This window comes from Cryobacterium suzukii, from assembly GCF_004403185.1.
GTDB classification, from domain to species: domain Bacteria; phylum Actinomycetota; class Actinomycetes; order Actinomycetales; family Microbacteriaceae; genus Cryobacterium; species Cryobacterium suzukii.
This window is the reverse complement of the sequence record NZ_SOHJ01000001.1, coordinates 1-115,101: the sequence shown is the minus strand read 5'-3', so window position 1 is coordinate 115,101 and position 115,101 is coordinate 1. Positions and strand designations below refer to the sequence as shown.

105 protein-coding genes and 1 pseudogene (1 of these 106 only partly in view) are annotated in these 115,101 nt (G+C 63.7%); 64 read left to right on the top strand and 42 right to left on the bottom strand.

Annotated features, from left to right (window positions below; genetic code table 11):
* A protein-coding gene (locus E3T39_RS00520; protein WP_134512820.1) for an SDR family NAD(P)-dependent oxidoreductase crosses the window boundary here: on the top strand, window positions 1–21 show its 3' end. Its footprint begins 738 nt before the window's first position; the window shows 21 of its 759 coding nt (coding positions 739–759); the start codon falls outside the window, past its left edge; it ends in the stop codon at window positions 19–21.
* A gap of 52 nt (window positions 22–73) precedes the next feature.
* Here E3T39_RS00520 and E3T39_RS00515 read toward each other — a convergent pair whose 3' ends face one another.
* Together E3T39_RS00515 and E3T39_RS00510 are read right to left on the bottom strand one after the other, a co-directional pair.
* Window positions 74–874 (bottom strand): HAD-IIA family hydrolase, encoded by an 801-nt coding sequence (locus E3T39_RS00515; protein ID WP_134512819.1) that lies wholly within the window; start codon window positions 872–874, stop codon window positions 74–76.
* A 208-nt stretch (window positions 875–1,082) separates the two neighbouring features.
* The gene (locus E3T39_RS00510) at window positions 1,083–1,496 is read right to left on the bottom strand and encodes a hypothetical protein (RefSeq protein ID WP_134512818.1); all 414 of its coding nucleotides are present in this window, start codon (window positions 1,494–1,496) and stop codon (window positions 1,083–1,085) included.
* Between the two features lie 338 nt (window positions 1,497–1,834).
* Here E3T39_RS00510 and E3T39_RS00505 point away from each other — a divergent pair, with 338 nt between their 5' ends.
* Window positions 1,835–5,368, top strand: coding sequence for a fibronectin type III domain-containing protein (locus E3T39_RS00505; protein ID WP_134512817.1), 3,534 nt, complete (start codon window positions 1,835–1,837; stop codon window positions 5,366–5,368).
* A 235-nt stretch (window positions 5,369–5,603) separates the two neighbouring features.
* On the opposite strand, the gene E3T39_RS00500 is transcribed toward E3T39_RS00505, so the two are convergent.
* From E3T39_RS00500 to E3T39_RS00490, 3 genes are all read right to left on the bottom strand, one after another.
* The gene (locus E3T39_RS00500; protein ID WP_420898123.1) at window positions 5,604–6,254 is read right to left on the bottom strand and encodes a metal-dependent transcriptional regulator; all 651 of its coding nucleotides are present in this window, start codon (window positions 6,252–6,254) and stop codon (window positions 5,604–5,606) included.
* Window positions 6,255–6,267: 13 nt separating this feature from the next.
* Complete coding sequence (locus tag E3T39_RS00495) at window positions 6,268–7,539, bottom strand: Nramp family divalent metal transporter (RefSeq protein WP_134512815.1); 1,272 nt, start codon at window positions 7,537–7,539, stop codon at window positions 6,268–6,270.
* A 75-nt stretch (window positions 7,540–7,614) separates the two neighbouring features.
* The gene (locus E3T39_RS00490) at window positions 7,615–9,066 is read right to left on the bottom strand and encodes a catalase (protein WP_134512814.1); all 1,452 of its coding nucleotides are present in this window, start codon (window positions 9,064–9,066) and stop codon (window positions 7,615–7,617) included.
* A gap of 220 nt (window positions 9,067–9,286) precedes the next feature.
* On the opposite strand from E3T39_RS00490, the gene E3T39_RS00485 reads away from it, so the two are divergent.
* The 8 genes from E3T39_RS00485 to E3T39_RS00450 all read left to right on the top strand — a co-directional run bounded on the left by E3T39_RS00485 (window position 9,287) and on the right by E3T39_RS00450 (window position 15,473).
* The gene (locus E3T39_RS00485) at window positions 9,287–9,949 is read left to right on the top strand and encodes an RNA methyltransferase (protein ID WP_134512813.1); all 663 of its coding nucleotides are present in this window, start codon (window positions 9,287–9,289) and stop codon (window positions 9,947–9,949) included.
* A gap of 42 nt (window positions 9,950–9,991) precedes the next feature.
* Entirely contained in the window at window positions 9,992–10,360 is a 369-nt protein-coding gene (locus tag E3T39_RS00480) for a nuclear transport factor 2 family protein (protein ID WP_104190955.1), read from the top strand.
* A 61-nt stretch (window positions 10,361–10,421) separates the two neighbouring features.
* On the top strand, window positions 10,422–10,907 hold the full coding sequence (locus E3T39_RS00475; protein WP_134512812.1) for a DUF3151 domain-containing protein: 486 nt from the start codon (window positions 10,422–10,424) through the stop codon (window positions 10,905–10,907).
* Window positions 10,908–12,194 carry an adenylosuccinate synthase gene (locus E3T39_RS00470; protein ID WP_134512811.1) on the top strand — a complete coding sequence of 429 codons (1,287 nt, stop codon included), beginning with the start codon at window positions 10,908–10,910 and terminating at the stop codon, window positions 12,192–12,194.
* Between the two features lie 72 nt (window positions 12,195–12,266).
* Window positions 12,267–13,034, top strand: a complete 768-nt coding sequence (locus E3T39_RS00465; RefSeq protein ID WP_134512810.1) for a GNAT family N-acetyltransferase — start codon at window positions 12,267–12,269, stop codon at window positions 13,032–13,034.
* A gap of 139 nt (window positions 13,035–13,173) precedes the next feature.
* Window positions 13,174–14,133 carry a DMT family transporter gene (locus E3T39_RS00460; RefSeq protein ID WP_255455900.1) on the top strand — a complete coding sequence of 320 codons (960 nt, stop codon included), beginning with the start codon at window positions 13,174–13,176 and terminating at the stop codon, window positions 14,131–14,133.
* 28 nt (window positions 14,134–14,161) lie between these two features.
* Window positions 14,162–14,545: a chorismate mutase gene (locus tag E3T39_RS00455; protein ID WP_134512809.1), complete on the top strand. Its 384-nt coding sequence runs from the start codon at window positions 14,162–14,164 to the stop codon at window positions 14,543–14,545.
* A gap of 4 nt (window positions 14,546–14,549) precedes the next feature.
* Window positions 14,550–15,473, top strand: coding sequence for an SDR family NAD(P)-dependent oxidoreductase (locus E3T39_RS00450; protein ID WP_134512808.1), 924 nt, complete (start codon window positions 14,550–14,552; stop codon window positions 15,471–15,473).
* A 20-nt stretch (window positions 15,474–15,493) separates the two neighbouring features.
* Here E3T39_RS00450 and purL read toward each other — a convergent pair whose 3' ends face one another.
* Complete coding sequence (gene purL / locus E3T39_RS00445; RefSeq protein WP_134512807.1) at window positions 15,494–17,800, bottom strand: phosphoribosylformylglycinamidine synthase subunit PurL; 2,307 nt, start codon at window positions 17,798–17,800, stop codon at window positions 15,494–15,496.
* A gap of 482 nt (window positions 17,801–18,282) precedes the next feature.
* On the opposite strand from purL, the gene E3T39_RS00440 reads away from it, so the two are divergent.
* Both E3T39_RS00440 and E3T39_RS00435 read left to right on the top strand, forming a co-directional pair.
* Window positions 18,283–18,810: a GNAT family N-acetyltransferase gene (locus tag E3T39_RS00440; RefSeq protein ID WP_134512806.1), complete on the top strand. Its 528-nt coding sequence runs from the start codon at window positions 18,283–18,285 to the stop codon at window positions 18,808–18,810.
* A 43-nt stretch (window positions 18,811–18,853) separates the two neighbouring features.
* Window positions 18,854–19,333 (top strand): tetratricopeptide repeat protein, encoded by a 480-nt coding sequence (locus tag E3T39_RS00435; RefSeq protein WP_241979426.1) that lies wholly within the window; start codon window positions 18,854–18,856, stop codon window positions 19,331–19,333.
* Between the two features lie 551 nt (window positions 19,334–19,884).
* Here the strand turns inward: E3T39_RS00435 and E3T39_RS00430 are convergent.
* The 3 genes from E3T39_RS00430 to E3T39_RS00420 form a co-directional block, all read right to left on the bottom strand.
* The gene (locus E3T39_RS00430) at window positions 19,885–20,115 is read right to left on the bottom strand and encodes a hypothetical protein (RefSeq protein WP_134512805.1); all 231 of its coding nucleotides are present in this window, start codon (window positions 20,113–20,115) and stop codon (window positions 19,885–19,887) included.
* Between the two features lie 98 nt (window positions 20,116–20,213).
* Window positions 20,214–20,927 (bottom strand): NAD(P)H-dependent oxidoreductase, encoded by a 714-nt coding sequence (locus E3T39_RS00425; protein ID WP_134512804.1) that lies wholly within the window; start codon window positions 20,925–20,927, stop codon window positions 20,214–20,216.
* Window positions 20,928–21,005: 78 nt separating this feature from the next.
* Window positions 21,006–21,248 carry an ArsR/SmtB family transcription factor gene (locus E3T39_RS00420; RefSeq protein WP_241979424.1) on the bottom strand — a complete coding sequence of 81 codons (243 nt, stop codon included), beginning with the start codon at window positions 21,246–21,248 and terminating at the stop codon, window positions 21,006–21,008.
* 272 nt (window positions 21,249–21,520) lie between these two features.
* Here E3T39_RS00420 and E3T39_RS00415 point away from each other — a divergent pair, with 272 nt between their 5' ends.
* From E3T39_RS00415 to E3T39_RS00390, 6 genes are all read left to right on the top strand, one after another.
* Window positions 21,521–21,928, top strand: a complete 408-nt coding sequence (locus E3T39_RS00415) for a RidA family protein (RefSeq protein ID WP_134512802.1) — start codon at window positions 21,521–21,523, stop codon at window positions 21,926–21,928.
* A gap of 104 nt (window positions 21,929–22,032) precedes the next feature.
* Window positions 22,033–22,440, top strand: coding sequence for an SRPBCC family protein (locus tag E3T39_RS00410; RefSeq protein WP_134512801.1), 408 nt, complete (start codon window positions 22,033–22,035; stop codon window positions 22,438–22,440).
* Window positions 22,441–22,655: 215 nt separating this feature from the next.
* Window positions 22,656–23,573 (top strand): hypothetical protein, encoded by a 918-nt coding sequence (locus E3T39_RS00405; protein WP_134512800.1) that lies wholly within the window; start codon window positions 22,656–22,658, stop codon window positions 23,571–23,573.
* Window positions 23,570–23,959, top strand: a complete 390-nt coding sequence (locus E3T39_RS00400) for a GntR family transcriptional regulator (protein WP_134512799.1) — start codon at window positions 23,570–23,572, stop codon at window positions 23,957–23,959. Before E3T39_RS00405 ends, E3T39_RS00400 begins: the two co-directional genes overlap by 4 nt.
* Before the next feature lie 128 nt (window positions 23,960–24,087).
* Complete coding sequence (locus tag E3T39_RS16520; RefSeq protein ID WP_134512798.1) at window positions 24,088–24,486, top strand: TetR/AcrR family transcriptional regulator; 399 nt, start codon at window positions 24,088–24,090, stop codon at window positions 24,484–24,486.
* Entirely contained in the window at window positions 24,483–24,836 is a 354-nt protein-coding gene (locus E3T39_RS00390; RefSeq protein WP_134512797.1) for a hypothetical protein, read from the top strand. Before E3T39_RS16520 ends, E3T39_RS00390 begins: the two co-directional genes overlap by 4 nt.
* Before the next feature lie 53 nt (window positions 24,837–24,889).
* Here the strand turns inward: E3T39_RS00390 and E3T39_RS16040 are convergent, their stop codons facing one another.
* A complete protein-coding gene (locus E3T39_RS16040; protein WP_166783995.1) occupies window positions 24,890–25,051 on the bottom strand; it encodes a hypothetical protein in 162 nt (53 codons plus the stop codon).
* Window positions 25,052–25,139: 88 nt separating this feature from the next.
* On the opposite strand from E3T39_RS16040, the gene E3T39_RS00385 reads away from it, so the two are divergent.
* Together E3T39_RS00385 and bla are read left to right on the top strand one after the other, a co-directional pair.
* Entirely contained in the window at window positions 25,140–25,565 is a 426-nt protein-coding gene (locus E3T39_RS00385) for a hypothetical protein (RefSeq protein WP_241979423.1), read from the top strand.
* Window positions 25,566–25,817: 252 nt separating this feature from the next.
* Window positions 25,818–26,768, top strand: coding sequence for a class A beta-lactamase (bla, locus tag E3T39_RS00380; protein ID WP_134512796.1), 951 nt, complete (start codon window positions 25,818–25,820; stop codon window positions 26,766–26,768).
* Window positions 26,769–26,925: 157 nt separating this feature from the next.
* Here the strand turns inward: bla and E3T39_RS00375 are convergent, their stop codons facing one another.
* Window positions 26,926–27,804, bottom strand: a complete 879-nt coding sequence (locus E3T39_RS00375) for a helix-turn-helix transcriptional regulator (protein WP_134512795.1) — start codon at window positions 27,802–27,804, stop codon at window positions 26,926–26,928.
* A 174-nt stretch (window positions 27,805–27,978) separates the two neighbouring features.
* Here E3T39_RS00375 and E3T39_RS00370 point away from each other — a divergent pair, with 174 nt between their 5' ends.
* On the top strand, window positions 27,979–29,547 hold the full coding sequence (locus E3T39_RS00370) for an MFS transporter (protein ID WP_134512794.1): 1,569 nt from the start codon (window positions 27,979–27,981) through the stop codon (window positions 29,545–29,547).
* Here the strand turns inward: E3T39_RS00370 and E3T39_RS00365 are convergent.
* Window positions 29,480–30,256, bottom strand: a complete 777-nt coding sequence (locus tag E3T39_RS00365; protein WP_134512793.1) for a hypothetical protein — start codon at window positions 30,254–30,256, stop codon at window positions 29,480–29,482. The two genes, E3T39_RS00370 and E3T39_RS00365, sit on opposite strands and share 68 nt — an antisense overlap.
* The gene (locus tag E3T39_RS00360; protein WP_134512792.1) at window positions 30,253–30,966 is read right to left on the bottom strand and encodes an ABC transporter ATP-binding protein; all 714 of its coding nucleotides are present in this window, start codon (window positions 30,964–30,966) and stop codon (window positions 30,253–30,255) included. Before E3T39_RS00360 ends, E3T39_RS00365 begins: the two co-directional genes overlap by 4 nt.
* Window positions 30,967–31,126: 160 nt before the next feature.
* Here E3T39_RS00360 and E3T39_RS16320 point away from each other — a divergent pair, with 160 nt between their 5' ends.
* Together E3T39_RS16320 and E3T39_RS16315 are read left to right on the top strand one after the other, a co-directional pair.
* Window positions 31,127–32,257, top strand: coding sequence for a sensor histidine kinase (locus E3T39_RS16320; RefSeq protein WP_134512791.1), 1,131 nt, complete (start codon window positions 31,127–31,129; stop codon window positions 32,255–32,257).
* Entirely contained in the window at window positions 32,254–32,901 is a 648-nt protein-coding gene (locus E3T39_RS16315) for a response regulator transcription factor (protein WP_241979422.1), read from the top strand. Before E3T39_RS16320 ends, E3T39_RS16315 begins: the two co-directional genes overlap by 4 nt.
* 90 nt (window positions 32,902–32,991) lie before the next feature.
* Here the strand turns inward: E3T39_RS16315 and E3T39_RS00345 are convergent, their stop codons facing one another.
* The 3 genes from E3T39_RS00345 to E3T39_RS00335 are packed head-to-tail and all read right to left on the bottom strand — an operon-like array spanning window position 32,992 to window position 37,312.
* Window positions 32,992–35,925: an ABC transporter permease gene (locus tag E3T39_RS00345; protein WP_134512789.1), complete on the bottom strand. Its 2,934-nt coding sequence runs from the start codon at window positions 35,923–35,925 to the stop codon at window positions 32,992–32,994.
* The gene (locus E3T39_RS00340) at window positions 35,922–36,686 is read right to left on the bottom strand and encodes an ABC transporter ATP-binding protein (protein WP_134512788.1); all 765 of its coding nucleotides are present in this window, start codon (window positions 36,684–36,686) and stop codon (window positions 35,922–35,924) included. The genes E3T39_RS00345 and E3T39_RS00340 overlap by 4 nt, the downstream gene beginning before the upstream one ends.
* On the bottom strand, window positions 36,683–37,312 hold the full coding sequence (locus E3T39_RS00335) for a PadR family transcriptional regulator (RefSeq protein ID WP_134512787.1): 630 nt from the start codon (window positions 37,310–37,312) through the stop codon (window positions 36,683–36,685). The genes E3T39_RS00340 and E3T39_RS00335 overlap by 4 nt, the downstream gene beginning before the upstream one ends.
* 286 nt (window positions 37,313–37,598) lie before the next feature.
* On the opposite strand from E3T39_RS00335, the gene E3T39_RS00330 reads away from it, so the two are divergent.
* The 8 genes from E3T39_RS00330 to E3T39_RS00295 all read left to right on the top strand — a co-directional run bounded on the left by E3T39_RS00330 (window position 37,599) and on the right by E3T39_RS00295 (window position 45,593).
* The gene (locus E3T39_RS00330; RefSeq protein ID WP_134512786.1) at window positions 37,599–37,937 is read left to right on the top strand and encodes a hypothetical protein; all 339 of its coding nucleotides are present in this window, start codon (window positions 37,599–37,601) and stop codon (window positions 37,935–37,937) included.
* Between the two features lie 67 nt (window positions 37,938–38,004).
* Window positions 38,005–38,532: a PadR family transcriptional regulator gene (locus tag E3T39_RS00325; RefSeq protein WP_134512785.1), complete on the top strand. Its 528-nt coding sequence runs from the start codon at window positions 38,005–38,007 to the stop codon at window positions 38,530–38,532.
* Window positions 38,529–39,212 (top strand): ABC transporter ATP-binding protein, encoded by a 684-nt coding sequence (locus E3T39_RS00320; protein ID WP_134512784.1) that lies wholly within the window; start codon window positions 38,529–38,531, stop codon window positions 39,210–39,212. Before E3T39_RS00325 ends, E3T39_RS00320 begins: the two co-directional genes overlap by 4 nt.
* Window positions 39,209–41,422, top strand: coding sequence for an FtsX-like permease family protein (locus E3T39_RS00315; RefSeq protein WP_134512783.1), 2,214 nt, complete (start codon window positions 39,209–39,211; stop codon window positions 41,420–41,422). Before E3T39_RS00320 ends, E3T39_RS00315 begins: the two co-directional genes overlap by 4 nt.
* Window positions 41,423–41,445: 23 nt before the next feature.
* Window positions 41,446–41,934, top strand: a complete 489-nt coding sequence (locus E3T39_RS00310; RefSeq protein ID WP_166783993.1) for an ImmA/IrrE family metallo-endopeptidase — start codon at window positions 41,446–41,448, stop codon at window positions 41,932–41,934.
* A complete protein-coding gene (locus E3T39_RS00305) occupies window positions 41,931–42,914 on the top strand; it encodes a hypothetical protein (RefSeq protein ID WP_134512781.1) in 984 nt (327 codons plus the stop codon). Before E3T39_RS00310 ends, E3T39_RS00305 begins: the two co-directional genes overlap by 4 nt.
* Window positions 42,911–44,125, top strand: a complete 1,215-nt coding sequence (locus E3T39_RS00300) for an alpha/beta hydrolase family protein (RefSeq protein ID WP_166783992.1) — start codon at window positions 42,911–42,913, stop codon at window positions 44,123–44,125. Before E3T39_RS00305 ends, E3T39_RS00300 begins: the two co-directional genes overlap by 4 nt.
* A gap of 100 nt (window positions 44,126–44,225) precedes the next feature.
* Entirely contained in the window at window positions 44,226–45,593 is a 1,368-nt protein-coding gene (locus tag E3T39_RS00295; RefSeq protein WP_134512779.1) for an NAD-dependent succinate-semialdehyde dehydrogenase, read from the top strand.
* 173 nt (window positions 45,594–45,766) lie between these two features.
* Here E3T39_RS00295 and E3T39_RS00290 read toward each other — a convergent pair whose 3' ends face one another.
* Together E3T39_RS00290 and E3T39_RS00285 are read right to left on the bottom strand one after the other, a co-directional pair.
* On the bottom strand, window positions 45,767–46,975 hold the full coding sequence (locus E3T39_RS00290) for a globin domain-containing protein (RefSeq protein ID WP_134512778.1): 1,209 nt from the start codon (window positions 46,973–46,975) through the stop codon (window positions 45,767–45,769).
* A gap of 87 nt (window positions 46,976–47,062) precedes the next feature.
* The gene (locus tag E3T39_RS00285; RefSeq protein ID WP_134512777.1) at window positions 47,063–48,655 is read right to left on the bottom strand and encodes an AMP-binding protein; all 1,593 of its coding nucleotides are present in this window, start codon (window positions 48,653–48,655) and stop codon (window positions 47,063–47,065) included.
* 242 nt (window positions 48,656–48,897) lie between these two features.
* Between E3T39_RS00285 and E3T39_RS00280 the strand changes: the two genes are divergently transcribed.
* Together E3T39_RS00280 and E3T39_RS00275 are read left to right on the top strand one after the other, a co-directional pair.
* Complete coding sequence (locus tag E3T39_RS00280) at window positions 48,898–49,644, top strand: phosphonatase-like hydrolase (protein WP_134512776.1); 747 nt, start codon at window positions 48,898–48,900, stop codon at window positions 49,642–49,644.
* Window positions 49,645–49,646: 2 nt separating this feature from the next.
* Window positions 49,647–50,849, top strand: coding sequence for an alcohol dehydrogenase catalytic domain-containing protein (locus E3T39_RS00275; protein WP_134512775.1), 1,203 nt, complete (start codon window positions 49,647–49,649; stop codon window positions 50,847–50,849).
* 42 nt (window positions 50,850–50,891) lie between these two features.
* Here E3T39_RS00275 and E3T39_RS00270 read toward each other — a convergent pair whose 3' ends face one another.
* The 7 genes from E3T39_RS00270 to kynA are packed head-to-tail and all read right to left on the bottom strand — an operon-like array spanning window position 50,892 to window position 56,799.
* Window positions 50,892–51,353 (bottom strand): DUF3817 domain-containing protein, encoded by a 462-nt coding sequence (locus tag E3T39_RS00270; RefSeq protein ID WP_134512774.1) that lies wholly within the window; start codon window positions 51,351–51,353, stop codon window positions 50,892–50,894.
* 35 nt (window positions 51,354–51,388) lie between these two features.
* Complete coding sequence (locus tag E3T39_RS00265; RefSeq protein WP_134512773.1) at window positions 51,389–52,678, bottom strand: MFS transporter; 1,290 nt, start codon at window positions 52,676–52,678, stop codon at window positions 51,389–51,391.
* Window positions 52,679–52,681: 3 nt separating this feature from the next.
* Window positions 52,682–53,380 carry a phosphoribosylformylglycinamidine synthase subunit PurQ gene (gene purQ / locus E3T39_RS00260; RefSeq protein WP_134512772.1) on the bottom strand — a complete coding sequence of 233 codons (699 nt, stop codon included), beginning with the start codon at window positions 53,378–53,380 and terminating at the stop codon, window positions 52,682–52,684.
* Window positions 53,380–53,664, bottom strand: a complete 285-nt coding sequence (locus E3T39_RS00255; RefSeq protein WP_134512771.1) for a phosphoribosylformylglycinamidine synthase subunit PurS — start codon at window positions 53,662–53,664, stop codon at window positions 53,380–53,382. The genes purQ and E3T39_RS00255 overlap by 1 nt, the downstream gene beginning before the upstream one ends.
* 53 nt (window positions 53,665–53,717) lie before the next feature.
* Window positions 53,718–55,052, bottom strand: a complete 1,335-nt coding sequence (locus tag E3T39_RS00250) for a kynureninase (RefSeq protein ID WP_241979421.1) — start codon at window positions 55,050–55,052, stop codon at window positions 53,718–53,720.
* A complete protein-coding gene (locus E3T39_RS00245) occupies window positions 55,049–55,948 on the bottom strand; it encodes an amidohydrolase family protein (protein ID WP_134512770.1) in 900 nt (299 codons plus the stop codon). Before E3T39_RS00245 ends, E3T39_RS00250 begins: the two co-directional genes overlap by 4 nt.
* A complete protein-coding gene (gene kynA / locus E3T39_RS00240; RefSeq protein ID WP_134512769.1) occupies window positions 55,945–56,799 on the bottom strand; it encodes a tryptophan 2,3-dioxygenase in 855 nt (284 codons plus the stop codon). Before kynA ends, E3T39_RS00245 begins: the two co-directional genes overlap by 4 nt.
* 96 nt (window positions 56,800–56,895) lie before the next feature.
* Between kynA and E3T39_RS00235 the strand changes: the two genes are divergently transcribed.
* A complete protein-coding gene (locus E3T39_RS00235) occupies window positions 56,896–57,615 on the top strand; it encodes a TetR/AcrR family transcriptional regulator (RefSeq protein WP_134512768.1) in 720 nt (239 codons plus the stop codon).
* A 4-nt stretch (window positions 57,616–57,619) separates the two neighbouring features.
* Here the strand turns inward: E3T39_RS00235 and E3T39_RS00230 are convergent, their stop codons facing one another.
* The 3 genes from E3T39_RS00230 to E3T39_RS00220 all read right to left on the bottom strand — a co-directional run bounded on the left by E3T39_RS00230 (window position 57,620) and on the right by E3T39_RS00220 (window position 60,265).
* Window positions 57,620–58,462 (bottom strand): VOC family protein, encoded by an 843-nt coding sequence (locus tag E3T39_RS00230; protein ID WP_134512856.1) that lies wholly within the window; start codon window positions 58,460–58,462, stop codon window positions 57,620–57,622.
* Between the two features lie 136 nt (window positions 58,463–58,598).
* Window positions 58,599–59,549: a phosphoribosylaminoimidazolesuccinocarboxamide synthase gene (locus tag E3T39_RS00225; protein ID WP_134512767.1), complete on the bottom strand. Its 951-nt coding sequence runs from the start codon at window positions 59,547–59,549 to the stop codon at window positions 58,599–58,601.
* Between the two features lie 14 nt (window positions 59,550–59,563).
* A complete protein-coding gene (locus tag E3T39_RS00220) occupies window positions 59,564–60,265 on the bottom strand; it encodes a FadR/GntR family transcriptional regulator (protein WP_134512766.1) in 702 nt (233 codons plus the stop codon).
* Between the two features lie 125 nt (window positions 60,266–60,390).
* On the opposite strand from E3T39_RS00220, the gene E3T39_RS00215 reads away from it, so the two are divergent.
* The 3 genes from E3T39_RS00215 to E3T39_RS00205 are packed head-to-tail and all read left to right on the top strand — an operon-like array spanning window position 60,391 to window position 64,533.
* Complete coding sequence (locus E3T39_RS00215; protein WP_134512765.1) at window positions 60,391–61,758, top strand: SLC13 family permease; 1,368 nt, start codon at window positions 60,391–60,393, stop codon at window positions 61,756–61,758.
* Between the two features lie 38 nt (window positions 61,759–61,796).
* Window positions 61,797–63,005 carry a CaiB/BaiF CoA transferase family protein gene (locus E3T39_RS00210; RefSeq protein WP_134512764.1) on the top strand — a complete coding sequence of 403 codons (1,209 nt, stop codon included), beginning with the start codon at window positions 61,797–61,799 and terminating at the stop codon, window positions 63,003–63,005.
* 19 nt (window positions 63,006–63,024) lie between these two features.
* Complete coding sequence (locus E3T39_RS00205; protein WP_134512763.1) at window positions 63,025–64,533, top strand: carboxyl transferase domain-containing protein; 1,509 nt, start codon at window positions 63,025–63,027, stop codon at window positions 64,531–64,533.
* 113 nt (window positions 64,534–64,646) lie between these two features.
* On the opposite strand, the gene purD is transcribed toward E3T39_RS00205, so the two are convergent.
* Both purD and E3T39_RS00195 read right to left on the bottom strand, forming a co-directional pair.
* Window positions 64,647–65,912, bottom strand: a complete 1,266-nt coding sequence (purD, locus tag E3T39_RS00200; RefSeq protein ID WP_134512855.1) for a phosphoribosylamine--glycine ligase — start codon at window positions 65,910–65,912, stop codon at window positions 64,647–64,649.
* A gap of 155 nt (window positions 65,913–66,067) precedes the next feature.
* Window positions 66,068–66,742 carry a hypothetical protein gene (locus tag E3T39_RS00195; RefSeq protein ID WP_134512762.1) on the bottom strand — a complete coding sequence of 225 codons (675 nt, stop codon included), beginning with the start codon at window positions 66,740–66,742 and terminating at the stop codon, window positions 66,068–66,070.
* Window positions 66,743–66,916: 174 nt separating this feature from the next.
* Here E3T39_RS00195 and E3T39_RS00190 point away from each other — a divergent pair, with 174 nt between their 5' ends.
* Both E3T39_RS00190 and E3T39_RS00185 read left to right on the top strand, forming a co-directional pair.
* A complete protein-coding gene (locus E3T39_RS00190; protein ID WP_134512761.1) occupies window positions 66,917–67,294 on the top strand; it encodes a sterol carrier family protein in 378 nt (125 codons plus the stop codon).
* 231 nt (window positions 67,295–67,525) lie between these two features.
* A complete protein-coding gene (locus E3T39_RS00185) occupies window positions 67,526–72,049 on the top strand; it encodes a lamin tail domain-containing metallophosphoesterase family protein (protein WP_134512760.1) in 4,524 nt (1,507 codons plus the stop codon).
* Window positions 72,050–72,112: 63 nt separating this feature from the next.
* Here the strand turns inward: E3T39_RS00185 and E3T39_RS00180 are convergent, their stop codons facing one another.
* The gene (locus E3T39_RS00180; protein WP_134512759.1) at window positions 72,113–73,030 is read right to left on the bottom strand and encodes a ribokinase; all 918 of its coding nucleotides are present in this window, start codon (window positions 73,028–73,030) and stop codon (window positions 72,113–72,115) included.
* Between the two features lie 38 nt (window positions 73,031–73,068).
* Between E3T39_RS00180 and E3T39_RS00175 the strand changes: the two genes are divergently transcribed.
* Genes E3T39_RS00175 through E3T39_RS16515 form a run of 4 tightly spaced genes read left to right on the top strand, consistent with a single transcriptional unit; the run spans window position 73,069 to window position 76,356 of the window.
* Entirely contained in the window at window positions 73,069–73,494 is a 426-nt protein-coding gene (locus E3T39_RS00175; protein ID WP_134512758.1) for a hypothetical protein, read from the top strand.
* A 12-nt stretch (window positions 73,495–73,506) separates the two neighbouring features.
* Entirely contained in the window at window positions 73,507–75,096 is a 1,590-nt protein-coding gene (gene purF, locus E3T39_RS00170) for an amidophosphoribosyltransferase (RefSeq protein ID WP_134512757.1), read from the top strand.
* Window positions 75,093–76,214 (top strand): phosphoribosylformylglycinamidine cyclo-ligase, encoded by a 1,122-nt coding sequence (purM, locus tag E3T39_RS00165; protein ID WP_134512756.1) that lies wholly within the window; start codon window positions 75,093–75,095, stop codon window positions 76,212–76,214. Before purF ends, purM begins: the two co-directional genes overlap by 4 nt.
* 19 nt (window positions 76,215–76,233) lie before the next feature.
* Window positions 76,234–76,356: a hypothetical protein gene (locus E3T39_RS16515; protein WP_255455899.1), complete on the top strand. Its 123-nt coding sequence runs from the start codon at window positions 76,234–76,236 to the stop codon at window positions 76,354–76,356.
* Here the strand turns inward: E3T39_RS16515 and E3T39_RS16645 are convergent.
* Window positions 76,353–76,652: a DUF3073 domain-containing protein gene (locus tag E3T39_RS16645; protein WP_174845074.1), complete on the bottom strand. Its 300-nt coding sequence runs from the start codon at window positions 76,650–76,652 to the stop codon at window positions 76,353–76,355. The two genes, E3T39_RS16515 and E3T39_RS16645, sit on opposite strands and share 4 nt — an antisense overlap.
* 152 nt (window positions 76,653–76,804) lie before the next feature.
* Between E3T39_RS16645 and E3T39_RS00155 the strand changes: the two genes are divergently transcribed.
* Entirely contained in the window at window positions 76,805–77,890 is a 1,086-nt protein-coding gene (locus E3T39_RS00155; protein ID WP_134512755.1) for an NAD(P)-binding domain-containing protein, read from the top strand.
* 19 nt (window positions 77,891–77,909) lie between these two features.
* On the opposite strand, the gene E3T39_RS00150 is transcribed toward E3T39_RS00155, so the two are convergent.
* From E3T39_RS00150 to E3T39_RS00135, 4 genes are all read right to left on the bottom strand, one after another.
* Window positions 77,910–80,036 (bottom strand): APC family permease, encoded by a 2,127-nt coding sequence (locus E3T39_RS00150; RefSeq protein ID WP_134512854.1) that lies wholly within the window; start codon window positions 80,034–80,036, stop codon window positions 77,910–77,912.
* A gap of 132 nt (window positions 80,037–80,168) precedes the next feature.
* Complete coding sequence (locus E3T39_RS00145; protein ID WP_134512754.1) at window positions 80,169–80,903, bottom strand: PadR family transcriptional regulator; 735 nt, start codon at window positions 80,901–80,903, stop codon at window positions 80,169–80,171.
* Window positions 80,900–81,769 (bottom strand): DUF4097 family beta strand repeat-containing protein, encoded by an 870-nt coding sequence (locus E3T39_RS00140; protein WP_134512753.1) that lies wholly within the window; start codon window positions 81,767–81,769, stop codon window positions 80,900–80,902. Before E3T39_RS00140 ends, E3T39_RS00145 begins: the two co-directional genes overlap by 4 nt.
* An 88-nt stretch (window positions 81,770–81,857) precedes the next feature.
* Window positions 81,858–82,652: a CPBP family intramembrane glutamic endopeptidase gene (locus tag E3T39_RS00135; RefSeq protein WP_134512752.1), complete on the bottom strand. Its 795-nt coding sequence runs from the start codon at window positions 82,650–82,652 to the stop codon at window positions 81,858–81,860.
* A 112-nt stretch (window positions 82,653–82,764) separates the two neighbouring features.
* On the opposite strand from E3T39_RS00135, the gene E3T39_RS00130 reads away from it, so the two are divergent.
* Window positions 82,765–83,931: a M20/M25/M40 family metallo-hydrolase gene (locus tag E3T39_RS00130; RefSeq protein WP_134512751.1), complete on the top strand. Its 1,167-nt coding sequence runs from the start codon at window positions 82,765–82,767 to the stop codon at window positions 83,929–83,931.
* Here the strand turns inward: E3T39_RS00130 and E3T39_RS00125 are convergent.
* The gene (locus E3T39_RS00125; protein ID WP_134512750.1) at window positions 83,918–84,376 is read right to left on the bottom strand and encodes a pyridoxamine 5'-phosphate oxidase family protein; all 459 of its coding nucleotides are present in this window, start codon (window positions 84,374–84,376) and stop codon (window positions 83,918–83,920) included. The genes E3T39_RS00130 and E3T39_RS00125 overlap by 14 nt on opposite strands.
* Window positions 84,377–84,501: 125 nt before the next feature.
* Between E3T39_RS00125 and E3T39_RS00120 the strand changes: the two genes are divergently transcribed.
* Window positions 84,502–85,257: a MerR family transcriptional regulator gene (locus E3T39_RS00120; protein WP_134512749.1), complete on the top strand. Its 756-nt coding sequence runs from the start codon at window positions 84,502–84,504 to the stop codon at window positions 85,255–85,257.
* Window positions 85,258–85,272: 15 nt separating this feature from the next.
* Here E3T39_RS00120 and yczE read toward each other — a convergent pair whose 3' ends face one another.
* On the bottom strand, window positions 85,273–85,887 hold the full coding sequence (gene yczE, locus E3T39_RS00115; RefSeq protein ID WP_198416067.1) for a membrane protein YczE: 615 nt from the start codon (window positions 85,885–85,887) through the stop codon (window positions 85,273–85,275).
* 52 nt (window positions 85,888–85,939) lie between these two features.
* Between yczE and E3T39_RS00110 the strand changes: the two genes are divergently transcribed.
* The gene (locus E3T39_RS00110; RefSeq protein WP_134512747.1) at window positions 85,940–89,143 is read left to right on the top strand and encodes an efflux RND transporter permease subunit; all 3,204 of its coding nucleotides are present in this window, start codon (window positions 85,940–85,942) and stop codon (window positions 89,141–89,143) included.
* Window positions 89,144–89,215: 72 nt separating this feature from the next.
* On the opposite strand, the gene E3T39_RS00105 is transcribed toward E3T39_RS00110, so the two are convergent.
* Both E3T39_RS00105 and hutH read right to left on the bottom strand, forming a co-directional pair.
* Window positions 89,216–90,769 (bottom strand): M23 family metallopeptidase, encoded by a 1,554-nt coding sequence (locus E3T39_RS00105; RefSeq protein ID WP_166783991.1) that lies wholly within the window; start codon window positions 90,767–90,769, stop codon window positions 89,216–89,218.
* 240 nt (window positions 90,770–91,009) lie between these two features.
* A complete protein-coding gene (hutH, locus tag E3T39_RS00100; protein ID WP_134512745.1) occupies window positions 91,010–92,551 on the bottom strand; it encodes a histidine ammonia-lyase in 1,542 nt (513 codons plus the stop codon).
* 101 nt (window positions 92,552–92,652) lie between these two features.
* Here hutH and E3T39_RS00095 point away from each other — a divergent pair, with 101 nt between their 5' ends.
* The 15 genes from E3T39_RS00095 (at window position 92,653) to E3T39_RS00025 (ending at window position 110,192) form a co-directional block, all read left to right on the top strand.
* Window positions 92,653–93,444 (top strand): IclR family transcriptional regulator, encoded by a 792-nt coding sequence (locus E3T39_RS00095; protein WP_134512744.1) that lies wholly within the window; start codon window positions 92,653–92,655, stop codon window positions 93,442–93,444.
* A gap of 128 nt (window positions 93,445–93,572) precedes the next feature.
* Window positions 93,573–95,036 carry a tyrosine-protein kinase domain-containing protein gene (locus E3T39_RS00090; RefSeq protein WP_134512743.1) on the top strand — a complete coding sequence of 488 codons (1,464 nt, stop codon included), beginning with the start codon at window positions 93,573–93,575 and terminating at the stop codon, window positions 95,034–95,036.
* On the top strand, window positions 95,036–95,668 hold the full coding sequence (locus E3T39_RS00085; protein WP_134512742.1) for an arsenate reductase/protein-tyrosine-phosphatase family protein: 633 nt from the start codon (window positions 95,036–95,038) through the stop codon (window positions 95,666–95,668). The genes E3T39_RS00090 and E3T39_RS00085 overlap by 1 nt, the downstream gene beginning before the upstream one ends.
* A 49-nt stretch (window positions 95,669–95,717) precedes the next feature.
* Window positions 95,718–97,556 (top strand): polysaccharide biosynthesis protein, encoded by a 1,839-nt coding sequence (locus tag E3T39_RS00080; protein ID WP_241979420.1) that lies wholly within the window; start codon window positions 95,718–95,720, stop codon window positions 97,554–97,556.
* Complete coding sequence (locus E3T39_RS00075) at window positions 97,553–98,578, top strand: MraY family glycosyltransferase (RefSeq protein ID WP_134512740.1); 1,026 nt, start codon at window positions 97,553–97,555, stop codon at window positions 98,576–98,578. Before E3T39_RS00080 ends, E3T39_RS00075 begins: the two co-directional genes overlap by 4 nt.
* Entirely contained in the window at window positions 98,578–100,824 is a 2,247-nt protein-coding gene (locus E3T39_RS00070; RefSeq protein ID WP_198416066.1) for an NAD-dependent epimerase/dehydratase family protein, read from the top strand. Before E3T39_RS00075 ends, E3T39_RS00070 begins: the two co-directional genes overlap by 1 nt.
* Window positions 100,821–101,957: a DegT/DnrJ/EryC1/StrS family aminotransferase gene (locus E3T39_RS00065; protein WP_134512738.1), complete on the top strand. Its 1,137-nt coding sequence runs from the start codon at window positions 100,821–100,823 to the stop codon at window positions 101,955–101,957. The genes E3T39_RS00070 and E3T39_RS00065 overlap by 4 nt, the downstream gene beginning before the upstream one ends.
* Window positions 101,954–103,201, top strand: coding sequence for a glycosyltransferase family 4 protein (locus E3T39_RS00060; protein ID WP_134512737.1), 1,248 nt, complete (start codon window positions 101,954–101,956; stop codon window positions 103,199–103,201). Before E3T39_RS00065 ends, E3T39_RS00060 begins: the two co-directional genes overlap by 4 nt.
* The gene (locus tag E3T39_RS00055; RefSeq protein ID WP_134512736.1) at window positions 103,201–103,812 is read left to right on the top strand and encodes a sugar transferase; all 612 of its coding nucleotides are present in this window, start codon (window positions 103,201–103,203) and stop codon (window positions 103,810–103,812) included. Before E3T39_RS00060 ends, E3T39_RS00055 begins: the two co-directional genes overlap by 1 nt.
* 22 nt (window positions 103,813–103,834) lie before the next feature.
* Window positions 103,835–104,521 (top strand): GNAT family N-acetyltransferase, encoded by a 687-nt coding sequence (locus tag E3T39_RS00050; RefSeq protein ID WP_166783990.1) that lies wholly within the window; start codon window positions 103,835–103,837, stop codon window positions 104,519–104,521.
* A gap of 335 nt (window positions 104,522–104,856) precedes the next feature.
* Window positions 104,857–105,621: a lipid II:glycine glycyltransferase FemX gene (locus E3T39_RS00045; RefSeq protein WP_166783989.1), complete on the top strand. Its 765-nt coding sequence runs from the start codon at window positions 104,857–104,859 to the stop codon at window positions 105,619–105,621.
* Entirely contained in the window at window positions 105,605–106,651 is a 1,047-nt protein-coding gene (locus E3T39_RS00040) for an SDR family NAD(P)-dependent oxidoreductase (protein WP_134512733.1), read from the top strand. Before E3T39_RS00045 ends, E3T39_RS00040 begins: the two co-directional genes overlap by 17 nt.
* A gap of 3 nt (window positions 106,652–106,654) precedes the next feature.
* Window positions 106,655–107,749 (top strand): polysaccharide biosynthesis C-terminal domain-containing protein, encoded by a 1,095-nt coding sequence (locus tag E3T39_RS00035; RefSeq protein WP_134512732.1) that lies wholly within the window; start codon window positions 106,655–106,657, stop codon window positions 107,747–107,749.
* Entirely contained in the window at window positions 107,746–108,894 is a 1,149-nt protein-coding gene (wecB, locus tag E3T39_RS00030) for a non-hydrolyzing UDP-N-acetylglucosamine 2-epimerase (protein ID WP_134512731.1), read from the top strand. The genes E3T39_RS00035 and wecB overlap by 4 nt, the downstream gene beginning before the upstream one ends.
* Before the next feature lie 266 nt (window positions 108,895–109,160).
* Entirely contained in the window at window positions 109,161–110,192 is a 1,032-nt protein-coding gene (locus tag E3T39_RS00025; protein ID WP_134512730.1) for a lipopolysaccharide biosynthesis protein, read from the top strand.
* Here E3T39_RS00025 and E3T39_RS00020 read toward each other — a convergent pair.
* Window positions 110,182–111,507: a hypothetical protein gene (locus E3T39_RS00020; protein WP_134512729.1), complete on the bottom strand. Its 1,326-nt coding sequence runs from the start codon at window positions 111,505–111,507 to the stop codon at window positions 110,182–110,184. The genes E3T39_RS00025 and E3T39_RS00020 overlap by 11 nt on opposite strands.
* Before the next feature lie 23 nt (window positions 111,508–111,530).
* Window positions 111,531–112,736, bottom strand: coding sequence for a glycosyltransferase family 4 protein (locus E3T39_RS00015; RefSeq protein ID WP_134512728.1), 1,206 nt, complete (start codon window positions 112,734–112,736; stop codon window positions 111,531–111,533).
* A 461-nt stretch (window positions 112,737–113,197) separates the two neighbouring features.
* Here E3T39_RS00015 and E3T39_RS00010 point away from each other — a divergent pair, with 461 nt between their 5' ends.
* Both E3T39_RS00010 and E3T39_RS00005 read left to right on the top strand, forming a co-directional pair.
* Window positions 113,198–114,055: an LCP family protein gene (locus E3T39_RS00010; RefSeq protein WP_478213409.1), complete on the top strand. Its 858-nt coding sequence runs from the start codon at window positions 113,198–113,200 to the stop codon at window positions 114,053–114,055.
* 310 nt (window positions 114,056–114,365) lie between these two features.
* A pseudogene (locus tag E3T39_RS00005) lies at window positions 114,366–115,101 on the top strand (DEAD/DEAH box helicase); the annotation flags it as partial.

Genomic DNA, 115,101 nt, shown 5'->3' with positions numbered 1-115,101 from the left:
GGTGGATACACGGTGTACTGATTCCAGCACCGGCGCACGCACACGGATCGCTAAACAAACCGGCTGGAGGCGCCTAGATTTCGTCGCTCTCGATCGGCTCGGTCGAGAGCAGCTCGTGCACGCCGGCCACGATCTCGTCTGGCCGAAACGGGTACCGGTTGATCTCGGCCTCGTCGCTGATACCGGTCATTACAAGAATCGTGTGCAGCCCGGCCTCGATGCCCGCGACGATGTCGGTGTCCATGCGGTCACCGATCATGCCCGTGTTCTCCGAGTGCGCACCGATCTTGTTCATCGCCGAGCGGAACATCATCGGGTTGGGCTTGCCGACGACATAGGGCTCCATGCCGGTGGCCTTGGTGATCAGCGCCGAAATCGCGCCGGTTGCCGGCATCGGGCCGTCCTTGCTCGGTCCGGTCGCATCCGGATTGGTCGCGATGAACCGCGCTCCGCCGAGGATCAGCCGAATCGCCTTCGTGATCGCCTCGAACGAGTAGTTGCGCGTCTCGCCGACCACTACATAGTCGGGGTCAGCCTCGGTCATGATGAACCCGGCTTCGTGCAGCGCGGTCGTGATGCCGACCTCGCCGATCACGAAGGCCGTGCCATTGGAGGCCTGAGACTTCAGAAAGTCTGCCGTTGCGAGCGCGGAGGTCCAGATGCGGTCCTCGGGCACGTTCAGCCCGCTCGAGCGCAGCCGGGCGCTCAGGTCGCGGGGCGTAAAGATGGAGTTATTGGTGAGCACTAGAAACGGCGTGCCAGCGTCGGTCCATTGCTGCAGCAGCTCGGCCGCCCCCGGGAGGGCCTGATTCTCGTGTACGAGCACACCGTCCATGTCGGTGAGCCAGCATTCGATTTCGTCGCGTCGTGCCATCAGGCGTCCCTTCTCGTCGACTCCAGCCTAGCCGCGCAACGTTTCCGCCCGGTTCGCCTCAAATAAGCGGATGCCGCGCCGTGACCCGAAATCGCCAGCGCGCTCGGGCCAGCGGTGACCAACCCGGGTCAGCGCATGAGTCTTTTAGACTCTTGCTTTTTTAGTTTGACTGTACGCAGCCCTGATTTCTCGGCTAGCCATGTCGGCACTACATTCCACGCACCCCATATTGAATGCTTGTGGGAGCTCTCGCAACAGGCCGTTGCGATAACGGGTCGTTGACGAGACGATGAAAGTCTGGCCGAGTTGGCAGTGCGTCTTCTTCGCGTTGAAACAGGGTGATGAGCGGGCTGCCGGTCAGCGCTGACAGGTGGTAGAGACCGACAACATTATCGCCGAGTTGCTCATCAATGGTCTGGGCCCTGTTTTGGGTGTGTCGCTTAGGCCCCATGGCCAGGCTGGCCTCGGCGCCGTTTCGTATCAGCCATGTGCCGGTCAGATCGATGAGGATGATCGCGCGGGTTGGCATCCCACCGGCTATCGTCGTACCGCGGTCACCGCTGATGACACGTTCCTTCTGGAAGACCTCAGCAAGCGCTGTGGGCAGGGTGGCCTTTCGCACGACTGAGGTAACACCGGTACTAGCTGTGCGCGCTGACAGTGCAATGGGAGTATCAGGGATAGGCCGCTCAGGCCTTCACCTAGATCGACACGGCCGCGGCCGGCGTGACCAGTCGGCTCTGGCCATCCGCTAAAACGATGGTCAGCGGCGCCGGTTGTGGAAGTCATATCTCTGTCAGGTAGTAAGGATCACTGTGGGTACCCGAGCGATCGTCGGCAGCCTGAGGGGCCACTCCCCTTATTGGGTGTACATAACCACGATTCGGGCACGTGGGCACTGCCATGCTGATCTTTGGGGTATTTGGGCTATGGCGCCCGAATGTGTGAGAAGAGGAAATCATGGTGCCACACACCACGCAGACGTTTGACCGCGCCACTTGCTGGGGGCGTACCCGCCGGCTCGCAACCGCTATGGCGGTCATCGTGGCCCTGGTCTTTTTGCCCGTTGTGGTGCTCGGCTTGCCAGCGCACGCAGTCGCCGCGCCGTCTATCACGGTCGGCCCGGCAATCGGAGCTGGCGTCACCGACGGCATTGTCACGGGCCAGAACCCGGTGTCGGTGCCTGTAGTGCTCAGCGGGATTGACGCTGTAGCGACCGCCAACCTTGTCGCCGTGGTCAGTCTGCCGTTGGACGGCGGATCGCTCGGCATTGATCCGGGCGCCTCGGGGGTCACCCTCGAATTTGGTTACACCGCGTGGTCTGGCGTGCAATCCATCGCGTTCCACGGCACGACGGAATCGGTCACGCAAGTACTCGCCTCGAACGTGACCTGGACGGCACCGCTGTCTGGCGCCCCGATCGAACTCGACGTGACCGTGACCGAATACAAGGAAGGTACGTTCTTCAACGCCGCCAACGGTCACTACTACCAGGCGGTCACCGAGTCGGCCGCGATTTCTTGGACCGCTGCGAGCGAAAAAGCCGCAGCATCCACTCAGTTTGGCCTCACCGGCTATCTCGCGACGCTGACCAGCAAGCAAGAGAACCTGTTCTCGAAGAACAATATTAACGGTGCGAACCTCTGGATCGGCGCCACCGATGCCACGGTCGAAGGACAGTGGCAGTGGGAGACCGGCCCAGAGGCCGGGACCCGCTTCTGGAACGGCGGTATGGAGGGCTCACCGGCAGCGGGACAGTTCTCCAGCTGGCGCCTGGGCGAACCGAATAACGCCAACGGCGGGGAACACTATGCCAACACCAACTACGACGGCGTTTTGGGGCGCTGGAACGACTTGCCCATCAACTGGCCTGAGGTCAAGGCATACCTCGTCGAATTCGGAGGTCCGAACCAGCAGAGCACGGCCGTGTCGGCCTCGGCGACCGGAACACTGACGGCCAGCATGCCCCTCGCGGTCGGCACCGGCTCGGGTAGCGCCTTCGTGGAGGGCGCCCTCACGACGCCCTCGGCAACGGCGACCACCGTGCCATTCTCGGTGCAGCTGCAGCGTTTCGGCACCGTACCCAGCCCGAAACTCGTCGCCACTATTTCTCTCCCAGCAAATGCCGGCACCCTCTCGGTCACCAACACCACCGGTCTGACCCTGGAAACCGGTTACCTCAGTTTCACCGACACGCCATCCCTGGGTTTCTCGGGTAGTCAGAGCGTGGTGACCGCGGTGCTCGACCAATACCTGGTGTGGAATGCTCCGGCGGGCGCGGCCCAGACCTTCGACGTGAGCGTCTCGGTCTCGGAGAAGGTCGAGAATGCGTTTTATAACCCCGACAACGGGCATTACTACGCGGCCTACAATCTTGGTGGCGCCCTCACGTGGGCTGCTGCGGATAACTACGCCACCAGCCAGACGTCCTACGGCATGAAAGGCTACCTCGCCACCATCACGAGTGCGGCCGAGAACGCCTTCACGGCCACCTACACCAATGCCGCGAACGCCTGGCTCGGCGCTTCAGACCAGGACACGTACATCAACCAGAATTCTGACGTTCAGTACACCAGCCAGACCAGCGGCCAAGCCGCCGAGGGCAACTGGTACTGGGTGCGCGGACCAGAGGCGGGCACCCAGTTCTGGGAAGGTGTCTTTAACGGATCCGCGGTGGATGGGAGTTTCTCCAGTTGGCAAACCGGCGAACCGAATAACAACCCAAGCGAGCACTACGCTGCCACCAACTACAACACCGCTCTCGGCCTGTGGAACGACTTCCACGGCGGAAACAGCGCGGTCCAGACGGCCCTGATCGAGTTCGGCGGTATGCCCAACGAGGTCAGCACCGCCAAATCTGCCATCGGAACCGGCACCTTCATCACCCAGACGGCACCCGGCATTCCCAGCAACGTGACCGTGCTTCAGCGGGGCGACTCGGCTACCGTGGCGTGGGCTGCGCCTACAGAAAACGGCGGAACGCCGATCACCGGCTACACGGTGTTCGACGCTGGGAGCGGCCTCGGCTGTACGGCATGGGCCCCCGCCACGAGCTGCGTTATTGAGGGCCTCGTGTCCGGCACCCTCTACGGATTTCAGGTCGTGGCACGTAATGCCGTCGCCGCAGGCACCGATTCGCCCGCGGGGATGGCCTTCGCCGGCCTCGCCGGGCCGAGCGACACCACCCCCAGCGCCCTGATCGGGCGGCCGAGCGGCCTGCCGATCATGGTCGACCCTACGGCCTTCAAATCGGAGTCCTACGCCACCGCCCGCCTGTACCAGGCAGGTGGTGCCGTGACGTTCGCCATTCTCGATGCCGACGAGGACGGGTACTGGGACGACGACCCGACCGTGGCGGTGACCGGCAATGGCACCTCCGACCTCACTCTCTCCGGCCCCTCCGAGGCCATCAAGGCCGCCTTGGCTGGCGCCGTCTCGGTGACCGGAGGCGGTCTGGCTGGCGACTATCCCGTTCTACTGACCGCCACCAAAGGAAGCCTCAGCCCGCTTCAGAGCACGAGTGAGTTCAGTCTCGCCGTACACGCGGCACCGTCAATGCCCACCGCGGTGACCGCCGTCGCCGGCGCCGGAACAGCCACCGTGAGCTGGACCGCACCGACCGAACTGGCTGGCACGTCGAGGTACCTGGTGACCGCCTCGCCCGGCGCCCAGACGTGCATTGCCGACGCCCCGGCGACGAGTTGCACGATCACCGGCCTGACCGACCGGGCACCCTTCACCGCCAACGTCACGTTCGACGTGGTTGCGATCAGCGCTTACGCGGCGAGCCTGGCCAGCGTGCCGTCGGCATCCGTTTTCGTGGCGGCCACCGTGCCGGGTGTGCCAGACAACATCACCATTGTCGCGAAGGGTGCCTCGGCGACCGTCTCATGGACCGCGCCGGCGAACGGTGGCACGTCGATCACCGGCTACCGGGTGTTCGATGCCGCCAGCGGCCTCGGTTGCACGGTGGCGGCCCCGGCCCGAAGCTGCGTCGTTGCGGGCCTCGTGCTCGGCGCGAGTTACGACTTTCGGGTGACCGCCATCAACGGTGTCGGAGGCAGCGCTTTGTCGGCGACGGTTGTGCTCACGGTGCCCGTTGCGACTGTCGGTGAGACGGGTGCCGATGGCATGGCCGCCGACACCGTGACGGTCAGCGGCTCCGTAGCCGCCGCCCGCCGCGATCAGGTGCTCAGCGCCTTCGGCGTAACCGAGACTGTGGAGCCGACGGAGGCTGGCGAGCTCGTGGTGACCGGTGGCTCCAGCGTCACGGACACGGACGATGGTTCGGCGTCGGGCACTGCCGAGTCAGACGACGTCGACACGAGCGCCGAGGCCAATACCGGCTGGATGAGCCTCACGAACTGGGCGCAGACCAGCACCATCGCCGGCGGCAGCCTGCTGCTGATTCTCGTAGCGTTCGCGTTCTGGTGGTTCCTGATCGGTCGTCGCCGCCGCCAGCGTGACGACGACGACGGCTCGACCTCGTTTTAAGGTAGTCGCTGGGCCCGCTCGTTCTGGGCGGGCTCGGCGATTCTGTGCTCAGGCGCCGGTGAAGACGAGCACGTGCAGCACGACATCCCAGAGTAATTTGCGTGAGGTCTTCAGTTTTCTCACTCTCGCTGCAAATAATGGGGCAGAAACGAGCAACTATTTGCATGAAAGCCCCATTTAACCTGCCGCTGTCAGCCGTTCGACAGCGTGAAATGTGTCATGGAGCCGCCAGGCGTCAGGCCGTCACCCAGATCGACGCGGCCGCCGCCGGCGTGACCAGCCGGCTCTGGCCATCCGCTAATACGATGGTCAGCGGCGCCGCCAGGGTGAACTCGGTGCCGGGGCCGATCAGGTCGGCCGCGAGCTCCCGGAGCACGATCGGGTCGCGGTCGCTGATGCGTAGCACGGTTCCCACATGCCCGACCGGGGCGTCGGCCAGCAGCACCGATTGCTGCCGCAACACGGTTCCGTCGGCGGACGGAATCGGGTCGCCGTGCGGATCGTGCGCCGGAAACCCGAGCCGCGCATTGATCGCCGCGAGCAACCGGTCCGAGATGGAGTGCTCGAGAATCTCGGCCTCGTCGTGCACTTGGTCCCAGTCGTAGCCCATCTCGCCGACCAACCAGGTCTCGATCAGGCGATGCCGCCGCACGACGGCGGTCGCGCGCAGCCGGCCGGCATCCGTCAGCGTCAGCGGACCATAGGGAACGTGCGTGATGAGGCCGCTTGCGGCGAGCTTCTTGACCATTTCCGTAACGGATGACGGTGCCACCCCCAGGCGCACGGCGAGCGCCGAGGGAGTGATCAGGTCGGACTGCCACTCGGTGTGGGCATAGATGGTCTTGAGGTAGTCCTCGGCCGCGCCGGTCGTGTGCGTCATGTCCATTTCAGGTTACCGTTCAGGCTCCGGTGAAAACGAGCACCAGCAGCACGACGTTCAGAGTGACCAGCGCGAGGGCGCAGACGACCCCGGCGGCGGTCGTGAACCAGCGGTTGGTGAAGCTGCCGAGGAGGCCGCGCTGCGCGGTGAGCCAGACCAGCGGAATCAGGGCGAACGGAATGCCGAAGGACAACACCACCTGGCTGAGCACGAGCGCCTGGGTCGGGTCGAACCCCACACCGAGAATGAACAGCGCCGGAATTAGCGTGACCAATCGGCGCAATATTAGAGGAATGCGCACGTGCAGCAGGCCGTGCATGATCTCGGCCCCGGCATAGGCGCCGACCGAGGTAGAGGCCAGACCCGAGGCGAGCAGTCCAATCGCGAACGTTGTCGCAATTGCCGGCCCGAGCGTGTCTTTGAGCGCCGCGTACGCCCCCTGTAGGGTGTCGGTTCCGTCCACACCCTGCAAAGCGGATGCCGCGAGCAGCAGTATGGCCAGGTTCACCGTTCCGGCGATCGCCATTGCAATCGTCACGTCCCATTTGGTTGCCCAGATCAACCGCCGGGTGGCGACGATTCCCTGCCATTCGGGAAATCTGTCCCTGGCCAGAGAAGAATGTGCGTAGATGGCGTGCGGCATGATCGTGGCGCCCAGGATCGATGCGGCGAGCAGTACCGAGTTGGAGCCCTCGAACCGCGGTACCAGTCCGGAGAGCACCCCTCCGGCTTCGGGCGGCGAGAAGAACACGCCAGCGGTGAAGCCCACGGTGATGATGAGCATGAGCGTGATGACGACGCGTTCGAAGACGCGCGGTCCGCGGCGCGTGTGCACCATGAGCACGATCATTGAAATGGTGCCCGTGATCACGCCGCCCCAGATCAGCGGCAGGTTGAATAGGAGGTTGAGGGCGACCGCGCCACCGATGATCTCGGCGAGGTCGGTGGCCATGGCGACGAGTTCGGCCTGCACCCAGTACAGCCGACGGGCCGTCGGCCGTTTCATGCGCACCCCGAGAATCTCGGGCAGGCTCGCCCCGGTGACGATGCCGAGCTTGGCAGAAAGATATTGGATGAGCCAGGCCATGACGTTGCCCGCTACGACCACCCACACGAGTAGGTAGCCGTAGCGTGCGCCGGCGGTCATATTGCTCGCGACGTTTCCCGGGTCGAGGTAGGCAACTCCGGCGACGAGAGCCGGTCCGAGCAACCACAGCAGTCGAGACGACGCGACGGTCGTCGGGGCGTGCGCCAGATTTCTCTCGGGCGCTGGTGCATCCGTTTTGGTCATACCGAGACCATACTCATCATTTAGGCAAGCCGAAACCCCGAAACTGAAAATTCATCGAGTCAATATTCCTCCGCGCTATCCCGCGCGCACACCGCTCTCAACCCGGTCGCCGAGATCGTTGTCAACATTGTGCCAATAGGCAAAAGCACGCAGAAGCACTGGCTCGCTCACGCCCTTGAGCAGATGCCCCACGATGTTGCTCACCAAGCGCGCTCGGGCAGAATCGTCCAACACCTCCCGCACTAGCGTTCCCGCTTGTCCCCAATCGTCATCCTCCGGGTGAAGGGAAGCGGCTGAACGCACCAGATCGCCGTCGGCGAACCACACGGCCGATTCGCCAAAGCGTGCCGTGTCCGCGGTCGGCCCGCCCTTGGAGTTGGGTACGTAGACCGGATCCCCCGGGTTGTGCTGACGCATGCTCCCATCTTTGGCATAGGACCGAACTTCAGCGCCCCGCGGCCTGTTGACGGGTAGTTCGTTGTAGTTGGTACCGATCCGTGCCCGGTGCGCATCGGGATAGGAAAACATCCGGCCCTGCAACATGCGGTCTGGACTCGCCCCAATCCCGGGCACCATGTTGCTCACCTCGAACGCTGCCTGCTCGATTTCTGTGTGATAGTCAGACGGGTTTCGGTCGAGCGTCATGCGGCCAACGTCGATGAGTGGGTAATCCTTCTGGGAAATTACCTTGGTCAAATCGAAGGGATTGAATCGATAATTCTTCGCTTCATCGAAGGGCATGATCTGCACTTTCAGACTCCAGCTCGGGTACTCACCGCGCTCGATCGCCGCGTGCAGATCGCGGGTGTGATAATCGCCGTCTGTGCCAGCCATGTCGTCGGCTTCGGCCTGCGTAAAGAACTCGATACCCTGATCGGTCTTGAAGTGATAGCGAACCCAGAACCGCTCACCCGACGCATTCACCCACAAGTAGGTGTGGCTGGAGAAACCATCCATGTTTCGCCAGGTGCGCGGAATCCCGCGATCACCCATCAGCCACGTCACCTGATGCGCCGACTCCGGGGAAAGCGTCCAGTAATCCCACTGCATGTCATTGTCACGAAGATTGGTATCGGCGCGACGTTTTTGCGACCGGATGAAGTCCATGAATTTCATCGGATCCCGCATGAAAAAGACCGGGGTGTTATTGCCGACCATGTCGTAGTTGCCCTGCTCCGTGTAGAACTTAATGGCAAAGCCGCGCGGATCACGCCACGTGTCGGGGCTGCCCCGTTCTCCGGCTACGGTGGAAAACCTGATCAGGAGGTCAGTTTTGCGTCCGGGTTGAAACAGATCGGCCGTGGTGTATGCACTCACGTCGTGGGTCACCTCCAACCGACCGAACGCGCCACCACCCTTGGCGTGCGGCTGTCGTTCCGGTACGCGTTCACGATTGAACTGGGCCATCTTTTCGATGAGGTAGTGGTCCTGCAGGAGGATCGGCCCGTCCGGGCCGACTGTCAACGAGTGCTCGTCGCTGGCTACCGGAATGCCGGCGCTGTTCGTAGTGAAATTCTGCTCTGACATGATTGTCCAATCTGTCGACCGATCCGCTTTCGAAAGCTCCGAAAATGGTCAGCTAGCTTCCGGCCGAGATGGTGACAGCAGCGATCCCATTTGAACGTTGTTCCTCAACCAGTACCTCCATACGACTCCTCCTATGCGGCGGCGTCAAGAACAATCCGGAACATCGCCAGTTTCAGACCATGGTCATGCTGCTCTCTGATCTGGGGGATACGGTTAAGCAGTGAATGAACCAGTAAGCAACCGGCCGGGTCTTGCGACAACGCCCGCCAACCCCACCCCTGAGCGCTCGACCTACGGCGTCGGCCCGTGGCCGGGGGAGTGGCCGAGCGAGGAGCGCTACGACGCCGACCTGCTCGAGCACGGCGATACCCGCAACGTGATCGACCGCTACCGCTACTGGAACATGGCGGCCATCGTGGCCGATCTTGACGAGCACCGGCATCCGTTTCACGTGGCCATTGAGAACTGGCAGCACGACATGAACATCGGCTCCATCGTGCGCAGCGCCAACGCGTTCGGCGCCGACACCGTGCACATCATCGGTCGAAAGCGCTGGAACAAGCGCGGCGCCATGGTCACCGACCGTTACCAGCATGTTCTGCACCACACCGACGTCGCCGCCTTTGTGGACTGGTGCGAGAGCGGCGCGCTGCCGATCATCGCCATCGATAACGTGCCAGGCAGCGCCATTATCGAGACCTTCACCTTTCCCGAACGCTGCGTACTCCTGTTCGGCCAGGAAGGCCCCGGTCTGTCAGAGGAGGCTATCGCTGCCGCCGATTCCATCGTCGAAATCAGCCAGTTCGGGTCGACCCGGTCGATCAACGCTTCGGCCGCCGCGGCCGTCACCATGCACTCCTGGGTGGTTCAGCACCGGTTCTGACGTTTTCTGCATTCGGCGACGGTTTGGGGCTAGCGTGACGGTATGACTGCGATCACTGACGATCTTCCCGCCCGGCTCCTCCACGAAGAAAACGCCGGATGGCAGGCCATCTTGGGCGGGCGGGGCGGCGCGTACTATCAGCGCGAAATGACCGACGACGCACTGATGATCGTGCCCGGCGCCGTCATCACTCGCGACCAGGTCACCGCATACTTCGATCAGGCGGCTCCGTGGGAGAGCTACGGTATTCACGAACCCGCCATCATCCGCCTCGGTGAGCATGCCGGTGTCGTCGTGTACAAGGCGATCGCCCGCCGGGGTGAGGTGGTCGCCGAGTTGAACATGTCGACGACCTACCTGTTCGTGAACGGCGGCTGGCGCGTCGCAGCCCGGCAGCAAAGCCCGGCCTAGCCTTTTCGGCCGACCGGGCCCGTCGCCGGGGTGGGGCGCCGCTGCCTTGGTAGGATTCAGTGTGACCGGCGACAATTTGATTTCAGAGCCCGAGACCCTTCTTCCCGCAGAACCGGAGGTGCTCGAGGCCCTGCGCCGAACCGCGAGGAGCGAGATCGCCGCCGTGGTGCAGGTGCACCCGACGTCTCCGCTGGCCTGGGCTGAACTGGCCGACGCCACCCACTCCGAGGGTCGACTCTTAGAGTCGTACGCCTACGCCCGGGTCGGCTACCACCGCGGACTCGACGCCCTCCGCAAGGCTGGCTGGCGCGGCCATGGCCCCATTCCGTGGCGCCATGAGCCCAACCGAGGAGTGCTGCGCGCCCTGTTCGCTCTGCGCCGGGGCGCCGAAGAGATCGGCGAGACCGACGAGGTTTCCCGCCTCACGGCTTTTCTGACGGATGCCGATGCGAGCGCTATCTCCATCATCGCCACCCTGCACACCGGCAGCCCGGGGTTCGACCCGGCACCGCCCACCGAAGCTTTCGTTATTCGAGGAGAAGACTAGATGCCCGCGATCGTACTCATTGGAGCCCAGTGGGGCGACGAGGGCAAGGGTAAGGCCACCGACCTGCTCGGCAGCCGAGTCGACTATGTCGTCAAGTTCAACGGCGGCAACAACGCTGGCCACACCGTCGTCGTCGGCGACGAGAAGTACGCGCTGCACCTGCTGCCGTCGGGCATCCTGAGCCCCGGAGTCACCCCGGTCATCGCCAACGGCGTCGTCGTCGACGTCGAGGTGTTGTTTGAAGAACTCGATGCGTTGTCCGAGCGCGGTGTGGATGTCTCACGGCTCAAGGTCAGCCTGAACGCGCACGTGATTACCGCATACCACCGCACCCTCGACAAGGTCACCGAGCGTTTTCTCGGCAAGCGCCAGATCGGCACCACCGGGCGCGGCATCGGCCCCGCCTACGCGGACAAGATCAACCGGGTCGGCATTCGCGTGCAAGACCTGTTTGACGAGAACATTCTGCGCCAAAAAGTGGACGGTGCTCTAGACCAGAAGAATCACATGCTGGTCAAGGTCTACAACCGTCGCGCCATCGAGGCCGAGGAGATCGTCACCGAACTGCTCAGCTATGCTGAACGCCTGCGCCCCATGGTCGCCGACACCGCCCTGCTTCTGCACCAGGCCTTGAACGCCGGCAAGACCGTGCTGTTCGAGGGTGGCCAGGCCACCATGCTCGACGTCGACCACGGCACGTACCCCTTCGTCACGTCGTCGAACGCCACCTCGGGTGGCGCGGTCACCGGTTCGGGTATCGCTCCGAACCGCATCGACCGGGTCATCGCCGTCGTCAAGGCCTACACGACCCGCGTTGGCAGCGGCCCGTTCCCCACCGAGTTGTTCGACGAGTCAGGCGAATACCTGCGCGCCAACGGGTTCGAGTTCGGCACCACCACCGGGCGTCCGCGCCGTTGTGGTTGGTACGACGCTCCGATCGCCCGCTATACCGCGCGCATCAACGGCGTCACCGACTTCGTGCTGACCAAGCTCGATGTGCTCACCGGGCTGGCCGAGATCCCGGTTTGCGTGGCCTACTCTGTTGATGGTGTGCGTGTCGACGAAGTGCCGGTCTCACAAAGCGACTTTCACCACGCCGTTCCAATTTACGAGAACTTCCCCGGCTGGACCGAAGACATCACCGGCGTGCGCACATTTGACGAGCTGCCGCAGGCCGCACAGAATTACGTGCTTGCGCTCGAGCGCATGAGTGGATCGCGCATTTCGGCGATCGGCGTCGGCCCCGACCGTGAAGCCATCGTGGTGCGGCACGACCTGATCGATTAAATCTGCATCGTCAATGTGTCTGATTGACGCAAAACGGAGAGAATTTCTCACTTAACCTGTCACACTGTGCGAGTGAGCGCCGTGAGACCCCATTCCCTGACCCTGACCGGTCGTTTTGTGCAGCTTCAACCGCTCGGCAGTGCGGTGCTGCCCGACTTGGCGCGCGCTATCGCGCACCCCGAAGTGTTCGCGGCCGGCTACGGTGGCGGCCCGGCTGCCCTGCACCGCGATGTTGACGGCTTCATCAGGTGGGCGCACGATTATTTTCAATGGGAGGGCCTGCCCTACGTGGTGCGGCTGCTCGGCGGCCCGAACGACGGCGACGTCGTCGGCACCACCACCCTCGGCGATATCGACGTCGTCAACGAAGCCATCCACCTCGGCTGGACCGCCTACGACCCGCGCGTCTGGGGCACCGCCGTCAATGCCGAAACCAAACTGCTCGTGCTCGGTACCGCCTTCGACAATGGCTTCGGCCGGGTGAAAATTCAAGCGGATGCCGTCAACGAGCGTTCGCGCGCAGCCATCCTCGGCATCGGTGCCACGTTCGAGGGCATCCTGCGCCGTGATCGTCCGCGCGCCGACGGTACCTGGCGTGACAGCGCCGTGTACTCGATCCTCGCTGACGAATGGCCGGCCGTGCGCGCCGGGCTCGAGGCTCGCCTCGACACCTTCGAGAGCCGGTTTGTGACCTATCGCGATCTGCGTGCCGCCGGGCCGAGCGGCACAATCTTGGGCGGCGGGCCACGGGGCGGTTTTGGTCGGGCCGCCGGGACTGCGCCGGGTGTGCCGGATGTGCCGGATGTCGAGCGCAGCGGCGGGGCCGACACGCCTCAGTAGGGGAGTGGCATCCGGTTCTGTCAGTCGGGCAGATTTTTTGAATTAGCCACGCAGCGCATCCGCTGCCATTGTTCGGCGCTTTTCAGACGTTGAGCCCAGCCGGACGCGTGCTCGGCAGCGGCCGATATAGGCTCGGGGAGTGCCCTTAACGACTGCCGCCAGCAAAAGCCTGATCGTGCTGCAATTTCTTGGCATGGGGGTGATCTGGGGCTCGAGCTTTCTCTTCATGAAGGTTGCGCTCGATGGCGTCAGCTTCGGGCAGATCGCATGGTCGCGACTCGTGCTCGGCGGGCTGACCCTCGGGCTGATCGTGCTGGTGAACCGGCCCCGCGTTAATGGCGGACCGGTACTGCCCCGTGAGGGCGTGGTCTGGCTGCACTTTTTGGTCATCGCGATCAGCGGATGCGTGATTCCGCACCTGCTCTTCGCCTGGGCCGAACAATACGTCTCATCGAGCCTGGCAAGCATCTACAACGCGGTCACCCCGATCATGACGGCGTTGATGGCGACGCTCGCGTTTCGGGTGGAGAAACTCGTGCGCGCGCAGGTCGCGGGTGTCGTGCTCGGCATTGTCGGTGTTGTCGTGATCATCGGTCCGTGGCAGTATTCCTCGCTCACGGGCGATCTTTGGGGCCAGCTTGCCTGCCTTGGCGCGGCCGTCTGCTACGGCTTCACTTTCGGCTACACCCGCCGCTTTCTGAGTGGGCGGCCGATCGCGGCATCGACGTTCGCCTTTCTGAACATCGGCATTGCCGGCGCCATCATGCTGCTGCTGACGCCGGCACTGGCCTGGAGCCCGGTGGCGCTGACCGTGCCGATCGTGCTGTGCCTGGTCGCTCTCGGTGCGCTCGGCACTGGTCTGGCCTACATCTGGAACATCAACGTGTTGCGTGCCTGGGGACCGACCAATGCGTCCACGGTGACCTATGTGACGCCCGTGGTCGGCGTGGCGCTGGGGGTGCTCGTGCTCGCGGAAACTTTCTCCTGGCACGAGCCGACCGGGGCGCTGTTTGTGCTGCTCGGCATACTTCTGACGCAGAAACGATTGCGGCTGCGGTCGTTCGGGGCGAGCGGCCGGGCGGCGGCGGCATCCGCTTGACCGCGTGCGCATGCATTATCGTAAAAGTATGGCCGTACACGAGGAATTACCCGCCGACGCCGACGCGGCTGCGACCCTGCAGCTGCACAGTATTCGAGAGAGCATCGACAACATTGACGCCGCGCTCATTCACCTGCTGGCCGAGCGGTTCAAGTTCACCCAGCAGGTTGGGCGGCTCAAAGCTGCCCACGGACTTCCGGCTGCCGACCCGGCGCGTGAACTCATGCAGATCGACCGCCTGCGTGGCCTCGCCGAGGACGCCCATCTTGACCCGGCCTTCGCCGAGAAGTTTCTCAACTTCATCATTGCCGAGGTGATCCATCACCACGTTCGAATCGCCGGCGGCGAGCCGGTGGCGCCGGGGCGCTCTGCCGGGTCGGCGCCAGCATCGTCGTCGATTTCAGCGTCGTAGCCTGGTGAGCTGGGACCCGCGTTCGCTGCCGGACCAGTCCGGCAAGACCTTCGTCGTGACCGGCGCCAACGCCGGACTCGGTTACTTCACGAGCGAACAGCTCGCAGGCACGGGCGCCCACGTTGTGCTCGCCTGCCGCAACCTCGCCAAAGCGGATGCCGCGGCGGCGGCCATCCGCACCCGCGTACCGGGGGCATCCGTTTCTGTGTGGCAGCTCGACGTGGCCGACCTGCAGTCCGTCCGCGCCGTGAGTGAGACCTTGCGCGCGCTGCCGCGCCTCGACGGCCTGATTCTCAACGCCGGAATCGTGCATCCGTCCAGGGATCGTCAGGTGAGCCTCGATGGCAACGAGCTGATCTTCGCCACGAATTTTCTCGGGCACTTCGCACTGGCCGCTGGCAGCCTCGTGGCGTTGCGGCGCACGCCCGGTAGTCGGGTGGTGTCGCTCGGGTCGTTGATTTCCCGGCTGATGGATTCCTCGCTCGACGATCTGCAGCTGGCAACCACGTACAACGGGTGGAAGGCCTACGCGCAGTCCAAGATCGCCATGCAGGTGTTCGGGTTCGAGCTCGACCGGCGCCTGCGGGCGAGTGGTGCCGGAACGGTGCAGTCGCTGGTGGCGCATCCGGGATATTCCATTTCGGGGTTGACCCCTGGCATCCGTTCGGTCAATGAGGTGTCGCGCGGCAAACGGGTGCTCGACGGTCTGCAAACCGTGATCGGAGCCCAGGGCAAGCACCACGGCGCGTGGCCGACCGTGCGGGCCGCGATCGACCCGGATGCCCACGGCGGCGACTACTTCGGCCCGCGCCTGCTGACGCGCGGTGCCCCTACCCGCCAGTTCGCCACCCGCACCTCCCGTGACCGCGCGGTGGCCGCCCGTCTTTGGGAGCGCGCCGAGAACCTGATCGGCGAACCCTTCCTCTAGGGTCCCTGCGCCCCTCTGCTTTACGCGAACGCGGCGGGGAGAGGGGATTGGTGACGATCACGCATCTCGGCCAGCGAGGCGGCGAAGACGTCCTGAACCTCGAGGGCGTGCAGGGTGGCGTCGGTCACGCCGATGCGCAGCACCGGAATGTAGCGACCGGCACACAGGCCGAGAAACTTCACGTCGTCTTCGCGCGGCACGCTCACGATGACGCGAGCGGCCGACTCCGAGAACAGGGCAGTGGATGCGTCCACCCCGTCCCGATCCAGAATGTCGCCGAGCCAGACCCGTGCGCCCACACCGAAGCGCATCACGGCCTCGGCAAGGGCCTGGGCGAGCCCACCCTCGCTGAGGTCGTGGGCACTGTCGATGAGGGCTTCCTTCGACGCGGCGTGCAGCAGTCCGGCGAGGGCCTTCTCCCGGCCGAGATCCACGACCGGCGGACGACCACCGAGGTGGTTGTGCACGACACCGGCCCAGGCCGAGCCGTCGAGTTCGAGGCGGGTGTCGCCGAGCAGGTAGATGTTGTGCCCGTCGTCCTGCCAGCCGCTCGGGATGCGGCGGGCGACGTCGTCGATCACGCCGAGCACGGCCACGACCGGGGTCGGGTGAATCGGCTGGTCGCCGGTCTGGTTGTAGAACGAGACGTTGCCGCCGGTGACGGGAATCTCGAGCTCGAGGCATCCGTCGGCGAGAGCCGTCACTGCCTCACGGAACTGCCACATGACCTCGGGGTTCTCGGGGGAGCCGAAATTGAGGCAGTCGCTGACGCCGGCCGGCACCGCGCCGGTCGCGGCGACGTTGCGATAGGCCTCGGCGAGGGCGAGCTGCGCGCCGCGGTACGGGTCGAGCTGGCAGTAGCGGCCGTTCGCGTCGGTGGCGATGGCGAAACCAAGACCACTCTCTTCGTCGACGCGGATCATGCCGCCATCGTCAGGAAAGGCCAGAGCAGTGTTGCCCTGCACGTAGTGGTCGTACTGGTCGGTGATCCAGCTCGGGTCGGCGAGGTTGGGCGAGCCGAGCAGGTCGAGGAACTGCTCGCGCAGGGTCTCGCCGTCGAGCGCGCGCGGCAGCACGGAGGCGGTGTCGGCCTGCAGTGCGTCGATCCAGGTCGGGTAGGCGAGCGGGCGTTCGTAGACCGGGCCGTCGACGGCGACGGTGCGCGGCAGTACGTTGACGATTTCTTCGCCGTGCCAGTTGATGATCAACCGGCCGGTGTCGGTGACCTCGCCGAGAACGCTGGTCTCGACATCCCACTTCTTCGTGACGGCGAGAAAGCCCGCGAGCTTTTCGGGCGTGACGATTGCCATCATGCGTTCCTGGCTCTCGCTCATGAGAATCTCTTCGGCGGTGAGCGTGGGGTCGCGCAGCAGCACCTTCTCGAGTTCGATGAACATGCCACCATCGCCGTTCGAGGCGAGTTCGCTGGTCGCGCACGAGATGCCCGCAGCCCCGAGGTCCTGGATTCCCTCGACGAGCTTGCCCTGAAACAGTTCGAGGCAGCACTCGATGAGCACCTTCTCGGCGAAGGGGTCGCCGACTTGCACCGCGGGACGCTTGGTGGGCCCGCCGGCGCTGAACGTGTCCGAGGCGAGAATGGATGCCCCGCCGATGCCGTCGCCGCCGGTGCGGGCTCCAAACAACACGACCTGATTGCCGACGCCGCGGGCGTTGGCAAGGTGCAGGTCTTCGTGGCGCAGCACGCCGACCGAGAGAGCGTTGACCAGCGGGTTGCCCTGGTAGACCCGGTCGAACACGGTCTCACCGCCGATGTTGGGCAGGCCGAGGCAGTTGCCGTAGAAGCTGATGCCCGAGACCACGCCGTGTACAACGCGGGCGGTATCGGGGTCGTTGATGTCGCCGAAGCGCAGGGCATCCATCACGGCGACCGGGCGGGCGCCCATCGAGATGATGTCGCGCACGATGCCGCCGACGCCGGTCGCGGCGCCCTGGAACGGTTCGATGTACGAGGGGTGGTTGTGCGATTCGATCTTGAACGTGACCGCCCAGCCCTCGCCGACGTCGAGCACACCGGCGTTCTCGCCCATGCCGACCATGAGGTTTTTCTTCATGGCGGGGGTGACCTTGTCGCCGAACTGGCGCAGGTACATCTTCGAGCTTTTATAGGAGCAGTGCTCGCTCCACATGACCGAGTACATGGCCAGCTCGCCCGACGTTGGCCGACGGCCCAGAATTTCGCGGATCTTCGCGTACTCGTCGGCCTTGAGCCCGAGCGCCCCGTAGGGCTGCTCCTTATCCGGCGTCGCAATAGCGTTGGAAACGGTGTCGGCGACGCCGTGGGAAGAGGTTTTGGAAACAGCGGTCACGTGTGGAATTCTCCCCGAGATAGCGGATGCTTGACCCGGCAAGTCTACCGGTCACCCCGACCACGCCCGCAGGCAGCGAACTGGCGCCTCCTTCGCCCCTCTGTTGGCTGGTCAGTCGACAATCAGGATGGCGACAGCACTGTCGCTATCGCGGCGTTGCCCAAGAGCCCGAAACAGTAGAGGGCTATCAAGGCGGCAATAATTACGACAACCAGGGTGGGGACTACCCACGGTCTCTTGTCCATAGATCCAGTACCCACATCCAGGATAGAAGTACTTCACGCCTCAACTTCAATGCCCTCAATAAAGCGGGCAGACTTTTCGGACGTCACCGTGAAAACGGCGGATTCAGACCCACCTACTCCGTCGATGGCGTAGATCGTTTCATCGTGCGTCCACCCTACTTGAAGCGGCATTGATGGCTGTGACTGCGAATGCGTCAATGCGCGGCTTCCGCACGTTCCGGTCCGTACACTTGTCACATGGCAGCCAGCGTTCGCCTCGCCCGATCACGAGACTTCGATGCCATCGAGAAGATTGAAAACGACGCTGACCGACTCTTGGTCAACATGTTCAAGTCGGATGACTGGGGTGCCGCACCCACGGGCGCTGCTCGTGCGTCGGAGCCCGGCTTCATCCTCGTCCTTGAGCTCGACGACGGTCACGTAGCCGGCTTTGTCCATGTCCTAGAGGTCGACGGCATCTGCCACTTGGAGCAGCTGTCCGTCGCACCGGGGGATGCGCGAAAGGGTTGGGGTCGAGCGCTCGTGGAGGCCGCCAAAATTCAAGCGCAGAAGCGCGGCTACCACCGCATTTCGCTTCGCACCTACGCGGACGTCCCTTGGAACGCCCCGTTCTACGCGAGTGCCGGTTTTGTGGAGGAAGAACCAGCAACGCAATTTCATCTTTCCCTTGTCGGCATCGAGGGCGAACTTGGGCTTGACCGATATGGGCGCAGGGTGCAGATGGTCGCGCACGTTGATGCGCCAGTTCCAAAAGACGTTTCCTGACGGGCAGTGCTCAAGCAGCCCTGCAGTCTGCCAAAATGGGCCCGTGAATGACTGGGAAGAACGGATCAGAATATTTTGGACTGATGTCAGTGGCGCCGACCAGGAGTTCACTTTTGACTCTATGCAGGCTCTGATCGCAGAGCGACGTGACGATGATCCGGCCGCCATCTTCGAGTGGGCGTCGGTGCATGATTTTCTTGGACGGGAAGCGGAAGCGATTCCGCTTTACCGCCGTGCGCTGGAACTTGGTCTCGATCCTGTCCGCAACTCTCAAGCTCAAATTCAGCTGGCCAGCTCACTTCGCAACGTCGGTGAGACCACCGAAGCGGTCAGGATTCTCGAAGGCATGGAACCGGACGCAACTGTCGGCGACGCCCACGAAGCTTTTCTGGCTTTGGCGCTCTTCGACGCTGGGCGGCCTGGCGATGCTTTACGAGTCGCCCTCAAGGCTTTGGGAAAGACCCTGCCCGTCTATCGTGGTGCGATTAACCACTATGCCGACGCGATTGTCGACTCCAAGTAGCCGCCTGCGCTCCCGATGGACAGAAGATTCAACCGTCCCGGTGAGGGTTCGAGCTGCGGACACATGTGACCGTGACGGGTACGCTGTGCGATAAGGGGAAACGTGTGAGGGGAGCATGGTGATGCAAGAGTTCTACATGATTTGCCACCTTGCGCTCGTTATTGCCAGCCCGCACGTGACGGTGGGTCATCCGGTGATCGCCATCACGGTCGCTATCGGACTTCTCATCGGCCTGACCGTGATCGTCGCCCTCTTTGTCTCCATCGTGGCGCGGAAATTCAACCCGACTGCGTTGTCCACGCAGAGCACAGGACACCGACCGCGTTCGCACTCCACACCACAGATAACGCGATGCGGCAGAGGTACTCCTATGCCGCGCGCTCCCACGCGTCAGACGCCCGTCGCCTGACTCTTAGCGCAGCACGTCGATTCAACGTGCATCGCTCCTTTAGTAGCCAGCCGGCATACCCAACTGCGCGCCGCTATCTATAGGAGACGTAATGCTACCGGCATCAACACAGCCACAACTCGGTTCCCACCGTGATTCGCATTCAAGGCGAATACAGGAATTTTTGACAGGTGCCTGGTGGAAGCTTAATGACCTCGCCGCCGCCATGTACATCGGGGCAGCCTCGCTCATCGGCTTCGAAGCCCTTGCGCTGATTCTCGTTTTCACAACCGCTTGGCCGATCGCCATCCCGATCGTCGTTGGGATCCTTTCGCTGCTTTTCTTCGCCCGCCGATTCCTTGTCCGGGTCTGGCGTCGACTCCTGCCAGCCCAATCGGGAAGTAGATACCGTTTAAGAGACAGTCCCGACGGGTAAGAGAGCGTCTCGTTGCCGTGCGGCGGTCTGAGCGTCGGAGCTCAGTGGGACGACTTTTAAGGTCGGGTCGGTGTGCCGAGTGATAGCGCCGGCCGCGTGGAAATTTGTTCGAACGCGTCATGAACTGCGGAGAGCGCGGCATCGCGATTGTCGGCGTCAAGGTGAGCTGGCCCGTACGTGACGATCGGTTCCAAAACGTCGTAGCCAACGAAGCGAAGCATTCCTAGATGTATATGGAACAGGTGCGTGTTGAGGACGCCGAATCGGTGGCCCTCGCCGAACGAGTCGGGGGAACCTCCGGTGGTGATGAGCAGGACTGCTTTGTGACCTGCAAGGGCGGCCTGGTTGAAGAGGCCGTGCTCGCCGCCGAAAACGGCTCCCATGACAAAGACTCGGTCAATCCACCCTTTGAGAATGGCGGGGAGGGAGAACCACCACAGAGGGAACGACAACACGAGGAGATCGGCGTCCAGCAGCGCTTCGAGGTCTGCGCGAACTTCTGCCGCGAGAGTTTCAGCGTTTGCTGCGGCCAGCTGTTCGGCCTGCGGCTTGAAGTATGTCGCGGCCGACGGGAACTCTGAGCGATCAAGCACAGGCGACCAGTTCTTCTCATACAAATAAATTGTCTTGACGTAATAGCCCTGATCCTGCAGGGATGATCGTGCAGACCTCATCTGCGCATTGCTGAACGAATTTGGTTCGGGATGAGCGTGCACTATCAAAGCTGTTGGTTTCGCAGTGTGCTCGGCAACGTCCGGGAATGAGGTCATACGCACATCGTATCGTCATATCGAATAATCACGATATGTTAAAGAAACATGCCTAGAGGAAGTCGACTATTTTGGGCTTTACAGGTCTCGTCCCAGAGAGATCACGAGCTTTTCAATGTGCGATTCATCGCGCCGGTAGTGCGTCCACTTGCCGATCCGGGTTGACGTGACGAGGCCAGCCCGTTCGAGTACAGCCATGTAAGCCGAGATAGTGGACTGCGCCAACCCTGTCTTCGCTTGAATGTGACTCACGCACACGCCGACCTGAGAGCGATCAGCGATCGGCTCATAGTCGGCGAAATCGACCTCGGGATTCTTCAACCATCGAAGTATTCGCAGTCGAATCGGGTTGCCCAGGGCCTTGAAAACCTCAACCAACTTTTCATCTGGAGTGGGTCCCGGATCCGACTGCATATACTTCCGTCCAACGTGTCGACATTCCTCGATATCTCGCTCCGAGCATACATACCTGCGGACACGAAAACTATCCGGTCATGGTCAGCAGGACCGTCCCGAAGAGGGTGCGGCTGGCTAGCTGGCTGGCTGGCATTCGTGAGCCAGCCGTGAGGCGCATCCTCTAATACAGTGAGGGCATGTCCCGCAACGTTGTCCTGATCCGCTCGGCTGAGCTTTCCGACGTGGCACAGTATGCCTACGCGGCAACAGCTCCCGCTGAGGCGCGCCTCATCTTTCTGGCCGGCGCCTGCCCGCTAAATCTGGATGGCAGCACTGCGGCAGTCGGAGACTATTCGGCGCAGGCGAGCAAGGCGATGGAGAACCTTGTCATTGCTCTAAAAGCGGCAGGCGCTCGACTCGAGGACGTACTGAGCACACGAGTTCTCGTCGCATCCTCCAACCGGAGCGACCTCGTTGCGGCTTGGACAGTCATTCGCGAGGCCCTCGGCACGCATGACGTTCCGAGCACACTTCTGGGAGTCACGGTCCTCGGCTACCCGGATCAGCTCGTTGAAATCGAAGCCGTCGCGGCAGTGATCGACTGACCAGGCCGTTCCGCAGAGGGTTCGGCGGCCCATAGGCTGTGGGTGGGGAGCGCGCGCATCCACTTTCACAGCACCTGCTTTTGCGGCAAGAATATGGAGCGACCATGGAACACACGGGTAGTCGCATGATTAAAGCAGCCAGCACAACGATTGCGAACATTCTCGCCGATATTCGGCGGTTACCGGAGTGGAATCCCGCGATTCTTTCTGTCACAACAGACGATTCAACTGCGGTCGTTGAGAAGAAATACTCGGTACGAGCCAAACTGCCCGGTTCCACCACGATTGCCTACGACGCGGTCTCCCGAGACCAAATCATTTGGCGTCTCGACGGATTTCACGCCCATGAAACGGGAACGTGGAAACTAGTGCCGGTCAATGACCAAATGACTGAGGTCACCCATGCGATTACTCACAGTGGCGCCGTCTTTCTCGTGCTTGCCGGAGCGTTTCAGAGTGTCCCAGGATTGAGACTCGATCGACTGCAGCGCCGAGCAGAAGACGGCGAGTAGCGCAGAACCTCAGGATTCGAGCCAACTCTCCCATTCCTTCCAGGAGGGATGAAAGAACATCACGAAGGCCTCAGACGTCTGGCTGTTATCCGGCGTGACTCACGGTGTGTGAATGACATGGTGCATTCGCACTAGTGCAGCCAAACCGCAACTTGTGGCAATCAGATGATACATAAGTGTATTGTTTAGGTGATACAGAGTTGAGGGGTGTCGGGATGACTTGGTTTTACTTTGTGGTACTGGGACCAGTGTTCGCGGGCATCCTTCTCGCCCTGGCATGGTGGCTGATTTGGGGGCGTAAGAGGCAGCTATCTGGCGGCGGCGTGGGCGCGCCCACTGTGGCGGCGGGCTTGCTTCTTGGCGGCGGCGCCGTTGGCTTGCTGTTGCTAGCTACCGGGCTGTTTCCGCTGCATCTGCCACCTGAATACTTTGTCTGGTATCACAACTACCGCTTCACGAGCCCACTCCTGCTCGGGATCCTCGGGATGGTGCTTCTCGCTTTCCCGGTTCACGGTCAAAGCGGGCGGGGCGTTGCGGATCTCACTCCACGGACGCCGCTGACTTTTGCGCGAGGCTGGTGGTTCGTCACCCCTGCCCTGCTTCTTGCGCTCATCCTTAGCGTCACCGTCATGACCGGTGCCGCGTCCCAGCCGGAACCCAGCACAGGGCACTACACGATGTACTTAGTGGACCTTGGGGGCGGACGTAAAATGGGCTCGAGTATCTACGGATGGTACAACTCCATACCGTCGCTGATCCTGATCGGCGTCTTGATCATTGTCGCCATCGCGGTCCTGGTGCTCATCGCCCGACCCACACCGGCCCCCAACCGCGAGCACGACGTTCACATCCGAACTTTCCGCACAGGCAACGTTCTTGCGATCGGAACCAGTGCCCTGCTCATGCACCTTGGGTTCATACTCAGCTCACTCGCCGGGACCGTATCGATAACATCCTCGTTCCCGACCTCGAAGGGAAGTGTGACGTTCTGGACGACGTTTGCTGGGCTACAGCCAATGTTCGCCGGCGCGTCCGCAGTCGCCGCGGCACTCGGGTTCGCGCTGTGCGGCGCTGTCGTCCTGTCAGCGATACCGTCGCGGCGGCGGGCACCGGCTAAAGCCACAACACGATGATTACCCTGTCAGGATCTGCCCCGCCCACGGAGCAGATCCGCGATCAAATCCGCGGGCTGGTCGCGTCGGGCCGACTCGCAGCCGACGAGCGTCTTCCCTCGGTTCGTCAGCTCGCGAAAGACCTCGGCGTCGCCCCCGGAACTGTGGCGAAAGCGTACAAAGCGCTCGAAGCCGAGGGCTACCTCACAGCCCGTACCGGCGGGGGAACCCGTGTGAGCCGAAGCGCCACGACGATACCGCGGCCAGTGTTGGAAGCCGCCCGGCAACTCGCCGCGACCAGCGCTAACGCCGGGACGGGGCTGGACGAGACCATTCGCATCCTCCGTGCAATCTGGCCCGAGCAGCCAATCCAGCCCGAAACACCCGACGCGTCAAGGGCGCGCTGAGCGAGCCGCGCCGGGAGTGTCTCAGATGCCTCGTTAATCGTTTTCCTTACGGTCCCGCGAATGACTGAGCCGCGAATTCTTGACCGATCGTTCTTGACCGATCGTTTCCCTATGCGTAGTCTGAGGGTATGGGTAGGAACAGATCATTTATCGAAGCCGAGGTTGTGGCTCAATGTGCCGAAATCTTTCGCAGCACTGGTTATGAAGGAACCTCGATAGACGATCTCGTGCAGGCGACGGGCCTGCATCGGGGGAGCCTGTACAAGGCTTTTGGAAGTAAACGCGGTCTCTTCGTTTTGGCGCTTAGGCAGAGTGCCGGGCCAGCAATGCCGACGCATGATTCAACTGATTTGCTACTCGTCGCCCTCATGGAACTCGCTCCGCGGGACCCAGAAATTCGATCCATCGCCTTCGGCATCCTGTCCGGTGTGGCACCAAGGCACACCCCTCAATCGCTCGGGGAGCGACTCCTCGAGCGCGCCCGCGAACCACGCGCCAACGAAGCCACAACAAAGGATTCCGCATGAACATCATCACCCTGACCGACACGATGCTTGTTGTTGAGCCCCAGGGGCTGGACAAGGTCTGGTCCTTCAAGCGCAAACTCGAAATCCCGTTGAGCCATGTTCGCGGTGCAACATTCGATCCCGGTGCAAATCAGGAACCCAAAGGACTCCGCGCCCCTGGACTGGCGCTACCGGGAAAATGGGCAGGAACATTCAATAAGGACGGCGACAAGTCGTTTTGGAACGTCAGTGCTCCAAGTGAAACAGTCGTGATCGAACTCATCGACGAGCACTACGCACGGCTGGTTCTCACCGTGGGTCAGCCCCGATCCGTCGTGGACGCCATTAACGTCGCCGTCCAGCCTGGCTAGAGAACTGCCGGTTATCGGGGCATTTCTGTCACTAAGTTTTTCGCGACGTACCTTTAGCCATAGCGAGATATGTGCCTGCGCCGAGCACGATTGCAATGCTGAGCGCAATGGGGAAGTGAATTACCGTTGACCCAGAGCGCCGCAAAAAGGAAAAAAGCGGCGACAAACAACGCAGAAACTCCCGGGATAAGAACCGTCGTGATCTTGTCGTTCATGGCCCCATCCTTTTGGTGCGGTCTGAGTTGCGGAGGTTCCGTCTTGCGCTATTTCGTTCGTCACCTGAGCGGCCGATACTGTTGCGGAATGGACACAACTCAGCGGCGGCAGTATCGGTGGGCGGCCGGGTTACTCCTTGTTCAGGGCGTATTAATGGAAGGCGTCGTATTCATTGGCGTCCTTGTTCTCCTTGTTCTTAAGATCCCGCAGGCATCGATTGTCGAACATGCTGATGTTTTCGCCCTTCCCTATTTGCAGGACAATCTCTATCTCATGATGGCTATGAGTGGGATTTTCGCGGTTCTACGAATCCTCGGGGCGCTCGGGCTGCTGCGGAACCAGCTGTGGGGACTCGGGCTTTCCCTGGTCAATTGCATTGTGACGCTAATGCTGATGGTCTTTTTGCTTCCCGCCGGCCTCTTAGATGGGGTGCTATCGGGTACCGCACTCGTGCTGTTGCTCTTCGCCTGGCTCGGCCAGGCGCCAGACGGACAACGAAAGCCTATTTTCTAAATTACGTTAGCCAGCCGGTAAATCCACCTGCGCGCCGCTATCTGTAGAAGACAGGATGCTAAGTCTGGGGTGTGATCCTGCCGGCACAGTCTGGAAAAAAAGACACGAACCAGATTTTGAGCGGAACTCGCAATTGAAGCGATAAGTGTCTCCGTGAATCGGGGTCAGCAGGCCGGCCCGCACGGGGCTAAAATTGTATAGCCCTGTCGGTCCTGATGTGTCATGGGGCGTCGCGATTAGTCGGGTCTTTTGATGCTTGGACATGACAGTGCAATTCCCGGCATAGTGGTCGACATGTCTACTACTCGAACAATCGGTCATTCTTCTCGACGATCTTTCTTGGTCGTCGGCGCGGCAGCGATGGCCCTTGCAGGCTGCACCACAACGAGCCCCGCACCAGCCTCGTCGATTTCAAACTTTGGGCGGAGTGTCCGTCAACTTGAGTCGACATCGGGGGTGATGATTGCCTTGAGCGCGAAGAACGTACGTTCCGGCCGGCAAATCAACCATCGTGCAACCGAGCCTGTGCCGATGTGCTCACTTTTCAAAGTGCTAGCAGTGGCAAATCTGCTCCGCCTACGCGGATATGAAGACCAATACTGGAGCACACCAATTTCTTTCACTGCCGCTGACGTCGTCGTGAATTCACCGGTCGCAGCTGCTTCAACGTCGATGACGATGACGCCGAATCAAATGGCAGACGCCGCCCTCCGATTCTCCGACAACACAGCAGGCAACCTTCTTCTCCGTGAGCTCGGCGGGCCAGCAACAATCACGCAGTTCGCTCAGGCACTCGGCGCAAGGCGAACGCGGCTGGACCGTATAGAGCCGGAACTCAACGAAGGACTCCCCGGAGACGTTCGCGATACCACTACCGCTGAAGACATGGTTGCAATCATGGAAGCACTCCTCATCGACGGTGATGCCGGGCAGCTCGCACGTAGCCGCCTCCAGGATTTAATGCTCCGCAACACCACCTCAGGTACGCGAGCTCGTGCGGGCCTGTCCGAACCGTTCGAGCTCGCGGACAAAACTGGCGCAGGCAATTACGGAATCGTCAACGATGCCGGAGTGCTTTGGCAGGGGCAACGACAAACAATTGCCATGTGCATTCTCACTCGAACGGAGGTAGCCAGCGCTCCGAACAATAACGATGTCATCGCTGATGCGACCCGCCTCATCGTCTCGGAGTTCGCAGTCTGAGCGAAGTGTGACCAGGATTCCCCGTACGGATATGTCGTTGGCGGTTTCGGCGGCTCGCTAATTGCCGTTTGGGGCCTCGGGAATCGCATCGTGCCGAATGGCGGGCGCAGCGAGCAGGTTTGCAAGGTTCGCAGTTCACCTCCGGTACGAGCGTGCGTTAGATCCGTGACGGAACGTGTCGCGCGACCGGGGTCTCGTTTGTAGCCGATAAGAGCTCCAGCGCGGCGGCATCGGTTGAGCCGGGTTCGGCCGCGTGCGTCATCATTCGGTGTCCGCTGGCACCGGGGAGGTGGAGGACCTCGAAACTGAGGTCGAAGTCCCCAACCTCGGGGTGGTGAAAACGCTTGATACCGCTCACGCATTGTTGGACCGGGTGTTTCGTCCACATCGCAGCGAAGTCGGGGCTCTTGAGCGTGAGTTCGCCGATGAGCTGGGTCAGTTCGGCGTCGTCCTGATGTTGTGCGGCGATGAACCGCAGGGATGCCACGGCGAGTGAGGCCTCGTCACGCCAGTTGCGATAGAGGTCTTTCGTGTGGGGGTCGAGGAAGAGCATCCGGGTGAGGTTTGGCCGATCGAATGGCCGGCTTGGCGCGTCTAAGTCGGTGTGCCCGGCGACGAGTAGATGCCCGAGCGGGTTCCAAGCCAGGACTTCGTTCCTTCGGCCCATGATCACGGTCGGAACATTGGCCATGGCGTTCAGAAGACGTATGGTGCCGGGCGTTGCCTGGTCGGGTTTGCCCGGAGCGCGGCGCTTGGCTTTGGCGGGTCGTGCCAAGTCATGCAGGTGCACTTTCTCATCGTCATTCAGGTTCAACGCCCGCCCGATTGAGTCGATGACGGATTCGGAGGCGTTCGTCGATTGGCCCTGCTCTAAACGTGTGTAGTACGTGGCCGACACGCCGGCGAGTTGAGCGAGTTCCTCGCGTCTGAGACCGGGCACCCGACGGGCACCGTAGGAGGCGATCCCTGCCTCCTCGGGGGTGAGTTGTGCGCGCCGAGTTCGAAGGAACTCGCCGAGTTCTTCTGTGTGGTTCATGCCAGCCATGGTTACATTCTCGACTGTCTGAGCGGATCAAGCCTGTCCCTGTCAGGGCTAGGCACCGTGGGGGTGGGATGAGGCGGGTCTGGTTGATGCGCGCACGGTGGCTCACTGTGGCATTGTGCCGGTTTTCCCGGCGCCCACGAAGCGTTCCTCTATCGAAAGGACGGCATGTCCAGTACCGTTCAAACTTCCGACCACGCCGTGAACCAAGCAGGCCCCGTCGGGGATACCGCGAGACTGACGGGGCGGCAACGCCTCGCCCTGTTCGTCTTACTCACGGCCAGTTTCACCCTTGCCGTGGATTTCTCGATCCTGACCGTGGCGTTGCCGACCATCGGTGCCGACATCGGATTCAGCCTCGATCATTTGCAATGGATCGCGACCTCGTTTGCCTTGTGCGCGGCAGGGTTCACCCTGTTCTTCGGTCGGATCGCTGATCTGTTCGGTCGTCGCCGCCTCTTCCTTGTCGGCATCGCCCTGCTCGGCGTCTCCTCTCTCGGCGGCGGTTTTGCACAGGAACCGGTGTTGATGATCGTCGCACGGGTGGCCCAGGGGCTCGCGACGGCGATGGTCGTGCCGGCGGCCCTATCGCTTTTGACGACTTCATTTACCGAAGGACCACAGCGAAACAAGGCGCTCGGCCTTAACGGCGCTTTGATGGCGGCAGGGTTCACGACCGGAGCGATCCTCGGCGGGGTGCTCACCGACCTGCTCAGCTGGAGGTGGGCATTCTTCATCAACGTTGTCGTCGCGGTTGTGGTCCTCGTGATCGCGCCTGTCGTCCTGAAGGAAAGCCGCCCGAACGAACGCCCCAAGCTTGACGTCGCCGGTGCTGCCACCGTGACCTTCGGGCTTCTCGCTCTGGTCTACGGGCTGACCACGGCGGGCGAAACCTCATGGGGGAATCCATCGGCCTTGGGGGCAATCCTGGCCGGCTTCGTCTTCCTGGTCGTCTTCTGGCAGGTTGAAAAGCGAGTGGCGCATCCGTTAGTACCCGTCGCTATCCTCAAACGGAAAGCTGTCGCCTGGGGCAACATCGCCGGGCTACTGGCCTTCGCCACTGAAACCTCGCTGGTGTTCCTGCTGACTTTGTACGTGCAGGAAGTACTCGGCTACTCGCCGCTTGCGGCTGGACTCTCCTTCGCCGTCCTCGGAGCTGGCACCGTGCTCGGCGGAATCATCGGCCCGAAAGTTATTGGCGCACTCGGCTCAGGCCGTTCAATCGTCTCCGGTTTCCTGCTCCAGGCAGCCGCCACGATTCCGCTCATGTTTCTCGGCCCAGACTCCGGCTGGATGCTTCTCCTGCTCGTCGCGACCTTCATCGGGGGTATCGCAAACCTGGTCGCGATCGTCGGATACGTCGTCACCTCCACCTCCGGCCTGCCCGATACGGAACAGGGCCTGGCGACCGGCCTGGTCACGATGAGTCAGCAGGTCGGAATCACGCTGGGAATCCCGATCATGTCCGCGATCGTCACTGCACGGATGAACACGCTCGGCGACACCGGACCCGCCGGAGTCCTCGGCGGTGTCACGACCGCGATCGGCGTGAACGCATTACTCTGCGTGCTGGCCGCCGCAGCTATCGCGCTATTTCTTCGCCCCACAAAGTCAGACGAGGTCAACGCGAGGCTCACACAGGCCAAAGCCGCGCTTCAGCCCAAGAATCTCAGCGCACTTCGCGTCGCACCACTCGCACGGCGCCCACTATCAGTGGCAGTAGCACCCACACCGTAATTGAGATCGCGATACGTTCGAGGTCATCGACGGTGGCGCGGCCATCGAGTAGTGCTGTCGTGGTAGTGCCGATGTCGAGCCACGAAGCGATGGCGGCTCCGGTCGTGCTGGAGACGGCAATGAGGCTCCAAGCCATGGCGCTTGTGACGACGAAAATGATCGCGGCGGGGGCGTTAAGGATTAATGTGCCGAGCGCGACCCCACTGAGCACGAGTATCACGTTGACGACGAACCAGCCTGCAGTGGCCGCCGGATCAAAAGTCCAGTCGGCGGCGACGCCCCGAGCGGCGGCGACGGCTCCGATAATGACGAAGGCGACTCCGACGAGTACAGCGCAGGTCAGCGCAGTCGCGATCACCGGGGGGAAGAGTTTGGCTGCGACGATGCGCACTCGTCGGGGTTCGAGAGCAAAGGTCGTCGAGGCGGTGCCGTGGCTCCATTCGCTTGTTACGGCGAGGATGCCCATGGCCGGAAGGAGAATCGAGAGTACCGCCCCGGAGATCATGATCACGCCTTGCACTGTTGGCTCCATAAACCAGGCAAATCCGGTCATGATGCCGATTGCGAGCACAATCGTCACGACTGTGAGCATCTGCCCGACGAGTGTGTCGAAGAACTTACGGGTTTCAACGTCGATGAGGCGGTGAAACGGGATGGACACGCTATTGACGCTGATGGCCGGCGTTGTAGAGACTGTTCGGGAGATCATTCTGCGCTCCGATCGGTGGGGGTGGTGAGCTGGAAATAGAGGTGCTCGAGGTCGTGACCGGCAGCCAGTTCGCGGGTGGAGCCGGCGGCGAGCACGCGACCGTTGCCGATCATCACGATCCGGTCGGCGACCTGCTCGACCTCATGCAGGAGATGTGAGCTGAGAAGTACCGCGCAGCCGTCATCGGCGAGGGATCGGACGAGGGTGCGCAGCCAAGCCATGCCCTGCGGGTCGAGCCCGTTGGCCGGTTCGTCCAGCACAAGCACACGGGGCTCGCCGAGGAGCGCCTGAGCAATACCGAGACGCTGCCGCATACCGAGCGAGTACGCGCGCACACGGGTCGATCCTTCTCGCCGGGTTAGTCCGACTCGGTTGAGAACCGTGTCGACCTGGGGGATGGGCACGCCCATCATCCTTGCCGCGATTCGGAGCGTTTCCCGGCCGGTCCGGCCAGGATGAACAGCTCCCGCATCGAGCAGACTTCCGACGTGGCGACCCGGATTAGGAAGTTCGGCGTATCGGGAGCCGAGGACTGTCGCGGTACCAACCGTCGCTCGGGTGTGGCCGAGGAGAATTCGCATCGCCGTCGTCTTGCCCGCTCCGTTAGGGCCGAGAAACCCCGTCACGGAGCCTGGCGGCACCGTGAAGCTGACATCGTCAAGAGCGGTACGGCCTCGGTAACGTTTGGTGATTCCGGTGAATTCGATCATGCATCCAGTTCAGCCCGTCGCGCACAGCAGCACATCGGGCGAAGGTCGAAGAGGTGATGACCGTTCGGTGCGACGGTGGCGCCATATTGTCGACTGCTGTCTAGGCTGAAATAGACGAAGGTCAATTCATCACAAAGCGTCGCTCCCGTAGGCTCGGAGGATGGACCAGTCGAAGTGGATGCGCGCGATTCCTTACGCCTGCGCACTCGCCGTCATGGGATTCTTTAGCATCATCCTCGTCTGGATTGCCGTGACCGAGCCCGAGCGCAGATGGTGGGTGGCCGGTGATCTCGCCGTCGGAATCAGCGGACTGGTTCTCCTGCGGGCCCGACACCGCGCACCATTGGCCGTCGCGCTCATAACCGCTGCCGCTGCGCTCCTGTCTACCACCGTCATCGGGCCAGCCTTCGTCGCCTACGTCTCCCTCACGAAGCACCGCCGATGGGGCCGCATCGTGCTGGCCGCCCTCCTGCTCTGGACCGCCACCGCCGTTTACTCCAGCGGTGATGGCCTCACCCAGCAGCTGATCCTCGCCGTCTCGACGATGACATTATCGATCACCGCGCTGACCGTTGCCGGCCTGTACCTGCGCAGCCGCCGAGATCTCGAAACCGAGCGTGCCAACCGGCGCGTTCAGGAACAACTCCGCCAACTCGAACAGCTGGAGCAAGCCCGACTGGGCGAACGAGCCCGCATCGCTCGGGAGATGCACGACGTGCTTGCCCATCGCATCTCGCTGCTTTCCCTGCACGCCGGAGCGCTCGCCCATCGAACCGATCTCAGCGCAGCCGACGTGCGCGCGGCCGCAACCGTTATCCACGAGAGCGCGCATCAAGCCCTTACCGAGTTGCGCGCGACCCTCGGCAGCCTTCGTGACGCTGCGTCGACCGCACCGCCTCAACCATCATGGACAGAACTCCCCGCGCTCCTCGACGAAGTTCGCGAGGCCGGCCAGATCGTCGAAATCAGCGACGAGGTGAAGGATGCTGCGCAGTTGCCCGCTCAGATCGGGCGTCACGCCTATCGCATCGTGCAGGAGGCCCTGACGAACGCACGCAAACATGCACCAGGCGCGCGTGTCGAGGTGCTGATGCGCGGGCGACCTGGGCAAGAACTCCACCTGCGCGTCAGCAACACGCTAACACTGGGCCGCGTCGATGCTTCATCCGGTGGCCTCGGACTGATCGGCCTGACGGAACGGGTAAACATGGTCAGCGGAGCCCTGACGAACCGCGTCGCCAATGGACGGTTCGTTCTCGATGCGACCCTGCCTTGGGAGATGCCCGCGTGATCCGGTTGGCGATCGTGGACGACGACGCGCTGGTGCGCACCGGGTTACGGCTCATCCTCGGTGGTGAAACTGACATCCAGATCGTCGCCGAAGCAGCCAACGGCGTGGAGGCAGAAAAACTTGCCGGTGACGTGGACGTGATGCTGATGGACATCCGCATGCCGGTACAAGACGGAGTAACAACTACGGAGAAGCTCATGGCGCACCCCACGGCGCCAGCCATCATCGTGCTGACCACTTTCGAAGCGGACGACCTCGTCCTGCGCGCTCTGGGTGCCGGCGCCGCAGGCTTTCTGTTGAAAGACACCTCGCCAGCGCGCCTGATCGCCGCAATCCATGCCGTCGCAGCCGGTGAGCCCATGCTCTCACCAACGATTACACGCCGGTTGATCGCCGCAGCCACCAGCGCCGCTGCAACAGCTTTGCTTAACTCCGCAGCGTCCGCCGCACTCGCCACACTCACCGACCGAGAACGCGAAGTCGCTATCCAAATTGCACGCGGACTTCCCAACGCAGAAATAGCCACTCATCTGTTCATGAGCGTCGCGACCGTAAAAGCAACGATCACACACATCTTTCAGAAAATCGACACCACCAACCGAGTGCAGCTGGCGATGATGGTGCGCAATGCCGGACTGCTTTGATCCCCAACCGGCGCCCGCCTTTTTAAGCGAGTACGCAAAGAGTTGGGTGTGTCGTTGGGGTCCCGCAGAAGATTCGACTTCCGCCACCGATCACTCGATTACGGCTCGGTACACCGCAGCTTTTCGACCGGGGAAGAGCCAGCTTCCGCAGGCGATAGCAAGCGGCAACAGGATGGCAATGGTGACGATGAGCAGCCACGGCGCCGCGAAGGAGGTTCCGGAGCCCGGAAGCGTCAGCGCAATCGGTGGGATTAGCCCGATGGCGGTACCCAGAACAGCACCGGTTCCGGCTATCATCACGGCCTGCCAGAATCCGAATCCGCGCTGCACGCGCGGACTGCTGCCGATAGCCGCCAGCGTCGCGTGGTCACGACGACCGTCGAAGCGTGCCAGCCCGATCGCCACGGCAGCCGCGCCAACGGCAATCAGTGCGCAGAGCGCCAGGAGCCCCCAAGACAGGGCATTTGACGCCGTCGTCGGCCCGCGCTCCACCTCGGCCCAGTATCGACCGGGTTGCTGAATGAGCGTGTCAATTGCCGCGTTGAGCGCATCCGTTTGATCATCTGTCGGCAGTGCGGTGGTGGAGGCGAGAACTATCGAATCGGCATAGTCGAGCCCGAGCGTCTGAGCGGTCTGCTCAGAGATAAAGATGCCGAAGTTGATTGGATGAGCGGCCTCGTTGACCACCGCGTTGATGCTCACGCTCTTTTCTGCCTCGCCCATTCCCTCGCCGAAACGACTTGTTCCGTAGAAGGAGTCCTCCCAGGATGCGGCCGTCCACCAGGAAATGGTCACCTTATCGTCGGTCAGATACTCCGGGTAAAGCGAGACTGCTCCGCCATTGGCCAGCGCATCCTTGGCCGCTTGGGTCGGTTCAGAATCCAGGATGAGTGCAAGATCGGCGTTATCGCCGACCATGATGTGGTCTCGGCTGCCATTGGAACTGATGCCGCTCGTGACGAAAGGGTGCTGACACCGCCAGTCGGCTTCCATCTCCTTCATGGCCTTTCGCGCAGCCTGGGTCGTTAGCGGGCCATCCCACGCGGATATGGCGGAGCACCGGTTGGCCGGAGGGAGAGCGAGAGTGGGCAGGAGTTGAGCCGACTCTGTGTCGGAGAGTTGAGCGTCCCGCGATTTCGGGCCTCGAGGATCCGCAACGCCCTTGAGGGTGCGCACGGTGTCGACGTCCACGGAGGCCCGTGCCGCAGCGACGAACGCGTCCGGCTCGGCGAAAGTCGTGACCAGCCGCGTCTCCTGATCCGGATAGGTGAGCGTTAGCCGCACCTGTCCTGGCATGGTCGAATAGTCGTAGTTGGCGCGGTTGGTTGTTTCGGTGCTGGTCATCATCGTCATGGCGAAGACGGCGGCGAATACCGTTGTCATGATCACCGCCAAGGCAGGAACGCTTCGGCCGGTATTGCGTGCGGCATCTCGGGATGCCAGTCGGGCAGCTACTCCTCTTTTCGAGAGCAGTCGAGCGAGGAGTCGGAGTACGAGTCCGCTGCACAGGAGTAGACCGAGCTGAGCCACGATCGGCCCCACGAGCAACATTGCGAACAGCGCCCAGTAGAGTAGGTCCCTGGCTTCGAGGAAGCCCTGCTCGGCCAGAACGATGTTCAGGATGCCGCCCAGGAGCGTGAGGGAAATCCCGACCAGCACGGCGATGATGCCAATGACCGGTCGTCGCTTGCTCGGAATGGAGGGACGCCTGGCACCGCGCAACGCAGCGATTACGTCGAGTTTCGAGGCGCGGATTGCGGGAACAACGGCGCCGCCCCATCCGACAATGATGGCGAAGATGGCGACGCCGATCATGGCGGGCCACCAGAGGTGGTACCCGAAATACATGGTCGCGCTGCCGTCGTCGGTGAGCAGCATGAATGCCGAGCCGGCTCCAATTCCGATCCCTACCCCCACAATGCCGCCGAGCGCGCCGAGGACAATGCCGTTTGCCGCAATGATCGAGAAGATGGTCGAGCGGTTCGATCCGACGCTGGCCACCGTCGCAAGCGAGCGCTCCTGGGCTCTGGCGCCGACCGCGAATGCGGCACCGGCCAGGAGCATCACCTCGAGGAGACCAAATCCCACGATCAACCCGGCGACCAGGAGCCAGGTACCGAGGGCGCTACCCTCACTCACGGCGGGATAAGTGCCAGCCGGAGGCGGATTTTCGAAGACATCCCGCGAAAGCGCGACAATGCCGTGCTCGTTCAACTTCTGAACTTGTGCCCAGTCGACAATCGTATCCGGCAGATAGGTTTTCGCTTCCGGATTGTTTTCGGCGCCAGTGTCACCGCCGAAGGTTCCGGGAAATCCGAACAGGGTCTGACGGCTGGAGGGCTGGGTGCGATCATCGAGTGCGCCAACCACCGTCACCGTCTTCTCCTCCGGCGCCAGCAGCTCGGCCTCATCGCCGAGGCTGAGCCCCAACCGGTCGAGCATCGCGGCGGACGCCATCACCTCGTTGGTGTTCTGAGGAGTCTGGCCGGCCGTCACGTCATAGTGGCCCGCCAGCGATGGGTCCCACGTTTCGCCCTCGACGGCATCGAGCACTGCTACGCCGGAACGGGTTTTCGCCGTCACTGACGTGTCGAAAACTGGGATCATCCGGGTGTCGGCTGGAAACAGTGCGCGCAGTTCAACCGGCTCGGTCTCTTCTCCCGTTGAGGCACTGGACATCAGAAAGAACGGGTCTTGTTGGATGCCGCTGCCCGGCATAGAGAGCTGAATCTGAGCTTGTGTGTGCCCGAGGGTGACGGCCAAACGTTCTGCAGTCGTTGCCACCGTGCTCGGGATAATCAGGGTGATGGCGGCCATTCCGGCGACCGGAAGCGCAACCAGGGTAACGATCAGCGCGCTGCGACCCGGCGACCGGGCGGTCGACCGGCGGGCGATTCGTAGGGCGACCCTCGCCCGGCGGAGGGCGGCGAAGAGGCGAGGCGGATTGGTCGCCATTCCCGGGGCCAGGAGCGGCCCTGCCTGGGCGGCTTGAGCGGATGCGCGGCGAGGCCCAGGATGTTTCATATGGTGCGCCGTCCGGCAAGGAGTGATTCGGGATGATCGCGTACGTTCTCGTCCACGATCCGGCCGTCGCGAAGGAACACGATGCGATCAGCCCAGGCTGCGTGGCGTGCGTCGTGGGTGACCAGGATGCCGCCGGCACCGGCATCCACCCGGTCGCGGAGCATCCGCAGGACGCCCTCTCCGGTAGCGGAGTCGAGGGCGCCGGTGGGTTCGTCGGCGAGAATCAGGCGTCTGGTGCCGACGATGGCGCGGGCGATGGCGACCCGCTGCTGCTGGCCACCGGACAGGTCCTCGGGGAAACGCTGCGCGTGGTCCTTCAGCCCGACCGCCGCGAGTGCGTCAAGCCCAGCCGTGCGCGTCTTCCGGCGAGGCCATCCGTCCAGTTCGAGCGGCAGGGTGACGTTTTCTTGCGCGGTGAGCGTCGGGATCAGATTGAAGTCCTGGAAGACGAAGCCAAGCGTGCGCCGACGCAGGATGGCGATCTGCGCGGAGGGAAGGTCGGAGAGCCATTGGCCCTCGATGACTACTTCACCGCTGGTCGGCTGGGTCAGTCCGCCGGCGATAGTCAGCAGGGTCGATTTTCCCGAACCAGACGCGCCCATTATCGCGACGAGCTCGCCGCGGGACACGGTGAGGTCGATGCCGGCAAGGGCTGTGACGGAGGTCTCGCCCCTGCCGTAGTGCATGGCGACCCCGTCGAGGCGCAGAAGTTCATCGGGCTTGGTGGGGCGCGTCGAACCAGCGGCGAGTTGCGTGCTCATAGCGAACCAGCAACCTGTGCGTCGTTATCCACAGCCGCCCTGACCGGCCGGCCGCGCTTGGGCGGTTCCAGTGTGAGCTGCATCGGCGCCATCAGACCAGCGGCGGATGCCCGTGCCAGCCTGGCCTCCGAATGGTCCAGCCAGCGCACCTCGGCTTCTGCCGCGAAGATGAGCGAGTCGACGACGAGCTGCCAGGCGAGGTCCCCGGCGGACTCCGGCTCGCCGCTCGCGTTCTTGGTCTTCGTCAGATCCTGCAGGGTGCGGAGGCTCCCGCGGCGCTGCACCTGGATCACTGCGGAAATGTCGACACCGGGCAGGGTGACCGCGATGGCCAGCTTGATCGCGAGTTCGTCACGCGCGGCAGCTGAGCGCACCACGGGAGAGCTGAGCCAGCTCGTGACTTCGTCGTGGCCGGCATCCGTGATCTGGTAATAGACGTGGCCTTGCTCGTCGGTGTCGCCCTTGGCGACGAGGCCATCGCGCTCGAGCCGGTCGAGAGTGTTGTAGATCTGGCCGACATTCAGCGGCCAGATCGACCCGGTACGGCGGTCGAACTCCGTTCGCAGCTGGTAGCCATAGCACGGGCCCTGGTCGAGGATGGCGAGAAGGCTTTGACGAACGGACATGGGTGCTCCCTGAAGTGGCGTGGTGCGATCGCGCAAGAATCGTGCAGCATTTGCTAATGCAAACTAAGTATCTAGTTACATAGTATAGATATACCGAGAATGCACCGAATCGCCTACGCCACGCGAAAGGGGAAACGTCGATGACCGTGTTCGACGGCGGCAATGTATGCGCCACGATCGAGGCACGACGGCTCTGGGGGCGTTTGTCTCGTCGGGCGGGCCTCGCGTGCGATGCGGGAAATCTTTTCGTTGTCCTCCCGGCCTGTGTGGGGCTAGGTTGTGACGCATGGAGCGACTTCAGCCGCGTGCGACCGTGGCAGTACCGGTTTCTGCCCTCGCGCTGGCAGTCGGCGCTGCGGCTGCCTTCGGCATAGGCGACGCAGTCGGGACTTTCAGCGGCGCCGGTGAGGGCATGTTCGTGCTCACTTGGCTGATGGGTTGGGTGCTTCTCACCTGGGCCGTAGTCATCGGCGGAGGCTACGCCGTTCTGCTCGGACTACGGTCGCTTTCTCGGCGGCCGGTATCCGTTGTGCAGGTTGCGCTTGTCGCCTGCGCTCTCTCGCTCATCGCGGTCGTGCTGGCGACCCACCCACTCTGGGGAACCGGTTCGGCCGTCGGCAGCTAACCGACGGTTCATCAGCTCGCTGAAGCCCGCGACCGTGTAACTATGCACTGTGTGTATAGTTGGTGTCGTGGACAACTCATTGACGCTGCTCGGGTTGCTCAGCGTCGAACCGAGCTATGGCTACGACCTCAAGCACACCTACGATCGATTCTTCGGGGTGCGCAAGCCCCTCGCCTTCGGTCAGGTCTACGCGACCCTCGCGCGCATGACCCGCGATGGGCAGATTCTTGCGCTCGCCGACGAGGCCGGCGGCGGCCCCGACCGCAAGAAGTACGAAGTGACGGACCTTGGCCGGCAACGCGTTTCGCAGTGGATGTTCACCCCCGACGTCCCCTCAGAGACTTTGCAGAGCAACCTTTTTGCCAAGACCATCATTGCCCTTCTTGTCAACGACAATGCCGACCGACTCCTCGACGTGCAACGCACCGAACACCTCGCGCGGATGCGCGAACTCACCCGGGAAAAGCAGGGCGCGGATTTGATGCGGATGCTGCTCTGCGACCACGCGCTCTTCCACATTGAGGCCGATCTGCGCTGGATCGACCTGACTGCCGCCCGACTCACCCAACTGCGAAACGAGATTACGCTGCCATGACCGCCTTCATCCAGGCCAGGGGCCTGCGCAAGTCCTTCGGCACGACGGATGCCCTCCGCGGCATCGATCTCGACATCCACCGCGGCGAGGTCATCGCGGTGATGGGCCCGTCGGGCTCTGGCAAGTCGAGCCTGCTGCACTGCCTCGCCGGTGTACTGGTACCCGATAGCGGCACGGTAATCGTCGACGGTGTCACCGTTAGCGCCCTCAACGAGGCTCGCCGCTCGGCCCTGCGCCTGACCGAGTTCGGCTTCGTTTTTCAGTTTGGGCAGCTACTGCCCGACCTGACTGCGGTTGACAACGTCACCATCCCCCTATTACTCGGGGGTATGAAACGCAAGCAGGCGCTGAAGGAAGCACACGGATGGCTCGACCGCCTCGGCCTCGAGGCTGCCGCCGCCAGACTGCCCGGGGAGCTCTCCGGCGGCGAGGCGCAGCGCGTAGCCATCGCCCGGGCCCTCGTGGCGCATCCGTCGGTTCTCTTTGCGGATGAGCCCACCGGTTCCTTGGATTCCCTCGCCGCCGAGAACGTTCTGACCGCCATGCTCGAGCTCGTACGACAGGCGGGAACTACCCTGGTAATGATCACCCACGACCCTCGCACAGCGGCCTACGCCGACCGCGAGATCATCGTGCGTGATGGCCAGTTGGCCGCAACTGACCGAGTCGGAATTTCATGAATCCGAGCATCGTGCGTTTAGCCGTGGTCGGCAGCCGTGCCTCCTGGGGGCGGCTACTGGGTATCACTGCCGGTGTCGCGGTGGGTGTCACGCTCGCGCTCTTACTCTGGGGCGCCTACCAGGGTCTGGACGCCCGTGATGAGCGATCTAGCTGGATGAGCGCCTCCGGGGAGTACGTGGTCGGCGGCGACACGAGCCAGCGCGCGGTGACCGGCGACATGGCGTCGCTCGGCAATGACCGAGTGCTGCTGGCCCCCACGACCGACCGGCACGAGGGGGTGCGGATCTCACGCTTTGATGTCGCTGCACCGACAACGTCAGGCGTTACGATTCCGGACATCGCTGCCTTACCGCAGTCGGGGGAATACTACGCGTCGCCCGCGCTCATCGACCGCATTGCGCGGGTTCCAGCCGACGAGCTCGGAGACCGCTTCGGCACCCTCGCGGGCACCATTAGCGACTCTGGTCTCGCGAGCCCCGACTCGCTCGTTGCGGTTGTCGGTGCCGCTACGAGCGACCTGATCGAGCGCCCCACAGCCCAGATTGTGACCGGCTTCACGGGCCCGCCCTACCGTGCAAGCTCCAATTACCAAACCGTGGCGATCGTGGGCGCCATCGCCGTGCTGTTTCCGGTGCTGCTGCTGGTGAGCATCGTGACCGGGCTCGGCGCTGCCGCCCGGCGGGAGCGCTTCGCCACACTACGTCTGATCGGCGCCACCCCGCGCACGGTCGCCGCGATCGCCGCGATGGAGACGGCGGCCACCAGTTTCGTCGGCGCGCTGATCGGCGTGCTCATGGCCGCGCTGCTCGGCCCGGTTGCCGCGCTCGTTCGCGTCGACGACGGCGCGTTCTTTCCCGCGGACCTCGCCGTGACTCCGTTCGCGGCCGCCATGGTGGTGGCTTTGACCGTCGCGGCATCCGCGGCGACCGCGGGCTGGCGCATCCGTCGCGCGGGCATCGGGCCGCTCGGCCAGACGAAGCAGCCACAGGAGAAGACCCCATCACTGCTTCGCCTGCTGCCCCTCACCGGTGGACTTGGCCTGCTCACGGCCACGACCCTGGCCGTGCTCGCCGGACTACCAGTTCCGCGTGTGGGAACGCTGATCATCATCGGTTTCACCATTACCACCGTTGGTCTGCTCGTGGCGGGCCCGTACCTGACCCTGATTGCCGGCCGCATCATGGCGCGGCGCAGCGGAGCGGCGGCTGGAATCATCGCGGGCAACCGCATCCGTCGCACCCCCGTGGCCACGTTCCGCTCCGTGAGCGGCCTCGTGGTTGCCGTGTTCATGGTGAGCGTCTTCGCGGGCGCGGCGACAACCGCTGACGGGGGCGTGATCCCCGTCGCCGGGCCAGGATTACTTCCCGTCAGCACCCTTATCCAATACCTGGAGCCCACCTCAGACGCGGCCGACCCCGCCGAAACGGATGCAGAACTTGCGCGCCTCGCCGCAATCGCGGGCGTCACCGGGGTGGTCACCGTTTACAGGCTTGACTCGGGTCCCGACGCGGGCCGGCTCTTGCTCTCGGCGGATGCCGCGAAGGGCCTCGGCCTCGGGGCTGTTCCGTCCGCGCCCGTCGTCTCCGTCAATAGCGACGTTATGACAGGTGCGACCGCCGTGTTTACCGCGGCGGAAGTGACCGATATGGCAGCGCTCACGCCGAGCATTCTGCTGCTCGGCACCGACGGGTCAACGGCCGCGATTGAACGGGCACGAACGGCGTTGCAGGCGGGCGGGGTTTTTGCAACAGGATGGGCGCCCGCGGGTACCCGAACGGATCTCGCCGATGATCGACTGGAGTCCATGGCCGCGAGTTTCGCCACCCTCGCCTACCTGGGTATCGGCGTGGCGACGGTCATCGCCGGACTCTCACTTGCCATCGCCACCATTTCTGCCATGATCGACCGCCGGCGGATGCTCGCCCTGCTGCGGCTGCTGGGCATGAATTTCTCTGGCCTGCGCCGTATCATCACCCTCGAAGCGGCCGCACCGCTACTGTCGGTAATGGTCCTGTCGATCGGGCTGGGCTTTCTCGTTGCCGAACTCATCCTGGTAGGGCTGACCGACGGTGGCCGATCCGTTGGCTGGCCCGATCTGCGCTACCTCGGAGCGCTCACGGCCAGTGCGGTGCTCGCCCTTGCCGCGGTCGCCGCTGCGGCCAGTCGGCTGGGGAAAAACACGGATTTGGCCGCGATTCGCTACGAATGAACTACTGATGGAGGATGGATCTGATGCGAACGCGAGCTGACGAGTCGACCCCGGGGGATCACCGCAGTCCTCGGGAACAAGCCGTTGCCGCATTTACGGCATTGGTCCTCCCCGTCCGGGTGTCCATCCCGAGCATCGTGTCCCTCGTCGAACAGTCAAGAAAGACCCACATCTCAATCGCGTCCTCGTCGCTGCTAAATGGAACCGAAATTTGCGGACTCTGGCTGTCACGTGAAACCGACGATCTGATCTTCCACGTTGAAACGGATTCGGAACATCATCGGCAGCAGATTGTATGTCATGAGTTGGCGCACATGATCTTGCGCCATGACGAGGTGGCCAGCCCCACGTTGCACGGAATGCTCGGAACGGATGGTGCGGGAATCGCGTTCGGTCGCTCCGATTTTCGCGACGAGTTCGAGTTGGCTGCCGAGGCGCTGGCGGACCTCCTGACCAGTGCCATCCGCACCAGCACCAAGGAGCCCGCGGGCTTCGAAGGTGTTTTCGGATGATTCAATTGATCGTCGCCCTGGCCCTCTGGGGACTCGTGGGCGCGCTAATGATCGGTACCCGTCGACGCACTGATCAGAGCATTCTCTACGCCGCCGTTATGATTGCGGTCTCGCTGACCCTGAATATTGACGCGGTGTACTTCGCGGCAGATGGGCTTCTCGGGGGCCGTAACTATGCGGACCTGCCCGCAAACCTTCTACTTCTCCTGGGTGTCTATTTTCTGTCTCGAGCCATTCTGCGAGCGTCGTCGCCCAGCCGCGCGGACGCCACGGCCAGGCCGTTTCGGATCGGGGCGATCATCACGGCCAGCCTCATGGTGACGACCTTTGTTTTCATTGACGCGCCCACGACCTCGGGAACGTTCATGCAGGACTTCGGTAACCAACCCGCAGCTGCTGCCTACTCTCTGGTGCAATTCACCTATTTGGGCATCGTCGTGGCACTGACTGGAACGATTTGCCTGCGCTTTGCCGGACGCATGAGTACGCCGACTCGTCGACTCGGGTTCCGTATCGTGGGCGCCGGTTGTGGCGCGGCCGTTCTCACCGTGCTCAGCGTCGTGGGCATGGATCTTGCGCATGTCTTTGGAGCGATGTCGCTGCTGGCCCTGTTTGCGAGTGCCTACGATGTGCTGAACCTGGCCGCGATCCTGCTTCTCTGCTTCGGGTTGTCTCTCCCTCCGATTCTGGGCTGGGTCAGCAATGGGATCAACCGGCGAAAACTGCAGGCGGCTCTGCCCGACCTCACTCGCATTTGGGTCGACGTTTCTGCCCAACACATTGAGTTGGGCGATGAGTCTCACCCCAACGCACCAGGGTCGGTACCGCGCGACGTCGACACGGTTGTGCACCGCATGCTGGTCGAGATCCGGGACGCTCTTCTGTTCAACCCGACTGCTCGCGAGCGACTTACCGATAAAGATCTCGCGTTGCTCACAGCGACCGAGGCGCGCATCGGTGCGCAGCAGACATCCGCGTGAGACTCGGTTATCTGCTGCTCGCCGGCGGTCTGGCCGCTGGCGGTCTCGCCGCCGGTGGTCTCGCAGTCGCGAGTCTGGCCGTTGTCAGACAGATCGTGAGAACAAATGCGCCCCGACGCGAACGACTTCGTGTCCTCGCGGTCGATGATGTCTCGTCGTTGCCGAATACCGTGACCCTGCCGCTGAACGAGGCGACGCGGGCGCCGGGCCAGTACTCGATCTGGTTCGATTCCGGCCGCGGCTACGCACAGCTCGGGGGAATCCTCGCCGTTGATGAACGAGCCTCGACCGTCACGCGTGCGGTCGTCAACTCGCGCGGCGCACCGTTTCGAGCAGGCGTCTCGGCGCGGTGGAGCGGAGTCGTACCGTCGCGGGCAGGGGATGTCGGACTGCCGTTTCGCGCCGTCACCGTTCCGACCGAACTCGGTCCCGCGCCCGCTTACCGCTTCGACGCGCCGATCGACCGGCCACCGGCCTCAACGTGGGCGATTCACATCCACGGGCAGGGAGCGAGCAGGGCTGGCCCGCTGCGCGGTGTTCCGGTCGCGCACCGTGCCGGCCTCACGTCGCTCGTGGTCTCGTACCGGAACGACCACGAGGCCCCGAGCTCGCGCGATAGAAAGTCGATGCTGGGCCAAACCGAGTGGCGCGATATCGACGCGGCCCTCGAGTACGCCGTGGCCCACGGTGCCGAAAAGATAATTCTCGTTGGCTGGTCGATGGGCGCGACCATCGCTCTGCAGCTCACCCGGTCATCGCAGCATCGGAAGCGAATCGCTGGGCTGTGCCTCATCGCCCCTGTCGTGGATTGGCGGGCGACGATTCTCGCCGCCGGCCGTCGAGCGCGCGTGCCGGCTCCTGTGACTCGCGTGGCGTTGTGGGCACTGGAAAGCCCCGTGTGGCGACTGGCCACCGGCCTGCAGCAGTCGATGCGCCTCTCCGATCTCAACTGGATCGACAACGGCGCCGACCTCAACGTCCCAACGCTGGTACTGCACAGTTCCGGCGACCGCTCCGTTCCGATCGCCCTCTCGCAGGCGTTCGCGGATGTCCACACGGAGATGATCGAACTCGTCACGCTACCCCCGGCTCCGCACACACTCGAATGGAACAGGAGCCCCCACCTGTGGGAATCCGCCCTCTCCGATTGGCTGCATCGCCTACAGCTGCCGGTGAGTAAAAGACCAGCCCGTGGTGAAACCAGCGCCTAAACTCCACTCGTCTACTCAGCCTTGACAATTCCCGCGACCATGATTGGCTCGTATTACGCGATTTTCTCCGGAACAGTAGCCTCGTGAAAGGAAGTGGCTCATGAGCCACCATGCCGTTATCAACCCCGCCACAGGCGAGACCGTCAAGACATATCCCCAGATTTCGAAGGATGAACTCGAGCAGGCCATCGCATCGGCGGATGAGGCCCACATTGGGTGGTCTCGGAGTTCCTCAACAGACGAGCGGGCCGCGCTCCTGCGCAGGGTCGGCGATTTGCACGCCGAGCGTCGCGACAAGCTGGCGGCCATCATCGCGCGCGAGATGGGAAAGCCCGTCGACGAAGCGCTCGGCGAGGTCGACTATGCCGCCGACATCTACCGGTACTACGCCGACAACGCCCAGGAATTTCTGAAGGACGAACCAATTGCCCTTCTTAGCGGCGAGGGTTCCGCCTTCATGCGCTCCAAATCTCTCGGTGTGCTGATTGGAATCATGCCGTGGAATTTCCCGTACTACCAGGTCGCGCGCTTCGCCGGACCGAATCTCATGACCGGCAACACCATCATCCTCAAGCATGCGTCGCAGTGCCCGGAATCGGCCGCGGCGATTGAGCAAATATTCCAGGACGCAGGCTTCCCGGCTGGCGCCTACGTCAATGTGTATGCGGACAGCGAGCAGGTCGCCACGGTCATCGCCGACCCGCGGGTACAGGGTGTTTCCCTCACCGGTTCGGAGGGCGCCGGCGCGGCTGTTGCCGAGGTGGCCGGTCGCCACCTCAAGAAGGTCGTGCTGGAACTGGGCGGGTCAGACCCGTTCATCCTGCTGAGTACCGACGACATGGCCGCCACAGTGGATGCTGCCGTCGAAGGTCGCCTCCGCAATGGCGGGCAGGCCTGCGACGCCGCCAAGCGGTTCATCGTGATCGATGAACTTTATGATGAGTTCACGGAGAAGTTCACCGCCGCCTTCCTGGCGAACTCACCCGGCGACCCGACCGTTGACGGGACAGACTACGGCCCCCTTTCTTCCCTCGGAGCGGCCGAGCATCTCGAGGAGCAGGTGGAGCGCGCTGTCGCGCAGGGGGCGACCCTGGCGAGCACTGGCAAACGGTCTGGTTCCTTCTACCCGTCGGCCGTGCTCACCGATGTCACGCGGGACAACGACACGTACCACGAGGAGTTCTTCGGCCCCGTAGCGTTCGTCTATCGGGCAGGCTCAGAGGATGAAGCCGTTACCCTGGCGAATGACACTCCGTTCGGGCTGGGCTCCTACCTGTTCACGACCGATCCCGAGCAGGCACTGCGGGTCGCCGACCGGATCGAGGCCGGCATGGTCTACGTCAATCTGGTCGGCGCAGGCAGCGCGGAGCTGCCGTTCGGCGGGGTTAAGAGAAGCGGCTTCGGGCGCGAACTCGGACGCTACGGTGCCAGCGAATTCGTGAACAAGAAGCTCATCCGTATCGGCTGACCGATCGCCGACCTCGGCGGCCGACGCGGCGATTGCCGGTTGGCCGCCGATTTGGGGCGGCAGTGGCACCTCACCGCAGGGAGGCCGTCGTAAATCTCACCAACATCAACATCAACATCAACATCAACATCAACATCAACATCAACACTGACCCCGAAGCGCCGGGACACGCGTTAGGTGAAATCTGCCAGCCACAGGTCAGGGCCGAAGACCTCATATTGGATGTCCTTAGCGGGCACGCCCGCCGCGATCAAGCTGCTGCGCACGGCCTGCATGAAGACCAACGGGCCGCACAGGTAGTAGGCGGCATCGACGGGCAGCTCCACCGCGCTGATGTCCATGAAGCCGACCAATTCCCCGTCGGCCATTTGCGTGGGTTCGGCGGGGTCAGCGAACCAGGCCGTCATCGAAGCGTCGGGCAGTTTCGCCAGATCCTCCTCAATCTGCTGGCGCAGGGCGAAGGTGTCGGCGGCGTTGTCGGCGTGCCAGAACCGCACGGTGCGCTGAGATTTGGCCTGCACAAGGTGCGAGAGCATCCCCGCCATGGGGGTGACGCCGATTCCCGCACTGGCCAGCACGACGGGACGATCCGTGTATTCCAGGACCACGTCGCCGAAGGGGGCCGAGAGCACGACCTCATCGCCAACTTCGAATTGCGAGTGCAGCAAATTGGAGACCTCGCCGTCGGGCGTTTTCAAGCCGTGCACGCGCTTGACGGAGAATTGACGGTGCTCCCCGTCATCGGCTTTGGTCAGGCTGTACTGGCGAGGCTGGTGCACACCGTCGGGCATGAGCGCCTTCAGCGTCACATACTGCCCGGGCAGTGAGGGTTTCACGTCTCGTTCGTCGGTGCGCTCGACGACGAAGGTCACAACATCGTCGGTTTCCTGGATGCGCTCAACCACCCGCCAGGTGCGCCAGATCGTCTCTGGGGACAACTTCACGGCCCCGTAGAGGCCGCGTTCCTTATTGATGAGCACGTTGGCCATGATCCAGTAGACCTCGTCCCAGGCTGCGGCGACATCGTCGGTCACCGCGTCGCCGAGCACGTCGCCGATGGCCCACATGAAGTGGTCGTGCACGATTTGGTACTGGTCTGGGCGGAGCCCCAGGGACACATGTTTATGGGAGACGCGGGAGAGTAGGTGGTCGGGCAGCTCGTCAGGCTTTTCAACCAGGCTGGTCGCGAACGCCGCTATGGACCCGGCCAATGCCTGCTGCTGCCGGCCGTCGGCCTGGTTTCCCCGGTTGAATACCCCGTCGAGCAGCTCCGGGTGCTCGGCGAACATGTGCTCATAGAACCGCTGCGCGATTTCCTTGATGTTCGCGCCCACCACCGGCAACGTTGCGGTGATGACGGGCAGGGAAGTGTCAGAAAGCATGATAGGGCTCCAATACAGACGAACTGAAAACCAGGCTCACGGCCTCACCGAGGAGGGTAGCACCGGTGCCCGGATGCTGCGTGGTGGCTAAACCGCCGCTGCACGTTCCTGCGCGCGAAGATCCTTCCGCAGAATCTTGCCGGAGGCCGACTTTGGAATCACCTCGATAAATTCGACCGCGCGCACCTTCTTGTGCGGGGCGACCCGCTCGCCGACAAAGGCCATAATCTCCTCGGCCGTGACAGCAGACTCAGCCACGATGACGACGAAGGCCTTCGGTATCTCCTGGCCGTCGGCATCCGCTGCACCGATCACGGCCGCATCCTGGATGCGCGGGTGGGTGAGCAGCAGCGCTTCGAGTTCGGCCGGCGCTATCTGGTACCCCTTGTACTTGATCAGCTCCTTGCTACGGTCGACAATGGTCACCTCGCCGAGCGCGCTTACCGTGGCGATGTCGCCGGTGTGCAGAAACCCGTCGGCGTCGATGGTCTCGCGGGTGGCCTTCTCGTTATTGAGATAGCCGAGCATCACGTTCGGACCGCGCACCAGCAGTTCGCCCCGCTCGCTCACTCCGTTTTCTGGAGCCTCGATCTCCGCGCCGGTTTCGGTCGAGATGAGCTTGCAGTCCATGTTCGGCACCGTCACACCCACCGAGGCGCGCGACAGGTGCGGAGCATCGATCGGAATCAGGTGACTGACCGGGCTCACCTCCGTCATTCCGTAGCCCTGCAGAATGCGACAGTCCAGCCGGGCGGCGACGGCCGCGGCGAGGGCGCCGTCGAGCGGCGCTGCCCCGGAGAGGATGGTGTGCACGCTCGACAGGTCATATTTTTCGACCAGCGGATGCTTCGCCACGGCCACCGCGATCGGCGGCGCAATAAAAAGGTAGCTGCAGCGGTGGTCCTGGATCATGCGCAGAAATTCGACGAAGTCGAACTTCGCCATGGTGACGAGGGAGGCCCGCTGTTTGAAAGCGAGATTCAGCAGAACCGTCATTCCGTAGATGTGGTAAAACGGAAGAAGCGCGAGCACCCTGTCGTCCTGCACGACCCCGACCAGGTCGCGGGCCTGCTGCACGTTCGCGATGAGGTTGCGGTGGCTGAGCATAACGCCCTTGGGCGCTGCGGTTGTGCCAGAAGAGTAGGGCAGAACGGCCACGTGTGTGGCCGGGTCGATGGTTACGGCCGGCGCTGCGGCATCCGCTGCCAGCAAATCAGCGAGCGACGGATGCCCCGCCTCGCCATCGATGACCACGATGCGTTCGTCTGGAATGCCCGAAGCGTGCGCTGCGGCCTTGGCGCCCGGTAGCAGCGGCGAGACGGTGATGAGCCAGGTGGCGCCGGAGTCGTGGAGCTGGCGTTGGATGTCGTCGGGGGTGTAGAGCGAGTTGATGGTGGTGACGGTGGCGCCCGCGCGCAGGATGCCGTGGAAGACGGCCGTGAATTGAGGCGTGTTCGGGCAGAGCAGGCCAACGACCGTACCGGGACCGACGCCCTCTGCGGCAAGAGCACCAGCCACCCGCGTGATCTGATCGATCAGAGTGCGATAGCTGAGTTCCTCACCGCTGACCCCGTCGATGACGGCGGTGCGATCGAGTTCGGCCTCACTCAAATCGTCGAACAGGTAGTCGAAAATGCTGACGTCGGGAATCTCAACGGGCGCGTAGGGGCTCGTGAACACAGGGATCTCCTTTGATCGGGTGTGAGCTGCCCACGGTACCGCCCAGCGCTCGGGCGAAACTGTGCATGTGACCACAGTCACGCTCGTACAATTGCCGCCGCCCGTTCACGTGCCGGTTACCCGGTGCACCATCGTTGTTGGCGCGGCCTGCTTAACGTGGCTAAACGTACTGGCCTCGACTTGGGAAGGTTCATCGCAACCCTGTGCGATTCGCCCATCTCCCCCACCCTGAAAGGCACCCCATGAGCTCCGCACCTCTTTCCCTTGATCTCGATCTCGACGATTTTGGCACCGAAGACGTTGACGTTGAGCTCGTTGTCTTCGACATGGCCGGCACCACCGTGACCGACGACGGACTGGTCGAGCGGGCGTTCTTGCTCGCCGCCGAGCGCAGCGGATTGGCGGACACCGCCGATGAGCTCGCGGAGGCCGTCGAATTCGTGCGCGAGACCATGGGGCAGTCCAAACTTGATGTCTTTCGCGAACTGACCGACTCCGAAGAAGCGGCCGTCGCCGCGACGGCCGAGTTCGAAACCGCTTACGGTGAACTCGTCGAGCAGGTCGGGGTGACGGCGATCGCTGGTGCGGCCGACCTGTTCCAGGAACTACGGGACGCCGGGGTGAAGGTGGCGCTGGTGACCGGATTCTCCCGAGCGACGCAGGATGAACTCATCGACTCACTCGGTTGGGACGACCTCATCGACGTCAGCCTCTGCCCGGCTGAAGCCGGACGTGGCCGCCCCTATCCCGACCTGCCGCTCACCGCGCTGTTGCGCACCGGGGCGTCGAGTGTTGCCGCCATGGTTGTCGTCGGCGACACAGCGAGCGACATGCTCTCCGGCTTGAACGCCGGCGCCGGCCTGATCGTGGGAGTGCTGACCGGCACACACGACGCCGACACCCTCGAAGAGGCCGGGGCCGACGTCGTCATCGCGAGCGTCGCCGACCTCGCCGAACTGCTCGGCCTGCGTGAGGAGACGATGGAGTAGCCATGCCCGAACACGATCCAGTTGCTGAACAAGTGACGCTGCCAGCCCTCACCCTCGGAGTCGGGCGTGAGGTGGTGTTGCCGCGCGCCGCGGAGGCCATGGTCTGGTCGGGTGTTGGCCAGCCGCTCGCGTGCGTGGCGGTACCCGGCGTGCTGCTGCGGCCCGGTGATGTGCTGGTCGAAGTGGAATTGGCCACGGTCTGCGGCTCCGATGTCCACACAGTGCTCGGTCACCGTTCGGCCGCGAAACCGCTCGTGCTCGGCCACGAGCAGATCGGACGCATCGTCGCGATCGCCGAACGATCATATGCCGCAAATGGAATGCCCCTGCGGGTCGGGCAACGAGTGGTCTGGTCGGTCGCCGTGAGCTGCGGAACGTGCCCACGCTGCCGCCGTGGCGTGCCCCAGAAGTGCCTCGAGCTGGTCACCTACGGCCACGAACGGATGCAGCGGGGTTGGGAACTCAGCGGAGGTTTTGCCAGTCACGTGCAGGTGCGCGCCGGGACCGCGGTCGTGGTCGTCGACGAGCAGGTTCCCGCCACGGTACTGGCGCCGGCTTCCTGCGCGACCGCCACGGTTGTCGCGGCGCTGGGGGCGGCATCCGCTCTCGTGCCGCTGGCCGGAGCTACCGTGTTGGTGACCGGCGGGGGAATGCTGGGTGTCACGGCCTGCGCAATGGCCACGGATGCCGGGGCGCTCGTGCTCGTCAGCGACCCCGATGCGGCTCGCAGACGGCTTGCCCTCGCGTTCGGCGCCGCGGCGGTCGCGGACCCTCGGGCACCGCGCGATTCGCCGACCGGGGTTGCGAGCGTGCTCGCCGCGCTTCAGGATGCGGGTGCTGCCGAGCCGACGATCGCGCTCGAACTGAGCGGCGCCCGGATGGCCGTGCAAACGGCGATAGACCTGATCGGGACCGGCGGTGTGGTCGTGCTGGTCGGCAGCGTCTCACCCGGGGAGCCGGTGCTGCTCGACCCGGAGTCGATCGTGCGCCGCCTGATCACCGTGCGCGGCGTGCACAACTACACGCCGAGCGACCTGCAGCAAGCCGTGACGTATCTCAGCGGAGCGTGGCACCGGCATCCGTTCTCGGCCCTCGTCGGAACGACCTTTCCCCTCGAGAAAGCGGATGCCGCGCTCGCGCTGGCCGCCACCGCACGCCACCCCCGTGTCGGCATCACCCCGCAGCCGCCCGCGACGCTCGGCTGATTCACCCCGGGTGTTCGAAGAGGGGGTGCTCCAGCAAATGGGCTAGCTGGCGCCGCCGGGCGGGCCGATCGTGAGCAGAGTCGCCATAATCGACACCAGCGCGATGCCCATGATGCTGGCGAGCAGTACCGGTCGGGCCAGCATCCAGCGCAGCAGGGCGCTGAGTCGGGTGTGATCGCGGGGGTCACTCGTGCGCGTGGAGCGCCACCCTCCGCCGAGGGCCCCGCGGCGTTCGAGGGCCTGGTCGAATGGAATCGTCGCGAACGGAATGATCGCCGTGAGGCAGGCGAGCGCGATTAGCCGGGCCTTCCAGTGCTGGTTGACACCGATGAACACCGCCGTCATGCCGTAGGCGATGAAGACGAGACCGTGCAGGAACCCGCCAATCTGCACACCCCACTCACCGGCCTGTACAACGTATTTCAGCAGCATTCCGACGATCAGCAACGACCAGGTGATCGCCTCGGCAATGGAGACGAAGCGGTACAGCGAGCGGGGAGACACGGGAACACTCCAGAAGTCGACGGATAGGGCGGGCGCTATGCCCGAGGATGAGCCTGATCGTGTAGGCCAGTCACGTCCGGGTGAGGCTCAGGGTCAGCTGGACAGTTCGATCGCGGCCGATGTACGACCTTGGCCAGCACCGGAGCGAACAGCACCACGAGCAGGCCCGCCGCCGGAACAATGAGCAGGCCGAATCTAAGGGACGAGGCATCTGCTATCGCACCGACGAGCGGCGGCGACAGGAGAAATCCCACTCGCAGAAGCCAACTCACGATTGTGAGGCCCGTGCCGGGCTTGAACCCGGGGAGTTCATTGGCGGCATGCATCGCTGCCGGGATGAGCGTTGCTACACCCAGGCCGGCCAGGCCTAAGCCGATCACCGTTCCGACGATTGTCGGGAAGATCAGGGCAACGCCCATTCCGACGAAGACGATCACACCACCCGTGCGTGCCACTGCGCGCTGGCCGAATCGGTCCACCAGCCGGTCGCCGAAAATCCGCCCGACAAACTGCATCCCCTGCAGGGCGATGAAGCCGACACCAGCGATGAATGCCGATGCGCCGAGGGAATTCGACAGGTAGATCGCCGACCAGGAGCTTCCCGCATCTTCTACAACAGCGCCCGATGCTGCGATCAAAACCAGCGCGGCGAGGACCGCGTACTTTGCCAAAGATCCCATCGTGCGCCCGGCTGTTTTCGGTCGGCTGCTTTCCGGAGGCAGAAACGGGGTGACCTCGGAAGGTTCCGGACCATCCAGGAGCAACCGGTACGCAACGAGCGCCATGAGACTGAACAGAACGGCGGACGCGGTGAGGTGAGCGAACAGCGGGATGGCCAGTTGCGCCGCCAAGGCGCCGAGAATACCGCCGCACACCGCTCCGACGCTCCACACCGCGTGGAAGGAATTCAGGATCGACCGTTGGTAGAGGCGCTGCACTCGTAAACCGTGCGAGTTCTGCGCGACGTCGGTGATCGAATCCATCGCTCCGGCGAGAAAAAGGCCGGCGGCGAGGGCGACCCAGACGGGGGCGACTCCGGCCAGAAGTATTCCGATGGCTGTCAGTGCGGTGGCCACGATCGCCACTCGAGACGAGCGGAAGCGGCGAACCAGTACTCCGGCCGTCAACCCGGCGATGAGCGCCCCGAGGGGGAACGCGGCGACAGCGAAGCCAAACGCCGCGTTGGTCAGTTCGAGGTCGGCTTTGATCTCGGGGTACCGCGGCAAGAGATTGGAGAAGAGAGCCCCATTGGTGAAGAACAGCACCCCCACGCCGGTGCGAGCTCGACGCACACGGGTGGGGGGTTGCCGGGAGGGGCCTGGCATGGGCTAGCGCGCGACGAGCGCCCCGGCGATGACCGAGGTGAAGAAGGTGAGTCCGTCGACGCCGCTCGCCATGGCGTCGTCGGTGTCTGGTCCGAACCCGGCCTCGACGGCGTGCTCGGGGTGCGGCATGAGGCCCACGACATTGCCGCGGGCGTTGGTCACGCCGGCGATGTCGTTCAGCGAACCGTTCGGGTTGCCGCCGATGTAGCGGGCCACGATGCGGCCCTCGCCCTCGAGTGTCTTGAGGGTCTCGTCGGAGGCCATGAATGAGCCTTCGCCGTTCTTGAGTGGAATGACGATCTCGGCTTTGGCGGCGAACCCGGTCGTCCAGTCGCTCGCGTTGTTCTCGATGCGCAGGCCCTGGTCGCGGCAGATGAAGCGGCCCTGTTCGTTGCGGATGAGTCCGCCGTCAAGCAGGTGGGCCTCGGTGAGCATCTGGAATCCATTGCAGATTCCGAGCACGGGCATGCCCTTCTTCGCCGCGTCGATGACCTCGGTCATGATCGGCGAAAGGCTCGCGATGGCACCGGCCCGCAGATAGTCGCCGTAGCTGAACCCGCCCGGCAGCACGAGGGCATCGACACCGTGCAGGTCATGGTCGCCGTGCCAGAGGGCCACGGCGTCGGCGCCGGCCAGGCGAATCGCGCGCGCAGCGTCGCGATCATCGAGCGAGCCGGGAAAGGTGACGACGCCGATGCGCATCAGGCGACCGCTGACGAGGGGGCGTCCTGCACGTGGATGCCGACGACATCCTCGATCACGGAGTTGGACAGGACGGTGTCGGCGAGCTCGCGCACGGCGGCTAGGGCGTCGGCATCCGCTTCACCATCGATGGAAATCTCGAAGCGCTTGCCGACGCGCACGCCGGTGACGTTAGCCAGCGCTGACTGGGTCTGACCGAGGCGACCGAGGGCGCCGGCAACGGCCTTGCCCTGGGGGTCAAGCAACTCGGCCTTGGGCATTACTTCGACGACGATCGTTGGCACAGGGCACTCCGCATACAGTCTGGGGCTTATAGTCGTGGCAAATCCCTGCAATTCTACAGGCCGGGCCGACCGCGCTGGCCCGCCTCGGTGCCGGCCCACTCGGCTACGCCGCTCTGGCCGAGCAGAATGCCGCGCAATACGTCGCGCACGGCAGCCACCCCGTCGTAGGTCTCGACGAAGCTCGTGCTGAGCGGGGCGAGCCCGAGCCGCAGCCCGTTGGGTGACCGAAAATCCGGGATCACATCGTTGTCCCACAGAATCTTCGTGACCTGGCGCATAAGCGGATGGTTGATGGTCACGTGCCCGCCGCGATGGGTCTGCTCGCGCGGCGAGGCAACGGTGACCCCCATCGGCGCAAGCCAGTCATCAACGAGCGTGATCGCGAACTCGGTCAGTGCGACCGACTTGGCTCGTACAGACCCGATCGTGGCTTCGCCCAGCATGGCAATGGTGTCCTGCATGGCGAGCATGCCCAGCACGGCAGGCGTGCCGCTCATGAATCGACGGATGCCCGTGGCCGGCTGATACCCCGGCCCCATCTCGAAAATGGCTTGCGAACCCATCCAGCCCTGAATCGGCTGGGTCAGCACGGGCTGCAGGTCGCTTTTCACATAACCGAAGGCCGGAGCACCGGGGCCCCCGCTCAGGTATTTGTAGGAGCAGCCGACCGCGAGGTCCACGTCGCAGCGGTCGAGTTCGATCGGGACAGACCCGACCGAGTGGCTCAGGTCCCAGAGCACGAGGGCGTCGTGCTCGTGCGCGACGGCCGTGATGGCCCGCATGTCAGCGAGGTAGCCGGAACGGTAGGCCACGTGGCTGAGCAGCACGAGCGAGGTCTGCGGGCCGACGACGCTGCGCACCTGTTCGGCGGTGACACCGCCCTCGGTATCGGAATCGATCCAGCGGAGTGTCAGGCCGCGCTCGCGCGCGATGCCTTCCAGAACGTATCGGTCGGTGGGAAAGTTGTCGCTGTCGAGCACGATCTCGGTGCGGCGCGGCCGTGAATCCACGGCGGCCCTGGCCAGTTTGTAGAGCAGCACGGTGGTCGAGTCACCGACGAAAACCTGCCCGGGCTCGGCGCCGAGGCAGGCCAGGCCGAGGTCGTCACCGATCTGCAATGGCAGGTCCATCCACTGCTCGTCCCAGCCGCGAATGAGCCGGGTGCCCCAGTCGTGTTGCAGAAAGTCGGCGATGCGCTCGGCGCTGGCCCGCAGCGGGCGACCGAGCGAGTTGCCGTCGAGGTAGGAGCGTGGGTTGGCGGTCTCGACGTCGGCGTCGGTTCCCAGAAACCTGGCGCGATAGTGCGCCAGGCCGTCAATGCGGTCCATCCGCCGGGCAAAGGCGAGGGGGACGTCGAGGCCGGTCGCTTCGTTCATAGTGGGTGTCATGCGAGAACCTCGAGTTCGGGGCGGGTGAGGGCGCGAGCGGTGACGAGCCAGTCGGTGAAATCCCGCGGATCCTGCGGCCGCTCGCCCGGTATAAAGGTCACCCGATTATCGCCCAGGGTCAGGCCGAGCGGCGCCGGCGAGCAGAGCGCGGTCAGGACGTCGCCGGGGGACAGACCGACGCCGAGCAGCGCCGCGATTTCACGGGGGTTCAGCCCGAGCGGGAGTGGCCCGTTGCCGAGATCGGTACCGTACAGCACCCGGCCGCCGGCCGCGTGGAACCGACGTAGATTGTCGCTCGCAATCTCGAATGCGGGGGTGGGGCGACCCCAGCCGTGAATGTCCAGCGTGCTGATCCAGGTCATACGTGCGGCCATCGCCGTCACGAGATCGTCGGCGAGGTGCTCCGAGAAGGGCGTGTGGGCGAACGCATCCACTCCGGCCACAAACGCGCGATCGGCCTGCCGTGCACCCTCGGCGTGTGCGACGACCGGCAGCCTCAACTCGTGTGCGCGGCCGACGACCGCGGCCAGTGCCTCGGTGCCGAGCACCGGCCCGGCCAGCGAGTTCAGGGTGAGTTTTAGAACGGATGCTCCGGCCGCCGCCTGCAGATCGACCGCGACGGCGGCATCCGCTGCTGAGTCGACCGCACAGCTCCAGCCGGGCTCGGCCCACACTGCACGCGAGGGGTAGCCGCCGGAAGCAGTGATGAACTGGTGTGCGCATGCCAAATCGGGCAGAGAGGTGTTGAGACCGTCAGGCAGCCAGCCGCCGAGGTCGATCGCCCTGGCGACTCCACCACCGGGCAAAAGAGTCCCGTCGATCAGGGCGAGGTGCACGTGCGCGTCGAGAAAGCCCGGCAACACGGTGCCTCGACCAGCCAGAAAATGAGTGGTCACGCGCCGATCTCCGTGCGCACGGCGAACAGCTCCGGGAAAAAAGTGAGTTCGAGGGCTTTCTGCAGAAAGGCCGCGCCGCTCGACCCCCCGGTGCCGTGCTTCATACCGATGATGCGCTGCACCGTCTTGAGGTGGCGAAACCGCCAGAGCTGGAAGTTGTCCTCGAGGTCGACGAGTTCCTCGCAGGCCTCATAGGCGGCCCAGTGTTCGCTGGCGTTCTCGTAGATTCCACGAAAGGTTTGCACGAGCTCGGGGTGAAATGTCCAGGCCTCGGTCACGTCACGCTCGAGCACATCGGCCGGAATATGAAAGCCGGCCCGGTGCAAATAGCGCAGAAACTCGTCGTAGAGGCTGGGCGCTTCGAGCGTGGCGGTGAGCAGGGCGTGGGCGGGGACATCCGCTTCGAACACCGTGAGCATGCGGCGGTTCTTGTTGCCGAGCACAAACTCGACCGCGCGGTATTGATACGACTGGAACCCGCTGGAGTTGCCGAGAAAATGCCGAAACTGGGCATATTCGGTGGGCGTCAGGGTCGCGAGCACCGACCACTGCTCGGTGAGGGTGCGCTGAATATGCTTGACCCGGGCGATGCCCTTAAGGGCTGGCGCGAGCTGGTCCTGACGCAGTGCCTCGATGGCCGCTTGCAGTTCGTGGAGTACCAGCTTGAGCCAGAGCTCTGTGGTTTGATGCTGGATGATGAAGAGCAATTCATCGTGGTGTTCCGGAACGCTGACCGGCTTCTGCGCATCGAGCAGAGTGGGCAGGTCGAGGTAGGCCCCATAGCTCATCTTCTCTCGAAAATCCGTGACGATCTTGGGGTCGAATTCGCGAGTGTTGTTCTTGAGAGTCATCGGGTTCCGTTCGGCTTGTTCAAATTGTGCGCAGGTCGCAGCGGCGGGCGCAACACCAAGGCGAACCCTGCCGGTCAAAGTTCTAGACTGGAGCGCATGACCCCGCCGACCCGAAAGCCTCAGGATGGCGTGCCAACCCCGTCTGCATCCGAGAAGTCATCGCCCGTGCCGCCCCGTCGGCGCGACGCCCGCCTGAACCGTGACCGCCTCGTTGTGTCGGCGCGCGCCCAGTTCGCGCAGCACGGTATCGATGCCTCACTCGAGGAGATCGCGCGTCAGGCCGAGGTCGGCGTGGCGACCCTGTACCGCAACTTTCCGACCAGAGACGACCTGGTACGCGCGCTCTATGACCTTGCCCTCGCCGAACTGCACGCGGTGCGGGGGGAGATCGAAGCGGCGCCCAACCCGTGGGAGGCGCTCGTCATCTACACCGAACGGGTCGCCGAATGGCTCGTCGCTGAACCGGCGCTGCCGCCTATTTTGCGCCGCATGGCCCAGCTGGACCCGTCGGCGCGACCCGCCGCCGAGTTCGACGGCTTCATCGCGAGTCTCGTGGCCCGCGCGAAAAAGGATGGCACGCTGCGCCGCGACGTGGACGCGGTCGACCTCGCTGTGCTCGTCACCATGGTCGGATCGCTGGGCAGCCTCGGCGCCGGCTATGCCGGCCAATGGCGTCGCCAGCTCTCTATCGTGCTCGACGGCTTGCGTGCGGCCGATGCGCCCCGGCCCAAGCTGCCCGGCCGCCCGCTCAACGTCAAGGACTATCAGGCCACCGTGCACGGCCTCACCCGCCGCGCCGCCCGCGCCGCCCGCTGAGCGGTTACGGCGCCGCGACCGGTGTGGCAGCTTCCGCCGAGCGCACCCGGATGCGGTTGGCCCACGGGTCGTCAAATGCGAGGGTCTGCCCATCGTGACTGGTGTCGACTCTGTAGTGGGTCATCCGCTCGTTGAGGGCACCGATGTCATCGATACTGGGCACGATGATGCTGATCTCGCCGAGACCCAGCGCCAGGCGGCGCTTGCCGCTGCCCGAGCTCTCCCAGGTGTTCATGGCCATGTGGTGGTGGTAGCCGCCGGCCGAGACGAACAGGGCGGAGGGACCGAAGTTCGCGGTCGCCTCGAAGCCGAGACGGTTCACGTAGAACTCGCGAGCGCTCGCGACGTCTCCGACCGAGAGATGCACGTGGCCGACGATGGCGCGGCCCTCACTCGGCTCGGCCGACATATGCTCAGAGATGAACGCGTTCGGGTCGAGGTAGAGCGAGGCCATTTCAACCTGGCCGTGGGCCCAACTCCACAGGGTGCGGTCGCGGTCCCAGTACAACTCGATGCCGTTTCCCTCCGGGTCGGTGAAGTAGAAAGCCTGGCTGACCAGGTGATCGGCGCTGCCGGTGAACGTTCCGGGGGATTTCGTGCCGATCGAGTACACGGCGGCGGCGAGGTCGGCCTGCGTGTCGAACAGAATGGCCGTGTGGTACAGCCCAGCCGAGCGCGGTTCGGCGGCGGTGAGTTCGGGGGCGTGCTGCAGAATCACGAGCGGGGTCTGGCCGCGACCGAGCACGGCGACCGGTCCGTCGTGGCTCTGTAGCTCAAGCGTCACGACGTCTCGGTAATACGCGATCATGGCGTCGAGGTTGCCCACGCGCAGGGACACCGCGCCCATTCCGGTTTCGGCGGCCAGCAGGTCCTTCGCGGTAGGAGTCACGACAGAGGTAACTCGGGTGCCGCCCCGGCTATTCCGCGAGCGGGAGCGCATCCGTTCGCCCTGGTGTGCCGCGCGAACCGACTGGGTGGGGAGGTCAGGCGCCGGTGAGGCGCTCGAGCAGTTCGCGATAGCGGGCCGCGGTCTGCTCCACGATCTCGGCCGGCAGCTCGGGCGGGGCACCGGTACCGTCCCAGCGGGCGGCGAGCCAGTCGCGCACGATCTGCTTGTCGAAGCTGGCCATGCGCTCGTCGGGCGTCGTACCGGTGCGCCAGGCGTCGGCGTCCCAGTACCGACTGGAGTCGCTCGTGAGCACCTCGTCGGCGAGCACGGTCATGCCGGTCAGCCGGTCAGCGCCGAATTCAAACTTGGTGTCGGCGAGAATAACGCCGGCCTTCTCGGCAATCGCTCCGGCGGTGGCGAAAAGGGCGAGCGAGAGGTCGCGGAGCTCGGCGGCAATGCCCGGCCCGACGAGTTCGACCGTGCGTTCGAACGTGATGTTCTCGTCGTGCTGGCCCATTGGAGCCTTCCAAGCGGGGGTGTAGATGGGTTCCGGCAGCCGGTCGCCGTTCTGCAGACCGGCCGGCAGTGCGATGCCGCACACCGACTGGGACTGGACGTATTCCTTCCAGCCGCTGCCCGTGAGGTACCCGCGCACAACGCACTCGATCGGGTACATGTCGAGGGTGCGGCAGAGCATTGCCCGGCCGGCGACGGGCGCGGGGATGAGCTCGCGCACGGTGCTCCCCACCTGTTCGTGGTCGGCGACGAGGTGGTTGGGGATGCCGGTCAACCGGTCGAACCACCACAGGCTGAGGGTCGTGAGCAGCTCGCCCTTGCCCGGGATGCCCGGCTCCAGCACATGGTCGAACGCGCTCACTCGGTCGCTGGCGACCACGAGCACCCGGGAGGCGCTCACCAGGTCGGCCGGGGCATCCGTCCTGCCGTCGCTGGGAATATAGAGGTCTCGCACCTTGCCAGAGTAGGCATGAAGCCATCCCGGCAGATCGCGGGCGACGGATGCTGTGGGCTGGGCGGATTCGGTCACGCTTGTATTCTCTCTTACTTCAGCAGGGCAACGTCGGAGACGAGCTCGATGTGCGAGAGCATCGCCGCGCTCGCGGCCGCGACGTCCTGCGCCCGGATCGCCGCGGTGATCGTTTGGTGCGAGGCCAGGGACTGCTCGGGCCGGCCGGGCTGGGCCAGAGACTCCAATCTCGTTTCGAGAATCATCTCGGCGATGAACGTCATGAGCTGGGCGAGTACGGGGGAGTGGGCGGCAGCCGTGACGGCCTGGTGGAAGAGTTCGTCGCCGTGCGCGCCGCGGTCGCCGACCGCGATTTCCTCGGCCATGATCCGCACGGCGTTCTCGATCGCGGCCAGGTCGGCATCGGTTCGACGCAGCGCGGCGAGCTCGGCCAGCTTCACCTCCAGGGTGCTGCGGGCTTCCACGATTTCCGGCAGCCGGTTTCGGTGGTCGCGGAGTCCCTTGATCACCGTTGCGATGCTGGGCCGGTAGACGAGCACGGCGCCGGTGCCGTGCTGAACATCGATGACTCCGAGTACCTCGAGGGCGACGAGCGCCTGCGCCAGGGTGGCGCGCGAGACGCCGAGACGTTCCGCAAGATCGCGCTCGGCGGGCAGCAGGTCGCCTGGGCCCAGGTGAGCCGACTCGATATAGGAGAGAAGCTGCGCCACGAGCTGTTCGTACAGCCGTGGTTTCGACACTCGCGACAGGGGCTGGGGTTCTAATTCCTGGGCCACGCGTGTGCCTCCTCATCGAAGTGTGACCCTCAGGGTACACGGGCATTGACAAACTCACCTACTATCTAGGAGGCTAGTCCAGTGAGCCAATAGCCCACATTCGCTTGAATCATGGAGGAACAAGGATGTCCGCTCCCATCATCTCGATCATCATCCTGGCGGTGATGTTTCTAACCGCCACGCTACTTCCCGTCAACATGGGGGCGCTGGCTTTCGTCGGTGCTTTCCTGCTCGGCGCCGTCTTCCTCGGCATGGAGACCACCGACATTCTCGCCAATTTCCCCGGCGGGCTCTTCCTGACACTCGTCGGGGTCACATACCTCTTCGCGATCGCGCAGGGTAACGGCACGATCGACCTGCTCGTGCGCGGGTCGGTTCGACTTGTCGGTGGACGGGTCGCGCTCATCCCCTGGATCATGTTCATCATCACGGCCGTGATCACCGCCGTGGGTGCCCTGTCTCCGGCCGCGGTGGCCATCGTGGCGCCGATCGCGCTCGGTTTCGCCCGCAAGTACAAGATCAGCCCACTGCTCATGGGCATGATGGTGATTCACGGAGCGCAGGGCGGCGGATTCTCGCCCATCGCCGTCTACGGCGTGATCGTCAACAGCCTCATCTCGACCACGGGGCTCGACGCAAGCCCCACGGCGGTATTCCTGTCGAGCCTCATCTTCAACTTCCTGATCGCCGTCGTACTGTTCATCGTGCTCGGTGGCCGGGGGCTCCTCTCGAGCCGGGTCGGACACTTCGTGGAGCAGGCAGCCGAAGCTCGGATGGCGGTCAGCGTAGGCGCCAGGGCCGGTGGCGACGTGGCGTTCAAGGGCTTCGGTTCTGGTATCTACGGCCCCCGCGACCCTGCCGGTGACGGCGCACAAGAGACGCCGAGTCGTGCAGAACGCATTCCTCAGCTGATCACCATCGCCGGCCTCATCGCCCTGGCCGTCATCGCGCTCGGCTTCAAGGTTGATGTCGGCTTCGTGGCCATCACCATCGCCGTCATCCTCGCCCTGGTCTCGCCCGCGGCGCAGAAGGGTGCCGTCAACAAGATCAGCTGGTCGACCGTGCTGCTCATCTGCGGCATGCTCACCTTCGTGGGCGTCCTCGAAGAGGCCGGCACCATCGAGTACGTGTCGGATGCCGTAGCCAACCTGGGCATGCCCCTGCTGGCGGCGCTGCTGATTTGCTACATCGGCGCCATCGTCTCGGCGTTCGCCTCCTCCACCGCCATCCTGGCCGCCCTGATTCCACTCGCCGTGCCGTTCCTGGCCACCGGCGAAATCGGCGCGATCGGCGTGATCTGCGCCCTCGCCGTGGCATCGACCATCGTGGACGTGTCACCGTTCTCCACGAACGGTGCCCTCGTGCTGGCCAACGCCCCCGACGACGTCGACAAGGACCGCTTCTACAAGCAGATCCTGGCCTACAGCGGCATCGTCGTGGTGGCCGGCCCCGCCATCGCCTGGGCGGTGCTGGTCCTACCCGGCTGGCTGTAGACGCACACCGCATACCGCACATCGAGAGAGGACTGAATATGAGCACGGACACTCAGACCCGAGCGAAAGGTCCACTCGAGGGCTATCTGGTCGTTGACCTGAGCCGTGCCCTCGCCGGGCCGCACGCGAGCATGATGCTCGCCGACCTCGGGGCACGCGTCATCAAGGTGGAGAATCCCGGAATGGGAGACGATACCCGGGGCTGGGGTCCGCCGTTCGTCGGTCCCGACGACAACCTGCAATCGACGTATTTTCTCTCCTGCAACCGCAACAAGGAGTCGATCGCTCTCGATCTGAAGAGCGACGACGGCCGCGCGGTGCTGCGCGACCTGCTGCTGCGCGCCGACGTGGTGGTGGAGAACTTCCGCCCCGGTGTTCTGGACCGCCTCGGATTCTCGCCCGAGGCGATGCACGAACTCAACCCGTCGCTCGTCATCCTCTCGATCACCGGTTTCGGCCACGACGGCCCCGAGTCGAGCCGCAGCGGCTACGACCAGATTTTGCAGGGCGAAGCCGGCCTCATGTCGCTCACCGGATCCGGCCCCGACGACCCGCAGCGGGTGGGGGTGCCGATCGCCGACCTGCTGTCGGGCATGTACGGAGCCTTCGGGCTCCTCGCGGCCCTACTGCAGCGCGAGCGCACGGGGGAGGGGCAGATCGTTCGTACCTCGCTCCTGGCCGCGCTCGTGGGAGTGCACGCCTTTCAAGGCACCCGCGCCACGGTGGCGGGCGAAGTGCCAGAGGCCCAGGGCAACCACCATCCGTCGATCGCACCCTACGGCCTGTTCGCGTGTCGCGACGGCAGCGTGCAGATCAGCATCGGAAGTGAGAAGCTCTGGGCCACCTTCGCGGCCGAGTTCGGCCTCAATCCCGCCCAGGCCGAGTGGGCCACCAACGCGCACCGCGTGCGCAACCGGGAGAGCCTCAAGGCGGCGATAACGGATGTCTTCGCTCGGTTCGACGCCGCTCCGTTGTTGCAGAAGCTCGCGGAAGCCGGAATTCCGGCTGGGAAGGTGCGCTCACTGGATGAGGTCTATCAGTGGGATCAGGTGTTGTCGCAGGGGCTGTTGATCGACGTCGAGCATGACGTTCTCGGCAAGATCAGTCTTCCCGGCCCGCCGCTGCGGTTCTTCGGACCCGCCGACACCGCCGAGACTACCAACACCACGCACTCTGCTCCGCCGGTGCTCAACCAGCACGGCACCGAGATACGCGACTGGCTCAATCGCGCAGTGGAAGGGATCTAACGTGCAGAAGGAAAACGCGTTGACCGAACCGAAAACCCGCCACCTCAGCGCCGCCGAACTCATTGCGGTGGTACTCGACGACGGATCGTTCTCGAGCTGGGACCAGCCCGTGGTCGATCCCGACCCGGACGAGGCGTACCGGCTTGATTTGGCGAAGGCGCGGCAGAAGAGCGGCAGTGACGAATCCGTGCTGACGGGTGAGGGCCTGATCCGCGGGCGTCGGGTAGCGATCGTGGTGAGCGAGTTCGCTTTTCTGGCCGGCTCCATCGGGCTCTCCGCCGCGGACCGTATCGTCGACGCGATCGAGCGCGCCACCCGCGACGGGTTGCCGGTACTGGCCGGGCCGGCCTCCGGCGGTACCCGCATGCAGGAGGGCACACTCGCCTTTCTCTCCATGGTGAAGATCACCGCCGCCGTGCGGGCGCATCGCGAGGCGGGGCATCCGTATCTTGTCTACCTGCGGCACCCCACCACGGGCGGGGTCATGGCGTCGTGGGGATCGCTCGGGCACGTCACGGTGGCGGAGCCGGGCGCGCTGCTCGGGTTTCTGGGCCCGCGGGTGTACGAAGCGCTCTACGGAAAGAAGTTTCCGGAGAACGTGCAGGTCGCCGAAAACCTGTTCAACCAGGGCCTGATCGACGCCGTTGTTCCGCCCGAGCAGCTGCCGGAAATTGTCGACCGGGCGCTCACCATCCTCACCGGCACGGCGACCACCCCGGTAGCGGTCCCGGCGACCATGCAGGTGCGGCCCGTTCCTACTGGCGCGTGGGCATCCATTCAAATCTCGCGAAACCCGCGCCGGCCCGACCTGCGCCAGCTACTCGCCTACGGCGCCCACGACGTGTTGCCGCTCAACGGCACGGGCGAGGGCGAAAACGACCCGGGGCTCATGCTCGCCATGGCGCGATTCGGGCAGCAGAGCTGCATCGTTCTCGGCCACATCCGTCCGCGGCCGTCGCGAGACACCACGATGGGCCCGGGGTCGCTGCGCGAGGCCCGCCGAGGTATGCGCCTCGCCGAGGAGCTCGGCCTGCCGCTGCTCACCGTGATCGATACGGCCGGGGCGGCCCTGTCGAAGGAGTCAGAGGAGGGCGGGATGGCCGGTGAAATCGCCCGCTCCCTGCACGAGCTCATCGGCCTGCGGTCGGCCAGCGTGTCGGTCCTGCTCGGCCAGGGAGCCGGCGGTGGGGCACTCGCACTGTTACCGGCCGACCGCACCATTGCCGCGCAGCATTCCTGGCTGTCGCCGCTGCCGCCCGAGGGCGCGAGCGCCATCGTGCACCGCACGACGGAATTTGCCCCGGCCATGTCGGAAGCGCAGGGCGTGAACGTTGCGTCGCTCTTTGCCAAAGGGATCGTCGACCACATCGTCGACGAGCGCCCCGATGCAGCGGAGGAAGGTCGGGCATTCTGCCAGCGGATGGCGGCGGCCATCGAGTACGAGCTGTCCACGCTCGCGAGCGTGCCGGTAGACGAGCTGCTCACCCGCCGGGTGTCCAAGTTTCGGGCAATGGGCCGGCGCACCTAAACCACCGCTAGGGGATGGCATCGACGACAAATTTCTCGCCGAGCCGTGAGGTTGGGCCTTATCCTTCGCGAAAATGGGCTGAACCTCACGGCTCGGCGAGCGGATGTCGAGGGTCAGGCGACGCGGGCAGCGATGTCAGATCGAAAGTGCGAGCCTTCAAGTGATACATGGCCGAGGGCCTCGTACGCCCTGGCCCTGGCCTGGACGAAGGTGTCGCCGACCGCGACGACGCTGAGCACCCGGCCGCCGGTTGACACGAGAGCTCCGTCGATGAGTGCCGTCGCCGCGTGCGCGATCGTGACGCCGTGAACGGCGAGGGCGGCGTCGAGTCCGGTAATTTCGCGCCCGACCAGCGGATTTTCTGGGTAGTTCTCGCTCGCCAGCACAACGGTCACTGCAACATCGCCGGAAAATTCCGGTCGCGGTAGCGCGCCCAGACCGCCGGTCGCGGCGGCAAACAACAGGCCAGACAGCGGCGTCACCAAGCGCGGCAGCACGACCTGAGTCTCTGGATCTCCGAAGCGCGCGTTGAATTCGATCACGCGGATACCGGTATCCGTCAAGATGAGGCCGCAGTAGAGCAGCCCGACGAACGGGGTGCCCTCGGCGGCGAGCTGGCGCACGGTCGGCAGTGCGACGGTCTCGATGATCTCGTTGACGAACTTGTTCTCGCTGCCGAAGGTGGCGTCGAGCCAGGGCAGCGGTGAATACGCACCCATCCCGCCGGTGTTGGGGCCGGCGTCGTTGTCGCCCAGACGCTTGTAGTCCTGAGCGGGGGAGAGCGGCACGACGTCCTCGCCGTCGCTGAGCAGAAAGAGTGAAATCTCCTGGCCGTCGAGAAATTCTTCGATCAGTACGCTGCCATGTTCGAGCCAGAACGTGGCGTGGGCGAGGGCGGCGGCGCGGTCAGGGGTGACCAGCACACCCTTGCCGGCGGCGAGGCCGTCGGCCTTGACCACGTAGGGGGCGCCGAATTCGTCGAGGGCGGTTTCGGCCTCGGCGAGGGTACCGGCGCGAACGGCTAGGCCGGTGGGAACCCCGGCCTCATCCATGATGCGCTTGGCGAAAGTCTTGCTGCCCTCAAGCGCGGCGGCGGCCTTGTCGGGGCCGAACACGGCGATGCCACGGGTGCGCAGCGCGTCGGCAACTCCGGCTACGAGCGGAGCCTCCGGACCGATGACGACGAGTTCGACGTTCTCGCGAATGGCATAGTTGGCGACCGCATCGGCATCCGTTGCATCGAGCGCGACGACTGGCACATCGGTGGCAATGCCGGCATTGCCGGGAGCGGCCGTGATCGAGTGCTGGGGCTCTTCGCGGAGCAGCGCAGTAATAATGGCGTGCTCGCGGGCACCGGAACCGAGAACCAAGATTTTCACCATTTTAGGTTATCGGATGCCGTGGGCCGACGATTTCGCTCCGCCAGACCCGCGCAGGTTCCGAACCATGGCGGCAGCGGTTTGGCAGAGCGATGGCCCGCCTGTAGAGACGGGCCATCGCGTTTCGTGCCTGCGGGAATTCTTAAATGCGTTTCTTAGTGCAGGAGACCGCAGGCGGCCGGGTCCGTCGCTTCTGCGGGCAGGTTCGGGTTGAGCTCGCTTGCACCGGCGCTGAAGTCATAGGTGCCGTTGCCGTTGTAGTCGATCCCGTGGATCACGACGACGCCTTCGCCGGCGCGGATGGCATCGGCAATTTCCTTGGCCGTTCCGGTTCCCTCCACCTTTGCGATGTGGATGTCGTCGCGGCTGTAGCTGTAGCTGCCACCTTCAGACACGGGGAAACGGGTGATGTCCAGGAAGCTGGTGGGGGTCGTGTCGCCCGTCGTGTTCAACGATACGACGACCGGTCCGTAGGCCGGAATGCCTTCTACTGTGTTGAGGCGACCGTCACTGTTGCTGTCCAGCGCCGGTGTTGGGCACTCGTTCAGGGCCTGTTCCCCGTAGTGGATGTGCTGCGCGTGCGGAGCGTCTGGCGTCAGGCCGGATGCCTGCACTTCGATGTGCTTGATCTTTTGGTTGCGAACGACCGCGGTAGCGGTGCCGGACGCCCCGGAGCCGTTGAGCTCCGTGAGGTTTGCGCTCAGCGTTACCGTTTTATCGGCGCCGGTGGGTTGCGCAGTCTGCGCTTGAGCCGCGCCGGATCCGAGAGCAGCTACCGCGATGAGGGTAGCCATCGAGGCTCCGAAAATCCCCATTGAATATCGTTTCATTTGTGTCTCCTTGATAAGTGTCCGGCGAGAGAGAGATCCCACCGGTCATGGTTGCTTCGGAGCGGACGCTGCGTTGGTTCGGTCGCGATCTGACTTCTTATCTCACTCGAAGTGTCCAGTCATCGTTGGCTGTCGTGGACGACAGGCCTCGCGCTGATCCGGCAGACTGGAACCATGGCACGAGCACGAATTGACGACGGAGCTGGCCGGGCGGCCGTGCGTCAGGCGCTTGCCGCGCTCGCCGGAGGCACCAGCGCGAGCCGAGACATCCGCGCGCAGGCCGTGCGCTACACCTTGCAACTGCTCGCCGAGCAGGCCGAAGGCAACACCCTCGAGGTGCGCGTGCCTCCATTCGGCGCCGTGCAGTGCGTCGCCGGCCCCCGCCACACTCGCGGCACCCCGCCCAACGTGATCGAAACGGATGCCGCCACCTGGCTTGCGCTCGCCACCGGCGCCCTGCCCTGGGCGGACGGTCTGGCGAGCGGCGCGATCCACGCCTCCGGAGCCCGGGCCGACCTGACCGGGCATGTGCCGGTACTGCCCCTTCCGTAGTGCTTGAGTTTGGATGCTCGTCGTAGGTTTGCGTTGAGTCAATGGCGCTGGTGCTCTCCACCTCGGACGTGCTGGACTCGGGCTGGAGCAGGCGCGCGTGATTGTGTCAGTGCGTGACGGCCTGCGCTCCTCCGTTCTGGTAACGCCCCGTCCGTTCACCGGAAAGTCACAGACCGGCCTCATGACGCCTCTACTTTGAGTGGGACCGACCATGAAATAAAGGCCTACTTCGTGCGCACCCTTTCCCGCTCCTTCCTTCCGCGGCTGATCGCTCTTGGCTTGGTGCTGCTGATCGGCGCCGGAGCTGGCGCCCCGGGATTGTCGGCCTCGGCGGCAACGCAGGTGGTGATTCCGCCACTGCTGGTCACCGAAGTCACCCCGGACAACGCCGGGTACGACAATTTCGAGTTCTTCGAGGTGACGAACACAACGACCGTGGACATCGACGTCGCGGCCGCCGGCATCGGCCTGGCCTACATCTTCACTGACTCGGATGACCGCACCAAAGACGTACCCTTCTTCATCCCGGCCGGCACCGCCATCGCTGCCGGAGCAACCACGGTGTTTTGGATCGAATACACCACCACGACCGTCAACACCCAGGCGTTCACCGAAGCCGATTTCCGTGCGCATTTCGCCACGGAGACCAGCCCCGCCGACGTGTATCCGGTGGTGCGGGTCACCGGACAGCCGGGTATGGCAAATGGCGGTGGGCGCGGAATCCGCATCGTCGACGGCACCGACGCCTCGATCAGTTGGGCCGTCTACCCGGCCGGCTCCGTGGGAGTCGATAAAAGCGCCCACTTCGGCGCCCCGACAACGAGCACATCGCCATCGCAGGAGCTGGTGCAATCGCTCGGCACGCCGACCCCTGGCGACCCGGCCCCGGACACAACTCCGACTCCGACTCCGAGCCCGACCCCGACGGCCACCCCGACGGCCCCGTCCAATGCCGACACCGCCCCGCTGCAAATCACCGAGATCACCCCAGACACGACCAACGTAGGGTCGGCCGACGGCGGCGAGTTCATCGAGGTCTACAACGCCACCGAGGCTCCCATCAACTTCGGGGACTACACGCTCAACTACCTGTATCCGCTGGCCGACCTCACCAACAGCTCAACGGTGCGCTGGCCGAGCACCCCGAGCGACGTCGTTATCGCCCCCGGCGGAAACCTCGTGTTCTGGATCAAGAACGGCCAGAACGACGCCCTCACCGAGACGGACTTCAACGCTGCATTCGGCTCCGACCTCACGATGGGCCTGGATTTGGTCGAGGTTTTCAGCGGAGGAATGGCCAACGGTTCGGCGCGCGGAATAGAGATTTTGACCAACACCGGCTTCAGCGTGAACACGGCGTACTACAACCTCGCCAATGCCGACGACGTCGACCCGAACGTCGGAATCCAATACGGCATTGACAGCAGTAATCCCGGGCGGCAGCTGAACCTCGGTAAGGCCGCGGCCAATCCGGGCAACGTTTTCGCGGCGCAGGTGCCGAGCGACCTCAAGACTGTCGCCGCCGACTCGACGTTGCCGGTGATCGTCGACCGTACCCTCGGCCAAATCGACCCGGCCGACAACTTCGCCCTGTCGGCCACTGTCACCGACAATGTGCAGGCCCTAACCGTCGAGTTACACCTCAAGAGCAATATCGACACTGAATTCATGACCACAAACTTGTCGACCGACGGCGCCGATGGCTACCGCTACGACCTGCAACGGGTCGACCTCACTGGCAAGCGCTGGTACGAGTACTACTTCACGGCCAGCGACGGCAGTACCCGAGCCAGCACCGAAGTCGTGCGGGTCGACCTCACCGGGGTTGACAACTCGCCCGTGCGACTGAACGTCACCGCTGGCCAGTTCATCGCCGGCAGCACCGTGCTCTCGGCTGCAGGCGAGAGCAGCACAGGCGGAATGACCCTGAGCATCGACGAGCAGGTCGTGCCGACGAGCCTCGAGCTTGAGTTCGCCCCGCAGTTCGTGTTCGAGGTCACCGCAGTGAACACCTTCTTTCAAAATGGTGTGCTGGTCGGCCCCGACGTGTTGCGCATCTTCGACGACGGCATCCCCGAGGGGTGGGAGACCATCGCAACGCCGGTGCCGCTGACCTACGTGACCCGGGGCAATGACCTCGTCGTGAGTGTCTGGGCTGGGTCCAAGGTCGCCCCGGAGATCAACCCGAACGAGAACAACGACGACTTTCAGATTCGCAACCCCCGCCTCGTGCTGCCCGACGGGCGCAGCCTGCAGCCCAGGGGCTACACCGACCCCAGCCTGGCGCTGAACATGGGTGACAGCGCCGGCAAGCTCGACTTCTACGACGCGAGCTTCACCATCCCGGACAACGCGTACCTGGCTGTCGCTCATTCCTGGGACACCACCGCGGTCGCCGACGGCGCGCACACCGTGCAGGCGAGTAACGGAATCGACACGGTGAAACGCTCGGTGACGGTCGACAACACGGCTCCGGTGGTGACGACATCCGCAATTTCGGGCCAGCTGTACCAGGGCGAATTCATCATCGACGGTGCGGCGACGGATGCCGGTGCCGGCTTCGCCACGCTCGCCGCGACCCTCGACGGCCGGGCCATCGAGCTGCCCTATGCGACCTCGTCGATCCAGCTGGCCGACGGTGCGCACACCCTGGTGCTGGCCGCCAGGGACAACGTCGGCAACGTCAGCGAGCTCAGTACGGTCTTCTCCACCCCGGTCGAGGAACCCGGCAACGAACTGATCACGCCGCTCGACGGCGCCATCGTCGGGGCGGGACCGCTCAGCCTCACCGCGCGGGCGACCGACCCGACCGGCGACCAGCTGGACGTCACGCTGCGGCGGGGATTCGTGGCATCCGCTGCCGACAGCAGCGTGCGCGGCTACTCGGGCACCACAGCCATCGCTAATGGCACTGATCGGGCCGCCAAAACACTACTGACCGGCGACGAAGTCACCGCGATGGCTCGGCTGGACGGCGCAGCCGAGCCGGTGACCTCCGACTCGCAGTTTCCCTACCAACTGTTCGAGGTTGATGTGCCAGCCGATGCTGGCGCTGACTTCACCGCGCGGGTGCGCTGGGACGGCACCGCGAATGACGACGCCAAGGTGTTGCTCTACGTGCAGAACCTCACCACGGGCGGGTGGGAGGAGTTCGACCGACACGTGACCATTGGCGAGGGCGCGACCGCGTTCACCCTCGACGCCATGGTGCCGGCGCTCGACCACGTGCAAAATCAGGTCATCACCGTGCTGATCCAGCACTCCGAGGGCTTCGCCGGTGCCGCCCTCTCGGAACGGTCAAGCGCCCTGCCGGTCAACAACGTGAACGATACCGCGCGGGCGAACTACGACTTCACGCTCGCCGTGGAATCCGACACGCAGTACTACAACGACACGTTCTACCAGCGCCAGCTCGACATTCACGACTACCTGCTCGAGCAGCGCTCGGCCATCAACCTGCAGTATCTGTTCCACACCGGTGACATCGTGGACAACTTCGAAGACGAACACCAGTGGACCAATGCCAATGCGGCCTACCGCATGCTCGACGACGCCCAGCTGCCATACGGAGTGCTGGCCGGCAACCACGACGTCGGCCAGAAAGACGCCGACTACGCCGCGTACAAGACCAATTTCGGAGCCGCGCGCTACGACGGTAACCCCTGGTACGGCGACAGTTTCGAAGATAACCGCGGCCACTACGACCTGATCACTGCCGGCGGAATCGACTTCATCATGCTCTACCTCGGATGGGCGCCGAGCGCCGAGGGTATCGCCTGGCTGAACGACGTGCTGGCGCAGTATCCCGAGCGCACCGCCATCCTAAACCTGCACGAATATATGCTCACCACCGGCGGTCTCGGGGCAGTACCCCAGCAGATTTATGACGAGGTCGTCGCACCGAACGCCAACGTGGCCATGGTCTTCTCCGGCCATTACCACGACGCGTTCACGCGCATCGATACGTTCGACGACAACGGCGACGGCACCCCCGACCGCTCGGTCTACCAGATGCTGTTCGACTACCAGGGCCTGCCAGAGGGCGGCCAGTCGTTTTTGCGGCTGCTGCACTTCGACAACGCCGCCGAGCAGATCAGCGTGCGCACCTACTCGCCGTATCTTGACGTGTACAACTCCAACGATCCCACCCTCGACCCTCAGCACCAGGAGTTCACGGTTCCGTACGCCGCCTTCGGCCTGACGTCGATGCAGAAATCCCTCGCAACGGATGCCTTCACCGTCGATATCCTCAGCAAGACCGCGATCGCAGCGTTTGAGACGGTGGCGAGCGGCACCATCGTGACCGCGCGGTGGAACCCCGGCCTTGGCACCCATGGCTGGTACGCCTACTCGAAAGACCCCTACGGAGCCGTCGCCTACTCCGAGGTGCGCACCCTGACCGTCGCAGCGCCGGTCGTGGTGCCCGAGGTGACGGTTCCCAAGCCGCCGATACCCCGCGTTTCGGCGCCCACCGGGTCTGGTTCGCCGCGGACCGTGGTTCCGGCCGTGCTGACGCCCGCCTCGCAGGCCCTGGCCGACACAGCGAGCGCGGCGCTCGCTGCAGAGATCGCCGCTGCACCAACGGATAATGCCCCGCACACCGCGGCCGACGACGTCGGTGTAGTGGGTGAGATCAGTGTAGTCGACGACGTGGTGCCGTTCACCATCTGGACGATCGCTCTGATCCTGCTCGGTACCGTGGCCGCCACGGCAATCGCGGTGGTTACTATTCGGGTGGTGCGCACCCGCTCCTGAGCCGGGTCAGGAGAGAGTAAAGCGGGCCCGGTCGAGCCACCCCACCGGGCATTTTTCTGCGCACTACCTGAGGATTGCCTCAACCTCGGCCTGGGCGGGCATCGACGTGGTCGCCCCGGCGCGGGTCACCGCGATCGAGGACGCCACCGTGGCGTAGCGCACCGCCTCGATCATGTCGTCGGGAGTGACCTCGGTGCCGCGCACGTAATCGACCGCCAGCCGTGCCACGAGCGCCCCGACGAAGGTGTCGCCAGCCGCGGTCGTATCGACCGCCGTCACCGGGCGAGCCGGGGCGAGGCCCAGGGTTTCTCCGTCGAAGGCCACGACCGAACCCTCCGAACCCAGCGTCACGATCGCCCAGGTACCGCCGGCGCTGAGCACCTCCGCCGCACGCACCGGGTCGCTCTCCCCGGTGAGCTCCGCGGCTTCGCCCTGGTTCGGCACGACGAGGTCGACCGAGGCGAGAAATCCGGTCGGCAGCGGCACCACCGGCGCCGGAGTCAGCACCGTGAACACCCCGGCCGCGCGAGCGAGCGCGAGCCCCTCGACCAGTACCCGGATCGGCAGCTCGCACTGCATGACCAGAAACGACGAATCGGCAACGACCGTGCGCTGCTCCACGCTCAGGGTGGTAACGGTGGCGTTGGCCCCCGACACCACCACGATCGAATTCTCGCCGCTGTCCACGACGGAGATGTGCGCGGTGCCGGTGGGGGCATCCGCCGTGGCGAGCTCGGTAGAACGGATGCCCTCGCTCACCAGCAGCGCGCGCAGCTCGGTTCCATAGGCATCCGCTCCCACCGCTCCCAGAAAGGTCACGTCTGCGCCGAGTCGAGCGGCGGCGACCGCCTGATTGAGCCCCTTGCCGCCCGGGACCGTGCTGAAACCGGCCCCGAAGATCGTCTCACCGGGCAGGGGGAGGCGCGCCTGGCGCACGACAAGGTCCATGTTGGCGCTTCCGAGTACCGCAATCGTGTTCATAGAGTCAGTCTCCCATCTGCCCATGGGACAATAAGCGAGTGAGTTCCACCGAGCAGCCCCAGGACCCGTCGGCCGACATCGTCGCCGACACGGCGTCCGCCAGTGAGACCGTACTGGCGGAGACGACCGTGACCGTGCATCGAGCGCCGCGCTACCGCAATTTCATGCTGCTCGGCGCCATTGTCGGCGTACTGCTCGCCCTGATACTCACGATTTCCTTTCCCGAGAACGACGAGTATGACCGGGTGCAGATTTTCGGCTTCCTACTGCTCGGCGGTCTCGCCGTCGGCACGACGCTCGGCGCGGTCGTGGCCCTCATCATCGACCGGATCATCGGTCGATCACACGTGTCGGTCGTCGCGGATAGACTGGGGGCGAACGAGGTTAGTACCAACGAACTGCGTACCGCTGAGCCTGGCTCCGGCACTCCCAACGATGATTTTCAAGCGTTCAACGAGAAGTAAAGAGGCTGCGGCTTGCCCGGTGGCGACGGACTGTTAAATCACGATCTTCTTCAAGGCGAAAAGGGCCCGCAAGATGCCTGTGGCGTCTTCGGTGTCTGGGCTCCCGGCGAAGAGGTAGCCAAACTCAGCTACTTCGGGCTGTATGCCCTGCAACATCGGGGTCAGGAATCGGCCGGAATCGCTACGAGCGACGGCAGCAAGATCCTCATCTACAAAGACATGGGGCTTGTCTCCCAGGTCTTCAACGAGGCCTCGCTGAGTACCCTGCTCGGGCACATCGCTGTCGGGCACACTCGGTATTCCACTACGGGTTCGTCGAGTTGGCAGAACGCCCAGCCGACCCTCGGGCGTACCTCGAGCGGAACGGTGGCCCTCGGCCACAACGGCAACCTCACCAACACCGCCGAGCTGCTGCAGCTCGTGCGCGAACGATATCCGCAGGTTGATGGCGAACTCGCCCGCGGTAACACCACCGACACCGCAGTGATCACCGCCCTGCTCACCGGCGATCTCGATCACACCCTCGAAGACACGGCGCTAGAGGTGTTGCCGCGCCTTCGCGGCGCCTACTGCCTCGTTTTCATGGACGAAACGACACTCTATGCGGCCCGCGACCCGCAGGGGGTGCGGCCGCTGGTGCTTGGCCGCCTCGAACGCGGCTGGGTCGTCGCCTCCGAGACCGCAGCCCTCGACATTGTCGGTGCGAGCTTCGTACGCGAGGTCGAGCCGGGTGAGCTCATCACCATCGACGAGAACGGGCTGCGCACCCAACGATTTGCGAAGGCCGAGCCCAAGGGTTGCGTCTTCGAATACGTCTACCTCGCCCGCCCAGACACCACCATTGCGGGTCGCGGTGTGCACGAGGCCCGGGTCGAGATGGGGCGCCGCCTCGCCGCCGAGCATCCGGTCGAAGCCGACCTCGTCATTCCCACCCCGGAATCCGGCACCCCGGCAGCTATCGGCTACGCGCAGGCATCGGGCATTCCGTTCGGGCAGGGCCTGGTCAAGAACTCGTACGTCGGTCGCACCTTCATCGCGCCGTCCCAGACCATCCGACAGCGCGGTATCCGCTTGAAGTTGAACCCGCTCAAGAACGTCATCAAGGGCAAGCGCCTCATCGTGGTCGATGACTCGATCGTGCGCGGCAACACCCAACGCGCTCTCGTCAGCATGCTGCGCGAGGCTGGCGCCGCCGAGGTGCACGTGCGCATCTCGAGCCCACCGATCACCTGGCCGTGTTTTTACGGAATCGACTTTGCCAGCCGCGCCGAACTCGTCGCTACCGGCCTCGAGATTGACGAAGTACGCCAGTCGATCGGCGCCGACAGCCTCGGCTATCTCTCCGAAGACGGCATGATCGAGGCCACCGAACAGCCGCGCGAACGCCTCTGTACGGCCTGCTTCACCGGCGTGTACCCGATCGCGTTACCGGAATCGCAGCACCTTGGCAAGAATTTGCTGGAGCGGCCTGCCGCCTCAAACGGATGCGACCCCGGTCCGGATTCCGACCTGGAAGCCGTACTGGCGCCCTCCGTTCGTAAAGAAGAAGCCCTTGCTCGATTGGGCCAAGTACCGTTCGGTGACCCGGGAAGACCAGAATGAGCAATTCCAGCGTTAGTTCCAATGCCACGTATGCAGCGGCCGGAGTCGACACCCGGGCCGGTGACCTCGCGGTCGAGCTCATGAAGTCGGCCGTCTCCAAGACACACGGCCCAGAGGTCTGGGGCGGGGTCGGCGGCTTCGCTGGATTGTTCGACGTGTCGTTCCTCACCAAATTTCGGCAGCCCCTGCTGGCCACGTCGACGGATGGTGTCGGCACCAAGGTCGCCATCGCCCAGGCGATCGACAAGCACGACACCATCGGGCAAGACCTGGTCGGCATGGTCGTCGACGACATCATCGTGGTCGGTGCCCGCCCGCTGTTCATGACCGATTACATCGCCTGCGGCAAGGTCGTGCCAGAGCGCATCGCCTCGATCGTGGCCGGCATTGCCCGCGCCTGCTCCGAGACTGGAACCGCTCTCGTCGGCGGTGAAACGGCCGAACACCCGGGCCTGCTCGGACCCGACGACTATGACGTGGCTGGCGCGGCCACCGGAGTGGTCGAGGCCGACCAGGTGCTCGGCGCCGAGAAGGTTCTCTCCGGTGACGTCGTCATCGCGCTGGCCTCCAGCGGTCTGCACTCCAACGGCTACTCGCTCGTGCGCCATATTCTGGCGCAGCGCGGCATCGGCTACACCGACACGTCGGCTGAACTCGGTGGCATGGTCGGCGAAGTTCTGCTGGAACCGACCCGCCTGTACACCGGCCCGCTACTCGACGTGATCAACGATCCAGAACTGGCCGGCGCCATCCACTCGCTCAGCCACGTCACCGGCGGCGGCATCGCGGCAAACCTCGCCCGCGTGCTGCCCTTCGGGTCCTGGGTTGAGGTGGACCGGTCCACCTGGTCGCCCGCCCCCATCTTCCGGGTGCTCGGCGACATGGCCGGGTCCACGCTGGAAAGCGCGGAGGGAACCTGGAACCTCGGAGTGGGCATGTTTGCCGTCGTGGATGCGGCATCCGCTTCGTCGGTCATCGCCCGCCTGGCCACGAGCGGCATTCCCGCCTGGGTCACCGGCCGCGTTTCGCGCGCTGCTCACGACCTGACCGGGTTCGAGCAGGGTGCCAAGGGCGTCAACGGTGGAGCCGTGCGCCTCGTCGGGGCCTACGCAAGCTAGCCCGCCCAGCAGCGCTGGTATGCCGGACGACCACGAATACTTCGCCGCACTCGGGCTGTCAGCAGTCGCCGCCCTGGTCGGTTGCACCACGGGTCTCATCCTGACCCGCGGGTCACGCCGGGGCAAGCCGACCGACGCTTAGGCGCGCTTTTTCTCGTCTTCGGTGGCGTAGTGATCCACATAACGGTCATCGTCGCCGTCGGGGTCATCGTCATCGTCGGCGGAATCCGTGGAACCATCACCGGCGCCATCTCCGGCCGCGTTCTTCGCCTTGTCCGCTTCGTACTCGGGCCACTTAGCGAGGTCTTCGTCGAGGCGCGGGTCGGACGGATGCCCGGTCAACTCGCGTTCGAGCGCGTTGTAGTTGGTATCCGGGCTGAAATACTTCAGCTCCCGAGCTACCTTGGTGTGCTTTGCTTTTTGACGGCCGCGCCCCATGCGTGACCCCCTTACGATGCCAGGCCGAGCGAGTCGCGAGACCCTCGGGATTTGCCGAACGGAATGTGTAAAAACTAGAGTTTAGTTTAGCATGATGGGCCTTGTGCCCCGCGGACGCCGTTCGCACGGCTAATCCGTAGGAATGGGGTGACATGACGGGCAACGTCAGCGTGCCCATCGTCATCATCGGCGCCGGCCAAGCCGGGCTCTCCGTTGGTTTCTACCTACGTCGGTTTGAGCTCGTGGCCGGCCGCGATTTTATTATCTTCGACCGGGGCCCGGGCACGGGCGGCGCGTGGCAGCACCGCTGGCAGGCCCTGCACCTCGGGTCGGCGCACCGCGTCAACGACCTTCCCGGCATGAAAGAACTCGGCCTGAGCTTCGATACGGCCGACCATACCGTGCCGGCCCGCGACGTCGTCAGCGACTACTATCGCGATTACGAGCAGCACTATGAACTCAATGTCGTGCGTCCGGTGACCGTGACCAGCGTGGCTCCCATGCAGTCCGACCTGGTCGTGGCCACGAGTTCGCCCGTGTTCGGTGACCAGAAAACCGATGCGCGCATGATTGTGAACGCGACCGGTACCTGGGGTGCGCCCTTCGTGCCGCATTACCCGGGCGCGCGCACCTTCGAAGGAACGCAGGTGCACACGGCGAACTATGTCTCGAGCGAAGCGTTCGCCGGTCAGCGTGTCGTGGTGGTCGGCGGCGGAACGTCAGCGATCGGGTTCCTGCTCGAGCTTGAGGGGGTGGCGAGCGACCTGACCTGGGTAGCACGTCGTCCGATCGATTTCAGTCACACCGACGAGCTCGCGGAAGTGACCGCCGTGGCGGCCGTGATGTCGCAGGATCGCGCGGCTCGGGCCGGCAAAGCCCTCCCGAGCATTGTCAGTGGTGCCGGGGTGCCGGTAACGCGCCGCATCGCGGCCGGCATCGACCGGGGAGTGCTCGTGGCTCGCCCCATGTTTTCGAGCATTGAGCCGACCGGTGTGCGGTGGAGTGACGGAACCTTCACCGAGGCGGACGCGATCGTTTGGGCATCCGGTTTTCGGCCGGAGCTGCGGCACCTGGCCCCGCTCAAGCTGCGGGAAAAAGCCGGCGGCGTCTCGGTTGGTTCCGGCGTGTCCTGGACCGACCCGCGCATCTTCTTCGCCGGATACGGCCCGCAGGCGAGCACCGTTGGCGCCAACCGGGCCGGTCGCATCATCGCCAGACAGATCATGGCCAGGCTGTAGCCCGAGACCAAGTCCGTTGCTATTTGCGCTTGCGCCGACGGGATGCCGACGGTCGCGATTGCGGAACGGTTCCGACGATCGGGGTCGACTTTGTCGCCCCGTCCACGGTGCCCGCCGGAGGGGCGAGCGGTCGGCGCGATACCGGCCGGGAGCGCACGGGCTCTCCACGACGGTCTTGACCGGGGATCGGGCGGGAGCGGCGGCCGTAAATGAGCTCGGAGGAATCGAGCAGCCATGGCACGAGGGCAATCGTGACACCGTGCACGAGCATGAGCTTTTGGCGCAGCCGGCGCGCCTTGTGGTTGTGCAGCAGGCCTTCCCACCAGTGCCCGACGATGTAGATCGGCGTGTACACGGTGATGACCTCGGAACCGTGATCCTGGCGACGCTCCTTGATGTAGCTGATCAGCGGCCAGCTGATGTCGCGGTAGGGCGAGGCGACGATGCGCAGCGGCACCTGGATGTTCTGCCTGACCCAGGCACGTTTGAGTTCCTTGGTCTCGGCGGTGTCAATGGAGACATGTACCGCTTCGAGACTGACATGCCGCGCGGCGATGGCGTAGTCGAGGGCCTTCAGCACGGGCTTCTGCATCTTGCCGACGAGCACGATCGCGTGGTCGCCCTGCGACCCGAAGGTCGTGACCGGGTCGACCTCGATCTCCTTCGCAACGTCGCGGTAGTACCGGTTGACGCCCATCATGAGAAAGAACAGAATCGGCATCATCACGAAGACAAGCCACGCGCCGTGGGTGAACTTCGTCACGGTCACGACGATGAGCACCACTCCGGTCAGTACGGCTCCAAAACCGTTGATCGACAGGCTCAGAATGATCGAACCCCGGTTCGGCGGGTTCTTCTTAAGCAGTTTCAGCCAGTGCCGCACCATGCCGGTCTGGCCGAGGGTGAACGACACGAACACACCGATGATGTAGAGCTGGATCAACACGGTGAGGTTGGCCTGGTACACGACCATGATCGCCACCGCGGCCAGGGCCAGTAGAACGACACCGTTGGAGTAGATGAGCCGGTCGCCGCGGGTGCTCAGCGACTTGGGGGCGTAGGAGTCCCGGGCGAGAACGGAGCCCAGAAGCGGGAAGCCGTTGAAGGCCGTGTTCGCGGCCAGCAGCAGCACGGCTGCGGTCGCGGCTTGCAATACGAAGAACATGATGGAGAAGTCGCCGAAGGTCGCGGCGGCGACCTGGGCGATCAGGCTGCGCTGCGGAGCTGTGGCGCACTCGGCCCAGCCGATCAGGTCGCAGGCGCGCTCCGCGTAGTGCACCTGGGAGATGAGGGCGAGGGCGGTCAGTCCGACGAACAGAACGATGGCGATGCCGCCCATCAGGGTGAGCGTGCGTTGGGCGTTCTTGACCTTGGGGTGTTTGAACGCTGGCACCCCATTGGCGATGGCTTCCACCCCGGTGAGGGCGGAGCATCCGCTCGCGAAGGAGCGAAGAAGAAGCAAGATGAACGCGGCCTGAGCCAGATTCTCACCCTGAACGTCATACCCGGCGGACTCCGCGACGGGGGCGTCGCCGAGGAGGGCCCGCACGAGGCCGACGACGATCATCAGCAGCACGCTGCCGATGAACAGGTAGGTCGGAACGGCGAAGGCCTTGCTCGACTCCCGAACGCCGCGCAGGTTCGCTGCCGCAAGCAAGATGATGAACACGACGGCGAGTTCGACGCGCAGAGGGGCCAGCGCGGGTATCGCCGAGATGATGTTGTCCACGCCGCTCGCGACCGACACGACCACGGTCATCACATAGTCGACCAGCAGAGCGGATGCGACGACCAGGCCGGCCTTCTCACCCAGATTCTTGTGGGCGACCTCGTAATCACCGCCGCCCGAGGGGTATGCCTTGATCAGCTGGCGGTAGGACGCGACCACGACGACGAGCAGCACGACGACGACCGTGGCAACCCACGGCGCGAAGCTCAGGAAGGCGAGCCCACCGAGCGTGAGGATCATGAGAAGTTCTTGCGGCGCGTAGGCCACGCTCGACAGCGGGTCGCTCGCAAAGATGGGCAGGGCGAGGTGTTTGGGCAGCAGCTGGCCGTCCAAATGCTCGGTGGGGAGCGGATCGCCGATGATCCACCGCTTGGGTGAACGGTTCTCTGGTACGGGGGCATTCGCCTCGGGTGTCACGAGGGACGACACTACACCTACCCGGTTCCCTGTCAAATCGATTGGCCGGCGTAAAACCGGCAATATTCCGACACACCGTGCTTTTCGGTCGAAAGCGGCGTGTCCCGAACATTGCCGGTTTTACGTGCCGGGCTACGGGTTCAGGGTAGCGAGGATAGTCGTGCGCACGTCGGCGAGTTTTCGTCGGAGTGACGAAACGGTGTCAGGCGGCAGGACCGACCGGTAGGCCTGCGTGCGAAGGTCGGCGCGCAGCTGCTGCCGGAACTCATTCAGCACCATGTCGGCCTCGCGCAGAGCCCGGGTGGAATCGTGGCGCGGGGTCGATGCCGCAGCGGTCGATGCGTCGGCAGTCGAGCTCTCGGACGGCGGTTCTTCGGCCGCTGCCGGCGTCGGGCGGGGTCGCTCCCAAGTCGACGAGCCGGTGGGATCCCACGAAGCGGCTGTGCCGTCGTAGCCGCGCGGGTCGCCCTTGGTCGCATCGCGGGCCTGCCGCGCGGCCGAGGCGAGGTCGGCGCGCAGGGTTTTCATGGCTGAGTTGACGCCGGTGCGCACCTGGTCGGCGAGGCGTCGCACGGAGTCGGTCACCTCGTCTTCGATCGCTCCGAGTTCTCCCTCGCGCTCGAGCAGCTCGGCGCGGCCGGCATCGGTGATCTCGTAGACGGTCTTGCGGCCGTCGGCCTGCTTGGTGACGAGTCCTTCCTCTTCGAGCTTGGCTAGCCGCGGGTAGATCGTGCCGGCGCTCGGGCTGTAGGTGCCGCCGAACCGGTCACTCAACGCCTGGATCAGCTCGTAGCCGTGTCGGGGCCGCTCGGCGAGCAGGCTCAGCAGGTAAAGGCGCAGGCTCCCGTGGGCGAACATGGCGCTCATGCCGGGTCCTGCGGGGCGTGGGCGTCAGCGGCGGCCGGCGCTGCGGCATCCGCTTGACTCGTGGATTCGCTGCGCACGACCGAGATGTCGCCAGACACAGAATTGGAGCGCACGTCGAGCCAGCTGCCGTCGAGGGCGCCGGTGGACCCCTCGTAGCCCTTGCCGAACGCGGTGCGCACGGTGTGGTCGTCGAGCTGGAGCGTGCCGGAGAGGGTGTTGAGGTGGTACCGCGCGGCAACGCGGGGTTCGAGCCGCACGGTGAGGTTGCCGCTGACCGAGTTCGTCACGATCTGGTCTGGCGTTCCGGCCAGGTCGAGGAACACGTTGCTCGAGACCCCGTCGAGCGTGAATTGACGGATGCTGCCGCTCGCCGTGATATCGCCCGATACGGTGTGCACGGAAATCGCTCCGACGTGATTGCGCACCGAGATTTCGCCATTCACCGCGTTGAGCTCGAGGTTACCCTGCACGTCGTCGATGACGAGGTCGCCGGAGACGGTGCTGAGTTTCGCGTCATTGCGGAGGCCAGAGACGAGGGCATCGGCCGACACGACCCCGAAACGCAGCGCGACGTCGCGGGGAACGGAGATGCTCACCTCGGCGCGCGCTGTGCCGCGAAACGACGCGAACACCTCGATGAAATTATCCCAGCGCAGCTGCGGGTGATCGATCTCGAGGCGGTCGCCGTCCATGGAGATCTTCAAGTCTTTGCCGCTGACGCCGTGCACTTCGATGCGCGCGCCGGGCTCGTCATGGCCGATGATGTCGACCGTACCGCCGATGAGGCCGACCTTGAGCTTACGCACCAGTTCGACATCGATAATCTTGGTCTGCCCGGGGGCGACCAGCCATTTTTCCAGTGACACTGGGTTGTCCTTTCAGAAGGGTGAATTCGCGCTATATCGCGTGTTCTGAAGGACACGATATAGCGCGTTCCTGAGAGTAGCAAGAGGGTCAGTACAGAAAAATGGTCAGCCAGTCGCGATTGTGAGCGTGCACGAGCACGAGGAACACCACCACGTCGAACAGAAGGTGCACACAGACCACATAGGTCAGCGATCGGGTGCGAGCGAAGGTGTAGCCCTGCAGCAGGGCGAACGGCACAGTGAGCAGCGGACCCCAACTCTGATAGCCGAGCTCCCAGAGGAACGATGAGAAAATCACGGCCTGCAAAATGTTGGCCTGCCAGTCGGCAAAATGCCGACGCAAAAGGGCGAAGGCGATGCAGATGAAGAACAATTCGTCCCAGATGCCCACAAAACCCACGCCCACGAACAGCCGGGCGATCTCATCGGGCGTGGTCACCGTCGGCCAGTTCTGGTACGCGCCGCTTCCGATGAAGTAGCTCGGCAAAATGAAGTACCCGAGCAGCACCACGATCGGCAGGTAGGCGCGTTCGAGAGTGGTCCAGCGCTGCCCGGTGCGAATCGGAAACCGAATCGCGTGGTCCTTGAAGTAGAAGCGCGAGAGCAGATAGGGCACGAGCACCGAGAGGCTTAGTACCGTGCCCATGAGCGCGATGTTGGGGTAGCTGATGTTCGCCTCGACCGAGATCGAGCTGATGATGCCAAGACCAATGGCAAGCAGCAACAGGTCGCGAAACAACGCCCGGTCGATCAGAACCGCGAGCACGAGCGCCGCGGCCAGCATTGCGTAGCCGGGAGCCGGCATCCGCAACGCAAAGAGCAGCACAGCGGATGCGCTCACCAGCGCCGCCGGAATCAGCCCCCACCGCGATGTCTTGCCCATGCTGCACCCTACCCAGGGCGGCGCCCAATTTCGCGAGAGCGGGCACATGGTTGCTCTAGCACCCGCGAAGGAGCGATTCACCCGCTTTCGCAAGAGGGCCTAGATTTTAGGGATGACCCGCCTACCCCTTGAGACCGACCCCGTCGCGATATTGCAGCAGCTCGTGCGCATCGATTCGGTGAACCCCGACCTCGTGCCGGGAGCCGCCGGGGAGGCCGAGATTGCTGCCTGGTGCGCTGACTGGCTGCGCCAGCAGGGTTTCGAGATCACGGTGCTGGAGCAGACTCCCGGGCGCCCGTCGGTGGTCGGCCTGAAACGTGGCACCGGCACGGGCCGTTCGCTCATGCTCAACGCCCACCTCGACACGGTCGGCGTCGCGACCTATGCCGGCGACCCGTTCAGCGGTGATCTCCGTGACGGCCGGGTGTACGGTCGCGGGGCCGTCGATACCAAGAGCGGGCTCGCGGCCATTCTCGTGGCGGCGGCGCGGGCATCCGTGCACGGGATGGCCGGGGATGTGATCGTTACGCTGGTCGCCGACGAAGAATTCGGCAGCATCGGCACCGAGGAGGTGCTGCGCAGCTTTCGCGCCGACGCCGCCCTCGTGATCGAGCCAAGCAGCCTCGAACTCACCACGGCGCACCGAGGCTTCGCCTGGTTTGAACTCGAACTGACCGGCCTGGCCGCGCACGGCTCGCAGCCCGAGCGCGGCGTCGATGCCATCTGGCACGCCGGCCTGGCCCTGCGCGCCCTCGACGAACTGCGCCAGCGGCTGAACGCTGCCCCGGCCCACGCTACCCTCGGCCACGGTGCGGTTCGGGTGTCGAAGATCGCCGGTGGTGACGACGCGGCCACGGTCGCGGCCCGCTGCGTGCTAACCCTGGAACGACGGATGCTGCCGGGCCAGTCACCCGACAGTGTCGAGGCCGAATTGCGCGCGCTGTTCACCGCGCTGGCTGTTGAGGAGCCCGAGTTCCAGTTCGCGCTGACCCGGCTGGTGGCCCGCGCTGCGTTCGAGGCCGAGCCGCACTGGCCGATCCTGCGTGCGCTGTCCGGCAATGCCGAACGAGTGCTCGGGCGCCCAGCGGTCACCCGCGGTGAACCGTTCTGGACCGACGCCGGACTCATTCTCGAAGCCGGCATCCCGTGCGTCGTGTTCGGCGCCGACGGTGAAGGCCTGCACGCCGACACCGAGTGGGCCGACGCCCCGTCGGTGCGCGCGCTCGCCGACATTCTGACGGACACGATCACCGAGTTCTGTGGGCTTACAGCCGACTGATCCGCTCCCACCCCCTGCCGTCGTGCCAGGACTCGATAACCAGGTGCGTGTTGTCGGGGTCGATGTAGGTGAGCACGACTTCGTACAGCCGCAGTTCGAAGCTCGAGGTGCCCGGCGGATCGGTTGACGCCGGCTCGGTGACGACCAGCACCCCGGCCATTTTTGCGTCACCGGCCCAGTCCGACGGCGGTCCAGCCGGCGGTTCCAGGGTCGGCGAGTGGATGGCGACACGTGGGTCCCGCAGCACATCGTGCAGTTTGAGCGAATCGGGCATCATGCCCAGAGTGATGCGCGCGGGCTCGATCACGAGTTCGGTGCCGCTAATGCGCGGGGAACCATCCCGGCGCAGGGAGGCCATTGTCTTGTTGGTGCCCGCGTCGAAAATTGCGCGCACCCGGGCCGCGAATTGCGGCGCATCCGCTTCAACTTCGTGCCACGTTGCCATGCGCTAAACGGTACTCCGAGGCACCGACATCGACACGAGACATTGCCTCTCGATCTTGACCTTGACCTTGACCTTGACGTTACGTCAAGTTCTATCGTGGAAGATGCCAGCGAAAGGAGATCGACATGGACTGGTCGATACAGGACGTAGCGCGATTGGCGTCGACGACCAGCCGTACCCTGCGGCACTACGGCGACCTAGGGTTGCTGCCGCCCAGCCGCGTCGGCAGCAACGGCTATCGCTTCTACGACGAGCACTCACTCGTGCGCCTCCAGCGCATCCTGATGCTGCGTGAGCTCGGGCTGGGACTGCCCGCAATCGGCGACGTACTTGGGCAGCAGCAAGACGAAAACGCCGCCCTTCGACATCACCTCGATTGGCTCAAGCAGGAACAACAACGGCTGGTCCGACAAATTCGGTCGGTCAAAAAAACGATTGACACCCTGAACAGAGAGGAACAACTCATGGCAGAAAACATGTTTGACGGTTTCGACCACACGGAGTACCTCGAGGAGGTCGAGCGGCGCTGGGGAGCGGATGCCTACCGCCAGAGCGACGCCTGGTGGCGGAGCATGTCAACGGCAGAGAAAACCGCGTGGCGGCTGCGCCAGCGAGCGCTGGGCGCCGATTGGCAGGCGGCTGCGGTGCGCGGGCTCGATATCGTCGGCGAGGAGGCGCAGGCACTGGCACAGCGGCAGTTCGACTGGTTGCACGGGATTCCGGGAACGCCCGGTGTTGGAGCGGGGCCGACCCGGGAGTATTTTCTGGGGTTGGCGGAACTGTACGTGGCGGACGAGCGGTTCGCGGCGAACTATGGAGGTCAGGTCGGCGCTGAATTCGTGCGGGATGCCATGGTGGTGTTTGCGGAGCGGAATCTGTAGTTTTCTCGGGCTCGGTTACGGCGTGGGCTCAAGAATCGGTTGGCCGGCGGGGGCGGGGCGCCTGATCGCAAACAAGGGGATCGTGCGCTGGCAGAGGGGGCCGATCAGCACGGCGAAGAGCGCGGTGCCGATTCCCACGTTGCCCCCGAGCGCCCAGCCGATGCCGAGCACGATCACCTCGATGCCGGTACGAACGATCCAGATCTTCCAGCCGGCGCGTTTGTGCAGGCCGGTCATCAGGCCATCGCGCGGACCGGGGCCGAAGTGCGCCCCGATGTAGAGGCCGGTGGCGACCGCAATCAGCAGCAGCCCCGCGGCGAAGAGCAGGATGCGCGCCCACAGATCGAGGTTGGCGGGAAGCAGCCACAGTCCCACATCCGCTGCCGGGCCAACAAGTACGGCGTTCAGCAGCGTTCCGGCACCGGGCTTCTGTCGAATCGGAATCCACAGCAACAGCACGACCCCGCTCAAGAGAATCGTGATCAGCCCGAAGCCCAGGTGGGTGTGGTTGTCGATGCCCTGCGTGAGGACATCCCAGGGGGCCACGCCAATTCCAGCGCGCACAATCAGCGCGATGCCGATTCCGTAGAGAAAAAGGCCAATAAACAATTGGATCAGTCGACGAGTCACGAGAATTCAGTCTAAAGGTCGGGCGTAGGTGACGCACTGGCATACTGAGTTGGTGCATTTTCTCGCGGTAGTGAGCATGAAGAATCGGGCGCTGATCGCCCTCATCACCATTGTGGCGGCCGTGTTCGGCAGTCTGGCCCTGACCGGGCTCAAACAGGAGCTGATTCCGTCCCTGCAGCTTCCGCAGCTGCTCGTGTCGACCAGCTACCCGGGTGCTTCGCCGCAGGTCGTTAATGACGACGTGTCTACCCCGATCGAGACCGCCATTCAGGGCCTGGTCGGCCTCGAAACGACGTCGACGACGAGCAACACCAACTCCTCGCTGGTGAGCGCCACCTTCACCTACGGTACCGACCTGGTCAAGGCCGAATCCCGCATCGACCAGGCCATCAACCGCATTAAAAACGTGCTGCCGGCCGATGTCGACCCGCAGGTGATCAGCGGAAGCATCGATGACTTTCCGGTGATCTCGCTTGCGGTCGCGTCGAGCGATACCGCGGCGCTCGCCGACGAACTGAAACGCAGCGTGCTCGGCGACATTCGCGACGTGGCCGGCGTGCGCGGCGCCGCCCTTGTCGGCGACATCGGACGCCGGGTCACGATCACCCCCAACATCGACGAGCTCGCCGCGCGCGGGCTCAGCGCTCAAAACATCACTTCGGCGCTGCAGCAGAACGGGTCACTTCTTCCGGCCGGCGCGATCACCGAGGGCGACACGACCCTGTCGGTACAGGCGGGCTCGACACTCGGGTCAGTCGACGACATCGCGGCACTGCCGCTCATTGCCAGCTCAGCCGGCTTCACCGGTGCTACCACCCCAGCGGATGACGCTCCCACGACCATCGGCGATGTCGCCACTGTCGACCTCGTTGAGAACCCGGTCACGAGCATTTCCCGGGTGAACGGCGAACCCGCTCTCACCATTGCCGTCACCAAGATTCCTGCGGCCAACACCGTCGACGTCTCCGAGGCGGTGCGCGCCATGCTTCCGCAGCTCGAGGCGGCCGTCGCGCCGGCCACGTTCACGGTCGTCTTCGACCAGGCGCCGTTTATCCAGCAGTCGATAGACGCGCTCACCCAGGAAGGCCTGCTCGGCCTCGGCTTCGCGGTTATCGTGATTCTCCTGTTTCTACTCTCGGTGCGCGCAACGCTGGTCACGGCCATCTCGATTCCGACCTCGGTGCTGATCACCTTCATCGGCTTGCAGAGCGTGGGTTATTCGCTCAATATCCTCACCCTCGGAGCACTCACGATCGCCATCGGCCGGGTTGTCGACGACTCGATCGTGGTCATTGAAAACATCAAACGGCACCTTGTTGCCGGCGCCGACCGCGCCGCCACGATCGTCTTCGCGGTCCGGGAAGTGGCCGGAGCGATCACGGCCTCGACCGTCACGACGGTCACGGTGTTCCTGCCGATCTCCTTCGTTGGCGGATCGACCGGGGAATTGTTTCGCCCCTTCGCGCTGACCGTGACGATCGCTCTGCTCGCCTCGCTGCTGGTCGCGTTGACCATCGTGCCCGTGCTCGCGTACTGGTTTCTGCGGGCGCCCAAAGCCGTCGTGGCCGCCGACACCGAACGCCCCGAGGAACGCGACCTTGAGGCGGTTGCAGCCCCGACAACCGTGAAACCAACGAACGAGCCGGCCCGGGGCGAAATCGGGCGGGCTGGTGCAGTTGCACCCACGGCGGCGGCCACGGTCGGTGAGAATCCGGGACGGCTGCAGAAGGGCTACCTGCCGGTCATTCGGTTCACTCTGAAGCATGCCGTCGCGACCTTGCTGCTGGCCGTTCTCGTGCTCGGCGGAACGGGTGCGCTCGTGCCGTTCATGAAGGTGAACTTTCTCGGGTCAACCGGGCAGAACACCTTTCGGGTGACGCAAACGCTGCCGGTGGGCAGCAGTCTCGCGGCGCAGGATGCGGCATCCGCTTCGGTCGAGACCGCGCTGCAGGGCCTCGACGGCATCGACATCGTGCAGCTGTCCATCGGTGGCGGAAGCGCAGCGAGCGCCTTTCGCGGCGGGGCGCCCGCCTCGAGCGCTGTGACCTATTCGATCACCACCGCCGACGACGCCAACGCCGATGCGGTGCAAAACCACGCGCGCACGGCCCTCGCAGAACTGGGCGACGTGGGCGAGATTTCGGTGGCTGCCGCGAGCAGTTTCGGGGCATCCTCCGATATCGCCGTTGATGTCACGGCAGCAACGGATGCCGACCTGCAGACCGCGACGACCTCCATTCTCAGCGCGGTGCAGAAACTCGCCGCCATCAGGGAGAGTGCGAGCACCCTCGCCGCCTCGCTGCCGTACCTGGCCGTCACGGTCGACCGGCAGGCTGCGGCTGCTGTCGGGTTGAGCGAATTTGCTCTCGGCACCCTCGTGTCGCAGGCCATGCAGCCGAGCGCCATCGGCTCGATCGTGATCGACGAGACCAACCTGACCGTGTACCTGTCGGCGCAGTCGCCGCCGACGACCTCGGCTGATCTCGCGGCGCTGCAGATTCCGACCCGCACCGGATCGGTGGCCCTGGATACCCTCGCTACCGTCGAACAGGTCGAGGGGCCGAGCACCCTCACCACGGCGAAGGGGCTGCGAACGGCGACCGTTTCGGCGACTCCCGCGAGCGACGATCTGGGCGCGGCTAACGCGCAGCTGAGTCAGATGCTTGTTGACACGAAGCTACCGACCGGAGCGACCGCGACGCTCGGCGGGGTCAGCGCCGATCAGGCCGAGGCGTTTCAACAGCTCGGCGTCGCCATGCTCGTGGCCATTCTCATCGTGTACATCGTGATGGTTGCAACGTTCCGGTCGCTGCTGCAACCGCTGCTGCTGCTCGTGTCGGTGCCGTTCGCGGCGACCGGGGCGATTGCGCTCCAGGTTGTAACCGGCATTCCGCTGGGCGTGCCGTCCCTGATCGGGGTGCTCATGCTGATCGGAATCGTGGTGACCAACGCCATCGTGTTGGTCGACCTGGTCAACCAGTACCGGCGGCGCGGCCTGTCGGTGTCCGACGCCTTGGTCGCTGGCGCGAGCCGCAGGCTGCGGCCCATTCTGATGACGGCGCTCGCTACCATCTTCGCCCTGTTGCCGATGGCGATCGGCCTCACCGGCCACGGCGGATTCATCTCGCAGCCGCTCGCCCTCGTGGTCGTCGGCGGGCTCGTATCGTCGACTGTGCTGACCCTGATCGTGCTTCCGGTGCTCTACCTATTGGTCGAGGGCGCCCGAGAGCGCCGCGCTCTGCGTCGGGCCCGCTGAATTCACCCCAATCGGACCCTGTCCCGCCCTGTTTTTTCAGGGACCCGCAAGTTCGGGCGGATGCGCCGTGCTTCAGCCGCCGAGAACGACGCTGCGGTTCAGAAAGAATGTCTGCGGGTCGATGCGCACGCCGTCGACCCGTACCTCGAGGTGGGAGTGGCAGCCGGTGGACAGACCGGTACTGCCGACGCTGCCAATTTGCTGGCCAGCGGTGACCCGATCGCCGGCAGCGACCAGGGTTTCACCGCTGGTGAGGTGGGCGTAGCCCGTCTGCACGCCTTCCCCGTGGTCGATCAGGATCCAATTGCCGTAACTCCCTACGGAGCTCGCTGCCCGCACGATTCCGGACGTGGCTGCAAAGACGGGTGCCCGACAGCCCGCCCCGATGTCGGTGCCGTAGTGGAACGCGCCGACTCCGGGGAGCGGGCGTATCGGGCGTGGTCCGTAGGTATCCGTTATTGCACCGTGCACGGGGTTGGCCCAACCCTGCTCGCCAAGCTGGCCGACGTCGGTGCGAATGATCGGGCGCAGATCGAGCGCTGCCAGGGTTGCGGCGGCGTTCGCCGCCTGCGATGCTGCGGTGACCAGCGCCAGACTCGCCGTCTCAAAGTCGCTTGAGGCCGCGTCGAGCGTCGCCTGGCTCGCGTCGACCGGCACTGAGCTCGCAGCGGCGCGCGTCTCGGTGTCCTGCTGGCTCAGCTTGTCTGCTCGCGCCTGGTCCGCTTCGGCCTGGGCTTTGATCGTCTCGATGTTGTCGGTCACGCGGTCCAGCTGGTCGAGCGTGCTGAGTTGGTCGAGCACGTTGCCGAGCGAGTGCCCGCCGAGAAAGACATCGGCGATTCCGGCCCCGTTTTGTTGTTGGGCGAGCTTGCGCGCGAGCACGGCGAAGCTGCGGGTGGAGACGCTCGCTTGCTGCGAGGCCTCAACGGCCAGGCGGTGAACGAGAGTGGCGCGGCCCTGCGCGATCGTCTGGCTTGCTCGGGTTGCTTCCAGGTCGCCGCGAGCGGTGTCGAGGGCGGCTTGTGTGGTTTGGGAGTGGGTGAGGGCCGTCGCCAGCGCTGCGGCCCGGTCCATGCTGAGTTCCTGGGCGGCAGTGCGGTGGGCTGCAACCTGCTCTGCTGCGGCACGCTGTTCGGCGAGCGCTCGCGCAGCAGCCGCCCGGGCGGTCGCCGTCGCTTGAGCGGATGTCGCGGCTGCTTCTTGAGCCGCCGCCACGGAATCGGTGGGTGCGACCGGAACCGGATCGACAGTCGGTTCAATGGTTGGTTGCGGGGTTTCAGGCACCGGCGGGATGGGGCCGTCACTTGGCTCCGGCGCGGGGTCCTCCGTTAGGAGGGGTGTTGGTGTTGGTGTGGGTGTGGACTCGACGTCCGGTGCCGGTTCCGCTGTCGGTTGTGGGGCAGGGCTGGCGATTGGCTCAAGTGCTGGTTCGGGCGTGGGTGCGGGTTCGAGCGTGGGTGTGGTCGACGGTTCAGGCGTAGGCGTTGGCGTTGGCGTAGGCGTAGGCGTAGGCGTTGCGGTGGGGGTCGGCTCCGCCGTCGCGATTGGTGCTGGGCTCGCGGGGGAGCCGACGGGCACCTCGTCGGCGCTCGCCGCGACCGGTGCGCCGAACAGCGCGAGTGACATGATGACGACCGCTACCAGCCAACCTGTGGCGCCCCGCGGCGCCCGACGCTGTGGTCTCGCGCGCCCAAGCCGAACGGTGTGACGGCGGGCGGCGGGTAGCAACATTGAGGCACCTGATCCATTCGGGTAATGGATTTACGCGGCTCGGGCGGGCCAGCGTGGCGCAAGTATGGCACGGTGCCGCAGTGCTTACAACGGGTTGGAGGCGTTGTGCAAGGTCGCTATAAGGTTTGCCGAATTTTATGCCAATCCGGATCCGGCAGCCAAGCACACCGCGCCCGACACCACGAGACCCACAACGCCTTCGATTTCGGGGGAGAGAAAGCGGTCGTGCCCGGGGCCTGCAGCGACGGTGCGCACGAGGTCGCGCACCGCTCCGGTCGCCGCAGCCGGGGTGAGCGGCGCCCTCAGGTCGAGCGATCGCGCGGCGGTCATGATTTCGATCGCGAGCACCCGGCCGAGTCCGTCGAGCGAACGGCGAAGCTTACGCGCTGCGTGCCAGCCCATCGAGACGTGGTCCTCCTGCATCGCCGAGGAGGGAATCGAATCAACGGATGCCGGCGCGGCGAGGCGCTTCAGCTCCGACACGATGCCGGCCGCCGTGTATTGCGCGATCATGAGCCCGGAGTCCACGCCCACCTCGTGCGCGAGAAACGGTGGCAGGCCCTTGCTGCGGCTTGCATCGAGGTGACGGTCGGTGCGTCGCTCACTCATGCTCGCGACATCCGCCGACGCTATGGCGAGAAAGTCGAGCACGTAGCCGAGTGGGGCGCCGTGAAAGTTCCCGTTGGAGGAGACGCGCCCGTCGACGGTGACGACCGGGTTGTCGATGGCGCTGGCCAGTTCGCGACCGGCGACGAGGGCGGCGTGGGCGGCAGTGTCCCGAGCGGCGCCGTGCACCTGCGGGGCGCAACGCAACGAGTAGGCGTCCTGCACCGACGTATCTTCCGGGCCGGCATGGCTCGCGAGCAGTGCGGAGCCGTGCAGCAGCCGGCGTAGGTTCGCGGCGCTGTCGGCCTGGCCGAGCTGGGGTCGCAGCTGCTGCAGATCGGCCGCGAATGCGGCATCCGTTCCGAGCAGGGCTTCAACGCTCATCGCCGCGGCGATGTCGGCGGTGGTGAGCAGGCGGGCCAGGTCATCGAGGGCGAGCACGAGCATGCCGAGCATGCCGTCTGTGCCGTTGATCAGGGCGAGGCCCTCCTTCTCGGCGAGTACGACGGGCGCGATTCCGGCTGCGGCGAGGGCGTCGCCTCCGCCGAGCAGGGTACCGGTCGCATCCCGCGCCTGTCCCTCGCCCATCACGACGAGGGCGCAGTGCGCGAGCGGGGCGAGGTCGCCGGAGCAGCCGAGCGATCCGTATTCGTGCACGACCGGGGTGATCTGCGCGTTCAGTACGGCGGCGTAGGTTTCGGCGGTGGCCGGCCGAACCCCGGTTCGCCCGGTCATCAGAGTCGACAGGCGCAACAACATAAGGGCGCGCACGACCTCGCGTTCGACTTCGGGGCCGCTGCCGGCGGCGTGTGAACGCACGAGGCTTGCCTGTAGCTGTGCGCGACGGTCGGGGGTGATGAAGGTCGTGGCGAGGGCGCCGAAACCGGTGGAGATTCCGTAGTGCGGGTCGGCGTCTTCGGCGAGGGAGTCGATGATCCGTCGAGTCGCGTCGACGCCAGCGAGCGACTGCGGTTCGAGCACGATCCGGGCGTCGCGGCGGGCGACCGCGACCACGTCCTCGAAGGAAACCGGTCCGGTGCCGACGGTGACGAATTCGTTGGAGGGAGTCATACTTCGATTCGACACCAAGGAGCGGTCCGGCGGTCAACAGATAGACTCTTTCTGTCCGGGATCTCGGACAGACGTGTTTTGGTCACAGCCGAGGCGAGCAGATGACACGGTCGAAGGTTCCCGCAGCGGATAGCGCTTTGCGCATACTGTCGCATCTGGCGACTCAGCGCGGCCCGGTGCCGGCTGTCACCCTCGCGACGTCCCTTGGCCTGCCGCGCTCGACGGTATACCAACTCCTCGCGGTGCTTACCGAGCGGGGTTTTGTGGTGCATTTGCCGGAGGAACGTCGCTACGGTCTGGGGGTCGCCGCGTTCGAACTGAGCACGGGGTTCTCACGGCAGGAGCCGCTCTCGCACCTGGGCCGTCCGCTCATCGCGCAGCTCGTCGATCGGCTCGGCGAGAGTGCGCACCTTGTCGTGCTGCACGGCCGTGACGTGATTTATCTGGTCGAGGAACGCGCCCCGCGTCGGCCGTCGCTGGTGACGGATGTCGGCGTGCGTCTGCCCAGTCACCTCACCGCGAGCGGGCGGGCACTCCTGGCCGCACTGCCGGCGGCCCAGCTGCGAGCGCTCTATCCCAATGCTGCAGCGTTCTCTACCCGCAATGGCCAGGGGCCGAAGAACTCGACCGAGCTGCGGCGGCTGCTTGCGCGCGTGCAAACGGATGGCTTCGCCCTCGAAGACGGCGAGATCACCGCGGGGATGGCATCCGTCGCTGTCGCGGTGCGCGACCACGCCGGCTGGCCCGCCGCGGCCATCGCGGTCACCTTTCCGCAGGAAAACATCCCCGAGGCCGACCGGTCGGTGCTCGCCGAACGTGTTGGTGACACCGCAGCCGAACTCGCCCGTCGCATCCGCGGCATGCAGAGCTCCCTCGCAGGCGGCAGTCGATAACAAGCGTGCACCCGCGCAGCGTGAAGATTTGGGCGTCGCGGAGGTGTCGCTATTTGGCGCCTGTCGCTATATAGTGAGGATTTCTTTCAGTTGTATCGCTGTTGAGTGTACCCATCGGAGGCTGCCGCGTGGAACTGAAAGACTTCCTCAGGACTTTCCGAACGAGCTGGATCCTCATCACCGTTTGCACCCTGCTGGGTATCGCCGGCGGGGCGGCATTGTCCTTCATCACCACTCCCCAGTACGTCGCTTCCACTCGACTTTACGTCTCGGTCCGGACGGCAGCAAGTGGCGGCACCACCGAGCTGGCGCAGGGCACGACCTTCGCCCGCCAGGCGGTGACCTCGTATGTCGAAGTCGTCAACAGCGCCGTCGTGCTGGACGATGTCATTGACGAATTAAACCTCAATCTCACAGCGGCTCAGCTCGCGCTGACGATCGATGCCTCATCCCCCCTCGATACCGTCCTTATCGACATAAAGGTGACCAATGAAGATCCGGTGCTCGCGGCTGAAATCGCGAACTCCGTTGGAAAGAATTTTGGCCGAATTGTGGTCGACCAGCTGGAAAAGCTGGATGGAGAAGAGGCCAGCCCGGTCAAGATCGAGACCATCCAGCCCGCGCTCGTACCGCGGCTGCCGACCAGCCCGAAGGTCCCGTTGAACCTTGCGATTGGCCTGGTGGTCGGTCTGGCGATCGGATGCGGCATCGCCATTCTGCGCAGCGTGCTCGACACGCGTATTCGTGGTCTGCGCGACATTGAGGTTGTCACCGACGCGCCAATGCTCGGTGCCATCACCTTCGACCCCGAGGTCAAGAAACGCCCGCTGGTGGTGCACGCCGACCCGAAGAATGCACTGGCAGAATCCTTCCGAACCCTTCGTACCAACCTGCAGTTTGTCAGTGTCGAAGGCGGTCCGCGCAGTTTTGTCGTCACAAGCTCAATTCCCGCCGAGGGTAAGAGTACGACGGTCGCCAACTTGGCCATCGCGCTGGCGGAGACGGGGGCGCGAGTCGCCCTGGTCGATGGAGACCTGCGGAAGTCCCGCTTGGCTCACTACATGGAAATCGAGGGCGGCGTCGGACTCACCGATGTGCTCATCGGTCGAGCCAAACTTGCTGACGTCCTTCAGAAATGGGGCACGGGAGAGCTGTTTGTGTTGCCCAGTGGTCGCGTGCCACCGAATCCCAGTGAGATTCTCGGCTCCGCTGCCATGGTTCGTCTGCTGGCAACTCTGACGGAGCAGTTCGACATTGTGCTCGTGGATGCGACGCCGCTGCTCTTGGTCACGGATGCTGCGGTGCTGAGCAAGCTGTGCGGTGGCGCACTGATGGTGGTGGCCTCCGGGCGCACGACGCGCACTGAGCTGGCCGCCGCGGTGCGCGCACTTGAGCGCGTGGACAGCCACTTGGTGGGCGTGATCATCACCATGCTTCCTGGCAAGGGTCAGGGCACGTATGGTTACGGCTCGTACACCTACGGCACCCGTCACGGCGATAGTGACCCTCTCCCCGTCGAGGCGATCCAGGACCATCGGGGAGGGCACAAGACGCATCGGCGACTCCACAAAATGAATCGCAGACGCGGCTGATGGTGGACTTTGCCATCCTCACGGTCTGTTCGGGCAATATCTGTCGATCGCCGATGGCTGAGCAGCTTCTCCGGGCCGGGCTGGCCCAGTGGCCACACGTTTCCGTGGCCAGTTCCGGGACGATCGGTCTGACCGGGGAGCGGATGACTGAGCAGGCCGCCGCACTGTCCCATCAGTTCGGCGGGGACCCATCCGGCCATGTTGCTCGGAAACTCACCGCCCAGCAGATCAATGCGGCGAACCTCGTGTTCGCGATGTCACGCGAGCATCGTCGCGCCGTCGCGGAGCTCGTGCCACGCGCCGTCCGCTACACCTTTACCATCCGCGAGTTCGCGCGTCTCATCGGCGGCGTGACCGAGTCCGATCTTGGCGCAGCGGCTGCACTGCCCGTCCATGATGCCACGGCCCGTTTCTGTACGCTCCGGGACCTGGCAGCGTCGCAGCGAGGTGTCGTTGCGCTGGCAGCCTTAGCCGAGGACGACGACGTGGTCGACCCGTATTCTCACGGCGATGATGTGTATGCCGAATCGGCCCGGCAGCTGGTGCCGGCAGTCGAGTCGGTCCTGTCGCTCTTTCGCCTGTCCGCGACAGTGACGCGACCGTCTTACCAAATAAAGACGGCTTTGCGCTAGCCCCCGAACGGGGAGGATGCGGGGTACGTTAAGCCGTGAAAGGGGTCCCGTGCCCATAAAACATTCCCCTAATGGTAAAACGCTTCCCCTGCGGCGGGCCAAGCCCTGGGTGCGCTTTGGTGCGCAGTACGCACTGGATGATGCTGCCTGGGGCGTTGCCCTTATTTTCGCCGTGATTCTGCGTTACGATTTCAACCTTTCGGCAATATCCTGGCTCCCGCTGTTGACATTGTGCGTGGCGGCGTGTGTCGTGCAGTTCGGCGTCGGATCGCTGTTCTTTCTCTATCGGGGGCGCCACGCCTACGGCAGTTTCGCCGAGGTGCGTGCCCTGTTCTGGGCCGTACTGTTGGTATCGGTCGTTCTCGGGGCACCCATCGTGGTCTTTGGCATGACGCTTCAGATTCCGCGCAGCACCGTCGTCATCGCACTTCCTATCGCGTTCGTATTGATGGGCGGCGTGCGCTACGTCAAACGCCTCCTCGGTGAACGCTCGCTCGCTCCAAACGATGGTGCCCACCCGGCTCTCGTGTACGGTGCTGGCTATCTGGGGGCGGTAATCGTGCGCCGGATGAAGACCGACAGCCAGTCGCCATTTCTCCCGGTTGGGCTGATCGACGATGACCCCCTGAAGCGAAACGTTTGGTTGGATGGCGTGCGCGTGCTCGGTACCCGGGACATGCTCGCCGGAGCCGCGAAAGCCACCGGTGCGACAACCCTCATTGTGACGATTGCCAGAGCGGACGCGGCATTGCTGCGAGATATTACCGATGCGGCGATTGACGCAGGGCTTCAGGTGAAGGTCCTGCCACCATTTCAGGATGTACTCGAAGGCAAATCGCGCCTCAAAGACCTCGGCGATATTTCCATCGAAGATCTCATCGGTCGGCACTCCGTTGACACTAACGTCGAATCGATCGCTGGCTACTTAGCCGGCAAGAGGGTGCTGGTCACGGGTGCCGGCGGGTCCATCGGATCAGAACTCTGCCGCCAGATTCACAAGTTCGGCCCCAGCGAGCTCATGATGCTAGACCGGGACGAAACAGGCCTGCAGAGTGTACAGATCTCAATTCTGGGACATGGATTGCTCGATACCGACGATGTCGTATTGGCGGACATTCGTGACCCCGCGGCCTTAAAAGTCATCTTTGAGGGTCGGAAGCCCGAGGTGGTGTTTCACGCCGCCGCCCTCAAACACTTGCCCCTGCTCGAGCAATATCCCGACGAAGCATGGAAGACCAATGTGCTCGGCACGCTCAACGTTTTGGAGGCGGCTCGTGCGGTCGGCGTCACCACATTCGTCAACATCTCAACCGACAAGGCCGCGAATCCTTCCAGCGTGCTCGGCCACTCCAAACGCGTGGCCGAGAGGCTCACGGCGTGGGCTGCCCTGGAGACCGGGCGGACATACGTCTCGGTTCGTTTTGGCAATGTAATCGGCAGCCGCGGCTCAATGCTGCCGACGTTCACCTCGCTCATCGAGGCAGGGGGGCCGTTGACGATAACGCACCCCGATGTCACGCGATACTTCATGACGATTCCCGAGGCCTGCCAGCTGCTCGTGCAAGCGGGTGGCATTGGTCGCCCCGCCGAGGTGCTCATCCTCGACATGGGCGAGCCGGTGAAGATACTGGATGTTGCGCGCCGCATGATCAATATGTCGGGCAAAGACATCGCGATCGTGTACACCGGCTTGCGCGTAGGCGAGAAGCTCCACGAGGAACTCCTCGGCGACAACGAATCGAATGAGCCTCCCGTGCACCCCAAGATTTCTCACGCATCGATCAATCCGATCTCACCGCACCATCTAGACAGGGCCGGGTGGGAAGAACGCTGTCGATATGAGCAGGAGGAACGACGCACCGGCACGGGTGCGACGGATCGCGCATGATCCTGTTCATTGTGATCACGCTGGCCGCAGTCCTCGTCGTGAGCCTGCTGGCCCCGGCCGTGCTCAAGCCGATACTGCTTCGAATGGGCGTCATTGACGTTCCCAATTCGAGGTCATTGCATAGTCACCCAGTCGTCCGTGGTGTGGGGCTGGCTCCCCTGATGGCGATCCTGGTCGGCTACGGGATCCTTCTCATCGGCTCTCCTGATTCAGCGCATTGGCCTGAGTTCATCGTGATTGTCAGTGTGTCGCTCGCGGCAGGACTCCTGGGACTGGCCGAAGATATCCGTGGGCTAGCGGTTGTGGTCCGCGCCGGAGGGCAGCTGGCAATTGGCCTCGTCGGCGCCTTCGCGATTGCCGCGTACATCGGCGGCTCCTGGTGGGCGGCGGCGCTTTACGCGGTCGGAATCGCCGGTTACATTAACGCGGCCAACTTCATGGACGGGGTGAACGGTATCTCCGGCCTGCATGGAACGGTTGTCGGGGCTGCGTATGGCGCTCTGGGCATAATCGCAGATGCGCCGTGGCTCACCGCCGCGGGGTGGATCTTGGCGGTGGCCTTCGCCGGCTTCTTGCCATGGAACCTGATGCATGGCGGGATGTTCCTGGGCGATGTGGGCAGCTACCTGCTGGGTGGAGGCATCGCCATCATCGCCGCCGCAGCGATTGCGAGGGGAGTTCCCATCGTCGCGGTAGTCGGTCCGGTACTCATCTATCTTGCAGACACCGGCATGACACTTCTCGGACGGGTTCTTCGTGGTGAACGGTGGTTCGAGGCGCACCGCGGTCATGCTTACCAGCGCTTGGCCAACCTCGGTCTGTCCCATTTACAGGTCGCATCGATCGTGACCATGGCCGGTGTGGGCACCGCCAGTCTGGGCCTGATGGTTGCCGTATCACCCGAAACATGGGGGGTCGCGGTAGTACTCATGATCCTGACTGCGACGGGATATTTGTCGTTTGCCTCCGCCCTCGGAGGATCACACCGACGAGACGCGGCACGCGGGGACGGGAGCGTCTGATGAAGATTCTTGTGACCGGAGCCAACGGCTTTGTCGGGCGTCACCTGAGCTCTCATCTGGTCGAGGCAGGCCACGAAGTCACTGCTGCCGTCCGGACTGCCGGGGCGGCTCCTGCCGGAACGAACGAAGTCGTGATCGGGGACCTCGGGCCAGACACGGTGTGGACCGACTTGCTCATGGGGAATGATGTTGTCATCCATCTGGCCGCTCGAGTGCACGTGATGCACGACACCGCAGCCGACCCGCTTTCCGAGTTTCGGCGGGTGAACACGGCGGGAACTGGAGCGTTGGCCCGTGCCGCAGCCCAACAAGGAGTTGCGCGGTTGGTGTTCCTCAGCAGCATAAAGGTGAACGGCGAGGGGACGAGCGGCAAGCCGTACACTGCATTCGACGAGCCGCGCCCCGAAGATCCGTACGCCATTTCAAAGCACGAGGCTGAGATGACCCTTCGGGAGGTGGAGCACGAGACCGGCCTCGATATCGTCATCGTGCGGAGCCCGCTGGTGTACGGGCCGTCCGTTGGTGGAAACTTCGCCAAGACGCTGGCACTCGCTCGCCGAGGGTTGCCACTTCCGCTCGGGAGCGTTCGCAACCGCCGCACGATGACTTCGGTATGGAATCTCGTCGACCTTCTCGAAAAAAGTGCGTCCGACATCAGTGCCGCCGGTGCACTCGTATTGGCCGGAGACCAATTCAGCCCGTCAACTGCGCAGCTCTTCCGAGAGATAAGCACCGCGATGAAAAAGACAAGTCGACTCTTTCCTTGCCCCCTTGCACTGCTGCGACTTGCCGGGAGAGTTACCGGGCGATCGGCGATCATCGAGCGGCTCGCAGAGTCGCTCGAGGTTCAGGCTGGATCCAGCTCAACCGGCTGGAAGTGGGAACCGCCATTCGAGTTCGCGGCATCGATCCGACGCACGGTTGCCTGGTATCTCGGAGAGGAGCGGTTGTCCTCACGAAAGGACGCGATGAGGATTGCGATCGTCACTCAGTATTACGCGCCCGAAGTCATTCGAATTCCCGATACGCTCGCTCGCCGTCTCGCGGCGCTCGGTCACGAGGTGCGGGTAATAACCGGCTTCCCGAACTACCCAGACGGCGGCCTCTTTCCGGGGTACCAGCAACGATGGAACCACGTCGAGAATCTGGACGGCGTCCAGCTGCGACGCGTGCCACTCGTCATCAGCCACAGCTACAACCCCGTCGCTCGGATGGCAAACTACCTGACATTCGCCGGGAGCGCAGCTTTGGCGTGGCGATGGGTGCGTTCCGCCGACGTGGTTTACGTGTACGCCACGCAGATGACTCCAGCCATTGGCCCCTCGCTGTGGCACGTGCTCTTTCGGACACCCTACGTGCTGCACATTCAGGACCTGTGGCCCGAATCCGTGACCGGCTCGTCCATGGTGAGCGCCGGTATCGCGAAGCGCGCGATCGGAGGACTGCTGAACCCCTGGTTGCGTTTCCTTTACCGCACAGCGGCTGCGACCATCGCGATCGCGCCGTCGATGGCTCGCATGCTGGTCGAACGCGGCGTCCCACAGAATCGTATGCACACCGTCCTCAATTGGGCGGCCACCGAGCCCGACGCCAGCGAGTCGGAGATCGGATCGAAGAAAATCTCGTCATCAGACCAGGTATCGATTGTCTACGCGGGAAATCTTGGGGACTATCAGAGCCTGGACACCGTGATCGAGGCGGCCAACTCGGTGAAGCACATCCCCAACCTCCGAGTGAGGATTGTCGGCTCCGGTGTTGCGGAAAAGAGACTGCGGGAATTGGCCAGGCGTCTGGACGCACGCAACGTCACCTTCACCGGCCGGGTAGCACCCGAGGATATGGGAGAGATTCACGCCGAGTCTGACTTTCAAATCGTTTCGCTCAAGAATCTTGAGATATTTGACGGCACGATCCCGTCGAAGCTCCAGGAGAGCCTCTCACATGGAATCCCGGTAATTAGCACGGTGCGCGGGGACGTGGAGACACTCGTTCGAGCCAACGGAATTGGTTTTGCGTGCGATCCAGAAAATTCAGATCAGCTCGCCAAGGCGTTCATTCGAGCCACGGAACTGGAGCCGGAACAGAGAGCGCGCATGGGAGAGACGGCAAGACAGTGCTACAGCCGTTTAATGTCGATCGACAGCGGTGTTGCTCAGATTGAAGCAATTCTGCGATCGGTTTCGCGCCGGACGACGCATAAAGGCACCTGGACCAAGCATGATCCTCGAGGCGGTGCTGGTCTATGACAAACCGCATCTACATTTCCTCGCCCGACGTCGGTGACCTCGAAGAGAAGTACGTGATGGCCGCGATGCGGTCGGGATGGATAGCTCCCCTTGGCCCCGATGTGGATGCGTTCGAGCTCGAGCTTGCTGCGTGCGTCGGTGTCAAACACGCTGTTGCGCTCAGCTCGGGGACCGCTGCCCTGCATCTGGGACTGCTCGGACTCGGCGTTGGGCCGGGGGACGTGGTGCTCACGGCGACGATGACGTTCGCGGCCACGGCCAACGCCATCGTCTACACGGGGGCCGCGCCGAGCTTTATCGATTGCGAGCTCGAAACCGGCAACATGGATCCGACCTTGCTCCGTCAGTCCCTTGAGCGGCTCTCGGGAAGCGGCCAGAAAATCGGGGCCATCGTGCCCGTCGACCTGCTGGGCAAGGCCGCCAATTACACCGAGATCTGTGCCATCGCGGCGGAGTATGGTGTCCCAGTGTTAGTGGATGCTGCGGAATCTTTCGGAGCGAAGCACCGAGGGCGTCCGGCCGGATCCGGTGGGCGCGCCTCCGCCACGTCCTTCAACGGAAACAAAATCATGACCACTTCGGTCGGCGGCATGCTGCTGACCGATGACGCCGGTCTCGCCGCGCACACTCGGTACCTCGCCGGCCAGGCGCGCCAGCCGGTGGCGCATTACGAGCACGTCGACATCGGTTACAACTACGGAATGAGCAACCTCCTGGCTGGCCTCGGTCGCGCGCAGTTCTCGCGTCTCGATGAGATGATCCGCCGGCGGCGCGCGATGCGCGATCGGTATCGGCAGCTATTCCTTGGCGTAGACGGCGTCGAGATCTTCGGCGGTGTGGATGATCACGAAGACAACTGCTGGCTCACCGCCATCGTCATCGATTCTGCGCGGACTGGTTGGTCTCGCTCGGACCTGGGGGCTTTCCTGCGCGCTGACGAAATTGAAACTCGCCCGTTGTGGAAGCCGATGCACCTCCAGCCCGTTTTCGCGTCGGCTCCTGCGCTGACAAACGGCAATGCTGAGCGTCTCTTCCAGACGTGCCTGATACTGCCGAGCGGTTCGGCGCTGTCCCAGGCCGAGATCGCTTGGGTGATCGGTCGACTCACCACGTTTCTCTCGCGTGCGTCATGAAGATCGTCATAGTCAGCCAGTACTACAAACCGGAGGACGCCAAGATCTCCAGCACACTCGCGGCGGGGTTGGCAGCGCGCGGACATTCGGTTCGCGTTGTCACCGGCTACCCGAATTTTCCCGAGGGTCATCTCTATCCCGGATATCGCCAACGGCTCACGCACAGGGAGATGGACGGCGCGGTTGACGTTAAACGCGTGCCGATTTTCATAAGCCACTCGCAGAATCCGTTTGGCCGAATCGCCAATTACCTGAGCTTTGCGTTTGGCACGCTCGGGGCCGGGCGATACGTCGCTCAGGCGGACGTGATCTACGTGTATGCAAGCCAGATGACCGCGTCGATTGCACCGCTGGTGTGGCGTCGAACCCTCCGACTACCGTTTGTCCTGCACGTACAGGACCTGTGGCCGGAATCGATTACGGAATCGTCGATGGTGCCGGGAAAAGCGCTCAGGCGGGCCATCGATGCCATCCTCGTTCCCTGGCTGGAGTTCACCTATCGCTCCGCTGCCGCGACGGTCGCCATCGCACCAACCATGGGGCGACTGCTGTGCGCACGTGGGGTCTCAGCTGAGCGCCTGCACACCGTGTACAACTGGACGAACGGCGATGAGCTCCTGGGGGTGAGGCGTCCAGAAGCTTCCCCTGTATCACCCGATTTGGCTCCTGGACTGACAGTGACGTATGCGGGCAATGTTGGACGCCTACAGGACCTGGCAAACGTGATCCGTGCGGCGCATCAGGTTGAGGATCTTCGAGGATTCCGCCTCGTAATCGTCGGCACGGGTGTCGCAAAAAAGGAATTGCTGCGTCTGGCTGCGAGTCTGGGCACGACGTCAGTCGAGTTCCGAGACCGTGTCGATCCCTCTGAGATGTCCGCTGTCTACGCGGAATCTGATTTTCAAATGGTGTCGCTGAAGAGCCTGGAAATTTTCCGGGGGACGATCCCGTCGAAACTTCAGACCAGCCTCGCTCACGGCGTGCCCGTCATCGCCGCGGTCGGCGGTGACGTCACCGAGCTAGTGAAGGATCACGGTCTGGGACTCACCGCGGCGCCCGGCGATGTTGATTCCATCGCCGGGGCATTCCGGGCCGCCTACTCGATGTCGTTTCGCGACCGTCGAGACATGGGGTCCCGGGCGCAGCGGTTTTATGAAGACCACATGACGTCCGCGGCCGGAGTCGACGCCATTGAACGCATACTCGTTGGCGTTGTTGCGGGCAACCGGGGTGGAGCGCGGTGATGTACCGGCCAGTCAAACGAATTCTCGATCTGTTAGGGGCGGCGGTTCTGATTGTCATAACCGCCCCGATCACGTTCTTACTCGCCCTCGCGTTGGCGATTGCGCATCGGGGGAGTCCGTTTTTTGTGCAGGAACGGATCGGCTTCCGCGAACAGAACTTTCGCATCGTTAAGTTCAAGACCATGAGCGATATTCCAAACGATGGATTTGAACCGCTCCCCGATGCCGAACGTCTTACGGCGCTGGGCCGTATAGTTCGCGAGGCGTCGCTCGATGAAATTCCACAGTTGATCAATGTGCTTCGGGGCGAGATGAGTTTTGTCGGTCCTCGCCCGCTCCTCGTTCGATACCTGCCCTGTTACCGCGGGGAGGAGCGAATCCGGCACACCGTCCGCCCTGGGATTACCGGACTTGCGCAGGTCAGGGGGAGGAACGATTTAGGGTGGGATTCGCGCCTTGCTTTCGACGTGCAGTACGTTCGCCAGCTGTCCGCGAGCCTGGATGCGCGCATCCTGCTTGCAACAGTGAAATCTGTTCTGACGGCTTCCGGCGTCAGAGTCGACGCGCACAGCGGAGAGTTGAGGGATCTTGATGTTGAGCGCGGACGTTGAGGTCTTGCGGTGGCCGTCCTCGATGGATGACTCGCTGCTTCTGCAGAAGCTCCACCTGGACCTGGCGCGCTTGTCGCGTGTTGCCCGTTTTCTTATTTACGACGACGCGCATTTTCCCGACTACCTGCTATCGGTACTCGGTGACCCCGATCACGCATTCACGCGGCCAGCCGGTTCGTCGAACGCGAGCGGATTTTGTCATCTGCGCATTGTCGACGAAGGGCTCTTCCTCAACAACATCTACCTGGCGCCCGAGTATCGGCGGAGGGGAGCGGGGAGGAAGCTGCTGCACGACACAATCCTTCTCTTGAAAACTGCACGACACGTCTCCGTTGAACTCGATGTGCATGAATCGAATATGCGCGCACTGGCGTGGTATCGGAGGCTTGGCTTCGAAGAAGTCGACCGCACGACGTGGTTATTTCTTGGGACCCCGTTGGCCCCCGAATCGCAGCCGGGCATTTGCTTGCGCTCGGATGATAATCGTTTCTCGCAGATCTATTCCCATGACCTCCATATCGGTACGAGAATCGGTCGTCGAGCCATCCTGAACGGTACCGATTTCGCGGAGCGTCTGGGGGCGCGAGATTTCGATGAGGTGGCCGCGCGAGTACCGGCCAGAGAAATGTCTCCTCGAGGCGTTGTCTTGGAAACATCCATTCGGTTGCGCGCTGACGTCGAACAGGTGTTGGAGGAACTGGCGAGATGAGTGAGATGTCTGTTCAGCACGGAGGTGCACGGTCGTCATTTCGAGTCCTGAATGCGGCGGATACGGCAGATGCTGCGGCATGGTTGCGCCTCTGGGAGCAATGGCCAGGCCGGGAGGTGCATGCCCATCCGGGGTACGCGAGTTTATTCTCGAATGAGCACACGGATGCATTCTGCGCCTGCCTCAGTTCTCGGGGCGGAACGGTGCTGTTCCCCTTCCTCTTACGGGCCGTACCCGACGAACTAACTGCTGGCAAAGCGCCAGCGGGTCTTCACGACATCACGACGCCCTACGGCTACGGCGGAGCGTTCTGCTGGGGCCCGGAGTCGGCAGATTTGGCCGCTGAGTTCTGGGCGGCGTTCGATAGCTGGGGGCGCACCCGTCAGGTGGTCTCGGAGTTTATTCGCTTCAGTCTCAGGCCGGAAATTGTGCTGCCGTACCCCGGAACAGTCGAAGTTCGGCAGGACAACATAGTGCGAGGCCTCGATCTATCACCGGACGACCTGTGGATGGACTTCCAGCACAAGGTTCGCAAGAACGTTCGGAAAGCGGAACGGTCCGGCGTTGAGGTAATCGCCGACCCGGAGGGATCTCGGTTCGAGGACTTCTTTCGAATCTACGAGGCGACCATGGACCGTCGCCATGCGGACGCGGCGCACTGCTTCTCCAGAAGTTTCTTTGAGAACATCCACGAGAACCTCGCTGGCCAGTACATTTACTTTCACGCGAGTCATGAAGGAAAGGTGATATCTACTGAACTCGTGCTCGTATCAGCCGAAACTGTCTACTCGTTCTTGGGAGGCACCATGAGCGAGTACTTCGAGCTGCGCCCGAATGATCTGCTTAAGTATCGCGTGATGCTCTGGTCAATTGACCATGGACTGCGTGACTATGTGCTTGGTGGAGGATATTCACCAAACGATGGCACGTTTCGTTACAAACGTGCTTTCGCTCCGAGCGGAAGTCGACCGTTCAGGGTCGGTATGCGCGTGCTTCAGCCAGACGCATACCTGCAATTGCTGTCGACCACGGCGGCTGAGTGCGCAATCCCAGGGTACTTCCCTGCCTATCGGAGGAGAGAACATGTCATCGAGTTATGAAGGTAAGCGCATTCTCGTCACCGGGGGCACCGGGTCGTTCGGTCATACGGTCACTGAGAAACTTCTGGAGCGTGGTGCGGACCAGATTCGCATTCTCAGTCGCGACGAGACAAAACAAGACCTGATGCGTCAAGAATTTTCGGACTCGCGCCTCCGCTTCTACGTGGGCGATGTCCGCGATTACCGCAGTGTCGAACGCGCCATGCGCGACGTCGACTTCGTCTTCCACGCTGCCGCTCTCAAGCAGGTGCCGTCCTGCGAGTTCTTTCCGATGGAGGCCGTCAAGACAAACGTCCTGGGGAGCGAGAATGTCGTGCGCGCCGCTGACAACGCTCATGTGACCTCTGTCGTCTGTCTAAGCACCGACAAGGCGGTATACCCGGTCAACGCCATGGGGATGAGTAAGGCGCTCATGGAAAAGGTCGCGCATTCCTATGGTCTGAATAATCCGGAAGCTGAAACTACCATCTCGTGCGTGCGTTACGGGAATGTCATGTACTCGCGTGGATCGGTCATTCCGCTATTTATCCAGCAGCTCAAGTTAGATCGGAATTTGACGGTAACGAATCCTGACATGACTCGTTTCATGATGTCTCTGGCTGATTCCGTTGATCTCGTCGAGTTTGCATTCCACAATGCCAAGCAGGGCGATCTCTTCATCCGTAAGGCAAAGTCGTGCACGGTGGGTAGCCTGGCGCAAGCGGTCATCAATCTTTTTCAGTCTTCCGCTGATGTCGACGTCATTGGCACTCGGCATGCAGAAAAACTATCTGAAGCCCTAGCGAACCGGGAGGAACTCGCGCGCGCCCAGGACATGGGTGATTACTTCCGCATCCAGGCCGACAACCGGGATTTGAACTACAGCATTTACGTCGAGCATGGGAATGTCGCCCAAGCGGAGTACGCCGACTACGACTCGCACACCGTGGAGAGAATGACGATCTCTGAGGTTGAGGACCTGCTCCTGACTCTGCCAGAGGTGCGCGCCGAACTGAGTGCCGCAGGCCTGCCCAACAAGAGAGCGGTCTAGCGTATGGAGCACGTCTCTCTAACCGGCGGGACTGGTTTTCTTGGTTGGCATACGCGTGCCGCCCTGAAATCGTACGGTATCCCTACGCGGACCGTCGCGGTCGGCGATTCTTTCGATCTCGACCGCGCGGCGGCTTCGATTGCGGGCGCGTCCCGTTTCATCCATATTGCTGGAGTGAATCGCGGCTCAGACGACGAGGTGCGCGTTGGCAACGTGAGGTTTGCCGACCAGATGGCGGCCGCCATTCGCCGGGCAGAGCCAGCGCCGGCCGTCGTTGTTTACGCCAACTCCACCCAGGCCGGGCATGGAGGGATCTACGGTGATTCAAAGGCCGCTGCCGCGGAAATCTTGCAGAGCGCTGCGAACGCCGTCGGGGCGGTATTTCAGAACACCCTGCTACCGAATCTCTTTGGAGAGCACGGTCGGCCCTTCTACAACGCAGTGACGGCTACTTTCTGCCACCTCATCTCGCAGGGTGAACAACCGACAGTCCAGCAGGACAAGGAGCTGACGCTTCTCCACGCGCAGGACGCCGCGGATCTCCTGATCGAGGCGGGGAGGGAGATTGACGGCAACGCTCGACAAGTGCACGAGACGGTAAGTGGGCTGTTGCGCCGACTCAGCGGGATGGCGTCCCTGTACGACCACGGGCAAATTCCTGATCTCGCGTCCAAGTTTGACCGGGATCTTTTCAACACGTATCGGTCGTACACTTTTCCGGCGCAAACGCCCATTCGCCTCACCCGGCATGAGGATGCCCGCGGCTCATTCTGCGAGATCATCCGGTCGCACGGGGGTGGCGGGCAATCGTCTTTCTCCACGACCGTGCCAGGGATGACTCGCGGTGATCACTTCCATCGCCGCAAAATGGAGAGATTTACGGTCGAATCCGGAGAAGCAGTCATCGCACTCCGTCGGCTTTTCCATGACGAGGTATTCGAGTTCCGTGTTTCCGGTTCCGGTCCAGTCGCCGTGGACATGCCGACCATGTGGGCACACAAGATCACGAATGTCGGCAACGCCGAGCTTTTCACGTCATTTTGGTCGAATGAGATCTTCGATCCGAACTTTCCAGACACCATCGCGGAGGCAGTATGAACACTCAGCGCAAGCTCAAGGTTCTGACAGTTGTGGGCACGCGGCCCGAAATCATCAGACTTTCCGCGACCATTAAACGGCTTGACGAATTTACGGATCACGTACTCGTGCACACCGGACAGAACTACGACTACGAACTCAACGAGATCTTCTTTGAAGACCTCGGCCTGCGCCGTCCTGATCGCTTTCTCAACGCTGATACCAGCTCTCTCGGTGCCGTTCTCGGGTCCATTCTGGTTGCGGTCGAGGCCGCGTTGCTCGAGGAGAGACCCGATGCGATGCTCGTGCTGGGTGACACAAACAGCTGCATCGCGGCTCTGATGGCGCGGAGATTGAAGATTCCGGTCTACCACATGGAGGCAGGGAACCGCTGTTTCGACGAGAACGTTCCAGAAGAAGTCAACCGCAGGCTCGTTGATCACGTCGCCGACTACAACCTGGTGTATACCGAGCATGCGCGGCGGAACCTACTCGCCGAAGGGATCCATCCTTCGCGCATACTCCTCACGGGTTCCCCGATGCGGGAAGTTCTTGAGGGCAACGTGGAGGCAATCGACGCCAGCGACGTGCTCGAACGGCAGCGGCTCGAAGCCGGAAAATATATTTTGGTGAGTCTGCATCGGGAGGAGAATGTCGACAATCCAGAGCGGCTGGCTTCCGTACTTCACGCGCTTCGGGGCGTGGCAGATGTCTACGAATTGCCAGTGTTGGTGTCGACTCACCCCAGGACACGCAAGAACCTGGAGGGACAACCCGATGAGCTGAAAGACTCGTTCAGGTTTCATGCCCCGTTCGGATTCAACGACTATGTACGCCTGCAGCGGTCCGCGCGCCTCGTGTTGTCCGACAGCGGAACCCTCAGTGAGGAATCGGCGATTCTCGGTTTTCCGGCGGTGTCACTTCGAGACACTATTGAGCGACCGGAGGCGCTGGAAACATCCGTGACGATCACCGCCGGGGTCGACCGGCAGAACATCCTCGACGCGGTATCAATGACATTACAATCATTCCGTGCCGACGGTCCCGCTACAGTTCCGTGGGAATACCAGGTGCAAGATACCTCGCGTCGGGTAGTGAGCTTCATCCGTTCGACTGCGATGACACATCACGCACGAGCTGGCGTGCGGCTCTTTGAGCGCCCGTGACGGACGGGCAACGAGGACGGCCGCTCCACGCGATATTGGCCAGGGGCGGGTCGATTTTCGCGAGTTTCCTCCTGGCCGTCGTGGTCGCCAGAATGCTTGGACCGACCGACGCCGGTACGTTCTTCGTTGTGTTTACAAGCCTGGCCGTATTGGCTACCTTTGCCCGCCTCGGCTCTGACAACCTTGCTCTCAAACTTTCCGGCGGTGCGAGCGTTGCGCTACGACTGGATTCCGTGCGATTGCTCTGGATCTGCGCAGTAGGGAGCGTGATTTCGGTCGCCGTCGCCATCGTGGCGTTTTCGATCGCGTTTCGACTATTGCCCGGTTTGGGCATCTCGGCGGCGTTGCTCGCGGTGAGCGCAATTATTCCGCAGGCGTACAGCGTCCTCTCCGGTGCAATCCTCCGGGGGAACGGACGGCTCGCCTCCGGCACATTTGCGGAACTTGGATCCATGCCTGCGCTCGCCGTTGCCATCCTCCTCACGAAGGCGATGCTTTCTGAGTTGAGCTTGACCGACGCGATTATTGCGTTGTCGGTATCGTCGTGGCTCACGGCAGCGTGGGCCATACCCGCCGCAATTCGCTCGGTACGCATCGTTTCAACCGAGGCGACGGCCGGCGCGTCATCACAATCGATTCATGACTTCTTGAAACGTTATTTGGGGCGCATGATCGCCATGATGGGCACATCGCTCCTGTTCTATTTCCTCACGTGGGCGCCGCTGTTCGTGCTCTTCCTCACCAGCAGTCCAGACGATGTCGCTTTCTTCACGGTCGCCGCACGTCTTGCTGCATTCATTGGCCTGGTATCAACAATTCAGGTTTCGTATCTTGCCCCTGCCTTCGCCCGCCTGTATCACCGCAGCGAGCTGCAGGTGCTCAATGACTTGTGCAACAGATCCGCCTGGCAGGCGGGGATTGCTGCCGTCGTTCCGACCGTAGTCTTTGTCGTCGCTTCCCAGCCGCTCCTGGAGTTGCTGTACGGGGCGGGCTTCTCGAACGCGGCAGTCCCTCTCGTTTTGCTTACAATCGCTGCCTTTCTCAACGTCGTCATTGGGCAGGTCAATCAGCTGATGCTCCTGTGCGAGCTGGAACGTACTGCGCTGATCCTCAACCTGGTGTGGCTGGCTGCGTGGTTGGCCGCCGGGCTCTGGCTCAGCTCGCTCGGCGGAGTAGTGGCTGCTTCGGGCTTTGCGCTCGTCTCCGGCGTGCTGTACTCGGTGCTGGCTGCTCGACAGCTCGCCAAGAGCCGCGGTGTCTATTCGTTCCTACGAAAGATGCCGCCTCTCATGGGCTGACAGGTCCAAATCGTTTACTCGTGTTGGAGGAGCCGTATTCCGCGACCGAACGCAGCAGGTACAGCGCGACGAGCATGATGTATCCGAGATAAATCGGGCCACTCACAGCCAGCTGTAAATTCTGCGGTACGAACATCATGGCGAGCCACGTGTAGCACAACACCGAGGTGGAGAGCCAGTCTGCCTGACGCAGTGATCTGCGCCACGCAGAGCCCAGGAGAAATGCCTGGAAGAAGATGACCAGAGGGATGAGGATCCACGGAACGTCATTGGCGATGCTGGTAAAGGCCGTGCTCCAATACCCGGTGCCCGACCACCCGAGTGAATCGAGCTGAGAGGTGACGACGGGTGCGGATTCGAAGTTGAAGGTTTTCGACAACAACGACTCAACGGCTCTGGAGTGGCTGAACCCCCCACCGAAAACCCAGGTGGCATCCATAGCGCGCCCCAGCCCCTCGAAGCCCTGCGTGGCGTAGGACATAATATTCACCCATGCGGCTTCGAACACATTGGGATATGAGTGGTCGATCGTGCAGGTGGCTCCCCCCGGGGCGCAGATTGGGTCAACGGAATTTCGTGCCAGTCTTCGAGCGCCGAAGCTGATGATCATCGCAACGGCGACGAGGGCCAGAACGGTAACCTCCCGCCACCGCAGGGGAAGGCGTCGACGCACCCGTGAAAGCGCCCAGGCACCGGACAAAACAATGAGCGAGAACGCGATCTGCTGGTCACGTCCGACGAGGAAACTCGTTGTCAACGGTGCCACGAGCGCGAGTACCAGAAGTATCCCGTGCCTGCGCCCCTCAAACCAAGCCAACGACAGGAACGGAATGACGCTGAGCGTGAACGGCGCTAGCGCAGACTGCAGGAGAAGAATCCCAGTGCGCGCCCCTAAACCTTCACTCATCCGCTCCGAGGCTTGCGCGAAGGCGGCACCCTGGTTCTGTATCGCCGATCCAACGTCTAACACGCTGAAGCCGGAATAGACACTTGCCAGCGGGAATACGAGCACCAAGGAGGCGACGAGGCCAATCCGCACCACCCACGGAACCCGCCAATCGCTGGCTGGACTGTCCGTACGGAAGGGGTGTCGGGCGACAGCGGCCGCGTAGCCTCCAATGGCCCCGAGGAGGCAGGCGCCCGTGAGTAGGGTTACCCAGACAGCATTGGTGCGGACGTAGTCAATGGGCCATCCCACAATGTAGAAAACGAAGCACAGCGCCCACCAGGACGTGAAGACTTTCAGGGGGAGTAGCCGACTCTGGGAGGAAACGGTGTCGGACAGCGAACTTTTGTGACGTCCGCTTCCAAACATCGTCCCACGGACCCTGCCGCTTTTCATGATCGACCGGGGGTGTTTATCGCGAGCTCAACGGCGGCTTCCAGCCTGGAAACGGCTCGCGAAACCGACAGCTCTGAGCTGAATAGCGCCAGCGCGGCGTCCGACCGAGCGGGGAGCGAGCCCGCCTTGTATTCGGCATAGAGGACCAGGAGCGCCCGCGCCAAGGCGACGGAGTCGCCGGCCGGGACCGCGATCCCTGCTCCCCACTGCTCGATGAGTTGCCCCGCATCTGAAGACTCTTCGACGCAGACGACAACAGGCAGGGCGGACGCGCAGTACTCAACAATCTTCGACGGAAACGTTGGGGGCGTGACGTTGGGCACAGTGATGGCGATACCGACGTGGACGGAGTTGATCAGGGCTCGGTACTCGGACCGAGGAAGCGACGGCTGGAATACGAGGTTGTTTAGGCCGAGATCCCGACTGGTGGCAATTAGCTTCTCCTTCTCCGTGCCGTCCCCGAGAACGAGAATCTCAATGTCATTGGACTCACCTTGCAGTTCTTTCGCCGCTAAGAGTAGGGTTTCGATTCCGCGACCGTGAGCAAGCTGGCCCCCAAAGACGGCAGTGAATCGGTCACGTCGAGTCCCGGAGGCGAACACGTTGGGCCCAGATGCCCATGGCGGGACGATGGCGATCTGGGCCTTCAGCCCGGGGTGATACGAGCGCAAGAATCGCTCATTTGCATCTGACATGACAGCGACAATGTCGGCTCTCTTCATCGAGGCTCTTTCAAGGTGGCGTAGCGGCATATGCCATGCGCGCGCCCGGATTCGCCCAATTTCTATCTGGTGGATCGGGAAGAAATCCCACAGGATGAAGAGCAGCGTCTTCGCGCGGCCCCTGATGCGAAGGCGTGTAGGGAACCCCCACGAGAAAGTCGCTATCGATGTGTACATGCAAACGTCATAGTCGCGTCCGTGGCTGAAGCGGTATCCGCGGGTATGTAATCCAAAGCCCGCCGCAGAATGGGCGAGCAACTTACCAATCCGACCGGGGCGGATCACGGTGGGACCTACGCTGCAAATTCGCACGTTGGCATACTGTATAGCGGCAGGTCCCTTCGGACGGGCGTGTTTCGAGTCGAATACGATTACGTCGACTTCATGGCCAGCTTGGGCCAGCGCGAGCACCAAATCATCGAGTAGCCACGGACTGATGCCCGGTCCTGCGAATTGACCGGCAACGACTAGTGCCCTCATCGCTCATTCCCGTCGCGTCGTTGACGATCGGTCTGGACAATGGTGTCCAGTTTTGCCACTATAGTGTGGTGTTTAGGTTTCCGACAGAGAGAATAGTAGGCAACATGGCAGGCATGCTGCGCTGCGTATCGATCCCGGTCGGGACAGGGGTGAGGGAACGAAACTGTGTCCGAATGGGCGAGGGCTGCCGTCTGGCTGAAACCTCCACTCAGCGGGCCGCCGGGTGGGCCTGCATCGGGGTGTGGCGACCGTGACGTCTCACAGGAGCACTGGGGGTTCGCGCAAACGAAAGGGTTGGAGGTTCGCCCTCCTTGCGATCCTGGCGGTCNGCGATCCTGGCGGTCGGGTTACTCATCGCCGGTGCCGCCGGCATCTACGCGTGGAACCTCAGCCGCACCTTCGATACCCAGACGATAAAAATTCCAGAGGCCTTCCCAACAGACGAATCCTCGCGTCCGCCTGTGGTTCTACCTGTGCCTGAGGCGGAGGCTGAGGCTGAGGCTACGAAGGCGCAGAACATTCTTCTGCTCGGCTCGGACACGCGAGGCTCGAACAGTAAGTCCATAGCGGATCTGAGCGGCCAACGGTCGGACACGATTATGGTCATGCACATTCCGGCCAACCGAAAAAACATTTACGTCATGTCCATTCTGCGAGACAGTTGGCTCGATATTCCAGGCCACGGGCAGGCCAAGATCAACGCCGCCCTCTCTTTCGGTGGCGTGCCGTTGGCCGTTCAAACCATCGAAGGGCTGCTCGGTGTTCGGATGGACCATGTGGCCATTATCGATTTCCAGGGATTCAAGGACGTCACCGATGCCCTTGGCGGCATCGACGTGGACAATCCGATTGGATTCGCGTCGTCCAGCATCAGAGGACATTACTTTGCCCCGGGAATACAAAGCGTGAATGGCGCGGAAGCGCTGGCATTCGTGCGTGAACGATACGCCTTCCGTGACGGAGACTTTCAACGCGCGCGCAACCAGCAGCAGTTCATCAAGGCTTTGTTAAGCAAGTCCCTGAGTGCGGAGACCCTGATGAATCCGGCAAAGGTGAGTCGTCTGATCGGCGCTGTTGCACCCCATCTCGCGGTGGATGAGGGGCTCGATTCGGCTTACGTGGCGGGACTGGCGGTGGAGTTGCGTGACGTGCGGGTGGGTGACGTCACCTTATTCACGATGCCGACGAACGGCACCGGTACCTCGCCCGATGGGCAATCGATCGTGAATATCGATTGGACCGCGCTGACGGCCGTGCAACAAGGGTTCCAGACCGATACTTTGGACGCATATCAGCCCGAGGTGCAGACGATCGGCTGAGTACTGTCTTGGGCCTGCCAACAGGGTGAGGGACTGCTCGATGACGAGGGTTGCCAGCACGGAATCAACGTAAATCCAGAATCTTATCGTGACATTTTGCGTCCGATCGGGTAGCGTATACAAGTCGGCTCTTGACACCGCGCTGTGCGCGGATGGGTTTGTAAGTCAAGTTGGGCCGGTTTCCCAGTAATCCGCTGGTGAAAAATCACTGTATGTGAACGGCCCCGACCACAGTTTGCTCGGGTTCTCAGTTACGTCGCATGTGCGATGTTGTTCTGCCATGTACTGAACACAACCCAGAGATATTTTTATGCCTCAAGGCAATTCGCACAACTCCACCGTCGGTCGCGGCGGTAAGAACTTCGATCCCAAGTACGCCTCCAAGGGCGGATCGGGCCACGGCGGTTCCAACAACGCCGGCAGCAAGAGCCCCGGACACCGCGGTTACCGCGCTGACGAGGGCGCGCCCAAGAAGCAGCGCTGGAACGCCGACGAGCGCGCCGCGCGTTCGAACGAGCGCCCCTCCAGCGAGCGCCCAGCCTATGGCTCGCGTTCCGTTCGCCCCGAAAACGGCGGCCGCACCAACAGCGAGCGCAACGAGCGCCCCGCTTACAACAACGACCGTCCCCGCACGGATCGTCCCGCCTATAACAATGACCGTCCGGCGCGTACCGAGCGTCCTTCCTATGGTGACCGCAACAGCGCTCCCCGCACCGAGCGTCCGTCTTACGGTGACCGTGCGCCGCGCACGGATCGTCCGGCGTACAACAATGACCGTCCGTCTTATGGCGGCCGCAACAGTGCCCCGCGCAATGACCGTCCTGCATATAACAACGACCGCAACAACGACCGTCCGTCCTACGGCGACCGCAACAGTGCCCCGCGCGCCGAGCGTCCCTCCTACGGCGACCGTGCCCCGCGCACTGACCGTCCTGCATACAACAACGACCGTCCGGCGCGCACCGAGCGCCCCTCGTACGGTGACCGCAACAGCGCTCCTCGTACCGAGCGTCCGTCCTATGGTGATCGTGCCCCGCGCACTGACC

What these genes read in the sequence shown, in the direction of transcription:
- E3T39_RS00515 (WP_134512819.1), bottom strand. Translation starts at nt 874, where the DNA reads ATGGCACGACGCGACGAAATCGAATGCTGGCTCACCGACATGGACGGT.
- E3T39_RS00505 (WP_134512817.1), top strand. Translation starts at nt 1,835, where the DNA reads ATGGTGCCACACACCACGCAGACGTTTGACCGCGCCACTTGCTGGGGG.
- E3T39_RS00500 (WP_420898123.1), bottom strand. Translation starts at nt 6,254, where the DNA reads ATGGACATGACGCACACGACCGGCGCGGCCGAGGACTACCTCAAGACC.
- E3T39_RS00495 (WP_134512815.1), bottom strand. Translation starts at nt 7,539, where the DNA reads ATGACCAAAACGGATGCACCAGCGCCCGAGAGAAATCTGGCGCACGCC.
- E3T39_RS00490 (WP_134512814.1), bottom strand. Translation starts at nt 9,066, where the DNA reads ATGTCAGAGCAGAATTTCACTACGAACAGCGCCGGCATTCCGGTAGCC.
- E3T39_RS00480 (WP_104190955.1), top strand. Translation starts at nt 9,992, where the DNA reads ATGACTGCGATCACTGACGATCTTCCCGCCCGGCTCCTCCACGAAGAA.
- E3T39_RS00470 (WP_134512811.1), top strand. Translation starts at nt 10,908, where the DNA reads ATGCCCGCGATCGTACTCATTGGAGCCCAGTGGGGCGACGAGGGCAAG.
- E3T39_RS00455 (WP_134512809.1), top strand. Translation starts at nt 14,162, where the DNA reads ATGGCCGTACACGAGGAATTACCCGCCGACGCCGACGCGGCTGCGACC.
- E3T39_RS00440 (WP_134512806.1), top strand. Translation starts at nt 18,283, where the DNA reads ATGGCAGCCAGCGTTCGCCTCGCCCGATCACGAGACTTCGATGCCATC.
- E3T39_RS00425 (WP_134512804.1), bottom strand. Translation starts at nt 20,927, where the DNA reads ATGACCTCATTCCCGGACGTTGCCGAGCACACTGCGAAACCAACAGCT.
- E3T39_RS00415 (WP_134512802.1), top strand. Translation starts at nt 21,521, where the DNA reads ATGTCCCGCAACGTTGTCCTGATCCGCTCGGCTGAGCTTTCCGACGTG.
- E3T39_RS00410 (WP_134512801.1), top strand. Translation starts at nt 22,033, where the DNA reads ATGGAACACACGGGTAGTCGCATGATTAAAGCAGCCAGCACAACGATT.
- E3T39_RS00405 (WP_134512800.1), top strand. Translation starts at nt 22,656, where the DNA reads ATGACTTGGTTTTACTTTGTGGTACTGGGACCAGTGTTCGCGGGCATC.
- E3T39_RS00400 (WP_134512799.1), top strand. Translation starts at nt 23,570, where the DNA reads ATGATTACCCTGTCAGGATCTGCCCCGCCCACGGAGCAGATCCGCGAT.
- E3T39_RS16520 (WP_134512798.1), top strand. Translation starts at nt 24,088, where the DNA reads ATGGGTAGGAACAGATCATTTATCGAAGCCGAGGTTGTGGCTCAATGT.
- E3T39_RS00390 (WP_134512797.1), top strand. Translation starts at nt 24,483, where the DNA reads ATGAACATCATCACCCTGACCGACACGATGCTTGTTGTTGAGCCCCAG.
- E3T39_RS16040 (WP_166783995.1), bottom strand. Translation starts at nt 25,051, where the DNA reads ATGAACGACAAGATCACGACGGTTCTTATCCCGGGAGTTTCTGCGTTG.
- E3T39_RS00385 (WP_241979423.1), top strand. Translation starts at nt 25,140, where the DNA reads ATGGACACAACTCAGCGGCGGCAGTATCGGTGGGCGGCCGGGTTACTC.
- bla (WP_134512796.1), top strand. Translation starts at nt 25,818, where the DNA reads ATGCTTGGACATGACAGTGCAATTCCCGGCATAGTGGTCGACATGTCT.
- E3T39_RS00375 (WP_134512795.1), bottom strand. Translation starts at nt 27,804, where the DNA reads ATGAACCACACAGAAGAACTCGGCGAGTTCCTTCGAACTCGGCGCGCA.
- E3T39_RS00370 (WP_134512794.1), top strand. Translation starts at nt 27,979, where the DNA reads ATGTCCAGTACCGTTCAAACTTCCGACCACGCCGTGAACCAAGCAGGC.
- E3T39_RS00365 (WP_134512793.1), bottom strand. Translation starts at nt 30,256, where the DNA reads ATGATCTCCCGAACAGTCTCTACAACGCCGGCCATCAGCGTCAATAGC.
- E3T39_RS00360 (WP_134512792.1), bottom strand. Translation starts at nt 30,966, where the DNA reads ATGATCGAATTCACCGGAATCACCAAACGTTACCGAGGCCGTACCGCT.
- E3T39_RS16320 (WP_134512791.1), top strand. Translation starts at nt 31,127, where the DNA reads ATGGACCAGTCGAAGTGGATGCGCGCGATTCCTTACGCCTGCGCACTC.
- E3T39_RS00345 (WP_134512789.1), bottom strand. Translation starts at nt 35,925, where the DNA reads ATGAAACATCCTGGGCCTCGCCGCGCATCCGCTCAAGCCGCCCAGGCA.
- E3T39_RS00340 (WP_134512788.1), bottom strand. Translation starts at nt 36,686, where the DNA reads ATGAGCACGCAACTCGCCGCTGGTTCGACGCGCCCCACCAAGCCCGAT.
- E3T39_RS00335 (WP_134512787.1), bottom strand. Translation starts at nt 37,312, where the DNA reads ATGTCCGTTCGTCAAAGCCTTCTCGCCATCCTCGACCAGGGCCCGTGC.
- E3T39_RS00330 (WP_134512786.1), top strand. Translation starts at nt 37,599, where the DNA reads ATGGAGCGACTTCAGCCGCGTGCGACCGTGGCAGTACCGGTTTCTGCC.
- E3T39_RS00320 (WP_134512784.1), top strand. Translation starts at nt 38,529, where the DNA reads ATGACCGCCTTCATCCAGGCCAGGGGCCTGCGCAAGTCCTTCGGCACG.
- E3T39_RS00315 (WP_134512783.1), top strand. Translation starts at nt 39,209, where the DNA reads ATGAATCCGAGCATCGTGCGTTTAGCCGTGGTCGGCAGCCGTGCCTCC.
- E3T39_RS00310 (WP_166783993.1), top strand. Translation starts at nt 41,446, where the DNA reads ATGCGAACGCGAGCTGACGAGTCGACCCCGGGGGATCACCGCAGTCCT.
- E3T39_RS00305 (WP_134512781.1), top strand. Translation starts at nt 41,931, where the DNA reads ATGATTCAATTGATCGTCGCCCTGGCCCTCTGGGGACTCGTGGGCGCG.
- E3T39_RS00295 (WP_134512779.1), top strand. Translation starts at nt 44,226, where the DNA reads ATGAGCCACCATGCCGTTATCAACCCCGCCACAGGCGAGACCGTCAAG.
- E3T39_RS00290 (WP_134512778.1), bottom strand. Translation starts at nt 46,975, where the DNA reads ATGCTTTCTGACACTTCCCTGCCCGTCATCACCGCAACGTTGCCGGTG.
- E3T39_RS00280 (WP_134512776.1), top strand. Translation starts at nt 48,898, where the DNA reads ATGAGCTCCGCACCTCTTTCCCTTGATCTCGATCTCGACGATTTTGGC.
- E3T39_RS00275 (WP_134512775.1), top strand. Translation starts at nt 49,647, where the DNA reads ATGCCCGAACACGATCCAGTTGCTGAACAAGTGACGCTGCCAGCCCTC.
- E3T39_RS00265 (WP_134512773.1), bottom strand. Translation starts at nt 52,678, where the DNA reads ATGCCAGGCCCCTCCCGGCAACCCCCCACCCGTGTGCGTCGAGCTCGC.
- purQ (WP_134512772.1), bottom strand. Translation starts at nt 53,380, where the DNA reads ATGCGCATCGGCGTCGTCACCTTTCCCGGCTCGCTCGATGATCGCGAC.
- E3T39_RS00250 (WP_241979421.1), bottom strand. Translation starts at nt 55,052, where the DNA reads ATGACACCCACTATGAACGAAGCGACCGGCCTCGACGTCCCCCTCGCC.
- kynA (WP_134512769.1), bottom strand. Translation starts at nt 56,799, where the DNA reads ATGACTCTCAAGAACAACACTCGCGAATTCGACCCCAAGATCGTCACG.
- E3T39_RS00235 (WP_134512768.1), top strand. Translation starts at nt 56,896, where the DNA reads ATGACCCCGCCGACCCGAAAGCCTCAGGATGGCGTGCCAACCCCGTCT.
- E3T39_RS00230 (WP_134512856.1), bottom strand. Translation starts at nt 58,462, where the DNA reads ATGGGCGCGGTGTCCCTGCGCGTGGGCAACCTCGACGCCATGATCGCG.
- E3T39_RS00215 (WP_134512765.1), top strand. Translation starts at nt 60,391, where the DNA reads ATGTCCGCTCCCATCATCTCGATCATCATCCTGGCGGTGATGTTTCTA.
- E3T39_RS00210 (WP_134512764.1), top strand. Translation starts at nt 61,797, where the DNA reads ATGAGCACGGACACTCAGACCCGAGCGAAAGGTCCACTCGAGGGCTAT.
- E3T39_RS00195 (WP_134512762.1), bottom strand. Translation starts at nt 66,742, where the DNA reads ATGAAACGATATTCAATGGGGATTTTCGGAGCCTCGATGGCTACCCTC.
- E3T39_RS00190 (WP_134512761.1), top strand. Translation starts at nt 66,917, where the DNA reads ATGGCACGAGCACGAATTGACGACGGAGCTGGCCGGGCGGCCGTGCGT.
- E3T39_RS00180 (WP_134512759.1), bottom strand. Translation starts at nt 73,030, where the DNA reads ATGAACACGATTGCGGTACTCGGAAGCGCCAACATGGACCTTGTCGTG.
- purM (WP_134512756.1), top strand. Translation starts at nt 75,093, where the DNA reads ATGAGCAATTCCAGCGTTAGTTCCAATGCCACGTATGCAGCGGCCGGA.
- E3T39_RS16515 (WP_255455899.1), top strand. Translation starts at nt 76,234, where the DNA reads ATGCCGGACGACCACGAATACTTCGCCGCACTCGGGCTGTCAGCAGTC.
- E3T39_RS16645 (WP_174845074.1), bottom strand. Translation starts at nt 76,652, where the DNA reads ATGGGGCGCGGCCGTCAAAAAGCAAAGCACACCAAGGTAGCTCGGGAG.
- E3T39_RS00155 (WP_134512755.1), top strand. Translation starts at nt 76,805, where the DNA reads ATGACGGGCAACGTCAGCGTGCCCATCGTCATCATCGGCGCCGGCCAA.
- E3T39_RS00145 (WP_134512754.1), bottom strand. Translation starts at nt 80,903, where the DNA reads ATGAGCGCCATGTTCGCCCACGGGAGCCTGCGCCTTTACCTGCTGAGC.
- E3T39_RS00135 (WP_134512752.1), bottom strand. Translation starts at nt 82,652, where the DNA reads ATGGGCAAGACATCGCGGTGGGGGCTGATTCCGGCGGCGCTGGTGAGC.
- E3T39_RS00130 (WP_134512751.1), top strand. Translation starts at nt 82,765, where the DNA reads ATGACCCGCCTACCCCTTGAGACCGACCCCGTCGCGATATTGCAGCAG.
- E3T39_RS00125 (WP_134512750.1), bottom strand. Translation starts at nt 84,376, where the DNA reads ATGGCAACGTGGCACGAAGTTGAAGCGGATGCGCCGCAATTCGCGGCC.
- E3T39_RS00120 (WP_134512749.1), top strand. Translation starts at nt 84,502, where the DNA reads ATGGACTGGTCGATACAGGACGTAGCGCGATTGGCGTCGACGACCAGC.
- E3T39_RS00105 (WP_166783991.1), bottom strand. Translation starts at nt 90,769, where the DNA reads ATGTCACTCGCGCTGTTCGGCGCACCGGTCGCGGCGAGCGCCGACGAG.
- hutH (WP_134512745.1), bottom strand. Translation starts at nt 92,551, where the DNA reads ATGACTCCCTCCAACGAATTCGTCACCGTCGGCACCGGACCGGTTTCC.
- E3T39_RS00095 (WP_134512744.1), top strand. Translation starts at nt 92,653, where the DNA reads ATGACACGGTCGAAGGTTCCCGCAGCGGATAGCGCTTTGCGCATACTG.
- E3T39_RS00085 (WP_134512742.1), top strand. Translation starts at nt 95,036, where the DNA reads ATGGTGGACTTTGCCATCCTCACGGTCTGTTCGGGCAATATCTGTCGA.
- E3T39_RS00075 (WP_134512740.1), top strand. Translation starts at nt 97,553, where the DNA reads ATGATCCTGTTCATTGTGATCACGCTGGCCGCAGTCCTCGTCGTGAGC.
- E3T39_RS00070 (WP_198416066.1), top strand. Translation starts at nt 98,578, where the DNA reads ATGAAGATTCTTGTGACCGGAGCCAACGGCTTTGTCGGGCGTCACCTG.
- E3T39_RS00065 (WP_134512738.1), top strand. Translation starts at nt 100,821, where the DNA reads ATGACAAACCGCATCTACATTTCCTCGCCCGACGTCGGTGACCTCGAA.
- E3T39_RS00060 (WP_134512737.1), top strand. Translation starts at nt 101,954, where the DNA reads ATGAAGATCGTCATAGTCAGCCAGTACTACAAACCGGAGGACGCCAAG.
- E3T39_RS00055 (WP_134512736.1), top strand. Translation starts at nt 103,201, where the DNA reads ATGTACCGGCCAGTCAAACGAATTCTCGATCTGTTAGGGGCGGCGGTT.
- E3T39_RS00050 (WP_166783990.1), top strand. Translation starts at nt 103,835, where the DNA reads ATGGATGACTCGCTGCTTCTGCAGAAGCTCCACCTGGACCTGGCGCGC.
- E3T39_RS00040 (WP_134512733.1), top strand. Translation starts at nt 105,605, where the DNA reads ATGTCATCGAGTTATGAAGGTAAGCGCATTCTCGTCACCGGGGGCACC.
- E3T39_RS00035 (WP_134512732.1), top strand. Translation starts at nt 106,655, where the DNA reads ATGGAGCACGTCTCTCTAACCGGCGGGACTGGTTTTCTTGGTTGGCAT.
- wecB (WP_134512731.1), top strand. Translation starts at nt 107,746, where the DNA reads ATGAACACTCAGCGCAAGCTCAAGGTTCTGACAGTTGTGGGCACGCGG.
- E3T39_RS00020 (WP_134512729.1), bottom strand. Translation starts at nt 111,507, where the DNA reads ATGTTTGGAAGCGGACGTCACAAAAGTTCGCTGTCCGACACCGTTTCC.
- E3T39_RS00015 (WP_134512728.1), bottom strand. Translation starts at nt 112,736, where the DNA reads ATGAGGGCACTAGTCGTTGCCGGTCAATTCGCAGGACCGGGCATCAGT.